The 115,343-nt window shown below is 66.6% G+C and carries 93 protein-coding genes (2 of these 93 cut by a window edge); 36 read left to right on the top strand and 57 right to left on the bottom strand.

The window, feature by feature from the left end; translation table 11 throughout:
- From ACFPOU_RS14575 to ACFPOU_RS14565, 3 genes are all read left to right on the top strand, one after another.
- On the top strand, positions 1 to 555 hold the 3' portion of the coding sequence (locus tag ACFPOU_RS14575; RefSeq protein WP_379722455.1) for a UPF0149 family protein. The gene continues 138 nt to the left of window position 1, outside the view; 555 of the gene's 693 nt are visible here — the last part of the coding sequence; its start codon lies off the left edge, out of view; the stop codon is at positions 553 to 555.
- 201 nt (positions 556 to 756) lie between these two features.
- The gene (locus ACFPOU_RS14570; RefSeq protein ID WP_379722453.1) at positions 757 to 3,249 is read left to right on the top strand and encodes an ATP-binding protein; all 2,493 of its coding nucleotides are present in this window, start codon (positions 757 to 759) and stop codon (positions 3,247 to 3,249) included.
- Between the two features lie 116 nt (positions 3,250 to 3,365).
- On the top strand, positions 3,366 to 4,316 hold the full coding sequence (locus ACFPOU_RS14565; protein WP_379722451.1) for an MBL fold metallo-hydrolase: 951 nt from the start codon (positions 3,366 to 3,368) through the stop codon (positions 4,314 to 4,316).
- Here the strand turns inward: ACFPOU_RS14565 and ACFPOU_RS14560 are convergent.
- Together ACFPOU_RS14560 and orn are read right to left on the bottom strand one after the other, a co-directional pair.
- Positions 4,298 to 6,808, bottom strand: a complete 2,511-nt coding sequence (locus ACFPOU_RS14560) for a hybrid sensor histidine kinase/response regulator (RefSeq protein WP_379722449.1) — start codon at positions 6,806 to 6,808, stop codon at positions 4,298 to 4,300. The two genes, ACFPOU_RS14565 and ACFPOU_RS14560, sit on opposite strands and share 19 nt — an antisense overlap.
- 71 nt (positions 6,809 to 6,879) lie before the next feature.
- Complete coding sequence (orn, locus tag ACFPOU_RS14555) at positions 6,880 to 7,476, bottom strand: oligoribonuclease (protein ID WP_379722447.1); 597 nt, start codon at positions 7,474 to 7,476, stop codon at positions 6,880 to 6,882.
- Positions 7,477 to 7,523: 47 nt separating this feature from the next.
- Between orn and ACFPOU_RS14550 the strand changes: the two genes are divergently transcribed.
- The 3 genes from ACFPOU_RS14550 to rsgA are packed head-to-tail and all read left to right on the top strand — an operon-like array spanning position 7,524 to position 10,023.
- Positions 7,524 to 8,786, top strand: a complete 1,263-nt coding sequence (locus ACFPOU_RS14550) for a M48 family metallopeptidase (protein ID WP_379722445.1) — start codon at positions 7,524 to 7,526, stop codon at positions 8,784 to 8,786.
- Positions 8,783 to 9,115, top strand: coding sequence for a 4a-hydroxytetrahydrobiopterin dehydratase (locus ACFPOU_RS14545; protein ID WP_379722443.1), 333 nt, complete (start codon positions 8,783 to 8,785; stop codon positions 9,113 to 9,115). Before ACFPOU_RS14550 ends, ACFPOU_RS14545 begins: the two co-directional genes overlap by 4 nt.
- Positions 9,112 to 10,023, top strand: a complete 912-nt coding sequence (rsgA, locus tag ACFPOU_RS14540; protein ID WP_379722441.1) for a ribosome small subunit-dependent GTPase A — start codon at positions 9,112 to 9,114, stop codon at positions 10,021 to 10,023. The genes ACFPOU_RS14545 and rsgA overlap by 4 nt, the downstream gene beginning before the upstream one ends.
- 12 nt (positions 10,024 to 10,035) lie before the next feature.
- On the opposite strand, the gene ACFPOU_RS14535 is transcribed toward rsgA, so the two are convergent.
- Positions 10,036 to 12,939 carry a hybrid sensor histidine kinase/response regulator gene (locus ACFPOU_RS14535; RefSeq protein WP_379722439.1) on the bottom strand — a complete coding sequence of 968 codons (2,904 nt, stop codon included), beginning with the start codon at positions 12,937 to 12,939 and terminating at the stop codon, positions 10,036 to 10,038.
- Positions 12,940 to 13,103: 164 nt separating this feature from the next.
- Between ACFPOU_RS14535 and argF the strand changes: the two genes are divergently transcribed.
- On the top strand, positions 13,104 to 14,027 hold the full coding sequence (argF, locus tag ACFPOU_RS14530) for an ornithine carbamoyltransferase (RefSeq protein ID WP_379722437.1): 924 nt from the start codon (positions 13,104 to 13,106) through the stop codon (positions 14,025 to 14,027).
- 95 nt (positions 14,028 to 14,122) lie between these two features.
- Entirely contained in the window at positions 14,123 to 15,355 is a 1,233-nt protein-coding gene (locus tag ACFPOU_RS14525; protein ID WP_379722435.1) for an argininosuccinate synthase, read from the top strand.
- Positions 15,356 to 15,385: 30 nt separating this feature from the next.
- Here ACFPOU_RS14525 and ACFPOU_RS14520 read toward each other — a convergent pair whose 3' ends face one another.
- From ACFPOU_RS14520 to ACFPOU_RS14480, 9 genes are all read right to left on the bottom strand, one after another.
- A complete protein-coding gene (locus ACFPOU_RS14520; protein WP_379722433.1) occupies positions 15,386 to 15,814 on the bottom strand; it encodes a hypothetical protein in 429 nt (142 codons plus the stop codon).
- Positions 15,815 to 15,821: 7 nt separating this feature from the next.
- Positions 15,822 to 16,082 carry a hypothetical protein gene (locus ACFPOU_RS14515; protein WP_379722431.1) on the bottom strand — a complete coding sequence of 87 codons (261 nt, stop codon included), beginning with the start codon at positions 16,080 to 16,082 and terminating at the stop codon, positions 15,822 to 15,824.
- A gap of 50 nt (positions 16,083 to 16,132) precedes the next feature.
- Complete coding sequence (locus ACFPOU_RS14510) at positions 16,133 to 18,016, bottom strand: multicopper oxidase family protein (RefSeq protein WP_379722429.1); 1,884 nt, start codon at positions 18,014 to 18,016, stop codon at positions 16,133 to 16,135.
- A gap of 33 nt (positions 18,017 to 18,049) precedes the next feature.
- Positions 18,050 to 18,550 (bottom strand): SCO family protein, encoded by a 501-nt coding sequence (locus ACFPOU_RS14505; RefSeq protein ID WP_379722427.1) that lies wholly within the window; start codon positions 18,548 to 18,550, stop codon positions 18,050 to 18,052.
- On the bottom strand, positions 18,537 to 18,833 hold the full coding sequence (locus tag ACFPOU_RS14500; RefSeq protein WP_379722425.1) for a hypothetical protein: 297 nt from the start codon (positions 18,831 to 18,833) through the stop codon (positions 18,537 to 18,539). Before ACFPOU_RS14500 ends, ACFPOU_RS14505 begins: the two co-directional genes overlap by 14 nt.
- A gap of 32 nt (positions 18,834 to 18,865) precedes the next feature.
- Positions 18,866 to 20,203 (bottom strand): HlyD family type I secretion periplasmic adaptor subunit, encoded by a 1,338-nt coding sequence (locus ACFPOU_RS14495; RefSeq protein ID WP_379722423.1) that lies wholly within the window; start codon positions 20,201 to 20,203, stop codon positions 18,866 to 18,868.
- Positions 20,204 to 20,213: 10 nt separating this feature from the next.
- The gene (locus ACFPOU_RS14490; RefSeq protein WP_379722421.1) at positions 20,214 to 21,899 is read right to left on the bottom strand and encodes a type I secretion system permease/ATPase; all 1,686 of its coding nucleotides are present in this window, start codon (positions 21,897 to 21,899) and stop codon (positions 20,214 to 20,216) included.
- Between the two features lie 21 nt (positions 21,900 to 21,920).
- Positions 21,921 to 22,193 (bottom strand): hypothetical protein, encoded by a 273-nt coding sequence (locus ACFPOU_RS14485; protein WP_379722419.1) that lies wholly within the window; start codon positions 22,191 to 22,193, stop codon positions 21,921 to 21,923.
- 105 nt (positions 22,194 to 22,298) lie between these two features.
- A complete protein-coding gene (locus ACFPOU_RS14480) occupies positions 22,299 to 28,694 on the bottom strand; it encodes a peroxidase family protein (RefSeq protein WP_379722417.1) in 6,396 nt (2,131 codons plus the stop codon).
- A gap of 769 nt (positions 28,695 to 29,463) precedes the next feature.
- Between ACFPOU_RS14480 and ACFPOU_RS14475 the strand changes: the two genes are divergently transcribed.
- A complete protein-coding gene (locus tag ACFPOU_RS14475; protein WP_379722415.1) occupies positions 29,464 to 30,465 on the top strand; it encodes an FKBP-type peptidyl-prolyl cis-trans isomerase in 1,002 nt (333 codons plus the stop codon).
- Positions 30,466 to 30,528: 63 nt separating this feature from the next.
- Positions 30,529 to 30,780, top strand: coding sequence for a hypothetical protein (locus tag ACFPOU_RS14470; RefSeq protein WP_379722413.1), 252 nt, complete (start codon positions 30,529 to 30,531; stop codon positions 30,778 to 30,780).
- 33 nt (positions 30,781 to 30,813) lie between these two features.
- On the opposite strand, the gene ACFPOU_RS14465 is transcribed toward ACFPOU_RS14470, so the two are convergent.
- Positions 30,814 to 31,527, bottom strand: a complete 714-nt coding sequence (locus ACFPOU_RS14465) for an SDR family oxidoreductase (protein ID WP_379722411.1) — start codon at positions 31,525 to 31,527, stop codon at positions 30,814 to 30,816.
- 165 nt (positions 31,528 to 31,692) lie between these two features.
- Here ACFPOU_RS14465 and ACFPOU_RS14460 point away from each other — a divergent pair, with 165 nt between their 5' ends.
- Entirely contained in the window at positions 31,693 to 32,682 is a 990-nt protein-coding gene (locus ACFPOU_RS14460) for a GGDEF domain-containing protein (protein ID WP_379722409.1), read from the top strand.
- Positions 32,683 to 32,717: 35 nt separating this feature from the next.
- Here ACFPOU_RS14460 and murB read toward each other — a convergent pair whose 3' ends face one another.
- Positions 32,718 to 33,746, bottom strand: a complete 1,029-nt coding sequence (gene murB / locus ACFPOU_RS14455; RefSeq protein ID WP_379722407.1) for a UDP-N-acetylmuramate dehydrogenase — start codon at positions 33,744 to 33,746, stop codon at positions 32,718 to 32,720.
- A gap of 137 nt (positions 33,747 to 33,883) precedes the next feature.
- Here murB and ACFPOU_RS14450 point away from each other — a divergent pair, with 137 nt between their 5' ends.
- The 8 genes from ACFPOU_RS14450 (at position 33,884) to ACFPOU_RS14415 (ending at position 44,276) form a co-directional block, all read left to right on the top strand.
- Entirely contained in the window at positions 33,884 to 34,369 is a 486-nt protein-coding gene (locus ACFPOU_RS14450; protein WP_379722405.1) for a YajQ family cyclic di-GMP-binding protein, read from the top strand.
- A gap of 133 nt (positions 34,370 to 34,502) precedes the next feature.
- A complete protein-coding gene (locus ACFPOU_RS14445; protein ID WP_379722403.1) occupies positions 34,503 to 35,768 on the top strand; it encodes a nitronate monooxygenase in 1,266 nt (421 codons plus the stop codon).
- A gap of 138 nt (positions 35,769 to 35,906) precedes the next feature.
- Positions 35,907 to 38,312: a sensor domain-containing protein gene (locus ACFPOU_RS14440; protein WP_379722401.1), complete on the top strand. Its 2,406-nt coding sequence runs from the start codon at positions 35,907 to 35,909 to the stop codon at positions 38,310 to 38,312.
- 270 nt (positions 38,313 to 38,582) lie between these two features.
- Positions 38,583 to 39,836 carry a sensor histidine kinase gene (locus ACFPOU_RS14435; RefSeq protein ID WP_379722399.1) on the top strand — a complete coding sequence of 418 codons (1,254 nt, stop codon included), beginning with the start codon at positions 38,583 to 38,585 and terminating at the stop codon, positions 39,834 to 39,836.
- A 72-nt stretch (positions 39,837 to 39,908) separates the two neighbouring features.
- Complete coding sequence (locus tag ACFPOU_RS14430; protein WP_379722397.1) at positions 39,909 to 40,670, top strand: LytR/AlgR family response regulator transcription factor; 762 nt, start codon at positions 39,909 to 39,911, stop codon at positions 40,668 to 40,670.
- Positions 40,671 to 40,824: 154 nt separating this feature from the next.
- Entirely contained in the window at positions 40,825 to 41,781 is a 957-nt protein-coding gene (locus ACFPOU_RS14425) for an IS1595 family transposase (protein WP_379722395.1), read from the top strand.
- A 194-nt stretch (positions 41,782 to 41,975) separates the two neighbouring features.
- Positions 41,976 to 43,133 (top strand): PAS domain-containing sensor histidine kinase, encoded by a 1,158-nt coding sequence (locus tag ACFPOU_RS14420; RefSeq protein WP_379722393.1) that lies wholly within the window; start codon positions 41,976 to 41,978, stop codon positions 43,131 to 43,133.
- Positions 43,134 to 43,244: 111 nt separating this feature from the next.
- Positions 43,245 to 44,276, top strand: coding sequence for a porin (locus ACFPOU_RS14415; protein WP_379722391.1), 1,032 nt, complete (start codon positions 43,245 to 43,247; stop codon positions 44,274 to 44,276).
- A 92-nt stretch (positions 44,277 to 44,368) separates the two neighbouring features.
- Here the strand turns inward: ACFPOU_RS14415 and ACFPOU_RS14410 are convergent, their stop codons facing one another.
- Together ACFPOU_RS14410 and ACFPOU_RS14405 are read right to left on the bottom strand one after the other, a co-directional pair.
- Complete coding sequence (locus ACFPOU_RS14410) at positions 44,369 to 45,019, bottom strand: class I SAM-dependent methyltransferase (RefSeq protein WP_379722389.1); 651 nt, start codon at positions 45,017 to 45,019, stop codon at positions 44,369 to 44,371.
- A 23-nt stretch (positions 45,020 to 45,042) separates the two neighbouring features.
- The gene (locus tag ACFPOU_RS14405; protein WP_379722387.1) at positions 45,043 to 45,981 is read right to left on the bottom strand and encodes a CysB family HTH-type transcriptional regulator; all 939 of its coding nucleotides are present in this window, start codon (positions 45,979 to 45,981) and stop codon (positions 45,043 to 45,045) included.
- A 165-nt stretch (positions 45,982 to 46,146) separates the two neighbouring features.
- Here ACFPOU_RS14405 and ACFPOU_RS14400 point away from each other — a divergent pair, with 165 nt between their 5' ends.
- Genes ACFPOU_RS14400 through cobA form a run of 6 tightly spaced genes read left to right on the top strand, consistent with a single transcriptional unit; the run spans position 46,147 to position 52,220 of the window.
- On the top strand, positions 46,147 to 47,832 hold the full coding sequence (locus ACFPOU_RS14400; protein ID WP_379722385.1) for a nitrite/sulfite reductase: 1,686 nt from the start codon (positions 46,147 to 46,149) through the stop codon (positions 47,830 to 47,832).
- Positions 47,825 to 48,382, top strand: a complete 558-nt coding sequence (locus tag ACFPOU_RS14395) for a DUF934 domain-containing protein (protein ID WP_379722383.1) — start codon at positions 47,825 to 47,827, stop codon at positions 48,380 to 48,382. Before ACFPOU_RS14400 ends, ACFPOU_RS14395 begins: the two co-directional genes overlap by 8 nt.
- Before the next feature lie 9 nt (positions 48,383 to 48,391).
- On the top strand, positions 48,392 to 49,108 hold the full coding sequence (locus tag ACFPOU_RS14390; protein ID WP_379722381.1) for a phosphoadenylyl-sulfate reductase: 717 nt from the start codon (positions 48,392 to 48,394) through the stop codon (positions 49,106 to 49,108).
- Positions 49,109 to 49,133: 25 nt separating this feature from the next.
- Positions 49,134 to 50,072 carry a sulfate adenylyltransferase subunit CysD gene (gene cysD, locus ACFPOU_RS14385; protein ID WP_379722379.1) on the top strand — a complete coding sequence of 313 codons (939 nt, stop codon included), beginning with the start codon at positions 49,134 to 49,136 and terminating at the stop codon, positions 50,070 to 50,072.
- Positions 50,072 to 51,421, top strand: coding sequence for a sulfate adenylyltransferase subunit 1 (locus ACFPOU_RS14380; RefSeq protein WP_379722377.1), 1,350 nt, complete (start codon positions 50,072 to 50,074; stop codon positions 51,419 to 51,421). Before cysD ends, ACFPOU_RS14380 begins: the two co-directional genes overlap by 1 nt.
- 13 nt (positions 51,422 to 51,434) lie before the next feature.
- Positions 51,435 to 52,220: a uroporphyrinogen-III C-methyltransferase gene (gene cobA / locus ACFPOU_RS14375; RefSeq protein ID WP_379722375.1), complete on the top strand. Its 786-nt coding sequence runs from the start codon at positions 51,435 to 51,437 to the stop codon at positions 52,218 to 52,220.
- Between the two features lies 1 nt (position 52,221).
- Here the strand turns inward: cobA and ACFPOU_RS14370 are convergent, their stop codons facing one another.
- Positions 52,222 to 52,662, bottom strand: coding sequence for a hypothetical protein (locus ACFPOU_RS14370; protein ID WP_379722373.1), 441 nt, complete (start codon positions 52,660 to 52,662; stop codon positions 52,222 to 52,224).
- Positions 52,663 to 52,954: 292 nt separating this feature from the next.
- Here ACFPOU_RS14370 and yghU point away from each other — a divergent pair, with 292 nt between their 5' ends.
- Positions 52,955 to 53,797 carry a glutathione-dependent disulfide-bond oxidoreductase gene (gene yghU / locus ACFPOU_RS14365; RefSeq protein ID WP_379722371.1) on the top strand — a complete coding sequence of 281 codons (843 nt, stop codon included), beginning with the start codon at positions 52,955 to 52,957 and terminating at the stop codon, positions 53,795 to 53,797.
- A gap of 67 nt (positions 53,798 to 53,864) precedes the next feature.
- Here yghU and ACFPOU_RS14360 read toward each other — a convergent pair whose 3' ends face one another.
- From ACFPOU_RS14360 to lptF, 3 genes are read right to left on the bottom strand one after another with little or no spacing between them, the layout of a single operon-like run.
- Positions 53,865 to 54,233, bottom strand: coding sequence for a sirohydrochlorin chelatase (locus tag ACFPOU_RS14360; protein WP_379722369.1), 369 nt, complete (start codon positions 54,231 to 54,233; stop codon positions 53,865 to 53,867).
- On the bottom strand, positions 54,233 to 55,426 hold the full coding sequence (lptG, locus tag ACFPOU_RS14355; RefSeq protein WP_379722367.1) for an LPS export ABC transporter permease LptG: 1,194 nt from the start codon (positions 55,424 to 55,426) through the stop codon (positions 54,233 to 54,235). Before lptG ends, ACFPOU_RS14360 begins: the two co-directional genes overlap by 1 nt.
- A complete protein-coding gene (gene lptF, locus ACFPOU_RS14350; protein ID WP_379722365.1) occupies positions 55,423 to 56,574 on the bottom strand; it encodes an LPS export ABC transporter permease LptF in 1,152 nt (383 codons plus the stop codon). Before lptF ends, lptG begins: the two co-directional genes overlap by 4 nt.
- Before the next feature lie 68 nt (positions 56,575 to 56,642).
- Here lptF and ACFPOU_RS14345 point away from each other — a divergent pair, with 68 nt between their 5' ends.
- A complete protein-coding gene (locus tag ACFPOU_RS14345; protein WP_379722363.1) occupies positions 56,643 to 58,139 on the top strand; it encodes a leucyl aminopeptidase in 1,497 nt (498 codons plus the stop codon).
- A 108-nt stretch (positions 58,140 to 58,247) separates the two neighbouring features.
- Here ACFPOU_RS14345 and ACFPOU_RS14340 read toward each other — a convergent pair whose 3' ends face one another.
- Both ACFPOU_RS14340 and ACFPOU_RS14335 read right to left on the bottom strand, forming a co-directional pair.
- The gene (locus ACFPOU_RS14340; protein ID WP_379722473.1) at positions 58,248 to 58,436 is read right to left on the bottom strand and encodes a DUF1653 domain-containing protein; all 189 of its coding nucleotides are present in this window, start codon (positions 58,434 to 58,436) and stop codon (positions 58,248 to 58,250) included.
- A 13-nt stretch (positions 58,437 to 58,449) separates the two neighbouring features.
- Complete coding sequence (locus ACFPOU_RS14335; protein ID WP_379722361.1) at positions 58,450 to 58,797, bottom strand: hypothetical protein; 348 nt, start codon at positions 58,795 to 58,797, stop codon at positions 58,450 to 58,452.
- Positions 58,798 to 59,256: 459 nt separating this feature from the next.
- Between ACFPOU_RS14335 and xth the strand changes: the two genes are divergently transcribed.
- On the top strand, positions 59,257 to 60,021 hold the full coding sequence (gene xth, locus ACFPOU_RS14330; protein ID WP_379722359.1) for an exodeoxyribonuclease III: 765 nt from the start codon (positions 59,257 to 59,259) through the stop codon (positions 60,019 to 60,021).
- A gap of 124 nt (positions 60,022 to 60,145) precedes the next feature.
- Here xth and ACFPOU_RS14325 read toward each other — a convergent pair whose 3' ends face one another.
- From ACFPOU_RS14325 to prpB, 5 genes are all read right to left on the bottom strand, one after another.
- On the bottom strand, positions 60,146 to 63,025 hold the full coding sequence (locus ACFPOU_RS14325; RefSeq protein ID WP_379722357.1) for an EAL domain-containing protein: 2,880 nt from the start codon (positions 63,023 to 63,025) through the stop codon (positions 60,146 to 60,148).
- A gap of 147 nt (positions 63,026 to 63,172) precedes the next feature.
- On the bottom strand, positions 63,173 to 64,363 hold the full coding sequence (gene prpF / locus ACFPOU_RS14320) for a 2-methylaconitate cis-trans isomerase PrpF (RefSeq protein WP_379722355.1): 1,191 nt from the start codon (positions 64,361 to 64,363) through the stop codon (positions 63,173 to 63,175).
- An 81-nt stretch (positions 64,364 to 64,444) separates the two neighbouring features.
- Positions 64,445 to 67,045 carry a Fe/S-dependent 2-methylisocitrate dehydratase AcnD gene (gene acnD / locus ACFPOU_RS14315; RefSeq protein ID WP_379722353.1) on the bottom strand — a complete coding sequence of 867 codons (2,601 nt, stop codon included), beginning with the start codon at positions 67,043 to 67,045 and terminating at the stop codon, positions 64,445 to 64,447.
- A 12-nt stretch (positions 67,046 to 67,057) separates the two neighbouring features.
- A complete protein-coding gene (prpC, locus tag ACFPOU_RS14310; RefSeq protein WP_379722351.1) occupies positions 67,058 to 68,209 on the bottom strand; it encodes a bifunctional 2-methylcitrate synthase/citrate synthase in 1,152 nt (383 codons plus the stop codon).
- A 30-nt stretch (positions 68,210 to 68,239) separates the two neighbouring features.
- Positions 68,240 to 69,124: a methylisocitrate lyase gene (gene prpB / locus ACFPOU_RS14305; protein WP_379722349.1), complete on the bottom strand. Its 885-nt coding sequence runs from the start codon at positions 69,122 to 69,124 to the stop codon at positions 68,240 to 68,242.
- A gap of 200 nt (positions 69,125 to 69,324) precedes the next feature.
- Here prpB and prpR point away from each other — a divergent pair, with 200 nt between their 5' ends.
- The 3 genes from prpR (at position 69,325) to ACFPOU_RS14290 (ending at position 73,740) form a co-directional block, all read left to right on the top strand.
- Positions 69,325 to 70,926: a propionate catabolism operon regulatory protein PrpR gene (gene prpR, locus ACFPOU_RS14300; RefSeq protein ID WP_379722347.1), complete on the top strand. Its 1,602-nt coding sequence runs from the start codon at positions 69,325 to 69,327 to the stop codon at positions 70,924 to 70,926.
- Positions 70,927 to 71,188: 262 nt separating this feature from the next.
- Positions 71,189 to 72,565, top strand: coding sequence for a pyridoxal-phosphate dependent enzyme (locus ACFPOU_RS14295; protein WP_379722471.1), 1,377 nt, complete (start codon positions 71,189 to 71,191; stop codon positions 72,563 to 72,565).
- A complete protein-coding gene (locus tag ACFPOU_RS14290; RefSeq protein WP_379722345.1) occupies positions 72,562 to 73,740 on the top strand; it encodes a trans-sulfuration enzyme family protein in 1,179 nt (392 codons plus the stop codon). The genes ACFPOU_RS14295 and ACFPOU_RS14290 overlap by 4 nt, the downstream gene beginning before the upstream one ends.
- A gap of 1 nt (position 73,741) precedes the next feature.
- Here ACFPOU_RS14290 and ACFPOU_RS14285 read toward each other — a convergent pair whose 3' ends face one another.
- The 4 genes from ACFPOU_RS14285 to clpS all read right to left on the bottom strand — a co-directional run bounded on the left by ACFPOU_RS14285 (position 73,742) and on the right by clpS (position 81,591).
- Complete coding sequence (locus ACFPOU_RS14285; protein WP_379722343.1) at positions 73,742 to 75,322, bottom strand: methyl-accepting chemotaxis protein; 1,581 nt, start codon at positions 75,320 to 75,322, stop codon at positions 73,742 to 73,744.
- A gap of 161 nt (positions 75,323 to 75,483) precedes the next feature.
- Positions 75,484 to 78,849: a S41 family peptidase gene (locus tag ACFPOU_RS14280; RefSeq protein ID WP_379722341.1), complete on the bottom strand. Its 3,366-nt coding sequence runs from the start codon at positions 78,847 to 78,849 to the stop codon at positions 75,484 to 75,486.
- Positions 78,850 to 78,991: 142 nt separating this feature from the next.
- The gene (gene clpA / locus ACFPOU_RS14275; protein ID WP_379722339.1) at positions 78,992 to 81,292 is read right to left on the bottom strand and encodes an ATP-dependent Clp protease ATP-binding subunit ClpA; all 2,301 of its coding nucleotides are present in this window, start codon (positions 81,290 to 81,292) and stop codon (positions 78,992 to 78,994) included.
- Complete coding sequence (gene clpS, locus ACFPOU_RS14270) at positions 81,289 to 81,591, bottom strand: ATP-dependent Clp protease adapter ClpS (protein ID WP_305509342.1); 303 nt, start codon at positions 81,589 to 81,591, stop codon at positions 81,289 to 81,291. Before clpS ends, clpA begins: the two co-directional genes overlap by 4 nt.
- Before the next feature lie 341 nt (positions 81,592 to 81,932).
- Here clpS and cspE point away from each other — a divergent pair, with 341 nt between their 5' ends.
- Positions 81,933 to 82,136 carry a transcription antiterminator/RNA stability regulator CspE gene (gene cspE, locus ACFPOU_RS14265; RefSeq protein ID WP_020653506.1) on the top strand — a complete coding sequence of 68 codons (204 nt, stop codon included), beginning with the start codon at positions 81,933 to 81,935 and terminating at the stop codon, positions 82,134 to 82,136.
- 135 nt (positions 82,137 to 82,271) lie between these two features.
- On the opposite strand, the gene icd is transcribed toward cspE, so the two are convergent.
- Positions 82,272 to 83,528, bottom strand: a complete 1,257-nt coding sequence (icd, locus tag ACFPOU_RS14260) for an NADP-dependent isocitrate dehydrogenase (RefSeq protein ID WP_379722336.1) — start codon at positions 83,526 to 83,528, stop codon at positions 82,272 to 82,274.
- 293 nt (positions 83,529 to 83,821) lie between these two features.
- Between icd and ACFPOU_RS14255 the strand changes: the two genes are divergently transcribed.
- Complete coding sequence (locus ACFPOU_RS14255) at positions 83,822 to 84,397, top strand: pseudouridine synthase (RefSeq protein ID WP_379722334.1); 576 nt, start codon at positions 83,822 to 83,824, stop codon at positions 84,395 to 84,397.
- 91 nt (positions 84,398 to 84,488) lie between these two features.
- Here ACFPOU_RS14255 and ACFPOU_RS14250 read toward each other — a convergent pair whose 3' ends face one another.
- Entirely contained in the window at positions 84,489 to 86,723 is a 2,235-nt protein-coding gene (locus ACFPOU_RS14250; RefSeq protein WP_379722332.1) for an NADP-dependent isocitrate dehydrogenase, read from the bottom strand.
- A 367-nt stretch (positions 86,724 to 87,090) separates the two neighbouring features.
- On the opposite strand from ACFPOU_RS14250, the gene ACFPOU_RS14245 reads away from it, so the two are divergent.
- Positions 87,091 to 87,888: a DUF2243 domain-containing protein gene (locus ACFPOU_RS14245; RefSeq protein ID WP_379722330.1), complete on the top strand. Its 798-nt coding sequence runs from the start codon at positions 87,091 to 87,093 to the stop codon at positions 87,886 to 87,888.
- 132 nt (positions 87,889 to 88,020) lie between these two features.
- On the opposite strand, the gene rpsT is transcribed toward ACFPOU_RS14245, so the two are convergent.
- Positions 88,021 to 88,287 carry a 30S ribosomal protein S20 gene (rpsT, locus tag ACFPOU_RS14240; RefSeq protein WP_056339242.1) on the bottom strand — a complete coding sequence of 89 codons (267 nt, stop codon included), beginning with the start codon at positions 88,285 to 88,287 and terminating at the stop codon, positions 88,021 to 88,023.
- A 209-nt stretch (positions 88,288 to 88,496) separates the two neighbouring features.
- On the opposite strand from rpsT, the gene murJ reads away from it, so the two are divergent.
- Positions 88,497 to 90,047 (top strand): murein biosynthesis integral membrane protein MurJ, encoded by a 1,551-nt coding sequence (murJ, locus tag ACFPOU_RS14235; protein ID WP_379722327.1) that lies wholly within the window; start codon positions 88,497 to 88,499, stop codon positions 90,045 to 90,047.
- On the opposite strand, the gene ACFPOU_RS14230 is transcribed toward murJ, so the two are convergent.
- The 12 genes from ACFPOU_RS14230 to ACFPOU_RS14175 all read right to left on the bottom strand — a co-directional run bounded on the left by ACFPOU_RS14230 (position 90,048) and on the right by ACFPOU_RS14175 (position 99,953).
- Positions 90,048 to 90,710: a type II secretion system protein gene (locus tag ACFPOU_RS14230; protein WP_379722325.1), complete on the bottom strand. Its 663-nt coding sequence runs from the start codon at positions 90,708 to 90,710 to the stop codon at positions 90,048 to 90,050. It lies immediately after the preceding gene.
- Positions 90,704 to 91,090: a type II secretion system protein gene (locus ACFPOU_RS14225; RefSeq protein WP_379722323.1), complete on the bottom strand. Its 387-nt coding sequence runs from the start codon at positions 91,088 to 91,090 to the stop codon at positions 90,704 to 90,706. Before ACFPOU_RS14225 ends, ACFPOU_RS14230 begins: the two co-directional genes overlap by 7 nt.
- A 2-nt stretch (positions 91,091 to 91,092) precedes the next feature.
- A complete protein-coding gene (locus ACFPOU_RS14220) occupies positions 91,093 to 91,611 on the bottom strand; it encodes a prepilin-type N-terminal cleavage/methylation domain-containing protein (RefSeq protein WP_379722321.1) in 519 nt (172 codons plus the stop codon).
- Positions 91,608 to 93,533 carry a secretin N-terminal domain-containing protein gene (locus ACFPOU_RS14215; RefSeq protein WP_379722319.1) on the bottom strand — a complete coding sequence of 642 codons (1,926 nt, stop codon included), beginning with the start codon at positions 93,531 to 93,533 and terminating at the stop codon, positions 91,608 to 91,610. The genes ACFPOU_RS14220 and ACFPOU_RS14215 overlap by 4 nt, the downstream gene beginning before the upstream one ends.
- Complete coding sequence (locus tag ACFPOU_RS14210; RefSeq protein WP_379722317.1) at positions 93,533 to 94,066, bottom strand: hypothetical protein; 534 nt, start codon at positions 94,064 to 94,066, stop codon at positions 93,533 to 93,535. The genes ACFPOU_RS14215 and ACFPOU_RS14210 overlap by 1 nt, the downstream gene beginning before the upstream one ends.
- Complete coding sequence (locus tag ACFPOU_RS14205; RefSeq protein WP_379722315.1) at positions 94,063 to 94,650, bottom strand: hypothetical protein; 588 nt, start codon at positions 94,648 to 94,650, stop codon at positions 94,063 to 94,065. Before ACFPOU_RS14205 ends, ACFPOU_RS14210 begins: the two co-directional genes overlap by 4 nt.
- The gene (locus ACFPOU_RS14200; RefSeq protein ID WP_379722313.1) at positions 94,647 to 95,186 is read right to left on the bottom strand and encodes a hypothetical protein; all 540 of its coding nucleotides are present in this window, start codon (positions 95,184 to 95,186) and stop codon (positions 94,647 to 94,649) included. The genes ACFPOU_RS14205 and ACFPOU_RS14200 overlap by 4 nt, the downstream gene beginning before the upstream one ends.
- The gene (locus tag ACFPOU_RS14195) at positions 95,183 to 95,998 is read right to left on the bottom strand and encodes a hypothetical protein (protein ID WP_379722311.1); all 816 of its coding nucleotides are present in this window, start codon (positions 95,996 to 95,998) and stop codon (positions 95,183 to 95,185) included. The genes ACFPOU_RS14200 and ACFPOU_RS14195 overlap by 4 nt, the downstream gene beginning before the upstream one ends.
- Positions 95,991 to 97,718, bottom strand: a complete 1,728-nt coding sequence (locus ACFPOU_RS14190; protein WP_379722309.1) for a GspE/PulE family protein — start codon at positions 97,716 to 97,718, stop codon at positions 95,991 to 95,993. Before ACFPOU_RS14190 ends, ACFPOU_RS14195 begins: the two co-directional genes overlap by 8 nt.
- Before the next feature lie 11 nt (positions 97,719 to 97,729).
- Positions 97,730 to 98,917, bottom strand: coding sequence for a type II secretion system F family protein (locus ACFPOU_RS14185; RefSeq protein ID WP_379722307.1), 1,188 nt, complete (start codon positions 98,915 to 98,917; stop codon positions 97,730 to 97,732).
- A 36-nt stretch (positions 98,918 to 98,953) separates the two neighbouring features.
- A complete protein-coding gene (gspG, locus tag ACFPOU_RS14180) occupies positions 98,954 to 99,397 on the bottom strand; it encodes a type II secretion system major pseudopilin GspG (RefSeq protein WP_379722305.1) in 444 nt (147 codons plus the stop codon).
- Between the two features lie 136 nt (positions 99,398 to 99,533).
- Positions 99,534 to 99,953 (bottom strand): hypothetical protein, encoded by a 420-nt coding sequence (locus ACFPOU_RS14175; RefSeq protein WP_379722303.1) that lies wholly within the window; start codon positions 99,951 to 99,953, stop codon positions 99,534 to 99,536.
- 301 nt (positions 99,954 to 100,254) lie between these two features.
- Between ACFPOU_RS14175 and ACFPOU_RS14170 the strand changes: the two genes are divergently transcribed.
- Positions 100,255 to 100,527: a hypothetical protein gene (locus ACFPOU_RS14170; protein ID WP_379722301.1), complete on the top strand. Its 273-nt coding sequence runs from the start codon at positions 100,255 to 100,257 to the stop codon at positions 100,525 to 100,527.
- 87 nt (positions 100,528 to 100,614) lie between these two features.
- Here ACFPOU_RS14170 and ACFPOU_RS14165 read toward each other — a convergent pair whose 3' ends face one another.
- The 11 genes from ACFPOU_RS14165 to ACFPOU_RS14115 all read right to left on the bottom strand — a co-directional run.
- A complete protein-coding gene (locus ACFPOU_RS14165; protein ID WP_379722299.1) occupies positions 100,615 to 102,807 on the bottom strand; it encodes an ExeM/NucH family extracellular endonuclease in 2,193 nt (730 codons plus the stop codon).
- A gap of 323 nt (positions 102,808 to 103,130) precedes the next feature.
- The gene (locus ACFPOU_RS14160) at positions 103,131 to 103,904 is read right to left on the bottom strand and encodes a PEP_CTERM-anchored TLD domain-containing protein (protein ID WP_379722297.1); all 774 of its coding nucleotides are present in this window, start codon (positions 103,902 to 103,904) and stop codon (positions 103,131 to 103,133) included.
- A gap of 164 nt (positions 103,905 to 104,068) precedes the next feature.
- On the bottom strand, positions 104,069 to 105,487 hold the full coding sequence (locus tag ACFPOU_RS14155) for a mannose-1-phosphate guanylyltransferase/mannose-6-phosphate isomerase (protein ID WP_379722295.1): 1,419 nt from the start codon (positions 105,485 to 105,487) through the stop codon (positions 104,069 to 104,071).
- Between the two features lie 11 nt (positions 105,488 to 105,498).
- Positions 105,499 to 106,650: a sugar phosphate nucleotidyltransferase gene (locus tag ACFPOU_RS14150; protein WP_379722293.1), complete on the bottom strand. Its 1,152-nt coding sequence runs from the start codon at positions 106,648 to 106,650 to the stop codon at positions 105,499 to 105,501.
- 90 nt (positions 106,651 to 106,740) lie between these two features.
- A complete protein-coding gene (galE, locus tag ACFPOU_RS14145) occupies positions 106,741 to 107,742 on the bottom strand; it encodes a UDP-glucose 4-epimerase GalE (RefSeq protein WP_379722291.1) in 1,002 nt (333 codons plus the stop codon).
- Positions 107,743 to 107,946: 204 nt separating this feature from the next.
- On the bottom strand, positions 107,947 to 108,696 hold the full coding sequence (locus ACFPOU_RS14140; RefSeq protein WP_379722289.1) for a WecB/TagA/CpsF family glycosyltransferase: 750 nt from the start codon (positions 108,694 to 108,696) through the stop codon (positions 107,947 to 107,949).
- Between the two features lie 11 nt (positions 108,697 to 108,707).
- The gene (wecB, locus tag ACFPOU_RS14135; protein ID WP_379722287.1) at positions 108,708 to 109,820 is read right to left on the bottom strand and encodes a non-hydrolyzing UDP-N-acetylglucosamine 2-epimerase; all 1,113 of its coding nucleotides are present in this window, start codon (positions 109,818 to 109,820) and stop codon (positions 108,708 to 108,710) included.
- A gap of 213 nt (positions 109,821 to 110,033) precedes the next feature.
- Positions 110,034 to 112,007 (bottom strand): heparinase II/III family protein, encoded by a 1,974-nt coding sequence (locus ACFPOU_RS14130; protein WP_379722285.1) that lies wholly within the window; start codon positions 112,005 to 112,007, stop codon positions 110,034 to 110,036.
- Complete coding sequence (locus tag ACFPOU_RS14125) at positions 112,004 to 113,077, bottom strand: glycosyltransferase (protein ID WP_379722283.1); 1,074 nt, start codon at positions 113,075 to 113,077, stop codon at positions 112,004 to 112,006. The genes ACFPOU_RS14130 and ACFPOU_RS14125 overlap by 4 nt, the downstream gene beginning before the upstream one ends.
- Positions 113,078 to 113,195: 118 nt before the next feature.
- Complete coding sequence (locus tag ACFPOU_RS14120; RefSeq protein WP_379722282.1) at positions 113,196 to 114,479, bottom strand: phenylacetate--CoA ligase family protein; 1,284 nt, start codon at positions 114,477 to 114,479, stop codon at positions 113,196 to 113,198.
- Positions 114,461 to 115,343, bottom strand: partial view of a glycosyltransferase gene (locus ACFPOU_RS14115; RefSeq protein WP_379722281.1) — the 3' portion only. Its footprint extends 347 nt past the window's final position; only the last 883 of its 1,230 coding nucleotides appear in the window; its start codon lies off the right edge, out of view; the stop codon is at positions 114,461 to 114,463. Before ACFPOU_RS14115 ends, ACFPOU_RS14120 begins: the two co-directional genes overlap by 19 nt.

Genomic DNA, 115,343 nt, shown 5'->3' with positions numbered 1-115,343 from the left:
ACCATCATGCCGGCCGAATGGCTGCCGCGCGTCTGGGGCCAGGAAGACGGCGCCGCGCCGAAGTGGAAGAACGCCAGGGAGGAGGAGCGCATCCTGAACCTGATCATGCGCTTCATGAACGAAGTGCTGATCACCTTCGAAGTCGCGCCCAAGGAGTTCGAACCGCTGTACTGCGAGCACGTGCACGACGGCCAGACCCTGATCGACGGCGAAGCCTGGTGCTGGGGCTTCTGGGAAGGCATGGAACTGCGCCCGGGTTCATGGGAGCCGATCTGGACATCGGAAGTCGCGCAACTGATGCGTCCCCTGTACCTGCTCGGCGCCGACGAGATCGAGGAAGCCGAACTGCCGCTGGTCGAAGATCCGGTCAAGGCGCACGGGCTGGCCCTGGAAATCGAAGCGAACCTGCCGGCGATCTACCGCTACTGGCTACCGCTGCGCAAGGCCGCGGTCGAAACCGTGCGCCACGAGACGCCGAAGGTCGGACGCAACGACGATTGCCCGTGCGGCAGCGGGAAAAAGTTCAAGAAGTGCTGCGGGGCCGACGCGGCGTAACATCATCAGCCCGGGTCCTCCCGGGTTCCCCCCCGCGCCGCCGGCCGGCGCGTAGCGCGTTCCCAGAGCGCTATCGCGCAGCGCTGCCATTGCGCAGTCAGCGATTTCTCCACCTTCCATCGTCATTCATGCCGAGCACATACAAAACGGTCTGAACAGCGCGTATCATTCCTGCACCCTTTGCACTTTTGATCAGATTGCATGCCGATGAATGCGCCCTTCCCTGCCCGCACCGAACGCGAGCGCCTTGCGGTGCTGGACGCCTACGGCATTCTCGACACGCCGCCCGAGCGCGCCTTCGACGACATCGTCACCCTGGTCGGCCAGTTGCTCGAGGCCCCGATCGTCGCCGTCAACCTGCTGGCCGAAAGCCGCCAGTGGTTCAAGTCGGAAATCGGACTGGGCATGCGCGAGATGCCGCTCGACGATTCGATCTGCAAGTTCGTCCTGCACGAGTCCGACCGGATGATCGTGCCCGACACCCGGCTCGATGCCCGCTTCGCCGCCAATCCCCTGGTCACGGGCGCGCCCGGCCTGCGTTTCTATGCGGGCGAACTCCTGACGACGCCCGAGGGCGTGGCGCTCGGCACCTTGTGCGTGCTCGACCTCGAACCGCGTCCGCAAGGCTTGAGCCCACAGCAGCAACTGGTGCTGACGACCATGGCGCGCCAGGTGATGAGCCTGATCGAGCTGCACAAGGCCGTCCGGCTGCAGCACGCGCTGCTGCAGCAGCAGCGGGCCGTCGAGGGACAATTGCGGCGCGAGCGCGACCGCTGCCAGCGCCTGTTCGACGGCATGGGCGAAGGTTTTATTCTGCTCGACGAACGCTTTCACGTACAGCAGATCAATGCCGGCGCCTTGCAGCTCGAGGACCGGCCGGCCGAGGACATCCTGGGACGCTGCCAATGGGAAGTCTGGCCCGGTACTGAGCAACTGGAAGTCGGCCGCCAGTACAAGCGCGCGATGGCCGAGCGCATCGCGGTCGACTTCGAGCAGCACTACGTGTTCCCCGACGGCCGCACCTGCTGGACCGAAATCCGGGTCACCCCGATCGATGATGGCCTGGCAGTTTTCTACCGCGACATCACCGAGCGCAAGAAGGCCGAGCAGGCCCTGCGCGACAGCCAGCAGCAAGCCATCGACATCGCCGGCCAGGCCGAGCGCGAGCGCCAGCGCGTCGATGCCCTGCTTCAGGTCGTCCCGGCGGGCATCATCGTGGCCGACGCCGGCGGCGCGCTGGTGCACGTGAATGCCGAGAACCGGCGCATCTGGGGCAGTCATCCGATGTCGACCGACGTCGACGCCTATGTGGAATGGAAAGGCTGGTGGGCCGACGGCTCCGACAAGCATGGCCGGCGCCTGGCGATCGAGGAATGGGCGATGGCGCGCGCGCTGGCGGGCGAAGCGGCGCCGCGCCAGGTGATCGAGATCGAATCCTTCGATGTCCCCGGCGCGCGCCGCATCATGCTCAACTCGGGCGCGCCAATCCGCAACGACGCCGGAGAAATCACCGGCGCCGTGGTGGCGCAGATGGACATCACCGACCGCGTGAAAGCCGAGGACGCGCTGCGCCAGGCCGACCAGAAGAAGGACGAATTCCTCGCCATGCTGGCGCACGAATTGCGCAATCCGCTCGCGCCGATCACCTCGGCCGCGGCGATCCTGTCGGGCCATGCGGTCGACGCGGCCACCGTGCGCCGCACCAGCGCCATCATCGCGCGCCAGGCAAAACACATGACCGGCCTGATCGACGACCTGCTCGACGTCTCGCGCGTCACGCGCGGCCGGGTCGACCTGGCCATTACCGAACTCGATATCAAGGACGTGATCGCCGACGCCGTCGAACAGGTGCGTCCGCTGGTCGAGAAGCACCAGCACCGGCTGCTGGTGCGACTCGGTCCGCGCCCCGCCATCGTGCTGGGCGACCGCAAGCGCCTGGTGCAGGTGACGACCAATTTGCTGAGCAATGCGGCGAAATACACGCCCAACGGCGGCACCATCGACGTGTGGCTGGAAGTGGAAGCGGCGTCCCTCGTGATCACGGTGCGCGACAACGGCATCGGCATGACCGAAGAACTGATCGCCGACGCCTTCGAGCTGTTCTCGCAGGGCAAGCGCGGCCTGGACCGCAGCCAGGGCGGCCTGGGCATCGGCCTGGCGCTGGTGAAAAGCCTGCTGCACCTGCACGGCGGCACGGTCGACGTGCGCAGCGACGGTGCCGACCGCGGCACCAGCTTCCGGGTTCGCCTGCCGGTCCTGGCGCCCGATGCGCAAGCGGCCGTCGCGAACGCGCCGCCGGCCGCCGGCGCGGCCGCGCCGCGGCTGCGCATCGGCATCGTCGACGACAACGAAGACGCGGCGGCGACGCTATCGATGTTCCTGCAGGCCTTCGACCATGAAGTGAGCACAGCGCATTCGGCGCGGCACGCCTTGCAGCACTTGCCCGCCTTCGCTCCCGACGTCTGCCTGCTCGACATCGGCCTGCCGGGGATGAACGGCTTCGAACTGGCCCGCGCCCTGCGCGCGGCGCCGGCAACCCGGGAGGCGGTGCTGATCGCCATCACCGGCTATGCCCAGGAAAGCGACCGCGAGCAAGCACGCGGCGCCGGGTTCGACGAACTGTTCGCCAAGCCGGTGGACCTGGCCGCGCTCAATGCGCTGCTGACGCAGGTGGCGCAGGACCGGCCGCGCTGACTGGTCTCGGCCGCAGGTCGCGCTCACGCCGCTGCGGCTCATGCACGCCATTTCCCTGGTTCATGTACGATAGTCAACCCTGTCTGGTTGACCATCTCATTTATTACGGAGCCTTCATGAAACACATCGCACTGCGCCTTCTGACCGCCGCCTGCGCCGCCTTCGTCGCCGCGCCCTCGCTTGCCGCCGCGCCGATGGCGAAAACGGCGGCGCCCGGCTATTCCCGCGTGATGCTGGGCGAGTTCGAAATCACGCCGCTGTCCGACGGGACGGTCGACCTCCCGGTCGACAAGCTGCTCCAGCAAAAAGCCGACAAGACCACTGCCACGCTGGCCAGGGCCCGCCTGAAGGCGCCGCTCGAGACCTCCGACAACGCCTTCCTGGTCAACACCGGCAGCAAGCTGATCCTGATCGACGCCGGCGCCGGCACCTTCTTCGGGCCGACCCTCGGCAAGCTGCTGGCCAACATGAAGGCGGCCGGCTACAGCCCGGAACAGGTCGACGAGGTCTACCTGACCCACATGCACAGCGACCACCTGGGCGGCCTGGTGGCGCAATCGAAGCCGGCCTTCCCGAACGCGGTCGTGCGCGCCGCGAAGCTGGAAGCCGACCACTGGCTGAGCCAGGCGAACATGGACAAGGCGCCCGAAGACGGCAAGGGCAGCTTCAAGAACGCGATGGCCGCGCTCGACCCGTATATCAAGGCAGGCAGGTTCAAGACCTTCGAGGGCGACGTGGAAGTCTCGCCGGGCATCCGTGCCCAGGGCGGACACGGCCACACGCCGGGCCACACCACCTATGTCGTGCAGAGCGGCGGCCGGAAGCTGGTCGTGATCGGCGACCTGATCCACGTGGCGGCGGTGCAGTTCGAGAACCCGGCGGTGACGATCGGCTTCGACGGCGACCAGAAGGCGGCCGCCGCGGCGCGCAAGAAGCTGTTCGATGCGGTGGCCAGGGATGGCTCGCTGGTCGGCGGCGCCCACCTGCAGTTCCCCGGCATGGGCTACCTGCGCAGCGAGGGCAAGGGCTATCGCTGGATTCCGGTCAACTACACCCGGATGCCTTGATCGGAAGCGGTGCCGCCGGCGCCCGGCGCCGGCTGGATCGTCGCCAGCACGGCGGCCACGCCGTCGATGTCGGCCGGCTTGACCAGGTGATGTGAAAAGCCGGCCTCGATCGCGATCCTGCGGTCGTGTTCCTGGCCGTAGCCCGACACGGCGATGAGCACGCTGTGCGCCGTTTCCGGCTGGGCGCGCAGACGCCGTGCCAGCTCGATGCCGTCGATGTCGGGCAGGCCGATGTCGAGCAGGCAGGCGTCGGGACGGGCGCTGCGCGACAGTTCCAGCGCGCGCAGCGATTCGTGTTCGATGAAGACGTCGTGGCCGGCCGCCTCCAGCAGCATCGCCAGGGTGGTCGCGGCGTCGACATTGTCGTCCACCACCAGCAGCGTCAATGGCCGCGCGCCGGCGCCGGCCGGCGCCGGCGTTCCCGGTACGGGCGCGGCGGGCAGCGCCGCCTGCGCCAGCGGCAGCGTCACGGCGAAGGTGCTGCCCTGCCCCAGGCCGGGACTGCTGCAGCTGACCGTCCCGCCGTGGAGTTCGACCAGGTGGCGCACCAGCGCCAGTCCCAGGCCCAGACCGCCCTGCGAACGGTCCGAGCTGCGCTTGGCCTGGGCGAAGAGGTCGAACGCGCGTTCGGTCAGCTCGCGCTCCATGCCGATGCCTTCGTCGCGCACGGCCAGCACCAGCTTGCCGTCCACGGCGCTGGCCTTGACCTCGATAGCGCGCTCCTCCGGCGTATACTTGACGGCATTGCCGAGCAGGTTGGCCGTCACCTGCACCAGGCGCGCGCGGTCGCCGTCGACCACCAGCGGCACGCCCGGCAGATGCAGTGCCAGGCGCTGGCGGCGCGCCATCAGCTGCGGCCGCACCTGCTCGACGGCTTCGTCCACGATCGCGCGCACGTCGTGCGGCATGTGTTCGAGTTCGATCAGGCCGCGCGTGACGCGCGAGACGTCCAGCAAATCGTCCACCAGGCGCGTCATGTGGCGCACCTGGCGCCCGATGATGGCGCTGCTCTGGCGCACCCGGGTTTCGCTCTGCGCACCCATGTCGAGCAGCATGGCCGCCGCGCTGATCGGCGCCAGCGGGTTGCGCAGCTCGTGGGCCAGCATGGCGAGGAACTCGTCCTTGCGCTGGTCGGCCATTTTCATGCCCTCCTCGGCGCGCTTGCGGTCGGTGATCTCGCGGAAGAACACGGCGATGCCGCCGTCCTGGGTGGGAAAGGCGCGCAGCTCGTTCCAGCCGCCGCGCCCGTCGATCTGCGGCACCCGGTATTCGACGGCGCCCGCCTCGCGCGCACCCATCGCGCGGCGCAGCATGTCGCCCGCTTCGGTGGCGTCCAGTTCCGGGAACAGGTCGAAGTGCTTGCGCCCGATGACTTCATCGGCGCGCATGCGGCAGATGCGCAGGCCTTCGGCGTTCATGGCGGTGATGGTCCAGTCCGCGGCCATCAGCGAAAACCCCTCGACCATGGTGTCGAAGATGTAGCGGCTGCGGTCGCGTTCGGCGCGCAGCGCGGCCTGGGCCCGCGCCGTTTCCAGCGCGGCCCAGGTGCGTTCGGCGGTGTCGCGCGTAAAGCGCGCATCGTCCTCGGTCCAGTGGTAAGGCGCGCTGCGGTGCAGGCTGAGGATGGCGACCAGGCGCCGGTCGCGCACCAGCGGCACCGTGATGGACGCGCCGATCCGTTCGAGGCGGGAGCGTTCGCGGAACCCCTCGGTGATGGGGTCGGTCGCGGCGTCGTTGATGAACAGCGTCTCGTCGCGGCGCAGCAACTCGATGAGTTCGGGACCGAACTCGTCGATCGCGAAGCTCTGGCGCGACAGCGCGGCCATGCCGTCGACGGTCCACTGGCTTGCCGTGACGAAGGTACCGGCCTCGTCGTCCACCTCGCAGTACAGCGCGCGCGACAAGCCCAGCTCCGCGCCCAGCAGGGCGCTGGCGGTGGCCAGCACTTCCTCGGGCGAGCCCAGGGGACGCAAGGCGTCCGACAGCTTCAGCGCGAGCGCGGCGCGCCGTTCGGCCTGGACCCGCCCGGTCGTTTCCATCACGGTGCAGTACATGCCGGCGACCTTGCCTTCGCCGTCGTGCAGCGGCGAATACGAAAACGTGAAATAGCCCTGTTCCGGGAAACCCTGGCGCAGCACGGTCAGCGGCAGGTCTTCGTAGAAGGCGGACTTGTTCGACAGCGCGCGGTCGATGATCGGCACGATATCGGGCCAGATCTCGGCCCACACCTGCTGGAAGGGCTGGGCCAGCGCGTCCGGGTGCTTGGCACCGAGGATGACGGCGTAGGCGTCGTTGTACAGGAAACGCAGGTCCGGCCCCCAGGCGACGAACATCGGGAAGGCGGAGTTGAGCGACATGCCGACCGCGGTCGCCAGCTCCGGCGGCCAGGCGTCGGGATGGCCGAGCGGGCAAGCGCTCCAGTCGTGCGCGGCATACAGCGCGCGCACGCCGGTCAGGGGGTGAGTGGAGTCGTTGGCGAGAAGTCCGGGCATGCGGCGATTGTCCCACAGCAGGGCAATGACCAGCGCTTCAACTGCCTCGGCACACTGCCCTGTTATCCAATTTACAACTTGATGAAGTGTTCGCGGTAGTACTTGAGTTCCTCGACCGACTCGATGATGTCGGCCAGGGCCGTATGCTTCTGGTGCTTCTTGAAACCGGATGCCAGTTCCGGCTTCCAGCGGCGGCACAATTCCTTCAGCGTCGACACGTCCAGGTTGCGATAATGGAAGAAGGCTTCCAGTTTCGGCATGCCGCGCGCCATGAAGCGGCGGTCCTGGCAGATGGTGTTGCCGCACATCGGCGACTTGTTGGCCGGAACGAAATTTTTCAGGAAGCCGATCAGCGCCACTTCGGCGTCCGCCTCGGTGACGGTCGAGGCCCGCACGCGGTCGATCAGGCCCGACTTGCCGTGGGTGCCCTTGTTCCAGTTGTCCATCTTGTCGAGCGTCTCGTCGGACTGGTGGATGGCGAACACGGGCCCCTCGGCCAGCACGTTCAGGTGCATGTCGGTGACGACGACGGCGATCTCGATGATGCGATCGTTGTCCGGATCGAGCCCGGTCATCTCCATGTCGACCCAGACCAGGTTCATGTCGTTCGGGCGCTGGGCCGTGCCCGCGGGGGCCGCCGCTGCGGCGCAAGTGGTGGGGTGTGACATAATTCTCTCTTTGCCTAATCAATCCTGCATTTTCTCACAGGCACAGAATGTCTTCACTTGCGTTTTCGGTTTTGTTCGTTGTTTTCTTCCTGCTCACGCTGGGCCTGCGCTTCTGGCTTGCCAACCGCCAGATCCGCCACGTGCTGCGCCATCGGGACCGGGTGCCCGCCGAATTTTCGCACAAGGTCTCGCTCGCGACGCACCGGAAAGCGGCCGACTATACGGTCGCGAAAACCCGCTTCGGCATCGCTTGCCTGCTCTGGGGCGGCCTGACCCTGGTCGGTTTCACCCTGCTCGGCGGGCTGCAGGCGCTGTCGAGCGCGCTGCTCGGGCTGGCCGGCCCCGGCATGATTTACCAGCTGCTGCTGGTCGCCGCGTTCGCCGTGCTCGCCGGCGCACTCGATCTGCCGTTCGACTACTACCGCCAGTTCGTGCTGGAGCAGCGCTTCGGTTTCAACAAGATGAGCGTCAGGCTGTGGGGGCTGGACGCGCTCAAGGGCCTGCTGATCGGCGCCGCGCTCGGCCTGCCGCTGCTGTGGGTGGTGTTGCAGCTGATGGAGTCGACCGGTTCGCTATGGTGGTTCTGGACCTGGCTGGTGTGGAGCGCGTTCCAGCTGCTGATGATGGTGCTGTATCCGAGCGTGATCGCGCCGCTGTTCAACAAGTTCACGCCGCTGGCCGACGAGGGCCTGCAACGCCGCATCGAGGGCCTCATGACCCGAGTGGGCTTCGCGTCGAAAGGGTTGTTCGTGATGGACGGCAGCCGCCGCAGCGCGCACGGCAACGCCTACTTCTCGGGCTTCGGCGCGGCCAAGCGCATCGTCTTTTTCGACACCCTCATCGAGCGCCTGGCGCCGCACGAGATCGAGGCCGTGCTGGCGCACGAACTCGGGCACTTCAAGCTGCGCCACATCGTCAAGCGCATCGCCGTCATGTTCGCCGTGTCGCTGGCCTTCCTGGCCCTGCTCGGCTACCTGAAGGAGCAAAGCTGGTTCTATACGGGCCTGGGCGTCACGCCGCTGCTGGGCGCGCCGAACGACGCGATGGCCCTGCTGCTGTTCATGCTGGTACTGCCGATGTTCACGTTCTTCCTCGCGCCCTTGAATGCGATCACCTCGCGCAAGCACGAGTTCGAGGCCGACGCCTTCGCGGCCAAGCATAGCGACGCGAACCACCTGGTCTCGGCCCTGGTGAAAATGTACGAGGACAATGCCTCGACGCTGACGCCCGATCCGCTGCATTCGGCCTTCTACGACTCGCACCCGCCGGCCTCGGTGCGCATCGCCCACCTGAACGGAGCAGCCGCATGAGCCTGCGCGAACGCCACTGCACGCACGGGGCGGCGGCCCTCGATCCCGCCGAACTGGCGCCCTTGCTGGCCCAGGTGCCGCAGTGGCGGCTGGAAGAGAAACACATCGCGCGTTGCTACGCATTCAAGGACTACCACGAGACCATCGAGTTCGTCAACGCGCTGGCCTGGATGATCCACGCGGAGAACCACCATCCCGAGCTGACCGTGCGCTACCGCCACTGCGTCGTCACCTACACCACCCATTCGGCGGGCCACGCGGTCTCGCTGAACGACATCATCTGCGCTGCGAAAGCCGACGCAATCTACGAAGAACGGACAAGCGCATGAGTTCACCGACCGCCCTCTCGGGCACCATCATCGCGGCGCACGGGCGCCATTACCTGGCGGACGTGAACGGCGAAAAATTCCAGTGCGTCACCCGCGGCAAGAAGACCAACGTGGCCGTCGGCGACGTGGTGCACCTGGTGCAAACCTCGAACGACCAGGCCGTGATCGAACGCATCGCCGAGCGCACCACCCTCTTGTACCGCTCGGACCAGTACAAGTCGAAACTGCTGGCGGCGAACATCTCGCGCCTGTTCATCGTGATCGCCACCGAACCGGGCTTCGCCGACGACCTGGTCTCGCGCTCGCTGGTGGCGGCCGAAGCGGCCGGCATCGAGGCCCACCTGATCCTCAACAAGACCGACGTCGGCGACCTGCTGCCGCGCGCGCGCGAACGGGCCGGCGTCTACGCCGCGCTCGGCTATCCGGTGCACGAAGTGTCGGCGCGCGCCGATCCCGGGCATGCGCTGGCGGTGCTGCAGCCCTTGCTGGCCGGCCAGTCGTCGATCTTCATCGGCCAGTCCGGCATGGGCAAGTCCTCGCTGATCAACCTGCTGGTGCCGGACGCCGACATCGCCGTGCGCGAGATCTCGGCCGCGCTCGATACCGGCAAGCACACGACCACCTTCACCCGCCTGTATTGGTTACCCGGCGGGCCGCCGGACGGCGGCGCGATCATCGATTCGCCGGGCTTCCAGGAATTCGGCCTGTACCACCTTTCCGAAGGCATGCTGGAACGCGCCTTCGTCGAGTTCAAGCCATATCTCGGCGGCTGCAAGTACTACAACTGCCGCCACCTGGCCGAGCCGCAATGCGCGGTGCTCGCCGCCTTGGCCGAAGGCAAGATCGCGCGCCACCGGCACGCGCTCTACGGACAGCTGCTGCACGAGTCGGCGCAGACGCTGTATTGAGCGGCGCAGGCCTCAGCCGGCAGGGCGCAGCATCGCGTCGAGCTGGTCGATGCTGAAGGGCTTGAGCAGGAACTTGTCGGTCGCGCGCGCGTTCGCGAACTGCGCGTGCCCGCTCGAGAAAATCGTTTCGATGCCCGGATAACGCAGCCGTACCTGGTCCACCAGCTCGATGCCGGACATGCCGGGCAGCGTGATGTCGGTCATCAGGACGTCGGCCGGTTCGCACGCCAGCATCTCGAGCGCCAGTTCGGCGCTGGCGGCGCAGCGCGCCTGATGGCCGAGCAGCGACAGCAGCTCGGCCGTGAGCTCGCGCGCATCGTCGTTGTCTTCCACCAGCAGCACGCGCCGGCCCGGCGCGCCGGCGGCGCCGGCCGGCCGCGGCGTGGCCGCGAACGAGGGCGCCGGCGGCCCCGATTCGGCCGCGCCGCCCGCGATCGTGCCGCGCTCGCGCACGTCGAGCAGACCGCGCAGGCGCAGCGCCAGCTCCTCGCGCCGGTACGGCTTGCCGATCAGCTCCACCTCCGTCCCCAGTTGTTCGCGCCCGAACGCGCCTTGGGTATAACCCGACGTGAACAGCACCGCGAGGCCGGGCACGAGCGCGCGCGCCGTCGCCGCCAGTTGCGGGCCGTGCATGGCGCCCGGCATCACCACGTCGGAAAACAGCAGGTCGATGGCGGCGCCGCCGCCGATCAGCGCCAGCGCCTGCGCGGCGTCGCCGGCCAGCAGCACGGTGTAGCCCAGGCCGCGCAGCATGTCGCCGACCGTGGCCTGCAGCGCCGTGTTGTCCTCGACCACCAGGATCGTTTCGGTGCCGCCCACCACCGGGCCGGGCGCGGCGGGCCGCGGCGTGTCGAGCGCCTGCGTCGTGCGCGGCAGGTAGAGGCGGAAGGAGGCGCCGCGCCCGGGGGTGCTGTCGAGCACGATACCGCCGCCGCTCTGGCGCAGGAAGCCGTAGGCCATGCTCAGGCCCAGGCCCGTGCCCTCGCCTTCGCGCTTGGTGGTGAAGAAGGGTTCGAAAATCTTCTCGGCGAGCGCCGGCGGGATGCCCGGGCCGTCGTCGGACACGGCGATGACGACATAATCGCCATCCTCCAGGCCGGGCACGCTATGCCCGCCGGCGCCGCCCAGCACGGCATTGCCGATCTCGATCGCCAGCGTGCCGCGTCCGTCCATGGCGTCGCGTGCATTGATGGCCAGGTTGAGCAGGACGTTTTCGAGCGGATAAGGATCGACCAGCGTGCGCCATAGGCCGGTGGCCGCGTGTATGCGCAACGCGACCGCTTCGCCCGTGGCCTGGCGCAGCAGTTCGTCCATCCCGGCGATGAGCTGGCCGATATCGACCACGCGCGGGCGCAGCGGCTGGCGCCGGGCGAAGGCGAGCAACTGCGCCGACAGGCGCCCGCCGCGCTCGACCGCAGCGGCGGCCGCGTCGATCCGATGGCGCGCCGGTTCGTCGTGCGGCAAGGCGAGCTGCAACAACTGCAGGTTGCCCGCGATGATCTGCAGGACGTTGTTGAAGTCGTGCGCCACGCCGCCGGTGAGCTGGCCGACCGCTTCCATCTTCTGGCTCTGGCGCAGCTCCTGCTCGATCTTTAGCAATTGCTCGGATCGCTGCGCCACCCGATCTTCGAGGTGGGCCGTGATCGCCTGCAGCGCCAGGTCGGCCCGGCGCCGCTCGGTGACGTCGGCCACCACGCCCGCCATGCGCAGCGCCTGCCCCGCTTCGTCGCGGTAGACCTTGCCCGTCACCGCGATCCAGCGCTCGCCGGCGCCGTGATCGATCCGCACTTCGTAGTGGAGTTCGCCGTCGCGCAGGGCGCGCGCATGGGCGGCGCGCATCAGCGGCCGGTCAGCCGGCGCCACGTGGCGTTCGGCCGCCGCCGTGTCCCAGGCCGCCTGCGGCGCGGCATAGCCGAACAGCGCGTCGTGCCGTTCGGAGCGCCGCGCTATCCCGGAGCGCAGGTCGATCGCCCAGGTGCCCATGGCCGCGGCATCGAGCGCGATCTGCAGGTGCTCCTGGCTGGCGCGAAATTCACGCGTGACCCGGATGCGCTCGGTGACGTCGTAGCCGCCGACGAAAATGCCGGTGATGGCGCCGTGCTCGTCGCGCATCGGGTGGTACAGCAGGTCGATGAAACGCTCCTCGCGCTCGCCGCGCAGCCGGATCGGCGCGGCAAGGCTCGAAAACGGCTGGCCGGTGCCGTACACCTGGTCCAGCAATTCGAAGTAACCCTGCCCTGCCAGTTCGGGAAACACGGTGCGCAGCGGATTGCCCAGGAAGGCGCGTTCGCCCGAGATGGCGATGTAGGCATCGTTGACATACTCGTAGACGTGGCGGGGCCCGGACAGGATGGCCACGAAGCCCGGCATTTGCTGCAAGGCGTAGCGGTGGCGTTCCGATTCGACCTGGCGCGCGCGGTCGGCCTGCACCTGGCTCGTGATGTCGAATCCCTGGTTGAGCAGGCCCGCGATGCTGCCATCGTCACCAAGCAGGGGCGTCGCCGTGAAACGCCACCAGGTGGTCTCTTGCTTGCCGTTGCGCAGTACCTGCAGCTCGACGTTTTCCTGGATGAATCCCTCGCCGGTTTCCAGCGCACGCTGGAACGGCCGCGCGACCTGCTGCCAGGCCTGGCCCCAGACTTCGGCCACCGGGCGGCCCAGCGCACCCGGATGGCGGTCGGCCATCGATGCGATATAGGCATCGTTGTAGAGCATGCACAGGTCCGGCCCCCATAGCACGGTGCCAAGTACGGGCGAGTTCAGGCAGGCGAAGACGGCCGAGCGCAGCGAGTGCGGCCAGGTCGCGGGTGCGCCGAGCGGGGACCCTGCCCAGTCGAACGCACGCATGCGCTCGCCCATTTCGCCGCCGCCTCGCGGGAAAGCCGGAAAGGTAGTGCCGGAATGGAGTGTTGGCATGCGGAGGGTCCAGTGATCGCCTGTTGCAAAGATGTCTATTTTACTGTGTTTTCGGTAAATACATGCCTTGCCGCTCCTGCCGCGCCGGGCATTTTCCGCGACCTTCCCTAAGGTAAAGCAAAAGCCCTTATAATCAAGGGGATAATCTTTCTTCCCGAATCACTATGCCAGGCTCCAACGCGATCAAGCACTTCCTGCAGTTCTCCGACTTTTCGCTCGACGAATTCGAGTACGTGATCGAGCGCGCCAAGGTCATCAAGCGCAAGTTCAAGGCCTACGAGGTCTACCACCCGCTGGTCGACCGCACGCTGGTGATGGTGTTCGAGAAGAGTTCGACGCGCACGCGCCTGTCGTTCGAGGCCGGCATGCACCAGCTGGGCGGCGCGGCGATCTACCTGAACACGCGCGACAGCCAGCTGGGACGCGGCGAGCCGGTCGAGGACGCCGGCCAGGTGATGAGCCGCATGTGCGACATCATCATGGTGCGCACCTTTGGCCAGGACATCATCGAGCGCTTCGCGGCGAACTCGCGCGTGCCGGTGATCAACGGCCTGACCAACGAACACCACCCCTGCCAGGTGCTGGCCGACATCTTCACCTTCTACGAGCACCGCGGCCCGATCGCCGGCAAGACGGTGGCCTGGATCGGCGACGCCAACAACATGCTCTACTCCTGGCTGCAGGCGGCCGAAGTGTTCGGCTTCCACCTGAATATCTCGACGCCGAAGGGCTACGACCTGGATCCGGCGCTGGTGAACACGACGCGCTACACGCATTTCGCGGACCCGTCCGACGCCTGCGCGGGCGCGCACCTGATCAACACCGATGTCTGGACCAGCATGGGTTACGAGAAGGAAAACGCGGAGCGCCTGAAGGCCTTCGACGGCTTCATCGTCGACGGCGCCAAGATGGCGCGCGCCACGCCCGGCGCGCTGTTCATGCACTGCCTGCCGGCGCACCGCGGCGAGGAAGTCGCGGCCGAAGTCATCGACGGCCCGCAATCGGTGGTCTGGGACGAAGCCGAGAACCGCCTGCACGTGCAGAAGGCGCTGATCGAATACCTGCTGATCGGCAGGATCGAAAACTAAGCGAAGGCAATCAAAGAATTTTTTGCAGCACCTTTGTTTGATCGTCGGCCCTCCGGGGCCGGCTGACCATCTCACCCTCCCCACACTGGAACATCATGAGCGACATCAAAAAAGTAGTTCTCGCCTACTCGGGCGGCCTCGACACCTCCGTCATCCTGAAATGGCTGCAAGACAATTACGGCTGCGAGATCGTCACCTTCACCGCCGACCTCGGCCAGGGCGAAGAACTCGAGCCGGCACGCGCCAAGGCGATCAAGTTCGGCATCAAGCCGGAAAACATCTACATCGACGACGTGCGCGAGGAATTCACGCGCGATTTCGTGTTCCCGATGTTCCGCGCGAACACCGTCTACGAAGGCGAATACCTGCTCGGCACCTCGATCGCGCGTCCCCTGATCGCCAAGCGCCTGATCGAGATCGCCAACGAGACCGGCGCCGACGCCGTCTCGCACGGCGCGACCGGCAAGGGCAACGACCAGGTGCGTTTCGAGCTGGGCGCCTATGCGCTCAAGCCGGACGTCAAGATCATTGCGCCATGGCGCGAGTGGGACCTGCTGTCGCGCGAAAAGCTGCTCGCCTACGCGGAAGAAGCGGGCATCGCGGTCGACATGAAGCACAAGAACGGCGGCGCGCCCTACTCGATGGACGCCAACCTGCTCCACATTTCCTTCGAAGGCCGCCACCTGGAAAACCCGAGCGCCGAAGCCGAGGAATCGATGTGGCGCTGGACCGTGAGCCCGGAAGCGGCGCCGGACCAGGCCGAGTACCTCGACATCGAATACGAGCGCGGCGACATCGTCGCCCTGAACGGCAAGCGCATGACGCCGGCCCAGGTGCTGACCGAACTGAACCGCCTGGGCGGCAAGCACGGCATCGGCCGCCTCGACCTGGTCGAGAACCGCTATGTCGGCATGAAGTCGCGCGGCTGCTACGAGACGCCGGGCGGCACCATCATGCTGCGCGCGCACCGCGCGATCGAATCGATCACGCTCGACCGCGAAGTGGCGCACCTCAAGGACGACCTGATGCCGCGCTACGCCTCCCTGATTTATAACGGCTACTGGTGGGCGCCGGAACGCGTGGCGCTGCAGACGCTGATCGACCACACCCAGGCCACGGTCAACGGCTGGGTGCGCGTGAAGCTCTACAAGGGCAACGTGATCGTCGTCTCGCGCGACTCGAAGACCGATTCGCTGTTCGACATGAACATCGCCACCTTCGATGAAGACGGCGGCGCGTACAACCAGGCCGATGCCGGCGGCTTCATCAAGCTCAACGCGCTGCGCATGCGGATCGCGGCGAAGGCACGCGCCAAGCGCGGGCAGTAGGCTGCGCGCGGCGCTGCCGCCAGACCCATGTCAAATCCCGCTGCACAGCCCCAGCCGGAGCCGCACCAGCGCGACCTGCGCGCTGGTGCAGTCGGCGACGGTCCAGGCGCCTCCCGTCGCGTAGGCGTCCATGTAGCGCCGCAGGTCGGCCGGGCTGCCGATCGCCGGCTGCAGCGTCAGCGAATACAGGTAGGACGAGCTCGTTCCCGCGCCTGACAGCGTGCGCGGCGGCGGCAGGCACAGGCTGCTGCTGCCGGCGTACTGCAGGTTCAGCACAGCCAGCCGGCCCGACATGGCGTCGTCGCAGAAGTAGACATCGCGGCCCGCATGGGTTTGCAGCAGGATCTTGGGCAGACGCGCCGCCATGGCACGTGGGTCCCGCAGCGGCAGGGCCCGGACAACCGGGGCGAGCACCTGTGCGGCGGCGGCAAAGGCCAGGAACGATCTGCGTGTATGCATGTGCTCGTTACCCCTCGATCCTGGTGGCCGGCAGCCCGGAACAAGGCGCCGGCGCGCAGCCTGGCAGGACGGCGGCGTGCGCCGGCGCGGCCGCGCCGCGCGCCGGCTGGGCGACATAGGCCGCCTCCGGCGGCGCCAGCGCGCTCAGTTCGAAATGCGCCTGCGCCGCCAGCGCGCAGGCCCCAGCCATGCCCATCGCCACCCGCAGCCAGCGCCGCGCCGCGCTGTCGGGCCTGGCGTCGTCTAGCTCCGCATGAGTCTGTTCCATCGCATGCTCCCGTACCGGTTTGGAAACGGCAACCCAGGTCGGCCCCGGATTCAGGGCACGACGTCGAAGCGCACCATCATGTGGTGGTCTTCGTGGATCGTGTTATGGCAGTGCATCAGGTACTTGCCGGGAAAATCCTCGAAGCAGATCAGGATCCTGACCACCTCGCCCGGGCGCAGCTCGAACACGTCCTTGCGACCGCGCTCGTGGGGCGGCGGCTTCAGGCCGTTGCGCGTCAGGATGCGCGCTTCCTCGAAGTGGATGTGCACCGGATGGCTCCAGCTGCCCTTGCCCCTGAGCTCCCACACTTCGTCGACGCCGAGCTTGATGGTCGCCGCCGGCTTGGTCACGTCGAACAGCCTGCCGTTGACGGTCCACAGGTCGTTCTCGCGGTCGAAGTCCCACCTGCGCACCCGGGTATTGGCCGGCACCACCGGCGCGCGCAGCGGACGCAAGACGTCGGGCACACGGCTGAGGTCTTCCTCGGCCGGGTCGGCATCGACGTCGAAGCGCAGGATCCGGGTGCCGGGCGTGAGCAGGCGCCCGGTCGGACCGCGTCCGTCGAGGTGCTCGAGCCGGTTCACCAGGTAGACCTTGCTGCCGAGCGGAAACTTTGAAAAGTCGATGACGATGTCGCCGCGCTCGGCCGCGGCCAGGCGCAAGCGGTCGGTCAGCAGTGGCGCCGTGAGCAGGTTGCCGTCATTGGCGATATGGTGAAACTTCTGGTAGACGCCCTCATGCACCAGGTAGAACTGGTAGAAGCGCAGCGAGGACCCGTTCAGGGCGCGGAAACGGTACTTGCGGCGCTCGACCGAAAAATAGGGCTGGATCTTGCCGTTGACGCAGAACTTGTCGCCGACGATGCCTTCCGGATCGAACTGGTTGAAGTACAGATAGCCGCCGGAATCGAAGGTCTTGTCCTGGAACAGGAGCGGGATGTCGTACTTGCCGATACCGCTCGGCAGGCATAGCGCGCCCGGACGCTCGTCGCGCTCGTTGCCGGTGTCGAGGTTGTCGAACACGAGGTAGAAGCCGGCCAGGCCCTTGTAGACGTTCGGGCCGGTGAATTCCATGCGGTGGTCGTGGTACCACAGCGTGCCGAGCGCGCCTTCCGGGTCGCCGTCGCTGTCGGGGAAATCGGCGCTGTTGGAGAGCTTGTTCGGATAGTGGTGATCCTTGAACTTGCCGGCGCGGGTCAGGGTGGGCCCGTACTTGGTGCGGCTGTAGTAGTCGCCCGGAAAGCCGTCGCTCTCGGACGGCGTATGGGCGTTGTGCACGTGCGTCGAGATCTCGGGCGAGCCGAAGCCGGTCGCGTTCTCCGGCAGGTCGTTGTCGATGCGCACCAGGATCGGCTCGCCGTACGAGGCCACGAAAGTCGGCCCCGGCAGCAGGCCATCGTAGCCCCAGATGTCCTGCTCGGGCAGGTGCGGGTGGAAGGAATGCTTCGCCTGGCGCACGCGCAGTTCGTAGAACTTGCGCGGCGGGTAGCGGTCCCAGGCCTGGTGCGGCAGGCGCCCTGCCTCGTCCTCATGGGCATACTTGCCCGGCTCGGGACTGAGACTGCTTTTCGGCTGCTTCACTTGCGGGATCGGGAGCGCCACCATGAAGGGCGGCGTGGCCGGCGCGGTGCCGACCCGGCTGAGCATGAAGTCGTTGCGCACGCTGGCGGTGCCGGTGACGGCGCCCGTCGGGGCGACGCTCGTCGTGCCAGTCGTGCCAGTCGCGGCCGTCGTCGTGCCGGCCGCCGGCTGCGTCGCCGGCAGCGCGCTGTCGACGCCGGCCGCGCCGGCGGCGCCGGTGTCGCGGCCCGTCAGTACCGCGGCGCCGGCGGCCGCCAGGCCGGCCGCCGCCAGGCCTGAGCCTACCAGCCGGCGCCGCGTGACCCCGGCGTTGACTGCATCCTGTGCTTGCTTCTGGTTGTCGGAAGTGTCCATGACAGTGCTCCTCGGGATATCGGTCCGGTGCTGCTAGATGTAGCTGGCGATCGAGTTGACGATCTGGTCCGGGGCCGCCAGCGCCGGAACCATCGACCAGCGATCGCGTCCGGCATGGCCGATGCGCAGCATGCCGGTGTGCTGTTTCAGGTCGCTGTCGGCGAGGGCGTCGAGCGAGTAGAAGCCGAGCCGCAGGCGCAGCAGCTCGACATGGTCGGGCTCCCCGGTGAGGAAGGTCCAGCCGGGCTTGACGCCGAACTTGGCCATGTAGCGGCGCAGGTCGAGCGGCTTGTCGATCGCCGGCTGCAGCGTCAGCGAGTACATGAAGACGTCCCTGCCCACCCTTGGTCCCAGCAGTTCCTGGACGCGCAGCAGGTTGGCCGTGCCGGGCGGGCACAGGTTGGTGCAGTTCGCGTACATCATGTTGACCACCACCAGGCGGTCCCGGACCAGGTCGTCCTGGAAGCGTACATGCCGGCCCTCGTGGGTCAGCAGCGCCACATTGGGCACGCCCCGGCCTTCAACGGCCGGCAAGGGCGTCGGGCTGCGCGAGCCGGCATCCCGCAGTACCGGATAGAGTAATGGTGCAGCGGCCGCCGCCGCCAGAAACGTCCTGCGCGATTTCATGGTCTTCTCCCTCGTAGTTGATAAACGCTGCCCGATGTTGCGTACTCGCCTGGGCGGCGGCGGCGCGCGCGTCTTCCCCGCGCGCCGCCGGGTCCTCGTGCAGGACGATCACCAGCAGCGCGACGGCGCCCAGGCCGGCCGTGACGGCCGCGTGCCGCCTGGTCGGATCGTGCCCCCGGGACTGTTTCATCGCACCTCCGCCATGGCGCCCATCGGTGTCGCCTACAGCTGGCGCCCCGCCTTGCGAATGGTCGACATCACCGGCTCGACCAGGTATTCCAGCGGCGTCTGGGAGGCGCCGTCGATGTACACCTCGGCCGACATGCCGGCCTGCAGCTTGACTTCGTGGCGCGCCCCGAGCGCCTTTTCGTCGGCCGCCACCAGCACGCTGAAATACGCCTGGCCGGTGGCCTTGTCGACCAGCCGGTCGGCCGAGATATAGGCCACCTCGCCCTCGACCATCGGCACGCTGCGGTATTTAAGGGCCGTGAACTTGATGCGCGCCTTCTGCTTGAGCTGGACGTGGTTGATCTCTTCGGGACGGATGTGCGCCTCGAGCATCAGGCGCGCGTCGGACGGCACGATCTCGGCGATCGAGTCGCCCGGACGCAGCACCGCGCCGGGCGAGGTGAACTTCAGGTCGATGATCTCGCCGGCGGCCGGCGCCACCACCACCTGGCGGCTGGCCGCGTCGTCGGTCTTGCGCATCTCCTGGTCGATATCGGTCAGGCGCGCCACGCTGGCCTTGACCTCGTCGCTGGCGGTCTGCACATAGGCGTTCTGGAGCGCGCGGATGCGCAGGTCGATATCCGCGATGCGCCCGCCGGCGCGCGCCAGCTCGGAGCGGCGCTCGTCGGCCTTGGCGGCGTAGTCGGCCACCGCCGCCTCGATCTGGGACAGCTTGGCGCTCGAGATGAACTGGTCGCGCTGCAGGCCGCGGTTGAGTTCCAGGTCCTGGCGCTGCAGGGCCAGCGAGCGCTCGATGTTGGCGATCTGGGCGCGCAGGGCAAGCGCCTCGCTGCCGACCTGGTCGCGCTGGGCGCGCATCAGCGCCACTTCGCTCTCGAGCGAGGTGCGGCGGCTGGCGAACAGGTTCGCTTCCTTGGCCAGGGCCTGCTCCAGGCGTGGATCGCGCCTGGCCGCCTCGACCAGGTCGTCTGGAAAGTGCAGCACCGGCGCGCGCCGCTGCTCGCTTTCCAGGCGCGCCAGGCCCGCGCGCTCGACCACGGCGCGGTAGGCGAGGCGGTTGCGGTCGGCGTCGACGCCGACGTCGCCCAGCATCAGGACCGGCTCGCCGGCGCGCACGCGCTGGCCGTCGCGCACCAGCACATGGCGTACGATGCCGCCTTCGAGGTGCTGGATCGGGCGCCGGTTCAGGTCGACCTTCACATAGGCCGGGGCGACCACCGCCATCGACAGCGGCGCGGTGCAGATCCAGGCCGCCAGCGGCACCAGCGCGATCAGGACGATGCGCAGGCCCAGGCGCCCCAGGCGCCGGCCCTGCTCTTCGCTGGCGCTCAAACCCGGTTCGATGTGCACGAATTCGATTGTGGATTCCATGGTCTTCTCCTCAAGCCACGCTGGCGGTATCGACGGCCGCCTGCGCCTGGCGCTGCATTTCCTTCATGACATCGGAGGCGGCGCCGTAGCGCTTCACGCGGCCCGCTTCCAGCACCAGGATCTTGGTGACGTGGGCGACCAGCGAGGGCCGGTGGGTGATGATCACGGTGGTCACGCCCTCGGCGCGCAAGCCGCTCACGGCCTGGGCCAGCGCCACTTCGCCGGCGCCGTCGAGGTTCGAGTTGGGTTCGTCCAGCACCACCAGGCGCGGATTGCCATACAGGGCGCGCGCCAGGGCGATGCGCTGGCGCTGGCCGGGCGACAGGCGCAGGCCGCCCTCGCCCACCTGGGTGTCGTAGCCGCTGGCGAATTCCACGATCATCTCGTGCGCGTTGGCGCGTTTCGCGGCGCGGATGACACGCTCGGAGTCGACCGCGTCGAGGCGCGCGATGTTGTCGGCCACGCTACCCTCGAACAGCTCGACGTCCTGCGGCACGTAGCCGATCCACTGTCCAAGCCCGTCGCGGCGCCAGGCGGCGACGTCGCTGCCATCGAGGCGCACGCTGCCGCTGCTGGGCGCCCACACCCCGATCAGAAGGCGCGCCAGGGTCGACTTGCCGGCGGCGCTGGCGCCGATCACGGCCAGCGATTCGCCCGGTTCGAGCTGCAGGGCCAGGTTGTAGAGCACCGGTTTGCCGCTGTTCGGCGCGCGGTAAGAGAGGCCCTCGACGCGCAGCCGTCCTTCGGGACAGGGCAGCTCGAGCTGCTCGCCGGGCCGGGAGCCGTCGCCCAGGAAGGCATTCAGACGGGCATGGGCGGCGCGTCCGTCGGCCAGCGCGCGCCAGCTGCCGACCAGCTGCTCGACCGGCTGCAGGGCGCGCCCCAGCAGCACGGTGGTGGCGATCATGATGCCGGCCGAAGCCTCCTGGCTGATCACCAGCCAGGCGCCGAGCGCCAGCATCAGGATCTGGATCGCCTGGCGCAGGAAGCGCGTGAGCGCGGTGAAGACGACGCTGGTGCGGGCCGCGCTGGCCTGGGCGCCGGCCACCTCGTCCTGCAAGGCGCGCCAGCGGCCCAGCAGCTTGCCGGTCATGCCGAGCGCCTGCAGCACTTCGGCATTGCGCAGCGAGCTTTCGACGTATTTCGAGGCGCGCCTGCCATCCCGCTGCAGGCCTTCGATGGCGGCGCGGCTGATGCGGTGATTGAGCCAGGCCAGCGCCAGCATCAGCGCCACCGAGGCCAGCGCGCCCAGGCCCAGCAGTGGGTGGAAGCCCCAGATCAGGGCCAGGAACAGCGGCGCCCATGGGGCGTCGAACAGCGCGCCCAGCGCGTTCGAGGACAGCATCGCCTTCAACTGGGCCAGGTCGCGCATGCCGTCGCCGATGCCCGCCTGCGGGCTGCGCGCGGCGCGTTCGACCAGGGTCTCGACCAGGGGCCGCGCCAGGCGCTCGTCGACGATCGTGGCCAGCACGCCTTGCAGGCTGTGGCGCACGTAATCGAGCAGCAGGAGTATCGTCATCGCCACCGCGGTGCCCGCCAGCAGCACGACCAGGGTCTCCTGGCTGCTGGTGGTCAGCACGCGGTCGAACACCTGCAGCATGAACAGCGCCGGTACCAGGTACAGGAGGTTGACGCAAAAGGAAAACAGCGCAATGTACCAAAGCAGGGGCCGCAGCTCTCGCCAAATCGTTTTCATGGGGATCTCCTTGCAGCCTTGCTAGGTCGGGGCGGTGGCCTTGCGCGCAACGAAAGGACGCTGGCGCCAGGGACGCGCGGAGTGGGCGAGCATGGGACCGGTGCGCGCGCACGCGGGAGGCGCATGGCAGGCGCGCGCCGGACGCGGCCCGGGTGCAGCCGTGCCGGGGGCGCGCAGCGCCGGCGTGTAGCCGGCGGCGCCGACGAGGATCAGGTCGATACTGGCTGGATCGGTTTCGGCGAGCGCGGCATGCAGCCGTGCCGCGCCGGTGCGAAACTTTCTTGCATTCTGCATGATGTTTCCCCAGTTGGTTCTTTGTTGTAATGTTCTTCGAGGCCGGGCGCCGCCATGCGGTCGGCACCCGGCCGGTCCTGCCTTGCCGCCCTGCTCGCGCCGGCCTCAGACGGCCAACAGTTCTCCCGGCGCCGCCAGGCCGGCCGGCGCCAACGCTTCCTGCAGCAGGAAATCGTCGATCGTGACCAGGGCCGGGTCGCCCACGCCCTGGATCAGGAACGAGCCCGCCGTCCCGATCGTCACGCGCAGGTCGCTTCCCAGGTCGGCGATGGTGACGTTGGAAGCGAAAGTCGCCGCCGTGATCCCCAGTCCCGAGATGTCGAGCAAGTCCTGGCCGCCCGCCGGATCGAAGTCGAAGCCGCCGGCGATCGTGTCGGCGCCGAAACCGGGCGCCGCGAACACGAAGATGTCGTTGCCAGCCCCGCCCTGGAGCGAATCGTTGCCCGCCCCGCCCTCGAGCCGGTCGTCGCCGCCCATGCCGCGCAGGATGTCGTTGCCGGTGAAGCCGCGCAGGACGTTGTCGAGCGCGTTGCCGGTGAGGTTGCCGATGCCGCTGGTCTGCGTCACGTTCTCGACCTCGGCGCCGAGCACGTAGCTGGTCGAGGTCGACATGACGGCGTCGATGCCGCCCCCGGCCAGTTCGACCACCACATCGGTGCTGGAGCCGACGAAATAGGTATCGTCGCCCTGGCCGCCGATGAGCCGGTCGCTGCCGCTCCCGCCGTTCAGGCTGTCGTTGCCCTCGCCGCCGGTCATGGTGTTGTTCGATGCATTGCCGACGCCGCTGAAGTTGCCGCTGCCGACGAACAGCAGCTGCTCGACGTTGGCGCCCAGCGTATAGGTCGAGGCGCTGACGCGCGCCAGGTCGATGCCCGCCGTGGTGCCGGTGTTTTCGACGATGACGTCGCCCGCGTTGTCGACCAGGTAGACGTCGTTGCCGGCGCCCCCGACCATGCGGTCGGCGAGCAGGCCGCCGTCGAGCGTGTCGTCGCCGGCGCCGCCGGTGAGGGTGTTGGCCAGCGCATTGCCCTGGCCGGCGAACGGACCGCTGCCGATGAAGGTCAGGTTCTCCAGCTCGTCCCCCAGCGTGTAGCTCGACAGCGTGGTGCGCACGGTATCGGTGCCGGCGCCGGCCAGCTCAACCACGGTTTCGAGCAGATCGTCGACGACATAGGTATCGTTGCCGCGCCCGCCCGCCATCCAGTCGACGCCCGCGCCGCCGTTCAGGAAGTCGTTGCCGGTGCCGCTGCCGCCCTGGAGCCGGTTGGCCAGCGCGTTGCCGGTGCCATTGAAACTGACCGTACCGGTGTAGACGAGGTTTTCCACTTCGTCGCCCAGCACATACGTGCTCAGGGAGGTGCGCACGGTGTCGACGCCTTCGTTACCGAGCTCCGTAACGACGTCCAGGCTGCTCGTGACGACATAGGTATCGTCGCCGCTGCCGCCGCGCATGGTGTCGCCGCCGCTGCCGCCATCGAGGGTATCGTCGCCCAGCCCCCCTTCGAGCACGTCCTCGCCGCCTTGTCCGCGCAGCACGTCGTTGCCGTCGTTGCCGAACAGGGTGTCGTTGCCGCCGGTGCCGCCGTCGAGGGTGTCATTGCCGGCGCCGCCGCGCAGGATGTTGCCGATGCTGTTGCCTTTGCCGGAGAAATTGGCGTCGCCGGTGTAGACCAGCTCCTCGACCTCGGACGCCAGGGTGTAGGCCGCCAGCGTCGTGCGCACGGTGTCGCGGCCCTGGGACAGGACCTCGACCACGGCGTCGCCGGCCTGGCTGACGATATAGATGTCGTCACCCAGCCCGCCCACCATGCGGTCGATGCCGCCGGCGCCGTCGAGCGTGTCGTTGCCGTTGCCGCCGGTAATGGTGTTGGCCAGCGCGTTGCCCGTACCGACGAAGTTGCCGGTGCCGGCAAAGGTCAGGTGTTCCAGGTTGTCGGCCAGGATACGTGCGTTCAGGGTGGTCTGGACGGTGTCGGTGCCGGCGTTGACGCCTTCGACGACGATGTCGTTGAGGTCGTCCACCATGTACGTGTCGTTACCGGTGTTGCCCACCATCACATCCGCGCCCGCCGCCCCGTTCAGGACGTCGTTGCCGCCGTTGCCGATCAGTTCGTCGTCGAAGGGGGTGCCGGTCAGGGATTCGCTCAGGCTCGTGCCGATGATCTGGTCGCCCACGCCCTTGGTGGGCGCGGACGGAACGCTCCGGTTGCGGCCGGCCGCATCGACGAAGCTGGCCACCACGCGCAGCTGCAGGCCGACCTGGGCCTGCTGCGGCGTGAAACTGGCGCCGGTGGCGCCGAGAATGTCGACGAACACGCCGCCTGCCAGCGCCTGCCACTGGTAGCTGATGGCCGACTCGGGCACGTTGCTGAACGCGGCCACCGTGCCGGGGTTGGCCGTCAGGGTATGGCGCTCGGTCGGCGTCATGTCGTCGATATGCGGCTCGCCCGTCAGGTTGATCACGTCGTCGGAAAACACCAGCTCCTCGATGTTGCGGATGGTGTCCGTGCCGTCGGCGCCGGTGCCGCGGGCGTGGGCGACCGACCAGGTATTGTCGACGTTGCGCGTGATGTCGTAGTTGGCCCGCAGGTCGGAGTAGATGGCCTGGTCGATGTCGGTCAGTTTCGTGGGCGACTGCAGGATCTCGCGCACGATGCGCAGCTGGCCCGGGTTGATGCGCCCGGCCAGCATGTCGTCCTTCAAGTCGGCGACGCTCTCGACCGAGCGCTCGACGAGGTTCGGGTTGGTCTTCGACATTACCGCCACGCGCACGTTGAGCCAGGCATCGCCGTCGATCAGGTCGTTGCCCGCCTTGCCGGTGATCTTGTCGCTGCCGCCGCCGCCGATCAGGATATCGGCGCCGGCACTCGGGTCGAACACCACGGCGTTCGGGCTGGCTTCGGCCGGCCTGCCGAGCAGTTCCTGCAAGCCGTTGATCAACGCCACATCCTTTTGCAGCAGCATGCTGTTGTCCGGCGGCGCGCCGATGATGCCGCCGCTGCCGTCGCCGGCCACGCCGGTCGGCCGGATGGTGCCGATCAACACGTCGTCGAACTTCCAGCCCGACAAGCCCTCGACGGAATCGAAGCGGTCGCGCAGGATGAACTGGGTTTGCTGGCCGAACAGCGGGATGCCGAGATCGGAATTGGCCGCCACCGGGTCGCCCTTGTGGATCGCCCAGTCGAAACCGAGCATGCCGTTACTGCGCTGGATGCCGACCCCCTGCACCATGATGTCGTTGCCCGACTCGCCGTCGTAGTCGGTGTCGTTGCCCTGGCCGTTGAGCACGTCATGGCCGATGATCGAGCTGTTGAAGAACAGCTGCGAGTTTTCGCCGGACAGGGTGTCGAAACCCTCGCCGCCTTCGATCCAGTCGTCGCCTTCGTTGCCCAGCAGGGCGTCGGGTCCATTGCCGCCCAGGATGAAATCGTTGCCCTCGCCCCCGAACACCTCGGTGAAGTCGGGGCCGACGATGAAGAAGTCCTGGCCGGCACCGCCGAAGACGACGTCGTTGCCGGCGCCATTGCTGATGACGTCGTTGCCCCTGTCGCCGCGCAGGAAGTCGGCGGCCCCGGCCGGGGTGCCGTGGTCGGTGATGATGTCGTCGCCGTCGCCGCCATGGACGTGGTCGGCTTCGTCGCCGCCGTCGAGCAGGTCGTCGCCGCCGTCGCCCCACAGGGTGTCCATGCCGCGTCCGCCCTTGAGGGTGTCGTTGCCGGGCGTACCGCCCAGCACCACGTGGTCGGCGCCGTCGTAGGCGTAGATGAGCTGGCCGCCGTCGGCGAAGCCGTCGTCGTTCACGTCCGCGCCGGGCGCCTTGCGCGTCACCAGCGAGGTGAAGGCGTTCAGGACTGGATTGTGCCGGCCGGGATCGCCCGTGTCGTCGGCGCCGAGCCCGGTGCGCTGGTCGGCCTGGTCCATCTCGAGCGTATAGCTGGGGGTGGTGAACATCAGCGCGGGCAGGTGCGTCGTGTTGCCGGCGTTGCCGATGTCGGTGTTGCGCATGGCCAGCGCCGAGAACGAGTTGGACTCGAGCTCGTTGAGCATGTTCAAGCCCTGGGTGCGGCTGAGGTAGTAGAAGCGGTCGCCGTTCTGCAGCTTCTCCATCTGCGCTTCGAACACGAAATTGAAGGTCGGCGCCAGCATGCCGCCGAACTCGAGCTTCGCCTCGGCCAGGCCACCGATCCAGAAATCGACCTTGTTCAGTCCCGTTTCGACGCCCAGCCACGCGCCATCGCCGTGCAGGAAGTCGAGCCGGTCGCTCGGGGCCACCTCGAGCGGACCGAGGTAGCCGGGATCGCCCGAATTGAAGTCGATATCGCCGTTCTTGTTGAGGTCCACGTTGCCCATCACCAGCAAGGTGGCGGCGGCGCGCTTTGCCTCGAGCGAGGTCGCGTTGGCGACGGTCGGGTGCAGGCCGTATGCGGCGATGAAGTTGATGATCGACGCCGGATTCTTCATGTGCGGCGCGAAATCGGCCCAGCTCGTGTACGGCTTGAGCTGGCTGTCGCCGGTCATCTGGTAGAAGGCGGCGCGCGCCTCATTGAAACTGGGCGAGCCCGTCTCGCGGGCGCGTGCTATGTTGAGCGTGGCCAGGTCGAGCGGCAGGCCGACCAGGTTGTTGCGCAGCGCCTCGGTGACGAACTCGTCGATCTCGTTGCCGACCTGGCGCGACATGCCGCGCACGATCTGGCCGACGGCCACGTGCGGGGCGAGCGCGCCGTTCCCGTCGAATGCCACCGGATTGAGGAAGGCCTCGATCAGGCCGATGTCGCGCGAGGCCATGTTGCCGTCCAGGCGCGCCACGGTTTCGTTGAGCATCGAGTGGCCGAAGCGGTACACGACGTTGGCGAACTCCTCCATGATGGCCGGGTCGATGTCGGCCGAGTTCGAGAACACGAAGGGGTCGATGCTCGGCTGCACGGCGCGCGCGAATTCCTCGAACACCATGTGCTGGTACTGCATTTCGTTGGCAAAGCGGCCGGCCTGGAACAGGCGCTCGCCGTCCCACTGGAGCGCGGCGATCCCGGCCGCGGTGGTCGGCAGCGCGGTGATGTCCTGGGCCAGCCACTCGTTGATCACCAGCAGGTCGCCGCTGCCCAGGATGGTCTTCTTGTAGTCTTCGACCAGGCGGTTGTGCTCGTCGTGGAAAATGGCGTGGATCGCGGTCAGGCCGATGTTCTCGTTGCCGCGGCCGTCGCCGGTGATGAAGTGACGGCCGAGCAGCTCGTCGTCGTAGGTGCCGGCCGGCTGCCGCGCGTTCCCGATCGGACCGGTGATATCGTCGGTATCGGCCGTCTTCGGCACGCCCGGCGTGGTGCGGTCGCCGTCGTGGTCCCAGGTGCCCGGCACGGCGTTGTGGGCGATATCGTCGAGGAAGGCATGCCCGGTGCGCAGGGTATTGGCCGGCAAGGGCATGCCCGCCCCACCCGGCGCATCGGCTTCCACCAGGCCGGTGGCGGTGACGATCTGGACACGGCCGTTCGCGCTGCGCACGAATTCGCCGTAGCGGTCGGTTGCAAGCAGCGGCACGTTGAAGATGTCGGTATCGGCCAGCTGGATGCCCAGCAGCGCCGCGGCCTGGGCCTTCACCTCGGCCCAGTTGCCGATCCCGTGTGCGCCGTCGAGCAGGCGGCCGGTTGCCAGCGTCTTGCCGTCCACCAGTGCGTATTCGCGCAGGAAAACCTGGTGCGAAGGGTGCGAGGTATAGGTCTGGTTCTGGTCGATGTAAGGCGTGGTGGTGTTCAGGTGGCCGGTCAGGTCGTCGGCCGTGCCCATGATGGCGTCCGGGCCGGGATGCTTGTTGGAGGCACGCGTGAGCACCATGAAATTGTTCGGGCTGTTGGCGACGTACAGGGGATCGTCCTCCTTCAGCGGCACGAAGACGGTGCCGCCCCCCTTGCTGATGAGGTCCAGGCCGTGGTCGAAGAACTGGCCGAACAGGGCCATCATGCCGTTGAACGGGGGCGACAAGCCGATGTCGGGCGACTGGTTCGGAATGAGCAGCGTGCCGTTGGCCGACACCTGGACGGTCTCCATGCCGGGGAAGGTGGCGATCGCGGCGCGGTCGTCGGCGGCGGCGACGGCGGCCGGGTTGCGCCCGGTCTGGTCGGCGATCAGGTTCGAGATGATGCGCGGCTGCGAGTCGAACACCATGTTGCCGGAATTGGTCTGGGCGTAGCTGGTGCGCGGTGCGGGCGCGTCGGGCGGCAGGAACATGGCCGGAACGTGTTCCGCGTCGTGCCAGACGCCGGCGATCAGGCGCGGCATGACGTTGTCGGCCGCTCCCATCCGTTCCAGGCCCGGCAGCAGGCTGTTCCAGGTGCCGTCGACGGTACGCAGGCCGTATGGGAGCAGAGGACTGCCGACGGCATTGCGCAGCGCCGTGCCATCGATGCTGCCGTCCGGCTTGGTGCTGTTTTCCGCGATCTTGATTTGCTTGAGGATGAAGTTCAGGTCGTCCAGATTGACATTGAAATTATACTGCGGACTGTTCGCCATTTTATTTCCCCTAGGATAGTTGGACCTTCACTTTCCAATATTCGCCAGACCCGGCATGCGTACCGATGTCGTTCTTTGTCCCATCCACCACCCCTCCTTCAAAGCTGCAGGCAAAGCGCTGCCCGTCACGTCCGGATATTGCAAACGAAAGTCTGCAATATGCAGAGTAACCAGGAGTAGATCAAAGGTGTATTTACTAAATTAGCACAAAAATTTACGCCAATTGCATATATTTTTTCGTGTGACCAAAAGAACACAATGACAACTTTTTGCATTCATTGTAAATTTCTATCTGGTCTAACTTATGCATAGCGCGTAAGCCTATACCTACAGCAAGTTCGGAAGCGTTCTAGTGACGTTGCGCAGAATGAAACACCTACGCCCGGTGAGGGCAAGCCGATAGAGACGCGAGTTTGTAGGAGTGATAAACCGCAGAGTCTGGCATCTTATTGACTCACCGGTAATATTATTCCAATTGCGCTCCCCTTGCGAGAAAGCGCAGAATACTGAAGCAATAGAGGATTCGATCGGACCGATATAATCCCGACCGCATTGTCGATAACGCCGCACGAGCGACCATCCATTACAATAATTAAATACCTTGGCCCAATGCTAGTTGAGCAATAGAAATATAAGAGAGACTGGGGAGATAATCATGCGCTTGAAACTGACCGGATATTCGGTAGGCTTTTTCTCGAAGCCGAAACCATCGCGGAATGGCCATTTTCTTTCGAGGGGCGGGATTAGCAAACCATGTAGCCTCGTATTGATGGCTGCCTGTGCTGCCCTGACTGCCTGCGGGGGTGGCGGCGGTGCCGACTCCGGTCCAACCCAGGCCAGCGTGACGCCGCCGGTCACGGCCACGCCACCGGTCACGCCACCGGTCACGGCGCCGGCCCTTGCCAGTTATCCCGGCACCTGGTACGGCCCCTGCCTCGGACGCATGCAGGACGTGGCCACCGTGTCCATGGCGGGCGGCGCCGGCAGCGCCCTGTTATTGAAACTGGTGCGCAATTTCCACGGCGCCGACGGCTGCGGCGGCGCGCCGATCGCCACCGAGAGCCTGAGCGCCGACTTTACCCTCACCTGGGACAGCACGAAAACCACGGCCGCGCTGCTGACGCCGTCGTCGGCGACGGCCCAGGTCACGCTCGACCTGGTGACCATTGCCATTCCGTCCTATACCCGCGCGCGCAGCGGCCCGGCGGTCACCGCCACGCTCGAAAACGGCGTGCGCGGCTGGTGCATCAACTACAGCGACGGCCCGGTGTGCACGGTCGACGCCGGGCCGCAGGCGGCGGCCAACGCGCCGGCCGCGCTCTACCTCGACAAGGGGGAACTGGTGCTGCTGTCGCCCTCGGGCACGACCGGCTACATCGCCGACGCGCGCTATACCAAGGACCGCGCCGCGACACCGCAAGGCCAGGGGCCGGCGTTCCAGCGCCTCGACACCGTCCAGGGCACGGGCACGCTCGCGACCTCCGGACGCACGCTGACCGTGCACTACACCGGCTGGCTGTACGACGCCGGCAAGGCCGATTTCAGGGGCGCCCAGTTCGATACCTCGGTCGGCAAGACGCCGTTTTCCTTCCGGCTCGGCGCCGGCCAGGTGATCGGCGGATGGGACCAGGGCCTGCTCGGCATGCGCGCCGGCGGCAAGCGGACTTTGATCATCCCTGCCGCGCTGGCCTACGGACGTGCCGGCAGCGGCACGTCGATTCCGCCGGACGCGCCGCTCATCTTCGACGTCGAACTCATCAGCGTGCAATAGGCGGTCCGGCGCAAGCGGACCGGTCGTGCCGGATGCCGGCAGCGCGGATCATGAGGAGACATCGTGGAGAACGCTTTGACAGAGCGCCGCGGGGAGCGGCGCGCCGATCCGGTGCTGGGCGCGCTGATCGACGTGGCCATTGCCTACCGCGCCAACCTGGGCCCCGCGGTGGCGGCGGCTTTCCTGCGCGAGACCGGGGTGCCGGCCGCGCTGGCACGACGCGTGCTGGAGGGCAGCGCGACGACGCGCGCCACCACCCCGCGGCGCTGGAGCGCGCGCGCCGCCCCCATGCCGAGGATCGATGTGCAGGCGTGAGCGCGGATACGTCCCGGCAGCCGGCGCTCCGCCTCAGGCGCTGCGCAAATCGTCCACCGCCTGCAGGCCGAAGCGCGGGGCCAGCAGGTAGTCGGCCAGCTGGCGCGCGCAGGCCTCGGGTGCGGCCAGCGCGCCTTGCGCCTTGAGCTGCACGAAACGCTCCTTCATCGGGAAGCGCGACTCGGGCGTGGCGCGGATCTCGGCCTGCATCGCGGTATCGATCACCCCCGGCGCCAGGCTGCAGCAGCGCACCGAGGGATCGCCGTCCTGCAGCACGGCTTCGGCATGGCGGTCGAGCGCGGCCTTGGTGGCGCAATAGACGCTCCAGCCGGGATAGGCATTCCTGCCCGCCCCGCTCGAGACGTGCAGGATGCGCCGTTCGCCACCCACGGCGCGCACCACGGCCGCAGCCAGCGCCAGCGGCGCGCCCACGTTGAGCGTGACGGCGCGCAGCGCGGCCAGCGGATCCTGCTCGGCCAGCGGCCCGACCGGCGCGACCACGCCGGCATTGTTGACCAGCAGCGTGGTGCCGGCCCCGGCCAGCCAGTCCTTCAGTGCCCCGCCCGCCAGCAGGGCGGCCAGCGCGGCGGCGTCGGCGAGGTCGATTTCGATCTCGCTCAGCAGGCCGGGGGCGCTCGCCGCGGCGCGTCCGCGCGCCAGGCCCAGCACCGGAATGCCGCGCGCGATCAACTCGGCCGCGATGGCGGCGCCGAGACCCTTGGTGTGGCCGGTGACGATGGCTTTCATGCTTGCTCCTGACGTGAATGGGAACCAGAGCCTACCTCGTGCGGCACCGGTCTTGCAGAACGTTGTATGCGGACACTCGAAGTAGGCTAACGGAAACAATTTTTTGTTTCCTCAGGTAAAATGATGATTACGCTATGTCCACCTGTCCCGTTACCTTCGCCGCCGATGCCCTTCGCTATTGCACCTGAGCCACTGAACAGTCCATGCCGCGTCCTGCTGGTGGGTGCGCCGCCGTTTGCCGGCGCGCTACGCGACATGCTGGCCGGCGTCGACGACATCGAGCTGGTGCTGACCGACGCCACCCAGGCGCTGGGCCAGGCGGCGCTCCTGCGCCCCGCCGTGCTGGTGCGCGCGCTGGGCGGGCGCGAAGACAGCGGCGACTTCATCCGCGCCTGCCGCGCCCACGCCTCGCTCGGCACGCTGCCTCTTCTGGTGCTCGCGCCGCATGCCGATAACGCCGGACGCGACGCCGCCTTTGCCGCCGGCGCCAGCGACTACCTGGCCGAACTGCCCACCCAGACCGAACTGCTGGCGCGCCTGCGCTACCACGCTCTGGCCAGCCAGGCCTTGCAGGAACGCGACGACGCGCTGCGCCGCCTGGGCGACTCCCAGGCCCTGCTGGCGCGTGCCCAGGCCGAACTGGACCGGATCGACGGCGTCGACGGCCTGACCGGCATCCCGAACCGGCGCCGGTTCGACCAGGTCGCACAGGGCGAATGGCAACGCGCGCGCCGCAACGGCCAGCCGCTCTCCCTGCTGGTATGCGATGTCGACAGCTTCGGGTATTTCAATCACCGCCTGGGGCGCGAAGCGGGCGACCTCTGCCTGCGCAGGATGGCGGGCTTGCTGACCGGACAGCTCAAGCGCCCGTCGGACCTGGCCGCGCGCTATGACGGCAAGCAGTTCGCGATCCTGCTGCCTGACACGGGCCTGGACGGCGCGGTGCAGGTCGCCGAGGCCTGCCGCGCGGCGCTCGAGCGGCTGGCGCTGTCGCATCCCTTGCCGGAGCGCCGCATCGTGACGATGTCGGTCGGGGTGGCCTCGACCGTGCCGTCCGAGGACGGCGTGTTCGACGCCGTGCTGGCACGGGCGGGCGAAGCGGTGCTGGCGGCCAAATCGCGCGGGCGTAACCGGGTCGCCGCCTTCCGCGCCTGAGCCGCCCCGCCGCTCCTTGCCTGAACGCCGCCCCGCTAGACGAATACCGGCTCCGGTTCGAGTTCGACCCCGAACCGCGCCAGCACGTCGCGCTGGATCGCGCGCGCCAGGGCGACGACCTCCGCACCGGTCGCCCCCCCGTTGTTTACCAGTACCAGCGCCTGCTTCGGATAGACCCCGGCCGCGCCCAGCTGTTTGCCCTTCCAGCCGCACTGGTCGATCAGCCAGCCCGCCGCCAGCTTTTCGCTGCCGTCGGCCTGCGCGTGGTGCACCAGGTGCGGGAAGCGCTCCAGCAGCTCCCTGCACTGCCCGGCCGGCACCACCGGATTCTTGAAGAAGCTGCCCGCATTGCCGATCTCGGCGGGATCGGGCAACTTGCGGCGCCGGATCGCGACCACCAGCTCGCTCACCTGGCGCGGCGTCGGCGCCGCCAGTGCGGCCGCCTCGACCGCCTGCGCCAGTTCGGCATAACGCAGGTTGGGCTGCCATTCGCGCGGCAAGGCGAAGGTCACGTCGAGCACGACCAGGCGCGCGCCCTCGGCATGCTTGAATACGCTGTCGCGGTAGCCGAAACGGCAATCCCGGGCATGCAGGATGCGCCGCGCGCCCGTTTCCAGGTCGAAGGCGGTGAGCGAATGGAAGACGTCCTTGGTCTCGATGCCGTAGGCGCCGATGTTCTGGATCGGCGCCGCGCCGACCGTGCCGGGAATGAGCGACAGGTTTTCCAGTCCGCCCAGGCCCTGCGCCAGCGTGTAGTCGACGAAACCGTGCCAGTTTTCGCCGGCACCGGCGCGCACCAGCACCTTGCCATCGTCCTCGCCGACGATCGCGCGGCCGCTCAGCGCCATGTGCAGCACCAGGGCGTCGATGTCGCGCGTGAGCAGCACGTTGCTGCCGCCGCCGAGCACGAAGCGTGGAACGCCGGCCAGGGCGGCGTGCGCGTGCAGCGCGTCGAGCTGGGCGGGGTCGCTCACGCGCAGGTAATGGCGCGCGCGCGCCGCAATGCCGAAGGTGTTGAACGCTTGCAGCGGAACGTGCTGCTCGATCGGGAGAGCAATGGACATGAGGTATCGGATTGAAGAGGCGAAAACCGGTCGATTATAGTGGCTGGCCAGGCTCCTCCGGCAAGAACGGTCGTTCTATTCGGGGCTTGTCCGTTAAAATACTGCCACTTATACTTGCGACATAAAGGAAAACCACCATGCCATCGTTTGACGTGGTCTGCGAAGCAGACATGGTCGAAGTGAAAAACGCGGTCGAGCAATCGAACAAGGAAATCACGACCCGTTTCGACTTCAAGGGCAGCTCCGCCAAGGTCGAGCAGAAGGAAAAGGAGTTGACGCTGTTCGCCGATTCCGACTTCCAGCTGAGCCAGGTTTACGACGTGCTGGTCAACAAGATGACCAAGCGGAAGGTCGACGTGCGTTTCCTCGACGCCGAAAAAGTGGAAAAAATCGGCGGCGACAAGGTCAAGCAGCTGATCAAGGTGCGCAACGGCATCGAGACCGAAGATGCCAAGAAGATTACCAAGGCGATCAAGGAAAGCAAGATGAAGGTGCAGGCCAGCATCCAGGGCGAAACCGTGCGTGTCACCGGCGCCAAGCGCGACGACCTGCAAGCGGCGATGGCGCTGCTGCGCAAGGACATCCAGGACCTGCCGCTGGCCTTCAACAACTTCCGCGACTGAGCGGCGCTGGCCGGTCGCGGCTGGCTTCCCCCTCATTCTTGATAGTCGCACGCCTCGCGCTACCTTGTTTTTGCTTGGGGTAGAATTGAGGCGGCACAAACTCGCTCGCAACTTCGGTAGTCTAAGGATAGCAATGAAACGTGTTGATGATTTCCGCCTGCGTCTGGGCAACAAGGAATATGTGCCCATCATGATCGGCGGAATGGGCGTGGACATTTCAACCTCTGAGCTCGCGCTGGAAGCGGCGCGCCTGGGCGGGATCGGCCATATCTCGGACGCGATGGTGCAGGATGTTTCGGACCGCAAGTTCGACACGACCTTCGTCAAGGACAAGACCAAGCTCTACAAGTTCAACATCAACAACATGGACAAGGCGGTGGTGCAGTTCGACCTCGAGCGCCTGGCCGAAGCGACGCGCCTGCACGTGGGCGCGACCATGGCCGCGAAAAAGGGCGACGGCCTGATTTTCGTGAACTGCATGGAAAAGCTGACCATGAACGCGCCCAAGGAAACGCTGCGCACGCGCCTGTCCTCGGCACTCGACGCCGGCATCGACGGCATCACCATGTCGGCCGGCCTGCACCTGGGTTCCTTCGAGCTGATCAAGGACCACCCGCGCTTCCGTGAGGCCAAGCTCGGCATCATTGTCTCCTCGGTGCGCGCGCTGCAGCTGTTCCTGCGCAAGGTTGCCAAGCTGAACCGTCTGCCCGACTTCATCATCGTCGAGGGCCCGCTCGCCGGCGGCCACCTGGGTTTCGGTTTCGACTGGAAGAACTACGACCTGCACCTGATCATCGATGAAATCCTGGCTTACCTGCGCCAGGAGAACATCGACATCCCGCTGATCGCGGCCGGCGGCGTCTTTACGGGTTCGGACGCGGTGGCCTTCCTCGAAAAAGGCGTGGCCGGCGTGCAAGTGGCGACGCGCTTCACCGTCACCCACGAATGCGGCATGCCGGAGAGCGTCAAGCAGGAATACTTCCGGGCCAGCGAGGAAGACATCATCGTCAACGGCATTTCACCGACCGGCTACCCGATGCGCATGCTCAAGAGCACGCCGGCGATCGGTTCCGGCATCCGCCCGGGCTGCGAATCCTACGGCTACCTGCTCGATGCCACCGGCAACTGCGCCTACATCAACTCGTACAACCGCGAAGTGCTGGCCAATCCGGAGATGAAGAATCCGCCGGTGATGGACAAGACCTGCCTGTGCACGCACATGCGCAACTACAATTGCTGGACGTGCGGCCACTACACTTACCGCCTGAAGGACACGACCCACAAGCTGGCCGACGGCAACTACCAGGTACTCAGTGCCGAACACGTGTTCAAGGACTACCAGTTCAGCGTCGACAACCAGATCGCGCTGCCGGAAAGACAGGAGAGCGTGGCGGCCTGAGGTCCGGCTTGCGCAGGGAAGAAAAGCCACGCCCAGCCGTGGCTTTTTGCTTTTGGAACGACCGCGACATGAGTTGGGGAACGGGTGTAGGCTAATGCAGTCCAACTGAGGATGCCCATCGAATGAAAGGCGCCCAGCATGACCAGGTCCGTACCGACAGCCAACGCCGCCTTCCTGGTCGATGCAGACGGCACGATCACGGCCTGGAACAAGGAATGCGAAACACTGCTCGGCTTTACTCCCGCCATGGTCATCGGGCAGCCGCTTGGCGGCTTGCTGGCCGACACCGATCCGCAAGATGGCGGCGAACGCTGGCGCGGGCTGGCCGCGGACCATTGCCGCACCAACCACGTGGCGCTGCGCCGTGCCGACGGCAGCACGGTGAACGCCGACCTGGCGCTGTCTCCGCAGATCGGCCTCGACGGCCAGGTGCAGGCCTGGGTGGCGGCCGTCGACAACGTGCATGACCCCTGCGCGAACGACGCGTTCCTGGTCGGACGCACGCCGCTGGCCGCGATCATCGACTTTTTGCCCGGTACCGTGTACGCCCTCAACCGCGAGGGACGCTTCGTGCTGTGGAACCGCAGGCACGAGCGCATTACCGGCCTGGCGCCCGAGGAGATGGCGGCGACCAACGCGCTCGAGCTGTTCGACCTGAAAGTCCGCCCGCTCGTCGCCGACACCATGCGCAGGGTGTTCGAGCATGGCGAAGAAGTTGCCATCGAAGCCGATTTCACGTCGCGCAGCGGCCGCGAGACGCCGATGCTGCTGTGCGGCGCCCGCGTCTCCTGCAACGGCGACCAGTACCTGTTTGGAATGGGCATGGACATCTCCAGCCGGCGCCGGCAGGAAAGCATGCTGCGCCTGCGCGAACGGGCCCTGCACGCGGCCAGCAACGGCATCGTCATCACCGGCATCGACGGGGGCGACACGCCGATCGAATACGTCAATCCCGCTTTCGAACGCATCAGCGGCTACAGCGCCAGCGAAATCATCGGGCGCGATTCGCGTTTCATGGCCGCGCCCGGCATGGACGACGACGAGCGCCTGCGCGTGCAGCACGCCATCGCCGCACGCGAGCCGGTCCATGTCGTGTTCCGCAACCTGCGCAAGAATGGCGAGCTGTTCTGGAACGAGCTCTCCGTCACGCCGGTACAGGACGAGCATGGCGCGACCACGCATTTCATCGGCATCGTCGTCGACGTCACCGAGAGCAGGCAGCGCACCGCCCACCTCGAGCACGAGGTCAACCACGACGCGCTCACCGGCCTGGCCAACCGTAATTTGCTACGGGACCGGATCGAGCAGGCGCTGCACCTGTCGCAGCGCCAGAAGTCGCAGGTCGGGGTCGTGCTGATCGACCTGAACAATTTCAAGGCCATCAACGACACCTTCGGCCACGAAGCCGGCGACGTGGTGCTGAAGGTCGTCGCGCGGCGCCTGCAGGCCGCGGTGCGCGACATCGATACGGTGGCGCGCCTGTCCGGGGATGAATTCGTGCTGGTGCTCGTCAGCCAGCCCTCGCTGCGCTTCACGCTGCGCATGATCGAGCGCCTGCGCCAGAACCTGACCCAGCCGGTGTCCTTCATGCACAGGGAAATCGCGCTCGGCGCCAGCCTGGGCGTGGCCGTGTATCCGCACGACGGCGTCACTGCTGCCGAGCTGGTGCGTTCGGCTGACGTTGCCATGTACCACGCCAAGGCGACCGGCGGCAGCGAGATCTATTTCTTTTCGGACGATATGAAGTCGAGCAGCGAGGCGCGCCAGCGCCTCGACGCGGGCATGGCGCGCGCGCTCGAACGCAAGGAACTGTTCATGCTGTACCAACCCTGCATCGATGCGCGTAGCGGCCGCGTGACCTGTTTCGAGGCGCTGCTGCGCTGGCGCCATCCCGAGCAAGGCGTCCTGCTGCCGTCGAGCTTCCTGGCCGAGGCCGAGGAAAGCGGCCGCATCGTCGAGTTCGGTGCCTGGGTGCTGGACCAGGCCTGCGCCTTCCTGCGCGACTTGAAAGCGCTGGGCGTGACCGACGTGCCGGTGACGGTCAACGTCTCGGCGCGTGAGTATGGGCAGCAGGATTTCGTGTCCGGCCTCGCCTCGCGCCTCGCCGCTTTCGGGCTCGATCCGGGCAGCCTGCAGATCGAAATGCGCGAGGAAACCGTGATCCGCAATCCGGGCCTGGTGCGCGACCTGGCGATGCAGCTGCGCGCGCTCGGACTGACGCTGTCGATCGACGCATTCGGCCAGGGCATGTCCGATCTCGGCTTCCTGCGCGAGCTGGCCGTCGGCCAGTTGAAACTGTCGAAGGAATCGGTGCACGCGATCGTCGCCGACGAACCCGAAAGCGACGGCTGCACGATGGCGCGCACGCTGATCGATATCGCCCACAACCTGCGCGTGCCGGTGATCGGCGAGGCGGTCGAGACGCGGGCGCAGCGCGATTTCCTGACCTCGTACGGATGCGAGGCGCTGCAGGGATTGCTGCTGAGCGAGCCGATGGGGATGGACGCGGCGCGCGCGTTCGTGCGCGACCGGATGCCGGTCTAGGGGGCGCATTCCCGCGGCCGGGCGCCGCCATGAGTCTGCGCGCTCCTGTCCCGGACCGAGTCATCGGCAGCGAACCTCCCGCTTCGGCATTCCACGCCCTGCATCGTGCAGGCTGTCGCAAAACAGGCGCCGGTGGACGGGCGCTGGTATAAAGTTGCAACATTCCAACATTCCCGCAGCGCGGCAATGCCATGTGGTCAAGGCAAACCGGCACCGGGCAACAGGGACGCGGTACACTCGCTGCGCCCACGATTCGTAGACAAGACCGCCATGCGCAGCTCCACCCACCATTATTTTTCCGGCATCCTGTCGTCGCTCTACCGCGCCTTCGATGCCGTCGCCACCTGGGTGACCCAGCTGTCGTGGTGGAAATTCATCCTGTTCGCGGCACTGATCCTGATCGCCGGCGCCATCGTCCAGGAAAACCTGTTTCCGAATGCCGAAGTCGAGGTGGCGGCCATCGAGCGGGCAGCGCGCCGCGACCAGGGCAGTATCGAGATCGACGACAGCGGCATCCGTTTCAATCCGCGCATTAAGCCCGGACCGGCAGCGCCGGCCGCGCCGCCCCTGCCGCCGCTGCCGCCGGACGTGCCCGCGATCGGCGGCGGTTCCGGCAGCGGCACGCCGACCGTGCCCGGCCCGGCCTTGCCGAAAGGCGTGCGCGCGGGCGGTTCGGTGCATATCGAATTGCCGCCGCAGATCGCCGAAGAACTGTCGGTCGCCATCGAGGGCGCGGTCGACGATGCGGCCGAAGCGAAAGTGTCGCGCTATCACAAACAGGCCTCGACCTGGTTCAACAGCTTCGTGGTGCTGCTGGTGATGGCGCTGTTCGGCATCAAGGCGCTGATGGGCGGCAAGAAGCGCGCCGAGCAGCAGACCCAGAGCGCGAACGCCGCGGCCGAGCGCGCGTCGATGCAGCGCCAGCTGTCCGAAACCAGGATGCAGATGATGCAGGCGCAGGTGGAACCCCATTTCCTGTTCAATACGCTTGCGTCCGTCGAACACCTGATCGAAACCAATCCGCCGCGCGCCTCGGCCATGCAGCGCAGCCTGATCCAGTACCTGCGCGCGGTGCTGCCGCAGATGCGCGACAACACGCTGGTGACCAATCTCGGACGCGAAGTCGACATGGTGACGGCTTACCTGAACCTGCTCAAGATGCGCATGGAAGAACGCCTGACGGTCGAGATGCGCATTCCCGACAGCCTGCGCAGCGCGGCCTTTCCGCCGATGATGTTGCAGTCGATGGTCGAAAATGCGATCAAGCACGGTCTTGAATGCAAACCCGAGGGCGGCACCCTGAAGATCGTCGCCGACGTGGCCGACCACAAGCTGCGCGTCACCGTCACCGACGACGGCGTCGGTTTCGGCGTGATGCCCAGCACTGGCACCGGCCTGGGCCTGCCGACCATCCGCGAGCGCTTGCGCCTCCTGCACGGCGAGGCCGGCCAGCTGCACATTGCCGCCAACAGCCCGAGCGGCGTGATCGCGATGGTCGAGGTGCCGTACCAGGTATCGAAGTAAGCTTTCCGGCCTTGCCTGCGAGGCCGATTCGTTGAATAATTGTCACTTCTCTTTCCCGCCAGGACCACCGCCATGCCGACTGCAATTATTGCCGATGACGAAAGACTGATGCGTGACCAGCTGCGCATGCGCCTGGAACAGGTGTGGCCGGAACTCGATATCGTGGGCGAGGCGAAAAATGGCGAAGAAGCAGTCGAACTGGTCGCCCGGTGCAAGCCCGATTTCACCTTCCTCGATATCCGCATGCCTGGCAAGACCGGCATCGAAGCGGCGCGCGAGATCGGCGAGCGCAGCCAGGTCGTGTTCGTCACCGCCTACGACCAGTATGCGGTCGAGGCCTTCGAGCGCGGCGCCGTCGATTACATCCTGAAGCCTTCGGAACCGGAGCGCCTGAAGGTGACGGTCGAGCGCCTGAAGGCGCGCCTGGACAAGCCGGGCCTGGCCGTCAACGACAGCGTCACCGCGATGCTGTCGCAGCTCGCCGAGAAGATCGCCGCACCGAAACCGAAACATCTGCAATGGATCCAGGCCAGCATCGGCCAGGATTTGCGCATGATCCCGGTCGAGGACATCCTGTTCTTCCGCTCCGACGAAAAATACACCTGCGTGCAGACCGAGAAGTTCGAAGCCCTGATCCGCAAGCCCGTGCGCGACCTGGCCGACGAACTCGACCCGGCCCTGTTCTGGCAAATCCACCGCGCCACGCTGGTGAATGTGAACGCCATCGAAGGCGTGACGCGCGACATCCGCGGACGCCACCTGGTGCTGGTCAAGGGGCGGCCGGAGAAGCTGGAAGTGAGCCGGAGTTTCTTGCATCTTTTCAAGCAGATGTGAGCCTGGCCGCCGCGCGCCTCATGCTGGGCCTTGTATGCCGGACCTTGTAGGGCGGGCGTTGTATGTTTTGGCGCTGTCACCGCTACGTGTAGAAATTGAACTGCTGGGCTCTAGCGAGGTCGAACTGCCATTCGACCATCGAGCGGAGTCTGGCATGCAGGCAAGACGCTTCACACTATGGCTAAGGCAATTGAGTACATTGACGAGGCGCCAGCGTGCGCACCTCGTGCAGGCGCTACGGCCCTCGCTCGGGCTGGACCGGGTTTGCGAAGCGATCGACGGCACAGCTTGCCTGCCACCGCGATGCCCTGCTTGCAAGAGCGAACGCAGCTACCGGCACGGCCACAGCCGCGGCCTGCAGCGCTATCGCTGCCGCGCCTGCGGCAAAACCTTCACACGCCTGTCCGGAACACCCCTTTCCCGGCTGCGCCAGCGCGACAAGTGGCTCGACTATCTGGGCCAGATGCTCGACGCGAAGAGCGTACGCAGGTCGGCAACGCACGTCGACGTGCACCGCAACACCAGCTTTCGCTGGCGTCATCGCTTCCTTGAACTGACCAGGCACGACCGTCCCGCGCGCCTGGCAGGCATCGCCGAGGCCGACGAATTGTTCCTGCTCGAATCGCAGAAGGGCTCACGCCGCTTGAATCGCCCGGCGCGGCGGCGAGGCGGGGTCGCCGCAACGCGCGGCGTCTCCCACGAGCACGATTGCATCCTGGTCGCGCGCGATCGCGCCGGGCAGACCGTCGACGCGGTCACAGGCCGCGGCGCCGTTACCAAGGAACAGTTGCACCGCCATCTGTTACCTGTGCTTGACCCCCACGTTCTGCTGGTAACGGACGGGCATCGGGCGTACCGGAGCTTTGCGCGCGAAGCAGGCATCTCGCACCAGTACGTGAACCTGCGCCTGGGCGAGCGGGTGCGCGGCGCCGTCCATGTGCAAAACGTGAACGCCTATCAGCGCCGATTCAGGCAGTGGCTGGCACGCTTCCATGGCGTAGCTTCACGCTACTTGCCGAATTACCTGGGCTGGCGCTGGGCGCTCGATGGCGAGCGCATTGCGTCACCGGAGCGCTTCCTGCGAGCGGCAATGGGACTCGTCAACACGTAACGGTGACAGCGCCTATGTTTTAAGTTATCAATGGTCGAGCAGCAACACGCCAGCATCGGGGCATGGCGGGCATGCCGATACGCATGCCTGCCGAGGCGCCCGCCCCCCTTGTCCGCCCTCAAGCACCCTTCCCCCCGCCCGCCGTATCGTAGCGTTTGGTCCGCATGCGCGGACGTTACCGCAGGCATATCCACATGAGACAACAGCGCAGTGCGCGCCCACGCGGGCGCAGGCTGGCAGTGTTCGCGCTCGGCTTCCTCGGCGGGCGCCTGACGGCGCGCCTCGACCAGGACGGCTCGGCCGATGCGCCGTCCCGCCACAGCCGGCGCATCGTCCACAACGCCAGCGAGGCGATCATCGCCACCGACGAGCGCAGCCGCATCGTGCTGGCCAATCCGGCGGCCGCGCGCATGTTCGGCGTCACCGTCGAGGAGCTCGAAGGCAGTCCGCTGGCGCGCTTCATCCTGGCGCCGGAAACCGATCATCCGGGCCCGCTCGAGTATTTCAAGGCCGATGGACGGGCCGGTCGCCGCAGCACCGATTACGCCGGCACCGGCCTGCGCGCCAACGGCGAACATTTCGCCATCGAAGGCTCGATCGCCGATACCCCGCACGACGGCCGTACCGTCTACACGATCATCCTGCGCGACGTCTCCGAACGCCAGCGCGTGCAGCGCAAGCTGGCGCGCTCGCACGACCAGCTGCGCCAGCTCTCGTCGGCCCTGCAGACCATCCGCGAGGAAGAACGCACCCATATTGCGCGCGAACTGCACGATGACCTCGGCCAGCTGCTGGCCTCGCTGCGCATGGACCTGAACCTGCTGGAAGAAACCTGTGGCGCGACGCCCCATGCCCTGCGCCTGATTCACGGAATGGACGGCAACCTGCTCACCGCGATCACCTCGCTGCGCCGCATCGCCACCAACCTGCGCCCGCGTGCGCTCGACGAGGGCGGCCTGTACTTCGCCCTGCAAGGCTTGCGCGACGATTTCGTCCAGCGCCACGGCATCGCCTGCGAACTGCTGGCCGACGAAGCCGAACTGCGCCTCGACGACCAGGCCAGCACGGCCATCTTCCGCATCATCCAGGAAGCGCTGACCAACATCGCGCGCCACGCCCATGCCACCGAAGTGACGATGAACCTGTACCGCATCAACAGCGAACTGCTGATCACGATCCGCGACGACGGCCGCGGCATCAGCGAAGAAGACATGGAGAAGGCCGAGTCGCTCGGCCTGATCGGCATGCGCGAACGGGTCTGGGGCTTGAAGGGCGAGATCACCATCAGCGCCGACGAAGGGCCCGGCACCCGCATCGACATCGTGCTGCCGGTGGCAAACCATACCGTTTAGCTTTGTCGCTTCGACATTTCAGGCTGTCATCAGCCTGAAATATTGCACCGGTAAGCTGCGCTGGACCTCGAGTGTGCCCACTCGATCCTTCGTCCCTTATTGGAGATTTTGATGCAATACAAAGCCCTGGCCGCCGCGCTGATCACGACCCTCCCGCTGTTCGCGCACGCGCAATCGAACGTCACCATCTACGGCATCATGGATGCGGCCGTCGCCGTCGAAGACACCGGCGTTCCGGGCGAGAGCCGCCGCACCGTCATCAATTCGGGCAACCAGTCGAGCAGCCGCCTGGGCTTTCGCGGCACCGAGGATCTGGGCAATGGCTTGAAGGCGATCTTCAATATCGAAGCGGGTGTCGCGATCGACACCGGCGCCGCCGATTCGGCCCTCTTCGGCCGCCGCTCGGTGGTCGGCCTGCAAGGCGGCTTCGGCCAGCTGACGATCGGGCGCGAGTACAGCCCGATCGCCTCGGTCGCCGCCGCCACCGACGTCCTCGGCCAGGGCTTCTACGGTAGCAACTTGTCCGCCTTCACCGCCAACCGCCTGACCCGCCGCCTGTCCAATTCGGTCAACTTCAAGAGCGCGCCGCTGGCCGGCTTCAGCCTGCTGGCCGCCTATGGCGCCGGCGAGCGCACGGTCGATCCTTCGGGCGACCTGATGGGCGTGGCGCTGGAATACGCGAACGGCCCGTTCTACGCCGGCGCCGGCTACCACCGCCTCGAGCGCCTGGCGACGCAGGACGACAAGGAACTGGCCGTCGGCGCCGGCCTCAAGCTGGGCGACGTCGACATCAAGGCCAATTACCTGTCGGCCGACCAGGCCGGCCCGAACAACGAGTTCGAGCAGATGAACCTGGGCGCGGCCTATACGATGGGCGTCAACAAATTCTTCGTCAACCTGCAGCGCAACGAGATCGAAAGCGGCGCCAGGGGGAATGCCTGGGCCGTCGCCTACACGCATGCGCTGTCGAAGCGCACCAACCTGTACGCCAGCTACGGCTCGATGCGCAACGACGCACGCGGCACCTTCGGCCTGAACTCGTCGTCGACCGCGCTGGTCCCGACCACGACCGGCAGCACGCCGGTCAGCGTCGCCGGCGCGGACCCGCGCGTGCTGTCGCTGGGCGTGCGTCACGCGTTCTGATCCATCGGGAGGCGCACCGCGGTGTGCGTCTGCTGCAACGAACGGCGCGCGTGGACCTCACCCGCGCCGTTCGGGCGGGACCGTTCCGGAAATTATTTCAAGCGGCAAGTCAGAATCCAGAAGAACTCGATCCGCTCGATCTTGATCTCTTTCGCGACATTTCCCAAGCGTTTGCGCAACGCACTATCGGACTGGTAACTCTTGGCCACTTCGATCCGCTCGCCTTCCGGCGTGGTCAGGATCTGGTACGTGGTCCCGTCCGCATCCGTGCGCGCAATCGTCTCGCTGAAGCCTTCGACGAAGGCGTCGTCCAGGATCACCAGCAGCACGTCCTTGCCCAGGCGCTTCTTCAGCGTCGCGAGCAGCTGCTCCTGCTCTTTCTTGTTCAGGTGCGACCACAGGAAACTGACGAGCACGGCTGAAAACTTGCCTATATCTTCCGGCAAGTCCAGCGCGTCCCCCACGCGGAACGTCACTTTACCTTCGGTCATCGGGCGCTCGCGGGCGAGGTCGACCAGGGAAGCGTTGATGTCCACCGCCAGCACCGATTGCGCCGACTCGGCCGCCACCTCGGTCCAGAAACCGGTGCCGCAGCCCAGTTCCAGCACCGTGTGCCCGGCAAGCACGTTGCCGAGGTGGATACTCATGTCGTCGATGTCTTCGTCCATGTCCGGCTCGAGGTATTTGTCCTCGAGGGCTTCGCCCAGCAGGGCGTAGTATTTCGCAACGTATTGATTGTTCATTGTTTTCTCTTGCAGCCCGGTACTTACAGCTCGTAGTCTTCGCCGCCGCGCATCGCGCCTTCGACCATCTTGCGCGTCAGGCTCGGCGCCAGCAATTCGATAAAGGTATAAATGTAACTGCGCAGGTAGGCGCCCTGCTTCACCGCCACGCGCGACACGTTCATGCCGAACAAGTGGCCCACCGCGATCGTGCGCAGGTTGCGGTCGCGCTCGGGGTCGAAGGCCATGCCGGCGATGATGCCCACGCCCATGCCCAGCTCGACATAGGTCTTGATCACGTCGGCATCGATCGCTTCGAGCAGCACGTCCGGCTTCAGTTCGCGCAAGTTGAAAGCGTGATCGATCTTGCTGCGCCCGGCAAAGGCCGCGTCATAGGTGATCAGGGGATAACTGGCGATCTCTTCCAGCGACACGGCTTTCGAGCGCAACAAGTCGTGTTCCGGCGGCACCACCACCACATGTTCCCACTGGTAACAGGGCAGCGTCACCAGCCCATCCATGGCCGCGATGGCCTCGGTGGCGATGGCCAGATCGGCCTGGCCGCTCTTGACCATGTCGGCGATCTGCTTCGGGTTGCCCTGCAACAGCGACAAGCGCACCTTCGGGAATTTCAGCATGAAGGCCTGCACCACTTTCGGCAGCATGTAGCGCGCCTGGGTGTGCGTGGTGGCAATCGTGAAGCTGCCGCTGTCGTGGGCCGCGTATTCCTTGCCGATGCGTTTCAGGCTTTCGATTTCCTGCATGATCAGCTCGACCGACTCGAGCACCAGCCGGCCGGGCTCGGTCAGGCCGCGGATGCGCTTGCCATGGCGGGTGAAGATATCGACCCCAAGTTCTTCTTCCAGCTCGATGATGGCCTTCGACACCCCCGGCTGGGACGTGAACAAGGCCTTGGCGGCGTCGGTCAGGTTGTAGTTCTGGCGCACGGCTTCGCGCACGAAACGCAGTTGATGGAGATTCATTCCTGTTGTTTGATGGTAGAAATGCCAAACCCGTATTTTATGCGATTGCTTATGCCCTTACCGTATATAAGCAAATAAATTGTCAGTCGTTTGGAATAAAGCTCCTTTCGCTTACTATTCAGGCTAGCTTAAGGGTACTCATACCCGCCCTACTCCAGGAATACTATGTATCGTTACGACCAATACGACCATCTCATCGTCCGCGAACGCATCGCGCAGTACCGCGACCAGGTGGCGCGCCGCCTGAACGACGAGTTGACGGAAGAAGAGTTCCTGCCGCTGCGCCTGCAAAACGGCTTGTACATGCAGCGCCACGCCTACATGCTGCGCATCGCCGTGCCCTACGGCCTGCTGTCGAGCGCGCAGATGCGCATGTTTGCCCACATCGCCCGCAAGTACGACCGCGGCTACGGCCACTTCACGACGCGCCAGAACATCCAGTTCAACTGGATCGAACTGGAACAGACGCCGGACATCCTGGCCGACCTGGCCTCGGTCGAAATGCATGCGATCCAGACCTCGGGCAATTGCATCCGCAACATCACGACCGACGAGTTCGCCGGCGTCGCGGCCGACGAGATCATGGACCCGCGTCCCTTCGCTGAGATCCTGCGCCAGTGGAGCACTTTCCACCCAGAATTTATCGCCCTGCCGCGTAAATTCAAGGTGGCCATCAATGGCGCCGTGGAAGACCGCGCCGCGATCGCGATCCACGACATCGGCCTCACGCTCACGCACAACGAAGCAGGCGAAGCCGGCTTCAAGTTCATGGCCGGCGGCGGCATGGGCCGCACGCCGATCATCGGCAGCGTGATCCGCGACTTCCTGCCCTGGCAGCACCTGCTGACCTATACCGAAGCCGTGATGCGCGTGTATAACTCCTACGGGCGCCGCGACAACAAGTACAAGGCCCGCATCAAGATCCTGCTCAAGGCCCTGGGTGTCGAGGAATTCGCGCGCCTGGTCGAGGAAGAATGGCAAGACCTGAAGGATGGCCCGGAAACGCTGACGCGCGAAGAATACGACCGCGTCGCGGCCTATTTCGCGGCGCCGGCCTACGCCGCGCTCGACAACATCGATCCGCTGGCCGCGCATGCGGACAGCAAGCCCTTTGCGAACTGGCTGCAGCGTAACGTCAAGCCGCACAAGGTGCCGGGTTACGCCGCGGTCGTGCTGTCGCTGAAGAAAACCGGCGTGCCGCCGGGCGACGCCACCGCCGAGCAGATCGACTTCGTGGCCGACCTGGCCGACAAGTTCAGCTTCGGCGAGCTGCGCGTCACGCACGAGCAGAACCTGGTGCTGGCCGATGTGAAGCAAGCCGACCTGTTCGAGGTCTGGACCCTGGCCAAGTCGAAGGGCCTGGCCACGCCGAACATTGGCTTACTCACCGACATCATTTCCTGCCCGGGCGGCGATTTCTGCTCGCTGGCGAACGCGAAATCGATCCCGATCGCAGCCGCCATTGCCGAGCGTTTCGACAACCTCGACTTCCAGCACGACATCGGCGACATCGAGCTCAACATCTCGGGCTGCATCAATGCCTGCGGCCACCACCACGTCGGTTCGATCGGCGTGCTCGGTGTCGACAAGGACGGCAGCGAGTGGTATCAGGTCTCGATCGGCGGCGCCCAGGGCAATGACTCGGCAATCGGCAAGATCATCGGCCCGTCGTTCTCGGGCGGCCAGATGCCGGAAGTGATCGACCGCCTGCTGCAGGTGTATGTGCGCAACCGCGTCGAAGGCGAGCGTTTCGTCGAGACCGCGCAGCGCCTGGGCATCGCGCCATTCAAGGAACACGTGTACGCCACGCCGATTTCCAAAGGCGAACTGGTTGGGGAAGACCATGCTTGAAGCACATAAAGAGATTATCCGTGGACGCGAGGTTGTTCCCGATGAGTGGAGCGTGCTGCGCCTGGACGAAGGCGATCTGCCCGAGTCCGTCGTCGTGCCGGAAGGCAAGGTCATCTTTCCCTTGACGGTCTGGCTGGCGCAGAAGGACAAGCTGGCGCAACGCGCCGAGCTGGGCGTCTGGATCGCCGCCGACGAGCGCTTCGAAGCCTTGAAGGGCGACGCGGACCGCTTTGCCGTCATTGCCGTCGACTTCCCGAAATTCAGCGATGGCCGCGGCTATTCGATCGCCTTCAACGTGCGCAAGCGCCTCGGCTACACCGGCGAACTGCGCGCCATCGGCGACGTACTGCGCGATCAGCTGTTCTCGATGTCGCGCGTCGGCTTCAATGCCTACGCCACGCGCCAGGACCGCTCGATCCACGACGCCCTGAAAGGCTTGACCGTGTTCTCGGAAACCTACCAGGCCTCGGTCGACCAGCCGCTGCCGCTGTTCCGCCGCACGGAGCGCGACGTGCCGCTCGAACATACCGACCTTGGCGCCGGCATTTAAAGGACCAGCATGAGCGATCTCGCTACCCGCGTCGCCGATACCCAGGCCATCCTGGCGCGCATTGCCGACCAGTTTTCGCCGGCCGTGTTCGCCTCCAGCCTGGCCGCCGAGGACATGGTGCTGACCGACCTGATCCTGCGCGCTGGACTGCCGATCGGCATCTTCTCGCTGGAAACGGGCCGCCTGCCCAAGGAAACGCTTGCCGTGCTGGACGCGGTGAAGGCGACCTACGGCTATGACATCGCCCTGTTCCGTCCGGACCCTGCCGCGGTGGAGCGCTACGTGACGCAGAACGGCCTGAACGCCTTCTACGACAGCGTCGAGATGCGCCGCGAATGCTGCCGCATCCGCAAGGTCGAGCCGCTCGGCCATGCCCTTGCCGGCAAGAAGGCCTGGATCACCGGCCAGCGCCGCGCCCAGTCGAGCACGCGCGCCGAACTCGGCGTGCAGGAAGACGATCCGGCGCACGGCATGGTGAAATTCAATCCGCTGGCGGACTGGAGCGAGGCCGAGGTCTGGGACTACATCCGCGCCAACGGCGTGCCCTACAACGCGCTGCACGACCGCGGCTATCCGTCGATCGGCTGCGAGCCTTGCACCCGCGCCATCACGCCGGGCGAGGATGTGCGCGCCGGACGCTGGTGGTGGGAAAACCCGGAATCGAAGGAATGCGGCCTGCACGTGGTCGATGGAAAACTCATTCGTATCAAATCCGTGGCCGCCTGAGCCACAAGAAAGCACAAGGCATTTCATGACGAATCTCCCTGACAACGCCGGCATCCTGGCCACCGTCAACGCGCGCCACCTCGACGCCCTCGAATCGGAAGCGATCCACATCCTGCGCGAAGTGGCGGCCGAATGCAGCAATCCGGCCCTGCTGTTTTCGGGCGGCAAGGACTCGGTCGTGCTGCTGCGCCTGGCCGAAAAGGCCTTCCGCCCCGGCAAATTCCCCTTCCCGCTGGTGCATATCGATACCGGCCACAACTTCGACGAAGTGATCGCCTTTCGCGATGCGCGCGTGGCCGAACTCGGCGAACGCCTGATCGTCGGCTCGGTCGAGGATTCGATCAAGAAGGGCACGGTGCGCCTGCGCAACCCGGCCACCGATTCGCGCAACGCGGCCCAGGCCGTGACGCTGCTCGAAACGATCGCCGAACACGGTTTCGACGCCTGCATCGGCGGCGCGCGCCGCGATGAGGAAAAGGCGCGCGCCAAGGAACGCATCTTTTCCTTCCGCGACGAATTCGGCCAGTGGGACCCGAAAGCCCAGCGTCCGGAACTGTGGGACCTGTATAACACCCGCGTCCACCCGGGCGAAAACATGCGCGTGTTCCCGATCTCGAACTGGACCGAACTGGACGTGTGGCAGTACATCGCCCGCGAAGGACTGGCGCTGCCGACGATCTATTTTGCCCACGAGCGCCAGGTGATCCCGCGCAACGGCCTGCTGGTGCCGCTGACGCCGCTCACCCCCGCGAAAGAAGGCGAAACGGTCGAGACGCAGGTGGTGCGCTTCCGCACCGTCGGCGATATCTCGTGCACCTGCCCGGTGTCTTCGACGGCGAGCACGGTCGAATCGATCATCGCCGAAACCGCCGTGACCCAGGTCACCGAACGCGGCGCCACCCGGATGGACGACCAGACCTCCGAAGCCTCGATGGAAAAACGCAAGAAGCAAGGATATTTCTGATGAACGCCCGCATTGACTCCGGTACCGACAACCTGACCCAGCACAGCCTGCTGCGTTTCATCACCGCCGGCTCGGTGGACGACGGCAAGAGCACCCTGATCGGCCGCCTGCTGTTCGACAGCAAGGGCATCTTCGCGGACCAGCTGGCTGCCGTCTCGCGCTCGAAGCACAAGCGCACCGTGGGCGACACGATCGACCTGTCGCTGCTCACCGACGGCCTGGAAGCCGAGCGCGAACAGGGCATCACGATCGACGTGGCCTACCGCTATTTCGCCACCCCGAAGCGCAAGTTCATCATCGCCGACACCCCGGGCCATGAGCAGTACACCCGCAATATGGTCACCGGCGCATCGACCGCCGACGCGGTCATCATCCTGGTCGACGTGTCCAAGGTGAAGCTGGGCGAAGACGGGGCTGGTGTCGAGCTGCTGATCCAGACCAAGCGTCACTCGACCATCGCCCACCTGCTGCAGATCGAACACGTGATCGTGGCCGTCAACAAGATGGACCTGATCGGCTACGACCAGGCGATCTACGACCGCATCGTCGCCGCCTATGCCGAGTTCGCCGCCTCGCTGGGCCTGAAGGACGTCACCCCCATTCCGCTGTCGGCCCTGGCCGGCGACAACGTGGTCGAGCGCTCCGAAAAAATGGACTGGTACACCGGCCCGACCCTGATCGAGCTGCTCGAGTCGCTCTCGGTCTACGACGAAGCCCATGGCAGCGAAGCCCATCTTGCGCCCTTCCGTTTCCCGGTGCAGCTCGTCGCCCGCCACAACGGCCATGAAGCCAACGACTTCCGCGGCTACATGGGCCGCATCGAATCGGGCAATGTCGCGGTCGGCGACAAGCTCGTCGTGCAGCCTTCTGGCCAGAGCGCGACCGTCAAGGAGATCGTCACCTTCGACGGCGCGCTGCAGAAAGCCGGCGCCGGCCAGTCGGTGACCCTGCTGCTCGAGGAATACCTGGACATTTCGCGCGGCGATACCCTCGCCGGCGCCGATGCCCCGGCCACGCTGCTGAAACAGGTGGTGGCCGATGTCTGCTGGATGTCGGACGAGCCGCTCGACCTGCGCCGCAAGTACTGGATCAAGCACGGCACGCGCCAGACGGCGGCCAAGGTCACGGCAGTCGAAACCCTGCTCGACATCAACACCCAGCAGCGCAAGGCGGTCGACAACCCGGCCGCAGGCCTGAAGCTGAACGACATCGCGCGCATCCACCTGAACGTGCAGCAGGCGCTGGCGGCCGACGCCTACGCCGACATCCGGGCCACCGGTTCCTTCATCCTGATCGATGAAGTCACCCACCAGACCGTTGCCGCGGGTATGATTCGCCTGGGTGAATGACACGGGGGCAGCCATGACCTTGCTTGACGACGCGCTGCCGGCGCGATCCGGCAGTCCGGGCAAGGTCTGGCTGGTCGGCGCCGGTCCCGGCGCCGCCGACCTGATCACCGTGCGCGGCGCGCGCATCCTCGGCGGGGCCGATGTCGTCCTCTACGACGCGCTCGTCACTGCCGAGATGCTCGCTCTGTGCGGCCAGGCCGAACTGATTTCGGTCGGCAAGCGCTCGGGCCAGCGCTCCACCGCCCAGGATGCGATCAATGCGCTGCTGGTCGAATGCGCCTTCAAGTTCGAGCGCGTCGTGCGCCTGAAAGGAGGCGACCCGATGCTGTTCGGGCGCGCCGACGAGGAGTTGCGGGCGCTGGAAGCGGCGGGCATCGACGTCGAGATCGTGCCCGGCATTACCACCGCCGTCGCCGCCGCCGCGGCGACCAGGCAGCCGCTCACCAAGCGCGGCGTGGCGCGCAGCGTCGCCTTCTTCACCTCCAGCACCGGCCCCGACCAGCCGGAACACCCCGCCCTGCCGCATACCGACACGCTGGTCCAGTACATGGGCGGACGCGAGGCCGCCGCGACCGCCGAGCGCCTGCTGGCGCAAGGACGGCGCGCCGATACGCCGGTGGTGGTGGTGGAAAACTGCAGCCGGCCCGACGAGCGCATCGCGCGCCTGACCCTGAACGACCTGGCGCGCGGCCTGGAGGCGGCGCATGGCCCGGTGCTGGTGATGATCGGCGAGGCGCTGCGCCTGCGCCAGCACCAGGCCGGCCCCGGCATTCCCGCGCGCCAGGTGCGCAGCGCCTGAGTCAACCGCGGGCGCTGTCGTATTCCTCGATCTGGCCCAGCAGGCGGTCGGCGGCGGCATGCGTGTCGGCCACGATGCGGTTCAGGCGCGCGATTGCCGCTTCCAGGCGCGCCCCGGCGCGGCCGCGGCATTCGCGGCTGTGCCAGCGCGCCAGGTCGCGCCGCATGCCGCTCAATTCTTCCTTCAATTCGCCCAGCATGCGGCGCAGGCTGCGGTCGGCGTCGACCATGCCCGGAACGCTGCCCGCGCGCAGGCGCCCGGACAGGGTGGCGATCTTGACGCCGGTGGCGGCCACGCGGCGCGCGGTGGCGTCGATGTGGCGCGCGCAGCGGGTCTGCGCGAACAGGCCGCCCGGCAGGCGGATGCCTGCTTGGCAGCCCGTCCCATCGGCGCGCAAGCGCAGGAACAGCGCCAGGAACTGCTTGATGAAAGATGAAAGCATGGAAAGCGCGCAGGTTGGTTGTGGCCGACGCGGCCGGAAATGCCCGAAGCAGTGTCGGCCGCTTCGGAAGGACTGTCAAACCCAAGGGCGGCACACCGCCATGATCGGAAACAAGCCTTCTCCACTTGCGTGCAAAGCTTGCCGGGACAATAACGGAAAACCGGTGCCGGCGGCGGGTCGAGGAGCGCCGGCGCGAATGCCCGGACTCAGGTAAGCTCATGCTTCAGGATCAGCAAGGCGCGCGCCCGATGCGGCCGCGGCGCATTCCCCCACGCATTTCCAGGAGACGTCGATGACTGCAGAATCGAAGTACGAGCCGGCCCGGGTCTGGACCCCGCCGGCCTCCCCCGGCGGCACGTTCGCCAACATCAACCGGCCGATCGCCGGCCCGACCCACGAGGCCGCGCTGCCGGTCGGCAGGCATCCGCTGCAGCTGTATTCGCTGGCCACGCCGAACGGCCAGAAGGTCACGATCATGCTCGAAGAATTGCTGGCGGCCGGCCACCAGGGCGCCGAATACGATGCCTGGCTGGTGCGCATCCACGAAGGCGCGCAGTTCTCGAGCGGCTTTGTCGCGCTCAATCCCAACTCGAAGATCCCGGCGCTGATCGACCGCAGCGGGCCCGAGCCGATCCGGGTCTTCGAGTCCGGTTCGATCCTGCTGTACCTGGCCGAAAAGTTCGGCGCCTTCATTCCGGCCGGCGTGGCCGCGCGCACCGAAACGCTGAACTGGCTGTTCTGGCAGATGGGTGCGGGGCCGCTGCTGGGCGGCGGCTTCGGCCACTTCTATGCCTACGCGCCGGAAAAGCTGGAATACCCGATCGACCGCTTCGCGATGGAAGTCAAGCGCCAGCTCGACGTGCTCGATCGCGAGCTGGCGGGCAAGCGCTATATCGCCGGCGGCGACTACACGATCGCCGACATGGCAATCTGGCCCTGGTATGGGGCGCTGGTGCAGGGCGAACTGTACGAGGCCGGCGAGTTCTTGTCGGTGCACGAGTACCAGCACGTGCGGCGCTGGGCCGACGAGATCGCGGCGCGTCCCGCCGTCATTCGCGGGCGCAAGGTGAACAAGGTGCGCGGCAAGCCGGAGGAGCAGGTGCCGGAACGGCACGAGGCGGCGGACCTGGATTGAGGTAGCACAGCGCGCCCCGGATCGCGCACCGAAGCCGGGGCTGGCAGGGTGGACGCCCGGGTCTACCTCAAAGAATCGAGCGCACGCAATAGTTCGTCATGGCGTCGAGCACGTCCGGATCTTCGCCGACCGCGCCGGCCACGTTCAGGCGCAAGCCCGGATGGGCCGTGCGCAAGCCGTCCGCCAGCAGCGGCAGGTCGCGCAGCAAATGCCCGCCCTGCCCCAGGAACACCGGCACGATCGTCACATCGCCGACACCGTCGGCCACCAGCTGCGACACCGTCTCCGGCAAGCGCGGCTCCATCAACTCCAGGAAGGCCAGCCGCACCGTGCACCCGGGCAGCCGCGCCGCGGTCAGGTCTCGCAGGCGCTCGAACGGGGCGGCCCAGGAGGCGGCGCGGGCGCCGTGGGCGAACAATACCAGTGCGCGTGTCATCAATGCCTTTCTACCCAGCGCAATGCGCCGATTGCCAACAACAGGAACAGCAGACTCGGTGCCACGGCCGTGAAGAAGGCCGGCCAGGTCGACAACAGCCCGAGGTGCGAGAACAGCGAATTGATCAGGATGAAGCCGACCCCGATCATGATGCCGATGAAGATCTTCAGGCTCACGCCGCCGCTGCGCGTGTGCAGGTAGGCGAAAGGCAGGCCCAGCGCCATCAGCACGAAGATCGCGAGCGGGTCGATGATCTTCTTCCAGAAGGCGATCTGGAAGCGCTCGCTCTCCTGGCGGTTCTCGGCCAGGTGGCGCGAATATACGGCCAGTTCGTTGGCCGACATGCGTTCCGGATCGCGCCGCGACACTTGCAGGATCTTCGGGGTGATTTCCGAGACCAGGTCCAGGGTCGCCACCTTGCGCGTGGAGACCGCGCTGGTCTCCTGGCCGTAGGTGCTCTGGATGGTCTGGCCCTGCGGCACCGGCGCGCCCGGCAGGGGCAGCGTGCGGCTGTTGGTAAACAGGGTCTCGCTCACGTCCTTCAGACGCCAGGTGCCGTTGCCGCTGAAGGTGGCGCTGGCGGCCGTGATCAGGGCGCGCATGCGCATGGCGTTGTCGAATTCATAGAGGCGCACGTCGATCAGCTGGCCGTCCGGGCGGATCTGGCGGGCGTTGAAGAAGCGCGAGCCGACGATGGGGCCGCGCGCGCCGTCCGCGCCTTCGGCGTGCACGTTATCCTTGGTCCACATCCCGGAACGAAATTCCGAAGCCAGCGTCGCCCCCTTGGCCGACAGGCGCACCTTTTCCGCCAGCGGCGCCGTGCGCGGCGTGATCAGCTCGCCGAAGATGAAGGTGACCAGGACGAACACGACGCCGATCTTGAACAGCATCCAGCCGGCCATGCGCGTCGACATCGAGGACGCGCGCATGATCGTGAATTCCGAGCTTTGCGCGAACTGCGCCATCGCGTAGATGGTGCCGATCAGCGCGGCGATCGGCATGGTTTCGTACACGTGCCCCGGCAGCATCAGCGCCACGTACAGCAGCGCGAGCTGGAAGGTATAGTTGCCCTTGCCGACCGACGGCAGCTCGGAGGTCAGGTCCATGAAGGAGATCAGGCCGAGCAAGGCGATCAGCACGAAGACGACCGCCTGCGTGATGTTGATCGCGAAATAGCGTTGCAGGACTTTCATCGGGACTCCACCTGGGGGGCGGCGGGCATGCCGGCGAGGATGCGCTTGCGTTTCCAGGCATTGATCAGGACCAGCGGGTGGTAGTGATGATTGACGTTCAGGCGCCACGCGAACAAGGCGACGATGATCAGCACCACGAACAGGTGCAGCGGCCACCAGGCCAGGGCGAAATCGATCTTCTCGCGCTTGACGCTCGCTTCGAGCATCTTGACCAGGTTGTTATAGGTGAAGAAGATCAGCAGGGCCAGGATCAGGTTGGCCGAACTGCCGGCGCGCGGGTTGACGAAGCCCAGCGGAATGGCGAGCAGCACCAGCAGCAGGCAGACGATCGGCGCCGAAATGCGCGCGAGCAGTTCGGAACGCGTGTACTGGTTCTTCACGGCCAGCAGCGCCGGGGTCGAGAGCGCATTGAGCGGCACGTCGGCGCCCAGCACCGGTACCTGGGTCGCCACGCGCATGCTGTAGCGCTCGAATTCCATCGACTGGAAATCGGCCTGGCCCGGCTTGCCCTCGTAGCGGCGTCCGTTCTTGAGCACCAGGTACTGGCCGCCCTTGGGGTCCTGTTCGATGACGCCCTCGCGCGCGACGACGACCGAGCTGCCGTCCTTCTGGTCGGTGCTGACGAACACGTTCTTGACCACGGTCGACCCGTTGGTGCTGCCTTCGACGAAGAACACGCGGTCGCTCGAGGAGGACTCGCGGAACTGGCCGGGCGCGACGCGCTTGAGGTCTTCGCGCTTTTCGAACCGCTGGATGAATTCGGCGCTCTTCATCTTGGCCCAGGGTGCCACCACCATCGACAGCGCGCCGACCATCAGCACCAGCGGAATGCCGAAGGTGAGCACCGGACGGATCCAGGCAAGCAGGGATTGGCCGGAAGCGAACCAGACCACCATTTCGGAATCGCGGTAACTGCGCGTGATCACCACCAGCACCGAAATAAAACTGGTGAGAGTCAGGACAGTTGGCAGATAATTCACCGATTGAAATGCAATCAATGCGAGGACGTCGCCGGAATCGACACGTCCGCCCGCAGCGCGGCCGAGGATGGCAATCAGGGTCCAGGTGACGGTCACCGAAAACAATACCGTGAAGGTTGCCCCGGCCGCGCTGGCGAGTTCACGTTGCAGGGCGCGTTGAAAAATCATTCGATAGTTATAATTGCAGGTTGAGCAGTGGTCATACCAGATGCGCACAAAACGAAACGGAGAATCAAATGGACTTTAGCATAAAAGCATTCGACACAAAAAACACCCTGGCCGCGGCCAAGACCGGCTGCGTGGCAGTGGCGGTGTTCGAAAACAAAAAACTGTCGCAGGCTGCGAAGACCCTCGATCAAGCAGGTGAAATCACGGCGGCACTGAAGTCGGGCGACATTACCGGCAAGGCCGGTTCGACCCTCTTGCTGCGCGGCGTGGCCGGCGTGGCCGCGCAGCGCGTGCTGCTGGTCGGAATGGGCGCCGACGAGACGGTAGGCGAAAAGAATTTCATGACCGCAGTCGGCGCGACGTTCAAAGCCTTCGCGTCGCTGGGCGCGGCAGACGCCATTATCGCATTTCCGATGACGGAAGTGAAAGAGCGCACGCCTGAATGGGCCACGCGCGCGATCGTCATCGCCGCCACCGAAGGCGAATTCCGTACCGACACGCAAAAGAGCAAGAAAGATCCAGCCCTCGCCGGCGTGCGCAAGATCACCCTGGCCCTGCCGCTGGCCGACAACGCGGCCAAGGCCACGCTGGCGCAGGCGATCGCGATCGCCAACGGCATGAACCTGACCAAGGAACTGGGCAACCTGTCGCCCAACATCTGCACCCCGACCTACCTGGCCACCGTCGCGCGCAAGCTGGCCGACGACCACGGCTTCGACGTCGAAGTCCTGGAGCGCAAGCAGCTGGAGGCATTGAAGATGGGCTCTTTCCTGGCCGTGGCCCGCGGCAGCGATGAAGCGCCGAAGTTCATCGTCCTCAAGCATATGGGCGGCAACAAGAAGGATGCCCCCACGGTCCTGGTCGGCAAGGGCATCACCTTCGACTCCGGCGGCATCTCGATCAAGGCCGGCCCCGGCATGGACGAAATGAAGTTCGACATGTGTGGCGCCGGCTCGGTGCTGGGTACCTTCCGCGCGATCGGCGAGATGGGCCTGAAGCTGAACGTGATCGGCATCATCGCCACCTGCGAAAACATGCCGTCCGGCCGCGCGACCAAGCCTGGCGACATCGTCACCGCGATGAACGGCCTGACCATCGAGATCCTCAATACCGACGCCGAAGGCCGCCTCATCCTGTGCGACGCCCTCACCTACGCCGAGCGCTTCAAGCCGGCCGCCGTGGTCGACATCGCCACGCTGACGGGCGCCTGCGTGGTCTCGCTGGGCCACCACAACAGCGGCCTGTTCACGCGCCACGACGCCGCCCATGACGCCCTGGCCGAGGAACTGCTCGACGCCGGCAAGCAGACCGGCGACGGCGCCTGGCGCCTGCCGATCGGCGACCTCTACAACGAACAGCTGAAATCGAACTTTGCCGACCTGGCCAACATCGGCAGCCCCGGCGGCGCCTCGATCACGGCCGCTTGCTTCCTGGAGAACTTCACCCGCAACTATACCTGGGCCCACCTGGATATCGCGGGCACCGCATGGAAGAGCGGCGCCCAGAAAGGCGCGACCGGCCGTCCGGTGCCGCTGCTGACGGCCTTCCTGATGAACCGCGTGTGATCGTCTAGCGCGCAATGAAACGGGCCGCTCGCAGCGGCCCGTTTTTCTTGGCAAGATGAGCGCGTGACGGCATCGCCCGTCAGGGGATCCGCGTCACCGACCGGTCCCCTAGGACACCGGCGCGAAGCGCGGCACCATCAGCCCCTCGACTTCGATGAGTTCGAAGAACACGGCCTTTGGACGCGCCCAGATCGAGCCGTCATGCGCGCGGTAGATGATCATGGGCGTCAGGTCGGCTTCGAGCGTGGCCTCGCAGACCAGCTCGTACAAGCCGCCCTTGTAATGACGATACTGTATCAATCCCGCTCGCTCAGGCCTGTTCGGCCGTGGCCTTCTGCTTCTTCTTCAAGCCCTGGATCACTTTCACCAGGCCTTCGATGCCGGCGTCTTCATCCAGGTCGCTGAAGGCGTCGAGCACCTCGTTGAGCACGCGATTGCGTACGGCGGCCTCGTCCGGCTGGACGGCCTTGGCGGCCGGTTCCGCACCGGCGAACTTCGACGGCGCGGCCTCGACGCTCTTGGCGCCATGCGCCAACGCGGCCTGCCAGATGACCCAGCGGCGCTGGGTTTCGTAGACGAGGTATTCCTCGGGCTTGTCTTCACGGCGACGAACGATATGGCCGTCGCGCTGGGCCCATGCTTCAAATGCACTGCGCATCTCTGTCCTTTTCATATGGGTACAAATACTCGCTATCGAAACAGCAATATTTCACCATAGTACCATTTCGCCACGCAAAGCCTTGCACGACTGAATCTCAATCGTGCGCACTCGCAGACGAGGCCGGCAGATGCCGTTTAGCCGTGATACTACAGCGCGAGTTATATAAAAACAACCGGACATTCCTCATGAGGAACAACAAGGGGTGATCCGTGGGAAATCACCTGGTCCAGCCCCAATAACACCGAGCCTGACGACAATATATTTTAAACCACAAACTTGTCGCCACGGCACGGCGCTTGTGATTTAAGCAAACGAAATACAACGCTGCCATTCGGTCGCGCGGCTCGGGCACGTTGCAAAAATTGCTTCCAGCGACGATACTGCGCGCAGTCGCGGCGGACGGTCCGCCGTGCATCCACGCCGTGCATCCACGCCGTACATCCTTATTGCCCCGACATGAAAATAGCAACCTGGAACGTCAATTCATTAAAAGTACGCCTGCCCCACCTGCTGCGCTGGCTGGAGACGAACCCGGTTGACGTGCTCTGCATTCAAGAGACAAAGCTGACCGATGAGAAGTTCCCGATTTCAGAACTTCAAACGGCCGGTTACGAGCTTGCCTTTACCGGCCAAAAAACCTATAACGGCGTCGCCATCCTCTCGCGCTTTCCGATCCGCGACGTGGTCAAGGGCAATCCGCATTTCGAGGATTCGCAGCAGCGCATTATCGCCGCTACCATCGAAGGGGTGCGTTTCGTTTGCGCGTATATTCCGAACGGCCAGGCGGTCGATTCCGATAAATACGTGTACAAGCTGGCCTGGCTGAAGGGGCTGCACGACTGGCTGGGCGAACAGATGCGCACCCATCCGCAGCTGGCCCTGCTGGGCGACTACAACATCGCCCCGGAAGACCGCGACGTGCACGACCCGGTCGAATGGGCAGGCCAGATCCATTGCTCGGAGCGTGAGCGCGCGGCGATGGCGGCGCTGGTCGATCTGGGCCTGACGGATTGCTTCCGCATGTTCGAGCAGCCCGACAAGCAGTACAGCTGGTGGGATTACCGGATGCTGGGATTCCGGCGCAACCGCGGGCTGCGCATCGACCACATCCTGCTCTCGCGCGAGCTGGCCAGGCGCTGCACGGCCTGCAGTATCGACCGCGAGCCGAGAAAGTGGGAGCAGCCGTCGGACCATACGCCGGTCATCGCGACCATCGATTAAGAGCGCCTAACAAAACCTCCATAGCTGCGTTGCAGCTCCTTGCCGTACAGTCGTACTGTCTTCGTCGCCGCGCCTTGCTCTGAAGGTTTTGTTAGGCGCTCTAAAGCCCTGGGGCGGGTGCCCCCTACCGCACCAGCAAGGCCTGCGCCGCGTCGGCATCGAGCGCGCGCGCGAACAGCCAGCCCTGCACATACTGGCAGCCGTAATCGCGCAGCAGCGCGAGCTGCTCTTCGGTCTCGACGCCTTCGGCCACCACCTGCAGCTGCAGGCTGTTGGCCAGCGCCATGACGGCGGCGACGATCGCGCGGTCCTCGCTGCTTGCCTCCAGTTCGCGGATGAAGACGCGGTCGATCTTGATCTTCCTGACCGGGAAGCGCTTCAGATAGGCCAGGCTCGAGTAGCCGGTGCCGAAGTCGTCGATCGACAGGCGCATGCCCATGCGGTTGATCTGGTCGAGGATGTCGAGCGTCTGCTCGCCGTGCTGCATCAGCGCCGTCTCGGTGATCTCGAATTCGACCAGCGCCGGGTCGATCCCCGTCTCGTCGACGATACGCTTGATCGACGCCACCAGCGTGCGGTGCATGAACTGGCGCGCCGACAGGTTGATCGCCAGGGGCACCGGGGCCACGCCCGCGCGCTGCCAGGCCATGCTCTGCTCGCAGGCGCGCCGGATCACCCATTCGCCGACCGGCACGATCATGCCGCTTTCTTCGAGCATCGGGATGAAATCGTCCGGCAGCACCAGGCCGCGTTCCGGATGACGCCAGCGCAGCAGCACTTCCAGGGCATGCACGCGGCGCGTACCCATGTCCATGATCGGCTGGTAGAAGGGCTCGAACTCGCCCTTGGCGAGCGCCTGGCGCAGGTTCGACTCGAGCGCGAAGTGGCGTGCCGCCGCGCCGTTCATGCGCTCGGTGAAGAACTGGTAGTTGTTGCGTCCCGCGGCCTTGGCCTGGTACATCGCGGCGTCGGCGTGGCGCATCAGGATGTCGACGTCGCCGCCGTCGTCCGGAAAGACGCAGATGCCGATCGAGGGCGAGATGTGCAGGCTGTGGCCCTCGAAGCGCACCGGCGCGGCCAGTGCCTCGATGATCTTGTCGCCGACCTGGCTGCATTCGTCGCGCGAGCCCGCGCCCGGCACCAGCACCACGAACTCGTCCCCGCCCAGGCGCGCCACCGTATCGCTGGCGCGCACCGCCCGGCACAGGCGGCTCGCCACCTCCTTGAGCAGGAAGTCGCCCGTGGCATGGCCGAGCGAATCGTTGATCGTCTTGAAGCGGTCGAGGTCGAGGAACATCACGGCCAGGCACGCGCCGGCGCGCCGGGCCGCCAGGATGGCGTGCTCGAGGCGGTCGGCCAGCAGCGCGCGGTTCGGCAGCCCGGTCAGGCTGTCATGGTAGGCCATGTGGTGCACACGCGCCTCGGCCTGGCGCCGCTCGACGATCTCGTCCTGCAGCAGCGCGTTCGCGCCGGCCAGTTCGGCGGTGCGCGCATCGACCCGCAGTTCGAGCTCGTCGCGCGCGCGGCGCACCGCGTCGCTCGCTTCGTGCTGCGCCGTGACGTCGTCGACCAGCCACAGGCTGCGCCCGCCAGGATGGTCGAGGTCGAAGGGGCGGCCCGACAGGCGGCCCCAGAAGGTGACGCCGTCGCGCCTTGCCAGCAGCCGTTCGCTCACGCTCACGCGCCCGGCCGCGAAATCGCGCGCCGTGTCCAGGCGCGCCGCCTGCCACAGCTCCGCGTCCGGATACAGCGAGCGCACCGGAACGCCCCGCATCGTGCCCGGCGCGTAGCCGAACAGTTCTTCCATCTTGCGGTTGCCGTGCAGCGTATGGCCATGCTCGACGACGGCGATGCCGAGCACCGCGGTGTCGAAGATCGCCTGGTTTTCCTGCAAGGCGACGCGCAGCGATTGCTCGTCGCGGCGCTGGCGGGTGCGGTCCTCGGCGATCCAGACATAGCCGTGAGACGGATCGTCCGGATTGACCGGGTAGCCGATCATCTTGCCCCATATCAGGGTGCCGTCCTTCTTCGCCAGCTGGGCCTCGGCCTGGTAGGTGCGTCCCTGTTCGAAGAGCGGATAGGCGGCGCCGGCAATACGGTCGAAATCGTCTTGACTCGGATGCAGGCGCTGTACCGGCAAATCCTCGCACTCGCCGGGTTCGTAGCCGAACATCGCAAGGAAGCCGGCATTGCAGCGCCGGATGCGCTTCTCGCGGGTAAACATGATCGCCAGCGAGGAGTTGTTCATCAGCGCCAGCAACTCGCGCCGCGCCTGGCGTCTTTCGCTGACATCCTCGACGATCCAGATGGTGCCGTCCTCGCGGCGCGACGGCACGACGGCGCTGGCACGCACGCGCGCCCAGAACAGCGAGCCGTCGCGGTGGCGGAACTGGACTTCGGCCTTCTCGAAAATGGCGCCTTCGGCCAGCGCGGCGAAGGCCTCGTCGCGAAACGCTTCGAACGCCGCCCTGGAAGTGAACATCTCGGCCGGATCGCGCCGCGCCAGTTCGGCCGCGCTGAAGCCGACCATCTCCGACAGGCGCGGATTGCATTCCTTGAGCAGGCCCGGCTTGGTGAACAGGATGCCGACCGGCGCATGGTCGAGGATGGCCTTCTGCTCGCACAAGGAAGTGCGCAGCGCCTCCTGGCCGCGTTCGTAGGCGCCGACGTCGGTGAACACGAAGCTCGCGCCGAGCGTGCCGGCATCGCGCGGCAAGGGGCGCGAGCGCACCTCGACGGTGACCTGCTCGCCATTCACGGCCAGCAAGCCGCGCCAGCGGCGCTCGCCGCGCATGGCACGACGCAGCTCGACCGCGGCCTGGCGCGCCGCGCGCCCGGTGAACAGGTCGAGCAAGGGCCGTCCCGCCGGCGATTCGCCCGCCAGGTCGGCCATGGCCGCGTTGGCGGCGATGATCCGCCCCGAGACGTCGCAGGCGCAGGCAGGCGCCGCGACCAGGTCCAGCGCCGCGGAGATGATTGCAGGTTTGCTCGTTATTCTATCCATCCCGGACTATCCCTTTCGCGCGCCCTCTCCGGGACGACTTGACGTTGCAGGATAATAAACCAGGGTGGGTGGAATCTCCACCATCGTATCGACAAAAATGTCCGGCCGCGGCACGTCACCTGGCCGGGCCGGCGTGGCGGGACGGGATCAGCAGGCGTCGCCCGGAACCCGCACCCAGCCTTCCATCAGCACGCGCGCGCTGCGGCTCATCACGGCCTTGGTGACGCGCCACTCGCCATTCACCTGCTCCGCCTGGGCACCGACGCGCAAGGTGCCCGACGGGTGGCCGAAGCGCACCGCGTCGGGCTTGCCGCCGCCGGCCGCGAGGTTGACCAGCGTGCCCGGCACGGCAGCCGCGGTGCCGATGGCGACGGCTGCCGTGCCCATCATCGCGTGGTGCAGCTTGCCCATCGAGAGCGCGCGCACCACCAGGTCGATGTCCTTGCCCGCGACCGCCTTGCCGCTGGACGCGGTGTAGTCGAGCGCAGGCGCCACGAAAGCGACCTTCGGCGTGTGCTGGCGGCCCGCCGCCTCGCCCGTGTCCTTGATGAGGCCCATGCGCACCGCGCCGTGGGCGCGGATGGTCTCGAACATGGCCAGCGCGCGCACGTCGCCGTTGATCGCGTCCTGCAGCTCGGCGCCGGTATAGCCCACGTCTTCGGCATTGACGAAGATGGTCGGGATGCCGGCATTGATCATCGTTGCCTGGATCGTGCCCAGGCCCGGAACCTCGAGCGCATCGATCAGGTTCCCGGTCGGGAACATGGACCCGCCGCCGCCCTCTTCGTCCGCTGCCGGGTCCATGAACTCGAGCTGCACTTCGGCCGCCGGAAAGGTCACGCCGTCGAGCTCGAAGTCGCCCGTTTCCTGGACTTCGCCGTTCGTCACCGGGACATGGGCGACGATCGTCTTATTGATGTTGGCTTGCCAGATGCGCACGACCGCCATGCCGTCCTGCGGGATGCGCTCGCGCGCGACCAGGCCTGCCCGGATCGCGAACGAACCCACCGCCGAGGACAGGTTGCCGCAATTGCCGCTCCAGTCCACGAACGGCTTGTCGATCGAAACCTGGCCGAACAGGTAGTCGACGTCGTGGCCGGGACGGGCGGACGCGGAGACGATGACCGTCTTGCTGGTGCTCGAGGTCGCGCCGCCCATGCCGTCGATCTGCTTGCCATAGGGGTCGGGGCTGCCGATCACGCGCAGCAGGAGCCGGTCGCGCGCCGCGCCGGCGACGCGCGCGGCTGCGGGCAGGTCGTCGAGGCGGAAGAAGACGCCCTTGCTGGTGCCGCCGCGCATGTAGGTGGCGGGGATTCTGATTTGGGGAGTGTGTGGCATAGTCCTGGTTCCAGTTGGCGGGATGCAGGGATGGGCGAAGACTTCGCCCATCCCTGCATCCCGGATACGTCCGTTGTGCGCTTAGGCCGCCACCTTCGACGACGCCAGGAAGTCCTGCGCGAAGCGCTGCAGCACGCCCCCGGCCTCGTAGATCGACACTTCTTCCGCCGTATCGAGGCGGCAGACCACCGGCACCTCGAGGCGCTGCCCGTCGCGCCGGTTGATCACCAGCGTAAGCACTGCCCGCGGCGTGCGTTCGCCGATCACGTCGTAGGTTTCGGTACCGTCGAGCCCCAGCGTCAGGCGGTTCACGCCCGGCATGAATTCCAGCGGCAGTACGCCCATGCCGACCAGGTTGGTGCGGTGGATGCGCTCGAAACCTTCGGCGGCGATCGCTTCGACGCCCGCCAGGCGCACGCCCTTGGCTGCCCAGTCGCGCGAAGAGCCCTGGCCATAGTCGGCACCGGCGATCACGATCAGCGGCTGCTTGCGCTCCATGTAGGTCTCGATCGCTTCCCACATGCGCGTCACCCGCCCTTCGGGCTCGATGCGCGCGAGCGAACCGGCGCGTACGGTGCCGTCGGGGTTGCGGACCATCTCGTTCTTGAGCGTCGGATTGGCAAACGTCGCGCGCTGCGCCGTCAGGTGATCGCCGCGGTGGGTTGCGTACGAGTTGAAGTCTTCCTCCGGCAAGCCCATCTTGAACAGGTATTCGCCGGCGGCGCTGTCCATCATGATGGCGTTCGACGGCGACAGGTGATCGGTCGTGATGTTGTCGCCCAGGACCGCCAGCGCGCGCATGCCGGTGAGCGTACGCTCGCCCGCCAGCGCGCCTTCCCAGTACGGCGGACGGCGGATATAGGTGCTCATCTCGCGCCAGTCGTACAGCGGGCTGACCTGCTCGCCGTCGTCGGCCACGCGCGCGAACATCGGCGTGTAGACTTTGCGGAACTGCTCGGGCTTCACGCTTTTCGCGAAGACGGCGTCGATCTCTTCGTCCGTCGGCCAGATGTCGGCCAGGCGGATCGCCTTGCCCGCGCTGTCGGTGCCGAGCACGTCCTTCTCGATATCGAAGCGGATCGTGCCGGCGATCGCATACGCGATGACCAATGGCGGCGAAGCGAGGAATGCCTGCTTCGCGTACGGGTGGATGCGGCCGTCGAAATTGCGGTTGCCCGACAGGACCGCCGTGGCGTACAGGTCGCGCTCGATGATCTCCTGCTGGATGACCGGGTCGAGCGCGCCGCTCATGCCGTTGCAGGTGGTGCAGGCAAAGGCGACCACGCCGAAGCCGAGCTTTTCCAGGTCCTGCATCAGGCCCGCTTCTTCCAGGTACAGCGAGACCGCCTTCGAGCCTGGCGCCAGCGAACTCTTGACCCACGGCTTGCGGGTCAAGCCGAGCCTGTTGGCGTTGCGCGCGATCAGGCCGGCGGCGATCATGTTGCGTGGATTGTTCGTATTGGTGCAGCTGGTGATGGCGGCGATGATGACGGCGCCGTCGGGCATCCGGCCCGGCTCGTTCTCCACCACGCCCGAGATGCCGCGCGCGGCCAGTTCCGAGGTCGGCACGCGCTTGTGCGGGTTCGACGGCCCGGCGATGTTGCGCACGACCGTCGACAAGTCGAAGCGCAGTACGCGCTCGTAGTCGACCTGCGTGAGCGTGTCCGCCCACAGGCCCGTTTCCCTGGCATAGCTCTCGACCAGCGCCACCTGTGCGTCTTCGCGGCCGGTGAGCTTGAGGTAGTCGATGGTGCGCTCGTCGATGTAGAACATCGCGGCGGTGGCCCCGAACTCCGGCGCCATGTTCGAGATCGTCGCGCGGTCGCCCAGGGTCAGGTTCGATGCGCCCTCGCCGTAGAACTCGAGCCAGGTCGAGACGACTTTCGCATTGCGCAGGAACTCGGTCAGCGCCAGCACGACGTCGGTCGCCGTAATGCCCGGCTGCGGCTTGCCGGTCAGTTCGACGCCGACGATGTCCGGCAGGCGCATGTACGAGGCGCGCCCCAGCATGACGCTTTCGGCTTCCAGGCCGCCCACGCCGATGGCGATCACGCCGAGCGCGTCGACCATCGGGGTGTGCGAATCGGTGCCGACCAGGGTGTCTGGGAAGGCGACGCCGTCCTTGACTTGCACCACGGGGCTCATGCGCTCGAGGTTAATCTGGTGCAGGATGCCATTCCCGGGCGGGATCACGTCCACGTTCTGGAAGGCCTTCTTGGTCCAGTCGATGAAGTGGAAGCGGTCTTCGTTGCGGCGGTCCTCGATGGCGCGGTTCTTTTCGAACGCGTCGGGATCGAAGCCGCCGCATTCGACGGCAAGCGAGTGGTCGACCACGAGCTGGGTCGGCACCACCGGGTTCACCAGCGCCGGATTGCCGCCTTCCTGCGCGATGGCGTCGCGCAGGCCGGCCAAATCGACCAGGGCCGTCTGGCCCAGGATGTCGTGGCAGACCACGCGCGCCGGGAACCACGGGAAGTCGAGGTCGCGCTTGCGTTCGATGAGCTGCTTGAGCGATGGCACCAGGGCCATCGGCTCGCAGCGGCGTACGAGATTCTCCGCCAGTACACGCGAGGTGTAGGGCAGCTTGTCCCAGGCACCCTGCTCGATACTGTCGACTGCGTCGCGCGCGTCGAAGTAGTGCAGGTTGGTGCCGTGCAGGGGTTTGCGGTAGGCGTTATTCATGATTCTCGGTGCTTACTTGCGGTCCGCGATGGGCACGAACGCCAGGTCTTCGGGACCGACGTAGTTCGCGCTCGGGCGGATGATCTTGTTGTCGATGCGCTGCTCGATGATGTGCGCGGCCCAGCCGGAGGTGCGCGAGATGACGAACAGCGGCGTGAACATGGCGGTCGGCACGCCCATCATGTGGTACGACACGGCCGAGAACCAGTCCAGGTTCGGGAACATCTTCTTCACTTCCCACATGACGGACTCCAGCCGTTCGGCGATGTCGAACATCTTGGTCGAGCCGGCGTCTTCGGACAGCGAACGCGCCACTTCCTTGATGACGACGTTGCGCGGGTCGCTGATCGTGTAGACCGGATGGCCGAAGCCGATCACGACTTCCTTGTTGGCCACGCGGTTGCGGATGTCCGCTTCGGCTTCGTCGGCATTCTCGTAGCGTTTCTGGATCTCGAGCGCCACTTCGTTCGCGCCGCCGTGCTTCGGTCCGCGCAGCGCGCCGATCGCCCCGGTGATGGCCGAGTGCACGTCGGATCCGGTGCCGGCGATGACGCGCGCGGTGAAGGTCGAGGCGTTGAACTCGTGTTCGGCGTAGAGGATGAGCGAAGTGTGCATCGCACGGACCCACTCTTCTTTCGGCGCGTGGCCGTGCAGCAGGTGCAGGAAGTGGCCGCCGATCGAGTCGTCGTCGGTCTCGGTCTCGATGCGCTTGCCGTTATGGCTGAAGTGGTACCAGTAGAGCAGCATCGAGCCGAACGAGGCCATCAGGCGGTCGGCGATGTCGCGCGCGCCCGGCACGCTGTGGTCGTCCTTTTCCGGCAGCGCGCAGCCCAGGCTCGATACGCCGGTGCGCATCACGTCCATCGGGTGGCTGGCGGCCGGCAGCGCTTCGAGCGCCAGCTTGACCGCGTGCGGCAGGCCGCGCAGGGACTTGAGCTTGGCCTTGTAGCCCTTCAGTTCGCCCGTGTTGGGCAGTTTGCCGTGCACCAGCAGGTAGGCGATCTCTTCGAATTCGCAGGTGGTGGCCACGTCCAGGATGTCGTAGCCGCGGTAATGCAGGTCGTTGCCGGTCTTGCCGACCGAGCACAGGGCCGTGTTACCGGCGGCGACACCCGACAGGGCGACGGATTTTTTCGGCTTGAATGCTGGGGCTTGTTCGGTCATGTCGATCTCCAGTTCGATGTTTTAAATTCGTTATTTTTTCTGCGCGGCGAACAGTGCGTCCAGGTGCCGCTCGAAGTCGTGGTAGTTGATGCGGTCGTACAGCTCGGCGCGCGTCTGCATGGTGTCGACCACGGCTTGCTGGCTGCCGTCGCGGCGAATGGCAGTGTAGACGTTTTCGGCCGCCTTGTTCATGGCGCGGAAGGCCGACAGCGGATACAGCACCAGGCCCACGTCGGCCGTCTTCAGTTCGTCGACGGTAAACAGCGGCGTCGCGCCGAACTCGGTGATGTTGGCCAGGATCGGCACGCCGACCGCTTTCGCAAAGCGCGCGTACATGGCCAGGTCCGTCATCGCTTCGGGGAACACCATGTCGGCGCCGGCTTCGACGCAGGCGACCGCACGCTCGATGGCGGCGTCGATGCCTTCCACGGCCAGCGCGTCGGTGCGCGCCATGATCACGAAGTCCTCGTCGGTGCGGGCGTCGACGGCGGCCTTGATGCGGTCGACCATCTCTGCCTTCGAGACGATTTCCTTGCCCGGACGGTGGCCGCAGCGCTTGGCGCCGACCTGGTCTTCGATGTGGATGGCGGCGGCGCCGAACTTGATCATCGACTTGACGGTGCGCGCGACGTTGAAGGCGGACGAGCCGAAGCCGGTATCGACGTCGACCAGCAGCGGCAGGTCGCACACGTCGGTGATGCGCCGCACGTCGGTGAGCACGTCGTCCAGGTTCGAGATGCCCAGGTCCGGCAAGCCGAGCGAACCGGCGGCCACGCCGCCACCGGAGAGGTAGATGGCCTTGAAGCCGGCACGCTTGGCCAGCAGCGCGTGGTTGGCATTGATGGCGCCGACGACTTGCAGCGGCGATTCTTCCTGGACGGCTTTGCGGAACGCGGCGCCTGCGGATTGGATCATGGGGTCTCCTGGTAAAACGGCTAATGGATGGGGTTTATTTCGCAAGGAACGTGCCAGCACACGCATTCCTCTTGCACCGCGCAAAAACATCGTGGTTTCAAGCTCTTAGCGCCCAATCCACTGAACCACGCAACACCATCTTGTTTCAGATCCCGTTTCAAATGAAACACCTGGAACAGCCGTTGCAGTAGAATTGCAACATGCGCCCCCTCTCCCCCGCACCCCAGGATGTCGACAAGCCGGTCATCTGGACCGTCTCGGTGTCGCGCCTGGCCGCCCTGTTCCGCGACATCACGCTCGAGTACGACCACCTCGCCACCATCGAGCCGATCGACCTCGGCTTCGACGAGGCGGCGCGCCATATCCGCGAACGGATGGCCAACGAACGCTGCGACGTGGTGATCGCGGCCGGCTCGAACGGCGCCTACCTGCGCGGCCGGGTGTCGGCGCCGGTGATCGTCGCCAAAGCCAGCGGCTACGACGTGATGGGGGCGCTGGCGCGGGCGCGCAAGGTGTCCACGCGCATCGGCGTCATCAGCTACCAGCACCCGCTGCCGGAACTGGCCGAGTTCAGCGCCGCGTTCGGCCTGACGATTGCCCAGCGCAGCTATGTCACGCGCGAGGATGCGCGCGCGGCGATGGACGAGATGAAGGCGGCCGGCATCGAAGTCATCGTCGGCGCCGGCTTGATTACCGACCTGGCCGAGGAAGCGGGCCTGGCCGGCATCTTCCTGTATTCGGCCGCCTCGATCCGCCAGGCCTTCGACGATGCGCTCGAACTGGCGCGCCTGACCCACCTGGAAGCGAACCGCATCCGGCGCGGCCCGGCGAACGACACCCGGCGCGCCCGGCGCGGCCTGAACGACCTGCGGGGCGAGTCGGACGCCATGGAAAAGCTGCGCCAGACCGTGGTGCTGTATGCGCGCTCGCCGGCGACGGTGCTGATCCAGGGCGAGACCGGCAGCGGCAAGGAGCTTGTCGCGCAAGCGATCCACCGCGAGGGACCGCGCAGCCTGGGGCCGAACCGGCCCTTCGTGGCGGTCAATTGCGGCGCCATCGCCGAGTCGCTGCTGGAGTCCGAGCTCTTCGGCCATGAAGAAGGCGCGTTCACGGGTGCGCGCCGCGGCGGGCATGCGGGCCTGTTCGAGGCGGCCAACCGCGGCACCTTGTTCCTGGACGAAATCGGCGAAATGCCGCTCGGCCTGCAGACGCGCCTGCTGCGGGTACTGGAAGAGCGCGAAGTGATGCGCGTGGGCGGCACGCGGCCGGTGCCGATCGACGTGCGCGTGGTCAGCGCGACCCATTGCGACCTGGAGGCGCGCGTGCGCGAAGGCCGCTTCCGGTCCGACCTGTTCTACCGGCTGGCGGTGCTGCGCCTGCCCTTGCCGCCGCTGCGCGCGCGCCTGGACGACATCGTGCCGCTGGCCGAGTGGTCCTTGAAACAGTCGCTGGCCGCACTGGGCGCGCGGCCGCATCCGAACCTGCATGCCGAAGTCCGGGCCTGCGCGCCCCTGCTCACCGGCCATGTCTGGCCAGGCAACGTGCGCGAGCTGCGCAACCTGATGGAGCGCCTGGCGCTGTTCCTGGCGGCCGAGCCGCTGCAGGCGCTGACGCCGAGCTTCCTGCTGGGGATTGCGCCGGAACTGGGCGCTGCGCGCGAAGTCGCGGCGCCGCCCGCGCCCGCGGCGGCGCAGGAAAGCGTCGCCGAGGTGATCGCCCGCTTCGGCGGCCAGCGCGACGCCGCCGCGCGCCATCTCGGCATCAGCCGTACGACGCTGTGGCGGCGGCTGAAGGCTGGTTAGCCGATAGCAACACCTTCAGGGCGCTGACGCACCTGCGTTTTCCGCCAGCTTGCACAACATTTCTCCGCGCCAAGGCGGCGCCCCGGCCGCCTGGAAGAAAGCGCGGTCACGATTCGTTTCAGTGCAAACCAGGACGGCGCGATCCGCCTTACCATGTCTTTTCACCACAGGCCGGGCGCCCTCTTGCGCCTGCTTATCCGCGTTCGCGGCGCCCACAAGGCGCCTCTCTGGAGGCAACATGCTACGCAATATGCAAGGCAACATGCAGCAAGCGTCCCAGGCAGCGATCTTCTCGCTCATCGGCAACACGCCGCTGGTGCAAGTCACCCGCATGGATACCGGTCCGTGCCAGCTGTTCCTGAAACTGGAATCGCAGAACCCCGGCGGCTCGATCAAGGACCGCATCGGCCGCGCCATGATCGAGCAGGCCGAACTCGACGGCAGCCTGCAGCCCGGCGGCACCGTGGTCGAGGCCACGGCCGGCAATACCGGCATCGGCCTGGCGCTGGTGGCCCGCATCAAGGGCTACCGCGTGGTGCTGGTCGTGCCCGACAAGATGGCGGCCGAAAAAATCCTGCACCTGAAAGCGCTCGGCGCCGAGATCCACCTGACCCGCTCCGATGTCGGCAAGGGCCACCCCGAGTACTACCGGGACGTCGCCGCCCGGCTGGCGCGCGAGATCCCCGGCGCCTGGTTCGCGGACCAGTTCAACAATCCCGCCAATCCGCGCGCCCACGAAACCACGACCGGCCCGGAAATCTGGGAGCAGGCCAGCCACGAACTCGATGCGATCGTGGTCGGCGTCGGCTCGGCGGGCACCCTTACCGGCCTGTCGCACTATTTCGCGCGCGTCCAGCCCGCGCTCGAATTCGTGCTGGCCGACCCCAAGGGTTCGATCCTGGCCGACTACGTCAACACCGGCTACCTGGCGCAGGAAGCGGGCTCCTGGGCCGTGGAAGGCATCGGCGAGGACTTCATTCCCGGCATCGCCGACCTGTCGCGCGTGAAGCGCGCCTATACCATCACGGACGAGGAAAGCTTCGGCACCGCGCGCGCCCTGCTGCGCCAGGAAGGCATCCTGGCCGGTTCGTCGACCGGCACCCTGCTTGCCGCCGCGCTCCGGTATTGCCGCGCCCAGACCAGCCTGAAGCGCGTCGTCACCTTCGTCTGCGACACCGGCACGCGCTATCTCACCAAGGTCTACAGCGATGGCTGGATGGTCGACCAGGGCTTGCTGCAGCGCCCCCGGCTGGGCGACCTGCGCGACCTCGTCGGGCGCCGCTTCGACGCCGGCGAAGTCGTCACCGTGGCGCCGACCGACACCCTGCTCACCGCCTTCAACCGCATGCGCGCGAGCGACCTGGCCCAGCTGCCGGTGATCGACAAGGGGCGCCTGGTCGGCATCGTCGACGAGTCCGACCTGCTGCTGCACGTGAGCGCCGAGCCGGCCCATTTCCAGAGCCAGGTCGCCGGCACCATGACCGCACAGCTGCAGACCCTGGCGCCCGCGAGTTCCATGGCCGAGCTGCGCGACATCCTCGACCGCGGCCTGACCGCCGTGGTCGCCGACAGCGGGCATTTCTATGGCCTGATCACCCGCTTCGACCTCCTCAACCATTTGCGCAGGACCCTATCGTGACCGACAACGACACCCCACTGCACCTGGCCACCCGCGTCATCCATGGCGGCCAGTCGCCCGAACCGGCCACCGGCGCCGTCATGCCGCCGATCTTCGCCACCTCGACCTTTGCCCAGGAAAGTCCCGGCGTGCACAAGGGACTCGACTACGGGCGCTCGCACAACCCGACGCGCTGGGCGCTGGAGCGCTGCGTGGCCGACATCGAGAGCGGCAGCGGCGCGTTCGCCTTCGCCTCCGGCCTGGCGGCGATCTCGGCGGTGCTGGAACTGCTGCCCGCCGGCTCGCACATCGTGGCCGGCGACGACATGTACGGCGGCACCTACCGCCTGTTCGAGCGCGTGCGCCGCGCCAGCGCCGGCCACCGGTTCACCTACGTGAACCTGGCCGATCCGCAAGCCCTGGCCGCAGCCCTCACGCCCGAAACGCGCCTGGTCTGGGTCGAGACGCCGACCAACCCGATGCTCAAGCTGGCCGACCTGGCGGCCATCGCCGCCCTGTGCCGCGCGCGCGGCATCGTCACGGCCTGCGACAACACCTTCGCCAGCCCGATCAACCAGCGTCCGCTGGAACTGGGCATCGACATCGTCGTGCACTCGACCACCAAGTACCTGAACGGCCATTCGGACGTGATCGGCGGCGTGGCCGTGGTCGGCACCGCGCCGCACCAGGCGCCGCTGCGCGAGCAGCTCGGTTTCATCCAGAACGCGGTGGGCGCGATCCAGGGCCCGTTCGACAGCTTCCTGGTGCTGCGCGGGATCAAGACGCTGGCCCTGCGCGTCGAGCGCAGCAATGCCAATGCGCTGGCGCTGGCGCAGTGGCTGGAACGCATGCCGAAGGTGGGCAAGGTCTTGTATCCGGGCCTGGAAACGCATCCCCAGCACGCGCTGGCGCGCCGCCAGATGGCCGGCTTCGGGGGCATCGTCTCGATCGAGCTGGCATCCGACCTGGCGGGCGCGCGGCGCTTCCTCGAAAACTGCAAGGTATTCACGCTAGCCGAAAGCCTGGGCGGCGTGGAAAGCCTGATCGAGCATCCGGCCCTGATGACCCATGCCACGATTCCCCCGGCGCAGCGCGCGCAGCTGGGGATCAGCGACACCCTGATCCGGCTGTCGGTCGGGATCGAGCACCTGGAAGACCAGCGCGCGGACTTGCAGCGCGCGCTGGCGGCCGTGTAAATCAGGCCAGCGCCGACAGGCGCGGCGTCTCGGGAGGCTGGCGCACCTGGAAGGTACCGACCAGCCGCGACAGCGCCGCCGCCTGTTCGCGCATCGATTCGGCGGCGGCCGCCGCTTCTTCGACCATGGCTGCATTCTGCTGGGTGGACAGGTCGATCTCGGCAATCGCTTTACCTACCTTCGTCACGCCGCTTGCCTGCCGTTCGCTGGCGCCGTGGATCGCCTGCAGCAGCGTCGCCACTTCCTGCACCTTGCCCAGGACGGCGCGCATGGTGTCGCCGGCGCCCTGCGCAATGCCGGTGCCGGTCTCGATCTCGCCGCGCGACTGCGCGATCAGCCCCTTGATTTCTTTGGCAGCCCCGGCCGAATGCTGGGCCAGGTTGCGCACCTCGGCCGCGACCACGGCAAAGCCGCGCCCCTCGGCGCCAGCGCGCGCCGCTTCCACGGCAGCGTTGAGCGCGAGGATATTCGTCTGGAAGGCGATGCTGTCGATCATGCCGGTGATGTGGACGATTTTGTCCGCCGAGCTTTTGATGGTTCCCATGCGTTGCACCAGTTGCGCCACCGCGGCGGCGCCCTCGCCTGCCACGGTTGATGCCGACTGGGCCAGCAAGTTGGCGTCGCGCGCACTACTGTTGTTGCTGGCGATCGCACCGGTCAGCTCGTCAATCGCCAGCACGGTCTGGCGCAGTGCGCCGGCCTGGCTTTCGGTACGCTGCGACAGGTCCTGGTTGCCGGCGGCGATTTCGTTCGAAGCGGCATCGATGCCGTGCGCGCCGCGCAGCACCTGCGTCACCGTCGCCGACACCCCGCCCGTCATGCCGTTCAGGGCATCGAAAAGGCGCCCGATCTCGTCAGAGCGGCGGTGCCGGATGACCGGGCGCAGGTCGCCGCGTGCCACTTCTTCGGCCAGCGTCACGGCCTGCTGCAGGGGACCGACGATGTTGCGGGTCAGGGTCCAGCCGAGCACGCCGCCCGCCGCCAGCGCGGCCGCGCCAAACGCGAGCAGCAGCAGGCGACTCAAGGTTGACGCCTGCGCCGAGGCGTCGGCCAGGCTGTGCGCCTGGCGCGCCTGGTGCTGCAGCAGCGCGTCAAGGCCGGCGCTGTAGCGGCCGAAGGCGGGTTCGAGCGACTTGGCCAGCAGCTCCTCGGCTTCCTGGGTGCGGCCGGTGTCCTTGGCGGCGAAGACCGCCGTCGTGGCGTGCGCGAAGCCGGCCTTGTGCTCGGCGATGGCGCGCAGCATCGCCTGTTCGGCGCCCGTCGCCGGCAGGGCGCGCATCGCCGTTTCGATTTTCGCTGCCTGCTGTAGGCCGGCCTGCAGCTGCCCCTTGTACAGGTCGGCCAGCTCCATGCTGTCGCTGCGCGCAACCGACATGATGCGCAGGCCGTTGAGGCGGGCCACGCCGAGCAGGTCGGAGGCAAGCTGCTGCTTGGCCAGCTTGTCCTGCACCAGGTCGCGCGTGATCGCGTCAAGCGCCTGCATGCGCCAGAGCGCGACGGCCGTGATGAGGACGATGAGGACGGAGACGAGTAGGAAGGAACCGAGGATCTTGGTACCGGTCTGAAGTTTGGCGAAGGACATGCGGGTCACGGTGAGTGGGGATTGCCGTAATGTAACTAGGCAATATGACAGCCTCGTGAAGCGTAGATTCGCCCATGATCGGGCGATGAACGCGTGGGCTCGAGAGCCCACCCTAGCTTACACCACGGCCGCGGATCAATCGATACGCGGCCGGCCCTCCCCTACCGCTGGATCGCCGGAATCGCCGCCGGCGTCCACGGCTTGACCGGCTGCTCCTTCGCCTTCTTCTCGAGCAGTTCGATCGCCACTTCGAGCTGGCGGTCGCGCCCCTTGAAGGTTTCGTGCGGCAGGTTGTCGACGTCCACGTCCGGCGCCACGCCCACGCCTTCGATCAGCCATTCGCCGTCGCTCGAGAACTGGCCGTTCTCGGCGACGCGCGCCATGCCGTTGTCGAGCAGGCCGTTGCCGTCGCTCAGCCACACGCCGGCGCCGGCGGTGCGCTTGCCGACCAGGGGACCGAGCTTCAGGGCCTTGACGCCGGCGGCGAAGGTCTCGCCGTCCGAATAGGTCAGCTCGTCCATCAGCACCACCAGGTGACCGCGGAAGGTGTTCTGCATGTTCGAGTAGGGCTGCTTGCCGTTCGAGGCCCAGAAAGCCCAGGAGCGGCGCAGCAGCTTTTCGATGATCCAGCTGTCGATGTTGCCGCCATTGTTGCGGCGCACGTCGATGATCAGGCCTTCCTTGTTGATGTTGGCGTAGAAGTCGCGCGCAAACGCGTTGATGTCGCGCGCCACCATCGCGCGCAGGTGCAGGTAGCCGAACCGGCCTTTCGAGGCGGTGTCGACCTGCTCGGCCCTGCCGTGCTCCCAGTCGGCGTAGCGCAGGCTGGCATGGCGCGCCATGCTCGCCGGCGTCACGATGACCGCGCGCGGCTTGCCGGCGCCGCTCTTGACGTGCAGCAGCACCTGCTTGCCGGCGGTGTCGAGCAGCAGGTCGGCGATGTCGCGGCTTTGCGCCAGCGACTTGCCATTGACGGCGGTGATGATGTCGCCTTGCCTGACGTTGACGTCGGGCGCGGCCAGCGGACCGGCCTCCGACGGCAGTTCCGGTTCGCTGCGGTAGACGCGCTCGACCCGGTAGCCGTCCGCCACGCGCGCCAGCACCGCCCCCAGGCTGGCCGGCGTGCCTTCGGCGGCCGCGCGGCGCACGTCGCCCGGACGGATCTGCGAATGCAGCGCGCCGACCTCGCCCACCATCATGCCCAGTACGTCGTCCAGTTCGGCGCGGTCGGTCACGCGCTCGACCAGCGGCGCGTAGCGGGTGCGCGCGGCATTCCAGTCGATGCCGCGCATCCGGGCGTCGTACAGGAAATCGCGGTGCATGCGCCAGGCGTCGTTGAACATCTGCTTCCATTCCATGCGCGGGTTGGAGCTCACCGCCCAGTCGTCGATCTTGACCTTGGCTTTCGAGAGGTCGGCGGGCGCCCTGGCGCCGGCGTCGACGATCAGCATCTCGCCCGGCGCGCCCCGGGCGAAGGTGCGGTAGAAGACGCGCTTGCGGTCGTTCGACAAGCCGAATTCGCGTACGTTGGCGACAAAGGTCTCCGGCTGCGGCGCGCTGCGCGCGATCGCCAGCGTCCTGAGCGTGCCCTTGGCGGCCTCGTCGCTGCTTGCTTCGAGCAGGTACAGGCGCTTGTCGTCGACAGCCAGCGCGCGGTAGTTGCCCGGGTCGACCGGCACTTCGTACAGGCGCTCGCGCAGGCCGGCATAGTCGATCGGCGGCGTCGGCGGCCTGGCCTTGGCGGCGCCGGCGCTGCCGGCCGCGGCGGCGGCGGCGGCCGCGGCGACGACGGCGCTCCGTTCGCCATCGCGCTCGTCGGCGCCGGGCGACTTGACGGCCGCCCTGGCCGCGGCTTCCGGCGTTTTTTCTTCCGGCTTGGTCAGCTCGTCCTCTGGCTTGAACGGGAAGCGCCCATCGGCCTGCAGCGCCAGCGCATAGACGCCGACGCGCTTGTCGAACACCGGGCCCATGGTGCGGTCGCCCCAGGGCGAGGCATTGCCCAGGTTGAAGTGGCGCGCCGAGAGGAAATACAGCCACTTCCCGTCCGGCGAAAAGGCCGGCGAGTCCGCTTCGTAGCGGTCGGTCGTGACGAAACTGGTCTGCTTCGAGGCGAGATTGAACATGCCGATCTGGTCGCGCCGCTCGCGGCTGCCGCTTCGGACGAAGGCGAGATTGCGGCTGTCGGGCGACCACACCACCTGGTTCGACGGATCGAGCCCGACCTGGCCGGCGTCGTCGATGACGACATTGGTCCCGGCGGCGAGATCGAGCAGCCAGGTGCGGCCCTTCTTGTCGGTATGGGCCAGCCATTTGCCGTCAGGCGACGGATACAGGTTCAGGCGGTGGCTGGCACCGTCCTTCGTCAGGCGTTCGCCGTGGCCCGAGCCGTCGGCGGCGTAGCGCCAGATTTCGTTTTCGCCGCTGGCGTCGACGATCGCATACACCCACTTGTCGTCGTGACTGAAGACGGCGCCGCGGGCACGGGCGCCGTCCGGCACCGCGATCTCGACGCGGCGCCCGCTGCCGGTGCCGGCGATCGTCACGCGCCCGCGCGCGGTCAGGACGATGCGTTCGAGCCGGCCGGCCAGATCGATGTTCGTCAACGCCTCGAGCGGCGACTTCACGCGGCGCATGCGCTGCTGGTCGAAGTCGGACAACAGGCTCGCTTTCAGCAGCGTGTCGCTGCCGCTGGCGATGTCGAACACGCGCAGGTCGGCGCCGAGCTGGTAGGCGATGCGCCCGTCTCCGAGCGAGGCCGCGCGCACGTCCCACTCCTTGTGTTGGGTAAGCTGGCGGCGCCCGCTGCCGTCGGGGTTCGACGACCAGAGGTTGTCCGCGCCCCCGAGGTCGCTGATGAAGTACAGGCGGCCTTGCCACCACATCGCGCGCCGGTTGTTGGCGCCGTCTCCCTTGAACAGCGGCTCGGCTTCGCGCCCGGCGTCGAGGTCGAAGCGCCACAATTGGGCGTGCGCCCCGCCGCGGTAGGACTTGACGTTATCGTTGGTCATCGACAGGCCCATGCGCGTGAAGTAGACCGTGCGGCCCAGGTCGTCGAGCACGGCGTCGTTGGCGTCGGCCAGCGGCAGCACGCGGCGCGTGAGTGTCGCCGGGTCGAGCGCGGCCACGATGCGGTGCTTGGCCGGTCCGACCGAGTTCTCGGTGCTGACCAGGACCTGCCCCTGCGCGGTCCAGCCAAGCACCGTCACACCGCCGTTTTCGAACGTGATCCGTTTCGGCAGGCCGCCTTCCAGCGGCATCACATAGGCTTCCTGGGCGCCCTCGTAGGAGGCCGCGAAGGCGACGAACCGGCCGTCGTGCGAGATCGCGGCATGGGTTTCGGCGGACGGATGGGTAGTCAGGCGCGTCGCCTTGCCCCCGCCCGTCGTCGTGCGCCAGAGGTCGCCCTCGGCGGTGAAGACGATGGTGTCGCCGCGGACGGCCGGGAAACGGAAATACGGATCGGCGGCGCCGGCCTGGCTGCCGGCCAGGGCAAGCGCGAGCGCGAGGATGGTGCGGGGCAGGTGCATGGTCACAGAGGGCAAAGTTTGCTAGGGAGCATGAGTTTGCCATAGTGCCGACCCGTGTTGGCGTGCATACATGCAAATAAAGCGGCCACGGCAGGCGTAAAAAAGCCGCGCACGCGGCGCGGCTTTTTGGAGGAGAGCTGAATTACTCGATCTCGACCGTCTCGGCGGGGGCCGGCGGCGGCAGTGCGTCGCCTTCCGGGAACTCGAGGACCACTTCGTCCTTTTCGTTCAGTTCGACCGTGACGCGTCCGCCATTGACCAGGCGGCCGAACAGCAGTTCGTCGGCCAGGGCCTTGCGGATCATGTCCTGGATCAGGCGCGACATCGGACGCGCACCCATCTGCGGGTCGAAGCCCTTCGAGGCGAGGAACTTGCGCAGTTTCTCGGTGAAGATGGCTTCCACCTTCTTCTCGTGCAGCTGCTCTTCGAGCTGCATCAGGAACTTGTCCACCACGCGCAGGATGATTTCCTCGTCCAGCGCGCGGAAGCTGATGGTCGCATCGAGCCGGTTGCGGAACTCCGGCGTGAACATGCGCTTGATGTCGGCCATTTCGTCGCCTGCCGCCTTCGAATCGACGAAGCCCACCGAGCGCTTGGTCAGGCTTTCGGCGCCCGCGTTCGTGGTCATGATGATGATCACGTTGCGGAAGTCGGCCTTGCGCCCGTTGTTATCGGTCAGCGTGCCATGGTCCATCACCTGCAGCAGGATGTTGAAAATGTCCGGATGGGCCTTTTCGATCTCGTCCAGCAGCAGCACCGCGTGCGGCTTCTTGGTGATGGCTTCGGTCAGCAAGCCGCCCTGGTCGAAGCCGACATAACCCGGCGGCGCGCCGATCAGGCGCGACACGGCGTGACGCTCCATGTACTCCGACATGTCGAAGCGAATGAGCTCGATGCCGAGGATGAAGGCCAGCTGCTTGGCCACCTCGGTCTTGCCGACACCGGTCGGACCGGAGAACAGGAAGGAGCCGATCGGCTTGTCCTGCTTGCCCAGGCCCGCGCGCGCCATCTTGATGGCGGACGCCAGCGCGTCGATCGCGGGATCCTGGCCGAAGACGACGTTGCGCAGGTCGCGGTCAATCGTCTGCAGCTTGCTGCGGTCGTCCTGGTTGACCGTTTGCGGCGGGATGCGCGCGATCTTGGCGATGATTTCCTCGATCTCGGTCTTGCCGATGGTTTTCTTCTGCTTCGACTTCGGCAGGATGCGCTGGGCGGCGCCGGCTTCGTCGATGACGTCGATCGCCTTGTCCGGCAGGTGGCGGTCGTTGATGAAGCGCGCCGCCAGTTCGGCCGCCGTCGACAGCGCCGAGGACGAGTACTTCACCCCATGGTGCTCTTCGAAGCGCGACTTCAGGCCACGCAGGATCTGCACGGTCTGCTCGACCGACGGCTCGTTGACATCGACCTTCTGGAAGCGGCGCGAGAGGGCGTGGTCCTTCTCGAACACGCCGCGAAATTCCGTGAACGTGGTCGCGCCGATGCACTTGAGCTGGCCGTTCGCCAGGGCCGGCTTCAACAGGTTCGAGGCGTCGAGCGTGCCGCCCGAAGCGGAACCGGCGCCGATGATCGTGTGGATCTCGTCGATGAACAGGATGCCGTTGGGCGTGTCCTTGAGCTGCTTGAGGACGGCCTTCAGGCGCTGTTCGAAGTCGCCGCGGTATTTGGTACCGGCCAGCAGCGCACCCATGTCGAGCGAGAACACGACGGCGTTCTGCAGGATCTCGGGCACTTCTTCCTGGACGATGCGCCATGCCAGGCCTTCCGCGATCGCGGTCTTGCCAACGCCGGCCTCGCCGACGAGCAGCGGATTGTTCTTGCGGCGGCGGCACAGGATCTGGATGACGCGGTCGACTTCTTCTTCGCGTCCGATCAGCGGATCGATCTTGCCGTCGGCGGCCGCCTTGTTCAGGTTCAGCGTGAACTGGTCGAGCGGGCTTTCCTTGGTCGCGCCTTCGACCTGCGCTTCTTCCACGCCTTCCGACGCCTTCTGCGTGTCGATCTGCTGGTCCTTGCGCACGCCGTGCGAAATGAAGTTGACCACGTCCAGGCGCGTCACGCCCTGCTGGTGCAGGTAGTAGACGGCGTGCGAGTCCTTCTCGCCGAAGATCGCGACGAGCACGTTGGCGCCCGTGACTTCCTTCTTGCCGTTCGAAGCCGACTGCACGTGCATGATCGCGCGCTGGATCACGCGCTGGAAACCGAGCGTCGGCTGGGTGTCCACTTCGCCGGTGCCGGGCACGGTCGGCGTGTTATCGCCGATGAAATTGGTCAGGGTCTTGCGCAGGTCGTCGATATTGACCGCGCATGCACGCAGGACTTCCGCAGCCGAGGGATTATCGAGTAGCGCAAGCAGCAAGTGCTCCACGGTAATGAACTCGTGCCGTGCCTGTCGAGCTTCGACAAAGGCCATGTGTAGGGATACTTCAAGTTCCTGCGCAATCATACTTCCTCCATCACGCACTGCAGGGGATGCCCCGCCTTGCGCGCATGCGTTAAGACAAACTCCACTTTGGTACACGCTATATCTTTGGAAAACACCCCGCACACTCCTTTACCATGACGGTGCACGGAAAGCATGATCTGCGTTGCCGTCTCGCGATCCTTGTTGAAGTACTCCTGGATGATGGCCACCACGAACTCCATCGGCGTGTAGTCATCATTCAGCAACGCCACCTGGTACAGGGGCGGTGGTTTTACGACTTGCCGCTCCAGCAGCTGTTCGGTATCTTGCTTGGTTGCCATGGGCGTATTCTAAAGCGTTCAAGGATGCTGCAAAGCGGAAATATCAGACACTGCGATCGGTTCACTTCGATTCGCCTTCATCTTACTTGTTTTCCGTTGAAAGCGCAGATGGCGTTCCGATTGAAGAATTCAAGGGGCCGGTTGAGGGCCTATGCATGTCGTATGAAAAAATTAACGACAGTCGCATCAAAGGGCTTGACTTCAAAGTTTAGTGCATCAACAATGCAAACATTGACAAGGTCTTATGATCTTGTTGATAAGAAGTGAGCAGGCTGAGGAGGGGGCAAGAAGCTTCTTGCTTTTATGGCTCGTGTGATTTGTTTTTATTTGAAAGTTCTTTTATGGCAACTGGTACTGTTAAGTGGTTCAATGATTCCAAAGGCTTTGGCTTCATCACTCCAGATGACGGCGGCGAGGATCTGTTCGCGCATTTCTCCGCAATCAACATGAACGGTTTTAAGACCCTCAAAGAAGGTCAGAAAGTCCAATTCGAAGTCACGCAAGGCCCTAAAGGCAAGCAAGCGTCCAACATCCAGGGCATGTAATTCGCCCTGTGGAAGCGAGAAACCCCGCAAGCTGCGGGGTTTTTTTTCGCCCATGCACCAGGCATGGCCCGACTCCGGCGCGCCCGGGAAAACAGCCCGCCTCTCGCGAGACGGGCCGCCGGCGCCAGCGCGGCTTTATTGCATCTGCTCGATCATGACCTCGCCGAATCCGGAACACGAGACCTGGGTCGCGCCTTCCATCAGGCGCGCGAAATCATAGGTCACGCGCTTGGACGTGATCGCCTTCTCCATCGAGGCGATGATCAAGTCGGCTGCCTCGACCCAGCCCATGTGGCGCAGCATCATTTCCGCCGACAGGATAAGCGAGCCCGGGTTGACGTAATCCTTGCCCGCGTACTTGGGCGCCGTGCCGTGGGTGGCTTCGAACATGGCCACCGAGTCGGACATGTTGGCGCCCGGCGCGATGCCGATGCCGCCGACCTGGGCCGCCAGCGCGTCCGAGATGTAGTCGCCGTTCAGGTTGAGGGTGGCGATCACGCTGTACTCGGCCGGACGCAGCAGGATCTGCTGCAGGAAGGCGTCGGCGATCGAATCCTTGACGATGATGTCGCGCCCGGTCTTCGGGTTCTTGAAACGGCACCATGGGCCGCCGTCGATCAGTTCGGCGCCGAATTCGGTTTGCGCCAGCGCATAGGCCCAGTCGCGGAAACCGCCCTCGGTATATTTCATGATATTGCCCTTATGGACAATCGTCACCGATGGTTTGTCATTATCGACCGCATACTGGATTGCCTTGCGCACCAGGCGCTCGGTGCCTTCGCGCGAGACCGGCTTGATGCCGATGCCCGACGATTCCGGGAAGCGGATTTTCTTGACGCCCATTTCTTTCGTCAAAAACTCGATGACTTTCTTTACGCTGTCGGAACCGGCCGCCCATTCGATACCGGCATAAATATCTTCCGAATTCTCGCGGAAAATGACCATGTCGGTTTTCTCGGGCTGCTTCAGCGGAGACGGCACGCCGGCGAAATAGCGTACCGGACGCAGGCAGACATACAGGTCGAGTTCCTGGCGCAGCGCCACGTTGAGCGAGCGGATGCCCCCGCCGACGGGCGTGGTCAGGGGGCCCTTGATCGAGACCACGTAATCCTTGACCGCTTCGAGGGTCTCGGGCGGCAGCCAGACGTCCGGGCCGTAGATGCTGGTCGACTTCTCGCCGGCAAAGATTTCCATCCAGCTGATCTTGCGCTGGCCACCATAGGCCTTGGCCACGGCCGCGTCGACCACCTTGAGCATGACCGGGGTGATGTCGATGCCGGTGCCGTCGCCCTCGATGTATGGGATGATCGGATTGGCCGGCACGGTGAGCGAAAAGTCGGCGTTGACCGTGATTTTCTGGCCGTCGGCTGGTACGTTGATATGTTGGTACATCGTGTTCTCCCAAATGGTCGCAGGACAGTGTGCAGGATCGCGGCGCGCTCTGCATTACAATGGCAAAATTTTCCAGAACGGCTGACAAAGCCTTCGGGCCGGGCGCATCGCCGGAGACAGTACGCCAGAACGGCGCGGCGATGCAAGATCGCCGCGAGGGCTTGGCCAGACGCTCTTGGTCCTCTATAAGACCTCAGATGGCAACTTGCATTATGCACCAGTATTTTGCCAGATATCATGGCCTGGCGGCCAGCGATTCGACCGCCCTTCCCCGTCTGCCCTGAACATTATCCATGCCGCTTATCCTCTTCAATAAACCTTTCCAGGTCCTGTGCCAGTTTTCGCCGCAGGAAGGCCGCGCCTCGCTTGCCGATTACCTGTCCATCCCTGGCATCTACCCCGCCGGCCGGCTCGACGCCGACAGCGAAGGCTTGATGCTGCTGACCGACGACGGCGGCCTGCAGCACAAGATCGCGCACCCGGACCACAAGGAAGCGAAGACCTACCTGGTGCAGGTCGACGGCGTGCCCGATGCGGCGGCGCTGGCGCGCCTGCGGGCGCCGATCGACCTGGGCGACTTCGTTACCAGGCCCTGCCGCGCGGTGCGCATCGCCGAGCCCGAGTGGCTATGGCCGCGCGACCCGCCGATCAGGGCGCGCCAGGACAAGCCGACGGGGTGGATCGCGATCACGCTGGAAGAGGGAAAGAACCGGCAAGTGCGCAGGATGACGGCGGCGGTCGGCTTGCCGACGCTCAGGCTGGTGCGCAGCAGCATCGGGCCGTTCAGCCTGCAGACGCATCCGTTGATGCCGGGGGAGTTCGTCGAAGTGCCGGTGGCAGCCTTGCGTACACGATCGGGGACGCGCTGAGCGCTACCCGCAGGGGGCGCCGGCCGGGCGCGCATGAAAAAACCCGCCGCCCCTTGCAGGACGGCGGGCCGATCGCTGCCAGCCGGAAGGCTTACTTGCCCAGCGAGTCCAGCGCGGCATTGAAGGTCGCGCTCGGACGCATGACCGCCGTCACCTTCGCTTCGTCGGCCTTGTAGTAGCCGCCGATATCGGCCGGCTTGCCCTGCACCGCCAGCAGCTCGGCCAGGATCGTGGCTTCGTTATCGAGCAGGGTCTTGGCCAGCGGCGCGAAGTAGGCCGCCAGTTCGGCGTCGTCGGTCTGCGCGGCCAGTTCCTGGGCCCAGTACAGCGACAGGTAGAACTGGCTGCCGCGGTTGTCGAGCTCGCCGGTCTTCGGCGACGGCGACTTGCGGTTGTCGAGCAGCTTGCCGGTCGCGGCGTCGAGCGTCTGCGCCAGGACCTTGGCCTTGCTGCTGCCGGTCTTGATGCCCAGGTCTTCGAGCGACACGGCCAGGGCCAGGAACTCGCCCAGCGAATCCCAGCGCAAGTGATTTTCCTCGGTCAGCTGCTGCACGTGCTTCGGTGCCGAGCCGCCCGCGCCGGTTTCGTACATGCCGCCGCCGGCCATCAGCGGGACGATCGACAGCATCTTGGCGCTGGTGCCCAGCTCCATGATCGGGAACAGGTCGGTCAGGTAGTCGCGCAGGATGTTGCCGGTCACCGAGATGGTGTCCAGGCCGCGCTTGACGCGCTCGAGCGTGTAGCGCATCGCACGGACCTGCGACATGATCTGGATGTCGAGGCCGGCCGTATCGTGGTCCTTCAAATACGTGCGCACCTTCTTGATCAGCTCGTTCTCGTGCGGACGGTAGGGGTCGAGCCAGAACACGGCCGGCATGCCCGAGTTGCGCGCGCGCGTCACGGCCAGCTTGACCCAGTCGCGGATCGCCGCGTCCTTGACCTGGCACATGCGCCAGATATCGCCCTGCTCGACGTTCTGCGACAGCAGCACTTCGCCGGTGGCGACGTCGGTGATGTTGGCGACGCCGGCTTCGGGCACTTCGAAGGTCTTGTCGTGCGAGCCGTATTCCTCGGCTTGCTGGGCCATCAGGCCCACGTTCGGGACCGTGCCCATGGTCTTCGGATCGAAGGCGCCATGCCATTTGCAGAAGTTGATGATTTCCTGGTAGATGCGGGCGAAGGTCGATTCGGGAATGACCGCCTTGACTTCCTTCAGGCGGCCGTCGGCGCCGTACATCTTGCCGCCGGCGCGGATCATGGCCGGCATCGAGGCGTCGACGATGACGTCGTTCGGCGAATGGAAGTTGGTGATGCCCTTGGCCGAGTCGACCATGGCCAGCGCCGGACGGTGTTCCTGGCAGGCGTGCAGGTCGCGCTCGATTTCTTCGCGCTGCGAGGCCGGCAGGTTGGCGATCTTCTGGTGCAGATCGGCCATGCCGTTGTTGACGTTCACGCCCAGGCTGTCCAACAGGGCGGCGTGCTTGTCGAACGCTTCCTTGTAGAACATGCGCACGCAGTGGCCGAAGACGATCGGATGCGAGACCTTCATCATGGTCGCCTTCACGTGCAGCGAGAACATGACGCCGGTTTCTTTCGCGTCATCGATCTGCTCCTGGTAGAACGCGAGCAGGGCCTTGCGGCTCAGGAACATCGAATCGATGATCTCGCCGTCCTGCAGCACCACCTTCGGCTTGAGCACGACGGTCCGGCCGCTCGGGGTGACCAGTTCCATCTTGACTTCGCGCGCGCCCTGCACCGTCACCGACTTTTCGCCATGATAAAAGTCGCCGTGGGTCATGTGCGACACGTGGGTACGCGAGGCGGGCGACCATGGCGCCATCGAATGCGGGTTCTTGCGTGCGTACTCTTTCACGGCGCGTGGCGCGCGGCGGTCCGAGTTACCTTCGCGCAGCACCGGGTTCACGGCCGAACCGATGCACTTGTTGTAGCGTGCCTTGATCGCTTTTTCTTCGTCGGTCCTGGCGTCGGCCGGGTAGTCGGGCAGCGCGTAGCCCTTTTCCTGCAATTCCTTGATGGCGGCGGTCAACTGGCCGACCGAGGCGCTGATGTTCGGCAGCTTGATGATGTTCGCGTCCGGTTCGAGCGTCTTCTTGCCCAGTTCGGCCAGCGCGTCCGGCACACGCTGCTCCGGCGTCAGGTATTCCGGGAAAGCGGCCAGGATGCGGGCCGCGACCGAAATGTCGCTCGACACGACGTCGATGCCGGCGGCCTTGGTGAAGGTGCTGACGACAGGCAGGAAGGCGTGGGTCGCCAGCAGCGGCGCCTCGTCGGTCAGGGTGTAGATGATGGTCGGATTACTGCTCATGCGCTTTTTCCTCGGTTCTCGCGAAGGGTTCGCGATCGGTATCAAACTTGGTCATTAACTTAATAAATAACGCTTCTCTTCGCGACGAACGCGACGCCGGTCATGCCGCTCCACCCGAATGCGAGGCGGACGGATCGCGCAGGATGCCGTGCCGGATCGGCCGTATTGATTCGCCGGTACTGCCGGGAGACCTCTGCTGCGAGCCAGGTCTTCTATAAGACATAAGACGAGCGTTTCACATTATGCACCAGTATTTTACTGTGCGCTACAGCTTTAGCAAGCTGCAAGATCGCTGCGCGGCGCGGACGCAGGCCCGAACGCGCTAGCATGGGCAGCACCGAAGCGTCCATATTCTCGAGGAATTGCCATGACCGTCCGCCAGTGCGAAGCCTGCGTCCTCCCCGCCCGACGTCCCCTGGGCTGGGCCGGCTACCTGCTCGGATTCGGCCTCGGCGGCTTTTTCGACGGCATCCTGCTGCATCAGATCCTGCAGTGGCACCACCTGCTTTCGCTGATCACCCGCGCACCCTTCCAGGACATCCGCATCCAGATCCTGGCCGACGGCTTCTTCCACCTGCTGATGTATGTGATTGCCTTCGCCGGCCTGTGGAAACTGTGGAAGGGGCGGCACCAGTTCAGCGCGCCAGGCGGCGACCGCCTTCTGGTGGCCAGCGCGGCGACCGGCTTCGGCGCCTGGCACATGCTCGACGGCGTGCTGTCGCATTGGGTGCTTGGCATCCACCGCATTCGCCTGGACGCCGGCAACGTGCTGTTCTGGGATCTGCTGTGGTTCGTCGTGTTCGGCGTGGCGTTCGTCGTGCTCGGCTGGTGGCTGCGGCGCGGGAACGGTTCGCTCGGCGGCCGCAGCGGCGCCGCGGCGCTGGTGCTGGCGGTGCTGGCAGGGGGGCCGGTCGCGGCATTGCCGCCGGCCGACGTGGATACGGTGATGGTGTTCTTCGCGCCGGGAACCCGGCCGGGGCAGGTATTCGCCGCGATCGAGGCGGTCGACGGGCGCATCCTGTGGTCCTCGCCCTCGGGCGAGGTGTGGGCGCTCGATGTCAAGGACCGCAGCAGAACCGCCTTGCTCTACCGGCACGGCGCGTGGATGGTGAGCAAGTCGGCGCTGGCGATCGGCTGCCTGGCCTGGACCTCGGCCGGCACTTGACGGGCACTGTTCCCGACTCCGAAAACGGAGTAAAAACACTCCGAAAGCGGAAAAACCCGCCAGGACCGGGGTCGGGCGGGTTCTTCTTCCACTGTACTGCCAGCGCGGCCGGGGCCGCGTGCCGACCGGCTATCAGGCCGACAGGGCTTTCAGGGCGGCAGCCAGGCGGCTCTTGTGGCGAGCGGCCTTGTTCTTGTGGATGATCTTCTTGTCGGCGATGCTGTCGATGGTCGAGACCGACGACTGGAAGATGCTGGTCGCAGCAGCTTTGTCGCCTGCCTGGATGGCTTTGCGGACGGCCTTGATGGCGGTGCGCAGGGTCGAACGCTGAGCGCTGTTGTGTGCGTTTTGCTTAACTGCTTGACGAGCGCGTTTGCGCGCTTGTGCGGTATTTGCCATGGAATTTCCTAAATCGGGGTCAAGTTGCGTTTGCAAACATTAGCGAGTCAAACTGGCCCATTCCAGTGCCTGCCAAAACATTGTGTCTGCCAACAGAATTCAGTACAGCCCACGATTATAGCGAAGGAATCCCTCACCGGCAATTCATTCTTGCTATTTGGCCCCGCGGATACCGCGCATGGGGTGTTGCCCAGCTATAATCTCGCCCCATGAATCTGCTCAAGACCCTCGCTGCCATTTCCAGCATGACCATGGTGTCCCGCGTCACGGGACTGCTGCGCGACAGCCTGTTTGCCGCCGCGTTCGGCGCCTCCAACTTCACCGACGCCTTCAACATCGCCTTCCGCCTGCCGAACCTCTTGCGGCGCCTGTTTGCCGAGGGCGCCTTCTCGCAAGCCTTCGTTCCCATCATTACCGAATACAAGACCAGGCACGGCCAGGCCGCGACCAAGACCCTGGTCGACCATGTGGCGACCGTGCTGATCTGGGCCACCCTGCTTGTCAGCATCGCCGGCATCGTGGCCGCGCCTGTCCTGATCTACTGGATCGGCGGCGGGCTGCAGCGCGAACCGGCCGCCTTCGACGCCGCCGTCGTCATGACGCGCATGATGTTCCCCTACATCACCTGCATGGCTTTCGTCGCGCTCGCCAGCGGCGTGCTCAACACCTGGCGCCAATTCAAGATCCCGGCCATCACGCCGGTGCTGCTGAACCTCTCCTTCATCTTCGCCGCCCTGGTGCTGGCCGATTATTTCGAGCAGCCGATCTATGCGATGGCGGTCGGCGTCTGCGTCGGCGGCGTGCTGCAAGTGGCCCTGCAGATTCCTTCGCTGCTGAAAATCGGCATGCTGCCGCGCCTGTCGGTCAATCCGCTGGTCGGCCTGCGCGACGCCGGCGTGCACCGCATGCTCGGCAAGATGGGGCCGGCCGTGTTCTCCGTGGCCGCGGCCCAGATCAGCCTCCTGATCAACACCACCATCGCCGCCGGCCTGGCGGCCGGCGCCGTGACGGCCCTGCAGTACGCCGACCGGCTGATGGAATTGCCGACCGCCCTGCTCGGCGTGGCGCTGGGCACGATCCTGCTGCCGGGCCTGGCCAAGGCGAACACCGAAGGCGACACGCGCGAATATTCCTCGCTGCTGGACTGGGGCCTGCGCCTGACCTTCCTGCTCGCCATTCCGGCGGCGGTCGGCATGGCGGCCCTGGCCACGCCGATGATCGCCACCCTTTTCCACTACGGTAAATTCGACAACGCCGACGTCGCCGCCTCCTCGCTGCCCCTGATGGCCTATAGCGCGGGCCTGCTCGGCTTCATCCTGGTGAAGACCCTGGCGCCGGCCTTCTTCGCGCGCCAGGATGTGAAGACGCCGGTGCGCATCGCCGTCGGGGTGCTGGTCGTCACGCAGTTGTTGAACCTGGTCTTCGTGCCGCTGCTGGGCGTCGCGGGCCTGGCGCTATCGATCGGCGTGGGCGCCTGCATCAACGCCGCCCTGCTGTATGCGGGCCTGCGCAAGCGCAAGATCTACGCGCCGCAGCCGGGCTGGGCCAGCTTCTTCTTCAAGCTGGTCGCGGCCGTGACGGTGATGGGCGCGCTCGCCTGGTTCGGCCAGGCGCAATTCGACTGGGTCGCCATGCGCGCCCAGCCGTTCCTGCGCGCTGGCGTCCTGCTGGCCATCATCGTCGCCAGCGGCATCGCCTATTTCGGCGTGCTCGTGCTGCTGGGCTTTCGCCCGCGCGACTTCAAGCGCCGCGCCAAGTAATCAAAGGCCCGAAGCCGTACCGGCCGTTTCCGGGGACGGGCCTTCTTCGTCCGGCGCGGAGGGCGCTTCCAGCTCCTCAGGCTCCGGCGCCTCAGGCTCCGGCCGCGCGGGCGGCGCCGGCGGCGGGATCGGCGCCGCCGCAGGAGGCAGACCGGGTTGCGCCGGCTGGAGCGCCGGCACCACCGGCACGCCCGGTCCCGCCGCCGCGAACTTCCATTCCGACAGATGCTCCTTGTTCTCGAAGCCCTGGAAGCGCTTGTCGAAATTCGCCACCTTCAGCGGACGCGCCTGCGACAGGCTGTAGACCGCCAGCACGCCCACCTTGTCGCCCTGGTACAGCACGCCCCACTCGGTAGTGCCGGTGATCGGGTCGACGAAGATCTTGCGCAGATGGCGCCGCGTGCCCGGAAAGCGCGGGTCCTTCAATAAATCCTGCAGCGTCGGCGGCAGCGTGGGAAAGCCGCGCGGCGTGGCGGCGGCATAGCTGCTCAGCGCCGCGCTGAAGGCCGCGCCCGTTTCCAGCAGCTCCCGTTCGGCCGCCGCGCGCCGCATCAGGCCGTCCACCTTCAGCGTCGCCGCCCCCACCATGCCCAGGATCGCCACGAACACCACCAGCCCGACATAGGTGAAGCCGGCCTCGGTGCGCAGGCGCCGCGCTACCATTGCGCGTAGGGACGGCCGCTGCGGTCGTTACCCGGCGCGCCGCTCTTGATGTCGGCCACCGCGCCGGGCGCGCCCCCGTCCTCCGGCGCGACGATGATCCAACCGCTGTCCGATTCCAGGATCGGGTCGACCGGCAGGCGCGCCAGGTATTTTTTCTCGACCAGCTGCTCGAGCGAATCGGGATAGCGTCCGGTATCGGCATGGTACTGGTCGATCACCGCGCGCACGCTGCGCAGGTTGTCGAGCAAGATGGTTTCCCTGGCCGTGTCCATGCTCGGGAAAAAGCGCGGCACGGCCAGCGTCAGCAGCAGGGCCACGATGGCCAGCACCACGAGCAGTTCGATCAGCGTGAAGCCGGCCTTGAAGTGCGGTCGCCGCATCGCTACCACCGCCGGTAGGGAATGCCGTTCAGGCCGACGCGGGGCGACGTCGAGACCACGTCGTAGACGTCGTCGCCCTCCTTCGGCTCGTCGGGCTCGCTGGCGTAGCTGCGCTTGCCCCAGGTGGCGGCGTCCGCCAGGTCGGGATCGGGATTGAACGGGTCGCGCGGCAGGCGGCGCAGGAAGTAGATCTTCGCGCCCTTCGGGCTGCGCAGGTCGGGTACGCCCTCGACCAGCAGCTCGAGCCGGGCCGGGTAGCCGGTGGCGCCGGCCGCTGTCGCGATGCGGCCCTCGTCGGCGGCCCGCTTATAGGCATCGATCGCGCCGCGGATCTCGCGCAGCGATTGGCGCAGCACCGCCTCGTTGCGGCGCTGGATGACGGTCTGGCCGACCGGGATCACCAGGGTGGCCAGCAAGGCCAGGATGGCGAGCGTGACCAGCAGTTCGATCAATGTGAAGCCGCGCGCCGCGGGACGTGCGGCGGCGCCGTCTACCTTGCGGATCGGTGCGGCCAGGTTCATCGCGTGGCCGGGCCGGCCGGCGGCGGCATGCTGCCGATCGGCTGCGACAGGGGCATGCCCGTGACCGGTGGCGGCAAGGCGGGCGCCGCCGGCTGGCTGGCCGGCGGCGCGGCCGGCACGGCCGGGCGCGTGTCCGGCTGCGGCGTCGGCAGGCGCGCCGTCGTATCCGGACGGCGCCGGAAGCTCGCCTCGGTACCCGCGCTGAACTCGGACGCCGCGGCCGGCGGACGCTGGATCGTGCGCACCAGGCGCGGCGTGATCGAGAGCACGATCTCGGTCTTGTCGTTGGCGTCGCGCGTGCTGCCGAACAGGCGGCCCAGGATCGGCAGGCTGCCCACACCCGGCACCTTGCTGCCGCTGCTGCGCTCTTCGCTGTTGATCAAGCCGGCCAGCACCTGGTTCTCGCCATCCTTCAACTGCAGCATGGTGGTGGCCGAGCGGGTTCCGATGCGGTAGGCGACCGAGCCGGAATCGGTGGTGACGGTGTCGACCAGGTTGCTCACCTCGAGCGAGATGCGGATGCCGACCTCGTTGTTCAGGTAGATGGTCGGCTCGACGTTGAGGGTCAGGCCGACGTCGACATAATTGATCGACTGCGAGACGAAATTGCTGACCGCGCCGGGCGACACATTGGTCGTGATGTTCGGCACCTTGTCGCCGATGACGACCTTCGCCTTTTCCTTGTTGCGCACGCGGATGCGCGGATTGGCCAGCGTGTTCGAATCGGAATCGGTCTTGTTGGCGTTGAGGGTGGCGCGGATGCCGCTCACGCCCACCACGCTGCTGTTGAGCCCACGCAGTTCGTCGATCGAGATCGGCGCGCCGCTCGTTCCGATCAGCGGCGCGAAGCCCAGGCTTTGCGGCCAGGCCACGCCCAGGTCCATGATGCGCGAGCGCTTGATCTCGAGGACTTCGACGTCGAGCATCACTTCGGGCTCGGCCACGTCCTGCAGCGCCACCAGCTGGGTGGCCAGCTTGACCGCTTCCGGGCTGTCGCGCAGGATCACGAGGTTGAGCTTTTCGTCGACCACGACGTCGCGCGACTTCAGGATCGTCTTGAAGGTGTTCGCGATGCTCTTGGCGTCGGCATTGGCCAGGTAGAAGGTCTTGACCGTCAGTTCCTGGTATTCCTTGAGCTTGGCCGCGCTGTTCGGATAGATCAGGATGGTGTTGCCGTCCATGACCTGGCGCTCGAGCTGGTTCGTCACCAGCAGGAAGTGCACGGCCGCGTCGACGCTGCTGTTCTTCAGGAAGATCGAGGTGCGTCCGTCCGAGCGCACGTCCTTGTCGAAGATGAAGTTCAGCCCCGAATGGCGCGCGATGATCTCGAAGATCTGGCGCAGCGGCGCTTCGCGAAACTCCAGGCTGATCGGCTTGCGGAAGGCCGCGGCGAGCACGGTCTCGGCCACCGGCACGGCGGCCTTTTCGTCGAGTTCGGCCAGCAGCAGGCGCGCGTCTTCGTGGCCGGGACGCTCGGTCAGGATGGCCACCAGTTTCTGGCGCGCCGCCTCGACATCCTTCTTGTCGAGATCGACCCGCGCCGCCGCCAGCATGGCGGCGTGGCGGCGGTCGGCCTCGATCTGGCGCATGCCGGCCAGGCCGCGCTCGTTGGCCGGGTCGACCGCCAGCACCTGCTGGTATGCACTGCGCGCGGTGTCGGCGCGGCCGGCCGCCAGCGCGCGCTCGGCCTGTTCGACCAGGCGCGTGGCAAAGGCGTCGCGCGCGCGCAGCAAGGCCGCGCGGTAAAGCGGATTACCGGGGTCGGCGGCCACCGCCTCGCGGTATTTCTCGAGGCCGGCGCTGACCTGCTGCTGCGCGACGAGCGCATTGCCTTCCTGGTAGGCGCGCTGCGCCGTGCAACCCAGCAGCAGCGCGGCGCCCAGCAAACCGCTGGCGAGGGCACGAATCCGGGAAAGAACCATTACTCGAATACTCCAATGTTGAGCTGCTGGATCTGGTTCAGCGGCAGGTAAATCAGGGTCATCAGGGGCGGCGCGATGCGCTCGACGCGCCAGGCGCCGTCGAGCACGACGCCTTCGGTCGCGATATGGCTGTGTCCTCCGCTGGCGAGATAGACCGCCCATTTTCCCTCGTCGAGCGATTTGCCGATCACCGTGAACGGCAGCGGCGGCGCGCTCGGCGGCGGTGGCGGCGGCGGTGTCGGCGGGGGCGGTGGCGGCGGGGTCCAGTCCTGGCGGCCGAACGGCGCGCCGTTGGCGGCGCCGGCATTGAAGCTGTCCTTGCCGTCGCCGATCAGCAGCTCGCGCGGGACCAGCCGCGCGATCACCGGATCCGGTTTGGCGGCGGCGGTGCGCGCCGGCGCGGCGCGTGGCGCTTGCGCGCGCGGACGTTCGACCGCCTCGGCCACCTCCCCTTGCGGGCTGCGGTCGCCAAAGACCACCAGGCCCGCGGCCAGCACCAGGGCCACGCCCATCGCGACGTGACGCGGCTTCATCGCTGCGCTCCCGGTGCGTCGGACAGGTACAGCGTCAGGCGCAGGCGCGCCTCGATGCCGGCCTGGCCGATGATGTCGCGTTTGAAGCTGAGATCGTCGAGCGAGGCATACGGCAGCGCGCGCAGCGCCAGCAGCGCGAAGGTCCACACCTGGTCGTAGCTGCCCTTGACCGGCAAGTTGACCTGGTAAGTGTGGAGCCGCGCGTTGCGTTCGAAGCCGCGCTTGTATTCGCCCTGGCGCAGCACCAGGCCGGTCTTGGCCGCGAGCCCGAACAGGGTCGTCAAGGCCGGCTCGACATCGCGCTGGCGGCCCAGCGCGGTCCTGAACAGCGCCAGGCTGGCGGCAGCGCCGCCCTCGACGACGACCGGCGCCACGGCCGGCGGCGGCAGCGCCGCGGCGCGCCGCGCCAGCACCCGTTCCTGCTCCAGCGCCTCGCGCGCCGGCAGCACCCAGGCCAGCACGGCGATGCCGGCCGCGCACAGGAGCAGCGCGCCGCAGGTCGCCGGACTGGTACGGCGCAGCAGCAGGCGCAGCGACAGCCATGAGGTGGCAAGCGAGGTGGCAAGCGTGGTGGCAAGCATCATCGCGTCTCCCATCCGGCGTCGAGCTGGAAGCGCAGCGGCCGGTTCGGGTCCTGCTCGACCACTTCGTGGCGCACCAGCGTCACGGCGCCGAACCGGTCCGCGCGCCCGAGCGCGGCCACGTAGGCAAGCATGTCCTCGCTGGTCCTGGCCTCGGCGGTAATGCGCAGCACGCGCTTTCCCGCGTCGGGTTCCAGCGCCAGCAAGGCGATATTCGACGGCGTCCCCGCGCGCACGGCATCGTGCAGCGCGCGCCAGGGCAAATTGAGCTGCGAGATCGCGGCGTTGACGGCCTGCGCCTCCTGTTCGCCCACCTGCGCGCGCGGCGGCGCCACGGGCACGGGCGCGCCGGCGCGCGCGCGCAAGGCCGCCAGCTGGGCGTCGACCTCTTCGCGCGCCTCGCGGTAGTCAAGCACCTGCACCAGCGCCAGGGCCGACAGCGCCAGCGACGCGATGGCGAGCACGCGCGCGAGGAGCGGCGCCCTGAACAGGGTGCGCCGCAGGCTCGGCGGCGCGAAGTCCAGCCGCACGCGCTTCACGCGGCGCTCCCGGTGCAGGCCAGGCGCACCGCGCCGGCGCCGCCCGCGGCGCCGGCGTCGTCGAGCAGCGTGCAGGCGAAACCCTTGCCGGCTCCGTCCATCGCCCAGGCGCGCGGCGCGCCACCGGCCACCTGCAACTGCTGCGGCGGCGCGAGGCCGACGCGCAAGGCTTCGCGCGCGATATGGCTGTCCAGCCAGGCGCGGTCCGCCCCGGGCGGCACCACGGCCGTGCGCAGGGCGGCCAGCTGCGCGCCCTCGTAGGCGGCAATCGTCAACACCTCGCCATGCACCAGACCGAACCAGGCGCCCGGCCGGCGCAGCCTGCGCCAGCCGTTGAGGGCCGCGACGAATTGCGGCGCCACCTCGACCAGGATGCAGCCTGCCGCGCGTGCCGATTGCGCCAGGGCGTCCGTCAATGCGGCCGGCAGCGCGGCTGCCAGGAAAGGCTGCGCGGCCTGCCAGTCGGCGGCGATCGTCCAGCCTGCGGGCGGCGCGCCGAACAGGCCGGCGAAGCGCATCGCACAGGCCGCTTCCAGGTCGGCCGGACTGGCCGCTTGCGGCGGCGGCGCCACCTGCCAGATGCGCGCCAGCTCGTCGGCCAACACCACGCTCAGGGGCCAGCCGCGCGCGCCGGCGCCGGCGCCGGCCAGCAGCGTACCGAGCGCGCGCGCCAGGATCTCCGGCTCGGGCGCGTCGATGCGCGCCTCGGCCAGCACCGTGCGGCGCGCGCCGAACACGCGGCTGGTGCGCACCAGGGCCAGGCTGTCGTGACCCACGCCCAGACGCAGGGCTTGTCCGGGTAATCTAGGCATGCTGGGTCACCCGCTGGATTTCGTCGAGGGTGGTGGCGCCGCGCCGCACCAGGTCGAGCGCGGCCAGGCGCAGGCTGCGCGTGCCGTTCGCATGCGCCGCGGCCTTGATGCGGCGGATCGGCTGCTTGTCGACGATCAGCTCGCGGATCTCGTCGTTGAGCATCAGGATCTCGGCGATCGAGCGGCGGCCCTTGTAGCCGGTGCCGCGGCAGTCGCCGCAGCCCTTGCCGCGCATGAACACGTAGTCGTCGATGGCATGGCGGTCGAGCCGCGCCGAGAGCAGCTCCGCGTCGCCCGGCTGGTAGCGCACCGCGCAATGCGGGCAATTCATGCGGATCAGGCGCTGGGCCCAGATGCCGTTCAGGGCCGAGACGAAGGCATACGGATCGATCCCCATGTGGGTGAAGCGTCCGAAGACGTCGAACACGTTGTTGGCGTGCACGGTGGTCAGCACCAGGTGGCCGGTCAGCGCCGACTGCACCGCGATTTCGGCCGTCTCGCGGTCGCGGATCTCGCCGACCATGATCTTGTCGGGGTCGTGGCGCAGGATCGAGCGCAGGCCCTTCGCAAACGTCAGGCCCTTCTTCTCGTTGACGGGAATTTGCAGGATGCCCGGCAGCTGGTATTCCACCGGATCTTCGATCGTGATGATCTTCTCGCGCCCGTTGTGGATTTCGGTGAGCGCCGCGTACAGGGTCGTGGTCTTGCCGGAACCGGTCGGCCCCGTCACCAGGAGCATGCCGTAGGCTTCCTGGGCCAGCTGGCGCAGGGTCGCCAGCGAGGGCGCGTCGAAGCCCAGCGCTTCCAGGGTCAGCGCGCCGTAGGCCTCGACCATCGCGCGCTTGTCGAGGATGCGGATCACGGCGTCTTCGCCATGAATGCTCGGCATGATGGAGACGCGCAGGTCGATCTCGCGCCCGCCCGATTCGACGCGGAAGCTGCCGTCCTGCGGGATGCGGCGCTCGGCGATGTCGAGTTCGGCCAGCACCTTCAGGCGCGAGACGATGTGTTCGGCCAGCTCGATGCCACCGACGCTGGTGACGTGATCGAGCACGCCGTCGACGCGGTATTTGACGGCCAGGCCGGTGGCCGTGCTTTCGAGGTGGATGTCCGAGGCGCCGGCTTTCAGGGCATCGTACAGGGTGGAATTAACCAGCTTGACGGCCGGACTGCCCGCTTCCGACACCGAGGCGAAGGACAGCACGGCCGCCGTCTTGCCGTCGCGCCGCGCGTCGCTGCCGCTGGGCGCGAGCGTATCGACCGCGCGCGCGGACGCTTCCTGGCACGACAGATAGGCCTGGATGTCGGAGGCCAGCGCCAGGCGCAGGTGCAGCGGCGCGCGCGCCGTGGCGCCGGCCTGCGCCGCCAGCCAGGTCTGCAAGTCGAGGTCGAAGGGATCGGCGATCACGCCGCTGACCAGGCCGCCGGCGCCGCGCAGCAGCACGCAGTGGCGCGACAAGGCCTGGGCCAGCGGCAGCAGGTCGAAGGCCGGCGCCTGGCTCAACATCTCGCTCGTTTCCATCACCGACAGGCCGAGGGGCCCGGCCAGCGCCGCCACCAGCTGGCGCGGCTCGAAACCGGTGATGGCCTCGAGTTCGGCCACCAGCGGTCGCCGCGACTGGCGCGCCTGCGCGCGGGCGCGCGCCAGCAGTGCGGAATCGATGGCCACGGTCACGCCATCGCCGGTCGAGACATCGCGGCTCGAGACATCGCTTCTCAAGACATCGCTTCTCAAGACATATCCCCTGCCAGGTCGAAAATCGGCATGTACAGCAGCACCACGATGGCCCCGACCACGAGGCCGATGGCCGCCATCAGGAGCGGCTCGAAGGTGCGCGTGAAGCGGTCGATCCAGCGGCTGATCTCGCCGTCGTAGAAGGCGGCCGACTGGGTCAGCATCGGCCCCATGTCGCCGGTGCGCTCGCCCACGCGCAGCATGCGCAGCGAAATCGGCGTGCTCAAACCGTGGGCCTCGAAGGCGTCCGACAGCGGGCGCCCCGCTTCGATGGCGCCGCGCGCGTTGACCAGGGCCGCGCGCAGCGTGGTCGATACCATCGGTTGCACCGTTTCGATGGCGCTCACGATCGTGATGCCGCCTTCGGTCAGCATGCCGAGCGTGAGGTAGAGACGCGACAGTTCGTAGATGCGGGCGCGTTCGCCGATGCCCGGCAGGCGCGCCAGCAGGCGGGTAATGCCGCCGCTGCGCAGCAGGCGCCGTGCGCCGAGCACGATGAGGGCGGCCAGCGCCGCCGCGGCGGCCAGGATCGCGCTGCCGTGCCGCGACGCGAACTGGCCCCATTCGAGCAGCAGCTGGCTCATCCACGGCAGTTGGCGTCCCGCGCCCTGGTAGACCTCGGCGAAGCGCGGCACCACATAGCCGATCAGGAAGCCGCTCACGCCGCCGCCCACGCACAACAGGATCACCGGATAGATCGAGGCGCTGACGATTTTCGCGCGCACGGTGTCGACGCGCTGCTGGTAGTCGACATAGCGCGTGAGCGCGCGCGGCAGGTCGCTCGTGCCTTCGGCGGCGCGCACGATGCCGACGTACAGCGGCGGGAACAGGGCCGGCTGGCTGGCGAGCGCGCTGGAAAAGCGCTGGCCTTCGCGCAGGCCGGCCAGCAGGCGTTCGAGCACGCCGCGCGCGCCAGGATTGGCTTCCTTTTCCAGCAGGGCTTCCAGGCTTTCGACGATGCCCAGGCCGGCGCTGAGCAGGGCCAGCAATTCCTGGCTGAACAGGACCAGGTTCAGTGTCGGGCCGCGCGAGCGTGCCAGGCGCGCCCCGCCCTGCGGCGCGATGGCGCTGACGAACAGGCCCTTGGCTTCCAGCTGGCGCCGGGCATCGGCTTCGTCGAGCGCGTCGACCAGCACGTTCGTGATCGACAGGTCGGGCGCGAGGGTGCGAACTGCGAACTGCATGAAGACGTGCCCGGGTGTGTGAGGGTTACGCGAACGTCAAAGCGAGGAGAGGTCGGCATTGTCGCCGGCGCCGCCAGGCTGGCCGTCCTTGCCGAAGGAGACGATCTCGTACTCTCCCTGTGCGCCGGGCGAACGGTATTGATAGGGATGGCCCCACGGATCGGGCGGCACGCCCTTCTTCAGATAGGGGCCGTTCCATTTGAGACCGGCGCTGGCGGGCGCCGCCATCAGCGCGCCCAGGCCTTCCTCGCCGGTCGGATAGCGGCCCACGTCGAGGCGGTAGGTGTCGAGCGACTTTTCGAAGGCATCGATCTGCGCCTTGGCGATCGTCACTTCCGACTTGCCGAGCTGGGAAAAATACTTGGGGCCGACATAGGCGGCCAGCAAACCGATGATGACGATCACGACCAAGAGTTCGAGCAGCGTGAAGCCGCAGGTGCGCGTGCGCCGCGACGTGGCCTTGCAGGTTACGACATCCATCCAGACACTCCTGAGTCGACCGTTCGATGAAACCCGTGAAGCGTATCACGGCCATATACTCGCGGCAACCAAGATGGCGTATGGGAGCGTTCCTCGACGCCGCCAAGGAGTCGGGGTCGATGGCGGCGGCGTCGACCTAGCGGGTCAGCCCGCCCGCGGTCAGCTGGCAGGTATTCGCCCGGCATGCCGCCGCCGGCGGCGTCAGGACGCGGCAATCAGAGATCCTGCCGGAAGCAAGGTTGCTGGACTGCTGTTCTGCGTGGTGGCGCTCGGCCAGCGCCTGCAATGGCCCGGCATCGGTCTTCGCGTTCGACCAGGCGAGATAGCCTGCCGGGCCGCCGCAGGCCTTGGCGCCGATCGGCAGCACCTGGCATTGGCTGTCGCTCGTGCATTCGGCCGTGCCGATCATGGCCTGGATTTGCCCGAGTGTGCCGGGGGACGCAGACCCCCCAGGGCTGTCGAGGGCGGGAGGCGCAGGTTGGTTGACGGCCGGACCGTTGGCCCGGGTGGTGCAGGCCGCGCAGGCCAGTACCAGGAGAATGGCAAATTTTTGCATGAGTTCATCATACCCTGCCCGCACGCAGGGTCAAGCGTGAGCGGGTTTGACAGGCGTGACCGGCCGACGACTTGTCCACGGATCGACTGTGGCGGAGACGCGACGTCCATCGGCGCGACCCTCATGTGTCATTTAAATTTCCTCTCGGATATTTCCAACAATCATCTTTAACTTCCATCATCTTGCATGGAAATGGTGTTCAATATCTAGCAACGTCGTTAATCTAAACGAAAATCAATTGTTATACAGAAAGATTCATCGCTACAATAGGTCGCATTAATGACGAGCCTGCCTCAATACCATGAAGACCTTGCGCCTGCCACTCTTCCCATGCATCGCCCTGATTGCCGCAGCCTTGAGTGCCTGCGGCGGTGCCGTTCCCGAACCGGATGCCCCTGTCGCTCGGACCGCGGCCGTCGTGCATGTCGTCGACTTGTCGGTCGATTCGTCGGCAACCGGCCGGACCCCTGCCCCCGACTGCGCCGCCGAGGGCTGTAGCGGCCTGCGCATCGTCGACGGCAACGCCGAAGCCTATCGCATCGATGCCATGCGCCGCCCCGGCCAGGGTGACTGATGCAACGCAACGGGCACACCCGGCCGGCGTCGGATGTGTCTATTGCGCTTTACCCCAGGTTTTTGCAAGTCGATATGGATCGCACTTTTAAAAAGTGCCGCCCAACAGCGCCGGGGTGTAGGCGATGCCGGTTTTCGACGGTTTGGTGAAGGTGGCCGTGATGCTGGCCGAGGCGCCGGGGGCGAGCGCGGCGTTCGGCAGCGTCAGGTAAGGCGAACCGTCCTTGTCGCCGCTCTTGCCGTCGAGCGTGACGCCGGCCGTCAAGCCTTGCAGCACCAGGTGCAGCGGGCCGGCCAGCGCCGCGCCGCCCGTGTTGGTAATCTTGACGGTCGAGGTGAACTTGCCGCTCAGGCGGTGGAACCTCGGCGCCGACCGGACGATCGCCGCCGACGCGGTGACGTCGGCAAAGGTCGGCGCCAGGTTCAGGCTGATGACAACCGGGTCGTGGTCGGAAGCGCGGTAAGGACCGGCCTGGTACGGATCCTGGCCGCCCGACTCGAGGTTGTAGTCAAGCGCTTCCGGCTCGTCCGCGTTGTGGTGCCATTCGATCACGCCGGCCACTTGCGGCGACAGGCTGCCGCTGGCCAATGCATGGTCGAGGTAGCCGCTCTCGCCGCCGTACACGTAGGAGTACGGGATGCCGCGCGGACGCACGAAGCGCTCGATTTCGTTGACATAACCGGCCGCGTTGAGCAGGCGGATCGGGTCTTCCATGCCATAGGCGTTCATGTCGCCCACGACCAGCACGTCGGCATCGTTGGCGGCGGCGGCGACCTGCGGCAGGAACACGTCGCGCAGGCGCGCTGCCTGGTCGACGCGGGTGGCGTTCCAGCAGCCCTGGCCGTCGCCGCTGTCGGCGTTGCCGCCGGAGGCACCGCCGCAGCCCCCCTTCGACTTCAGGTGGTTCACCACCAGCGAGAACTTGCCGCCGTTGGCCGCCTTGAAAGTCTGGGCGATCGGGGCGCGGTTGTGGACGCCATTGCCGTCCGACAGCGCGGCGCCCACCAGGCTCACCGACTTCGGTTTGTAGATCATGGCCACGCGGATCGCATCGGTGCCGGTCGCGGCCGGCTTCGGCACGACGGCATAGGTGCCGGCGCCGAGCGCGGCGTTGAGCTGGTCGACCAGATAGGTCACGGCGATGTCGCCGTTGTTCTGGATTTCCATCAGGCCCACCACATCGGCATCGACCGCGGAGAGCGCGCTGACGATCTTGTCGCGCTGGCGCACGAATTCACCGATGTCGTCGGCGCCGCGGCAGTTCGACGCGCGCGTCGTGCTGCCGACGGTGCAACCCTGGCCGGTGCGGCCCCAGGCATCGCCGCCGTTGGTGAACGTGGTGAAGAAGTTCAGCACGTTGGCGCTGGCGACGCGGACGTTGCCGGCGGCAAGGACCGGCCGCGCCATGCGCGCGTTGGCGCGCGAGAAGCTCGGCCTGACGGTCGGCTGCAGCTTGAAGGCCGTGCCGCCGCCGCCGGTGGCGCCGAAATCGAGCACGCCGGTCAGGTCGCTGACGGTGTCGCCGGCACGCACCGTGCCATCGGCGAACAGGTAGGGGATGGTGGCCGGCGCGGTGAAGATGCCGTCGTCGAGGACGACGATATTGGCCGCGTTGTCCGCTGCCAGCGCGCGCGCCTCGGCCGAACCCGGCACATGGCGGTTGGTCGGGCGCTCGCGGCGGCCGGCGGCCAGCGTCAGTTCGCCACGCGCGCCGAGGTGGGTATTGCCGTTGACCGTCAGCGGCGTGGCGAAGCGCACCAGCATGCCTTCGAAGCGCGCCAGGTCGGCATTGGGCAGCGTGACATTGGTCGGGGCGACGCTGCCGGTGCCGAGCCTGGTGGTCGCGGTCACGCTCGTCAATTCGGTGTACGAGCGGGCCGCGCCGGTCGGCGTGTATTCGGTGACGGTGCCGGTCACGCGCACCAGGTCGCCCACCGCCAGCGCCGCGCTCGGGCCGAACACGAAGAGGCCGTCCGAGGTCGCCGGGTTGGCGTCGCCATTGGGGTCCTGCAGGAAGTAGCCGCTGCCCACGATCGCAGTGACCACGCCCTGGGTCGTCTGCACGCTGTCGGCGTAGGCGCTCTTCGCATCGGCGCCCTGGATCTGGGGGATCGTCAGCACGCCGGCAATACGCACGGCGACGCTGCTGCCGCCGCCGAAGATCTGGCTGATGACGAGGTCGGGCGAGGCGGCGAACGCGCTCGACGACAATCCAGCCAGCAAGGCGGCCAGGATGGTCAGGCGGCTGGCCGACGGGTTCGATGCAACGTGCTTGTTCATGGGCTTCCTAAGAAGATCGATGCGCGATACAGCGGATTTCGATGCAGATAGTCATTTTATTTCTGGAAATAATGTTACGTCGACAATTTGACAGGAGAGTGACAGACCGCAAGCCTGCGGGAATCGCGCGCCGGCGCCGGTAATAGTCGCCGACGGCGATGCTGTCCGGATCGTCGTCGTTGATGACGATGGCCAAGATGGCGCGCGTCCAGCACATCCCGCGCCGGCGTGGCGGGCGCAGCCAGGACCGGGCCGGTCAGCAGTGCGGACAGCGGTGCGAACAGCAGGCAGGCGGAGCGGGCGACAGCGGCCATGGCCTCCCGTCAGGCGGGCAAGGCGTGGCCGGTCGCGCGCGCGCCCGGCTGCGGGCCGCGCTTGCCCTTCCCTGTCCGCCGGCGCACGGCCAGCACCAGTGCCAGGCCGGCGGCCAGCATCGCCGCGGCCGCCGGCTCGGGGATCGGCGACACCGCATACACCTCCAGCGCATCGATCGCGAAGAATCGGCCGCCGACGGAGCGGTCGATGATGCTGCGCCCTTCCGCGGCCGGGTCGCCATAGCTCAATTGCCAGGACAGTGAGGTGTCGAGGCGGTCGTTGACGAACAGGTCGGGGCCGGCTCCGAAGGTCGGTCCCTGGTCGCGCGCGTTGAAAGTCTGGAAGCTTCCCTGGCTGGGCAGCGCGAACGTGCTCGGCACCTGGCGGTAGACGGCCGGCGCCGTGTAGTTGAACAGAAAGGCAGTGCGCTGGAAGTCGCGCGGCGTGACATGCCAGCCGTCGTCGCTGTCCCAGCTTTGCGGATTGTAGCCGCCGACCAGCCAGGCGCGGCCCGCCTCGTCGCTCACGCGCAGCAGCGTGAAGGTCGGCCCGCGCCCGTCGGCGGCGGCATGGAAGTCGAGCGAGGTATCGTCCGCCGCGCCAGGGCCGCCTGCGTCGCCCTGGCGGGTATAGATGTTCTTGAAAATCTGGTCGCCCGCGCCCAGCCAGCGTTCGAGCTGGCCCTCCAGCGTGGGGTCCAGCGGCGGTGCGCCGCTCTGGGCCGCGGCCTGCGGGACAGCCAGGGCCAGCGCAAGGGCGCCAACTGCAAGGAGCGTCTTCATGATCACCTCCCGACGGGGTTCACTGGCTTGTATTGTATGCCCCACCCGGGTCGGGCTTCACACTGTTGACTTGGAAACCTTGTCCAAATTCGAGTCCATGCTGCCGGCGCGACGGGCGAAAAAAAACGGGCATCGCTGCCCGCCTTTCCTGGTCCGCAAGGCGCTTACGAGCGCTTGTAGATGTCCTCGAAGCGGACGATGTCGTCCTCGCCGAGGTAGCTGCCCGACTGCACTTCGATGATGTGCAGCGGCAGTTTGCCCGGATTCTCGAGACGGTGGTTCATGCCGATCGGGATATAGGTCGATTCGTTTTCCGACAGCAGGCTGACCTTCTCGCCGCAGGTCACGCGCGCCGTGCCCGAGACCACGACCCAGTGTTCGGCGCGGTGGTGGTGCATCTGCAGCGACAGCTTCTCGCCCGGCTTGACCGTGATGCGCTTGACCTGGAACCGGTCGCCCGCATCGATGCCCTCGTAGTGGCCCCAGGGACGGTAGACCTTGGTGTGGTGCAGGTGTTCGGTGCGTTCCTTCGACTTCAGGTGGTCGACCACCTGCTTGACGCGCTGGACCTGCGACTTGTGCGCCACCAGCACGGCGTCGTTGGTCTCGACGACGACCACGTCTTCCAGGCCAACCACGGCCACGATGCGGCTCTCGGCGCGCACCAGCGAATTCTTCACGCCGTCGAGGTAGACGTCGCCACGCATCGCGTTGCCGTTCTCGTCGTGCGGCTGCACTTCCCACAGGGCCGACCACGAGCCGACATCGCTCCAGCCGATATCGGCCGGCACGACGACCGCATTGGCGGTATGTTCCATCACCGCATAGTCGATCGAGTCGGACGGGCAGCTGGAAAACGCGGCATCGTCGAGGCGGCAGAAATCGAGGTCGCTATAGCCGGTGGTGACGGCGCGTTCGGCCGCCTCGGCGATCGCCGGAGCGAACTTGGCCAATTCGGCCAGGTAGCGCTCGGCGGCGAACATGAACATGCCGCTGTTCCAGTAGTAGCCGCCATCGGCGACGAAGGTCTCGGCGGTGGCCAGGTCCGGCTTCTCGACGAAACGCTCGACCTGGTAGCAGCCCTGGCAAACCGCCAGCGGCGCGCCGCGGCGGATGTAGCCATAGCCGGTTTCGGGCGACTGCGGCACGATGCCGAAGGTGGCCAGGCCGCCGTCCTTGACCAGGGTCGCGGCGCGGCTGACGGCTTCCTTGAAGGCTTTCTGGTTGTCGATCACGTGGTCGGCCGGCAGCACCAGCATGACCGCTTCAGGATCGATGGTTTTCAGGTAATGGGCGGCCGCGGCCACGGCCGGCGCGGTATTGCGGCCGACCGGTTCGAGCAGGATCCCCAGGGGCGTGATGCCGGCCGCGCGTAGTTGCTCCGCCACCATGAAACGGTGGTCGTTACCGCAAACGACGAGCGGCGCCATCAGGCCCGGCAGTCCAGCCACGCGCAGCGCGGTGTCCTGCAGCATGGTCTTGTCGGCTACCACCGGCAGCAACTGCTTCGGCAGCACGGCGCGCGACAACGGCCACAACCGGGTGCCGGCGCCGCCGGAGAGGATCACTGGATAAATTTTCATGCGTTCGCTTTCTATCGGTTGTTACTTTTCTGGCCTGCGTCTTCTTTACGGCTGCTGCGGCGGCGATCGCGTGCGTTCAACCATTCCTCGGAACTGTACTCGGATGCGTGCTTCATTTCTCCGGCGCGGTCGACACTGTACTCCTTGAACACGATCATTTCGTTGAGCGTTACATCGTGCAACACACGAGTATATTCAAATAAGACGCTGCGGACAACTTCCGCGCCTTCGCAGATGTGGCTGCCGTGGCCGATCCAGGTCGGGCCGACGATGCGCACCCCGGCTTCGATGCGCACGCCCGAGCCGATGTAGACCGGTCCCTCGATGGTCGTGCCGTTCCAGTCGATGCTGGTATTCAGGCCGACCCACAGGCCCGGTTCGATCTGGGTGCCCGGCACGTCCATGTGGCTGACTTCGCCGGTGAGCACCGTCTGCAGCACTTCCCAGTAGTCGGACATGGTGCCGATGTCGAGCCAGTTGAACGGGCGGCCCTGCGCATAGAAGGGCAAGCCGCGCTCGGCCAGCAGCGGGAACAGTTCCGAACCGATGTCGAAGGACACGCCCGATGGAATCAGGTCGATCACTTCCGGTTCGAAAATATAGATGCCGGTGCTGATGAAGTTCGACTTCGCTTCTTCCTGGCTCGGCTTTTCCTGGAACTCGGTAATGCGCCCCGCGTTGTCGGTGACGACGACGCCGTAGGAAGATACTTTGTCCCACGGCACTTCCTTGGTGATGACCGAGGCCATCGCGCCCTGGCGGCGGTGCTCGAGCAGGGCCGCCTTCAGGTCGAGGTCGATCAGCGCGTCGCCGCACATCACGATCGTGGTGTCGTCGAAGAACTGGCCAAATTCCTGGATCTTCTTCATCCCGCCGGCCGAGCCGATCGGCTCGGGCACGATGGTGCCGTCGTCGGTGGTATAGCCTTCGAACGAATAACCGATCTGGACGCCGAACTGCTCGCCCTCGCCGAAATACTCTTCGATCTTTTCATGCAGCCAGCTGACGTTGACCATGATCTCGGTCACGCCATGCTTTTTCAGATGTTCGACCAGGTAAGCCATCACCGGCTTACCCAGCAGCGGAATCATCGGCTTCGGGAGGTCGTACGTGAGCGGGCGGACGCGCGTGCCCTTGCCTGCCGCGAGAATCATTGCTTTCATTAAATCACCCTCATTCTATGTGCTGTTGAGCTACTGCGCTGTAATACTTTGTCGGGTTTGCTTCCATTCCTTGTCGTCCTGAAACAGGCCTCAGGCCTTGGACGCCGTCTGGAAGCGCCAGGTATCGACGCACATCTGGGCGACATCGCGCGTGGCGACCCAGCCCAGTTCCTCGCGCGCGCGCGTCGGATCGGCATAGCATTTGGCGATGTCGCCCGGACGGCGGTCGACGATCTGGTAGGGGACCGGGCGGCCGCTCGCCTGTTCGAAGGCGCGCACCATTTCCAGCACGCTATTGCCGTGGCCAGTGCCGAGGTTGTAGGTCAACAGGCCGGGACCCTGGGCCAGCTTCTCCAGGGTCTTGACGTGGCCGATCGACAGGTCGACGACATGGATGTAGTCGCGCATGCCGGTGCCGTCCGGGGTCGGGTAGTCGCCGCCGAAGACGGACAGCTTCTCGCGCTGGCCGGTGGCGACCTGGGCGATATAGGGCACCAGGTTGTTCGGGATGCCGGACGGCGACTCGCCGATCAGGCCGCTTTCGTGGGCGCCGACCGGGTTGAAGTAGCGCAGCAGGGCGATATGCCAGTCCGGCTCGGCCTTGATCAGGTCGCGCAGGATGTCTTCGATCATCAGCTTGCTGCGGCCATAGGGATTGGTGGCCGACAGCGGGAAGTCTTCGAGGATCGGCACCGAGGCCGGGTCGCCGTAGACCGTGGCCGAGGAGCTGAACACGAGCGTCTTGACGCCGAACTTGGCCATCGTCTCGAACAGCACGACGCTGCCGGAGACATTGTTGTCGTAATAGCGCAGCGGCTGGGCCACCGATTCGCCGACCGCTTTCAGGCCGGCGAAATGGATCACGGCGTCGACCTTGTGGGCGGCGAAAGCCGCTTCCATGGCGGCGCGGTCGCGGATGTCGGCTTCGACGAAGTCGAAGGATTTGCCCGTAATCTTCTGCACCTGGTCCTGGACCGAGCGCTGGGCGTTGGAGAGATTGTCGACCACGACCACGTCGTACCCTGCTTGTTGCAACTCGACGACGGTGTGGGAACCAATGTAGCCCATGCCGCCCGTAACCAGAATCTTCATTGTCGTCACTCTCTTAAACTGTTGGTGCGCGCCTGGCGCGGCGCTTCAGGACAGCCATCCTTGGCTGCCCCCTCTTGCCCTTCGGTAGCGGCTCTGCGGCCGCGTTTTCCCTAATTCGTCGAACAACAAAGATGAACCGCACGCGCCACGCGCGCCGCCCATGGCCGCGTTGCCCGGGGCGCTTTATCGAACGCTTGCATACTGTTACTGCTTGCGCTTGCGCGCGGCTTCCTTGATCAGGAGCCAGACAAAGGCCATGTCCTCGATAAAATAGCGTCGGAACATGCGCCGCGGCTCCTGCAGGAAACGGTACAACCATTCCAGGCCTGCGCGCTGCATCCAGCGCGGGGCGCGCTTGACGCGGCCGATGGCCACGTCGAAGGTGCCGCCCACGCCCATTGCAAATGGTACGCGCATCGTCGTTTGCCAGCGCCCGAGAAACTGTTCCTTCTTTGGCGAACTGATCGCCACGAACAGCAGGTCGGCGCCGCTGGCGCGTACCTGCTCGACCACTTGCGCTTCTTCCGCCTCGCCCTGCCAGTAGCCGTCGCGCCAGCCGGCGACGACGAGTTCGGGAAAACGGCGCCGGTAAGCCTCGGCCACGGCGGCGACCACCTCGGCGCGCGCGCCCAGCAGGAACACGCGCCAGCCGCGCTCGCTCGAGCGGCGCATCAGCGCCTCGAACAGGTCGACCCCGGCGACGCGCTCCTTGAGCGCTTTCCCCAGCAGGCGCGAAGCCCAGACCACCGGCATGCCGTCGGCGTTGACCAGCGCGCAGGCGTTGATGATGCGCCGCAGCCCTTCGTCGCGGCTGGCCTTGACCAGCTTGTCCACATTGACCACCACGTGCTGATGGGGCCTGCCGGAACGGATGAATTCCTCGATACGGCCAAGGGTTTCCTCCATCGACAGATTGTCGATCCTGCACCCCATCATCGTGATGGAAGGGGTCATAGCGTCTCTCGTCAGCGACGCGCCAATTCACGCGCCAGCACGTCGACGATGCGTTCTGCGGCCTTGCCGTCCCACAGGTGCGGGCGGCGCCCCTGCTTGCCTTCGCCGCGCAAGACCTTGCGCGCTTCGAGCAGGATCCTGGCCGGGTCGGTGCCGGCCAGCACGTTCGAACCCTCTTCCACCGTCACCGGACGCTCCGTGTTTTCACGGATCGTCACGCACGGCACGCCCAGTGCGGTCGTTTCTTCCTGGAGGCCGCCGGAGTCGGTCAGCACCACGGCCGCGTCTTTCCAGAGGTTGAGGAAGGCCATGTAGGCTTGCGGGCCGGCCAGGGTCACGTTCGGACCGAGGTCGATGCCGAACTTCTCGATGTTGGCGCGGGTGCGCGGGTGCACCGGAAAAATCAGCGGCAGTTCGCCCGAGATTTCCTTCAAGGCGGCGGCGATGCGGGCGAACATGACGGGATCGTCGACATTGCTCGGACGGTGCATGGTGACGACGCCGTAGCGTCCGCCGTTCTGGCGGGAGGCGGCCTTGAAGCAGGCGGTATCGAAGCCGGAGGTGTCGGCGCGGGTCAACTTGTCGGCCTGGAACAGGACGTTGTCGACCATCACATGGCCGACGTAGTGCACGGCGGAGTCGGCCTTGCCTTCGCGGCGCAGGTGCTCGACCGCCGCCGGCTCGGTGGCGAAGAACCAGTCCGAGATGCTGTCGGTGACCAGACGGTTGATTTCCTCGGGCATCGACATGTCGCCGCTGCGCAGGCCGGCTTCGACGTGGGCGACCGGGATATTGAGTTTCTTGGCGACGATCGAACAGGCCAGCGTCGAATTGACGTCGCCGACGACCAGCACCGCGGCCGGCCGCTCGGCCACGCACAGTTCCTCGAAACCGACCATGATCTTGGCGGTCTGCTGGGCATGGCTGCCGCCGCCGGCGGCCATGAACACGTCAGGTTGCGGAATGCCGAGTTCCTCGAAGAACACGTCGTTCATTTCGCGGTCGTAGTGCTGACCGGTGTGGATGATCTTGAACGATAACGTCGATTGCGCCTGCAGCGCGCGCACGATCGGAGCGATCTTCATGAAATTGGGCCTTGCGCCCGCGACCAGATAAATAAGCATGTTCAGACTTCCCTATACCACTGTAATAATTATGGAAACTAAGTCCTCGCCCAGAAATACATGTGTTTTTGGCTGCCGGAACCGGCGCGTTGCAGCGTTGGCTCCACTCCGCTTGCGGGGCTTGCAGTGCGCGCACTGCGGTGCACTCGCCGCCTTGCAGCGCATCCGGTTCTGTTTTGCCAAAATTCACATTAATGCCAGGTCAAACACTTATTAAAAAAACGTTATTGTAAACCTGCACTCCACCGGGACGGCGGACGATACCGTCGAGATACGCAACACGTCGCTCGGTTCCTTCGATTCGTAGCAGCGCGAATACCAGCCCAGCGGCGGGTTTTCGGCGCCGCGCACGAGTTCGAGCTTCAGGTCCGCCCCGCTGGCCTGCATCTGCAGCGCGAAGCGCTTGCCGCGTACGTGCAGGCCGGTACTGGTCAGGCGCACGTTCAGCTCAGGCGCGAAATGCCAGAACAGTTCGATCGGATGGGCTTTCCTGGCCGCGACCTCGTCGCGCACGGTCAGGGTGCCGGCGCCGGCGTCGAACCGCACGCTGCGCAGGTGGCGCACCGGGTCGGACAGGCGCGCATAGCCGTCGTGCGAGCCGCGGAAATCGAATTCATGGGGCGAGGCCGGCATGCGCTCGATGCTGGCGCGCGCCTTGCGCAGCCACATGAAGCGTCCGCCCGAGACCGACTGGTCGCGCCCGTCGACGCGTACCGTGTTGTGGGCCGACGTGCCGCGGAAATAATCGCGCCACTTTTGCTCTTGCCAGTAAGAATAGGTGCCCGGATCGACCAGCACCTGCTCGCCCGCCACCGACAAGGTCATCGACAGCGCGTCGGCGTGGCCGTGGGCGGCGATGCCCAGGTAGCCGAGCGGACCGCAGTCGAGCATGCCCTTGATCTCGTTTTCCTCGCCGAAATGCGAACCGAAAAGCAGGTAGCCGCCGTCGGGGAAGGCCCAGCCGGTGTCGGACTCATGGGCGTCGGCGTCGGGACGCTTGCCGGGCAGCGCGTGCAGCAGCCAGCGCACGCCCGCGTGCTCGGCCGCCTGGCCGCCGAACACGGTATCGCCCAGGGCCAGCAACTGGGCCGCGCGGTCGCCGCCGGCGGCGTCGAGCCGGAACACGCTGCCGTCGTCGCTGTCGCCGACCATCGGCACATGGCCGCCGACATCGCGCACCGAACGCAGGAAACGCAGCGCGCGCTGCAGCACGCTCCAGTAGGTGCGCGAAAACGCGACATCGCAGGCCTGGCCGACGAGACCGGCGACGAACAGGAACTCGGCCGAGAACACGTGGTAGCCGAAAGCTTGCTCGCGGTTGACACCATCGAGCGAATACTGCAGGCGCGCCTGCTGCTCGAGTTCGCGCCGCGCCTGCTCCATCCAGGCGCCGGACGCCTTCCAGCATGGCCAGACCGCGCTGGCCACGAACAGTCCGGTGAGTTCGCCGATCAGGTGGTTGTTGGCCGAGGAGTGGCGCGACAGGTTGCGCGAAATGGTGCGGCAATGGGCATGGATGCTGTCGAGCCAGTCGACGCGCAAGCGCTGGCCCGATTCGCCGGCAAACAGGGGGCTCGCTTCGCCGCCCACCAGCTGCCACAGCAGCGCCCAGTTGACCAGGCGGATGCCCAGTTCCATCGGGCTGACCCAATTCGGGCCGACGAGCGGCGGGCACTGGTCGAGCCAGCTGCGCAACTGCTGCTCGAGCGCGTGCAGCCAGCGCACGTCGCCGGAGACGCTCCAGGCCTGCGCCAGGCGCACGAGGTGCAGGTGGCGGTTCAATTCCCAGACGTGCTTGATGTCGCCGACCAGTTCCGGATTATCGATGGCGATATCGCCCGAGAACACCGCGGGACCGGTCACCCCGCTGTCGGGATCGCGGTTCCAGACGGTCGGCACGCCGACGTCGAAGCTGCGGTCGGCGAACAGCACGACGTGGCCGGCGCAGATGCGGTCGGCCTCGGCCAGCAAGGTGTCGACCTGGACCGGACTCAGGGCAGGCGCGCCGTGCACGCTGAAGCTGCGCGCCCGCGGCAGCGGCGCCGACGCCGGTGGTGACCCGGCGCGCAAGACAGCCCCGCGGGCCATTTTCGCGCGTGCCGCCCGGCGCACGCGGTAGCCGATTTCGGCCACCGACATGCAGCGCAGACGATTCACCCACCACACCATGCGTACTGTTGCGTTCATCTAGCCCCCACCAAATCGTTGTAGATCGCAGCCAACCGGCCACATACCGCTTCCGTTGAATACCGTTGCACGACTGTTGCACGCGCACGCTCGCCGAGGCGCCGGCGCAGGGCCGCATCGTCCAGGAGCCGCGCCAGCGCCGCCGCCAGCGCCGCCGCGTCGTGCGGCCGCACCAGCAAGCCATTTTCGCCATCGCGTACGGCTTCGGGAATGCCCCCGACGCAGCTCGCGACCACCGCCTTGCCGGCCGCCATGGCCTCCAGCAGCGCCATCGGCAAGCCTTCCGCATGCGATGGCAGGCAGAATACGGCGGCGCGCGCCAGTTGCCCGTCGCGCGCGGCGGCGTCGAGCCAGCCGGGCAGTTCGACCAGGCCGCCGATGCCGCGCGCACACGCGGCCTGGCGCCATCCGTCGAGCTCGCCTTCTCCAGCCAGGACCAGGCGCAGCGCCGGCCGGCGCGGGGCCAGCAGCGCGACCGCATCCAGCAGTTCGGCCACGCCCTTGGCGGCCTCGACGCGCCCGAGGAAGAGGATGCGTTCCGGCTCGGCAAGGTCGCCGCGCGCACGCGGCAGCGCGACCGCATTCGGCACTACCTCCACCCGCGCGCGCGGCGCGAAGCCGCGCACGAAGCCGGCCCAGCCTTCGGACAAGGCAATGACGAGCGAACTGCGTTCGAGCGTATGGCGGATCCAGCGCCGCATCAAGGCGCCCGAGCGCACGGTGGCGAACTGGCGAAAGCCGCCGCCGTGCAGATGGAAAACGGTCTTGCAGCCAAGCGCGCGCGCCAGCCACAGCAGCAGCGACTTGCGCGCGAAGCTGGCATGCGAGGACGCATGCGCATGCACGATGGCAGGACGGCCGCGCAGGCAGGCGCACACGGCGCCGCACAGGCCGCGCGCCGCCGCGTCGAGCTTGGCCAGGAAACCGCCTTCGCGGTGGGTACTGACATAGCGCACCTGCGCCTGCTCGAACAGGCCGCCGGCGCGCAAGACAGCCACCAGCGCCGCGACCCCGCCCCGTCCCTCTGGAGCGGTGCCAAGCATCAGGACGCGCGGCGCGCGCGCTTTCACGCGCGAACTCCGGCAGCCGATGGATGGGTCAATCTGGTAATGGGCGACGGTTTCACGATTCTTGATAAAGGCACAATATTTCGATCATACATCAACTGTTGCCGCTTCCGCGCACGGTTCAGCCTTCGACCGCGATAAATTCGAACTTGCCGTTCGGCCCGCGCGGGATAGCGGGCACGCGCTCGACCGCTACCTCCACGCCCGGCACACGCAGCAGGAAGGCGGCCCGCAACGCCGCCTCTTCCGCCCCCGTGAAACCGGCGGCGGCGACGACCCGCAAGCGGAATCGTCCGTCGCGGGCATACAACACCTGGCCCTCGATCAGGTGCCGGTCGTGGCCCTGGAACACGCGGTCCAGGCGCGCCACGATGCGTCCGTCGGGCAAGGTCAGGATGCGCTCCTGGCGCCCGATCACGGCCTCGACCGTCGGAAAGGCCCGGCCACAGGGGCAAGGCTTGCCGTCGCCGGGCGCCACCCGGTCGCCGGTGCGGTAGCGCAGCAAGGGCATGGCCGGGTTGTTGAGCGTGGTGCCGACCAGTTCGCACAAACCGTCCTCGCCCTCGAGCAATTCGACACCGCCGTAATCGGTGAGCACATGGTAGCTGCCCTGCTCGCAAGTGCCGATGGCGGCCACGCGCTCGGCCTGGCCGTACCAGTCGAACACGCGCACGCCGAAGGCCCGTTCGACCAGGGTGCGCACGCCCGGTTCCAGCGTCTCGGACGAGGTGAGCACGCCGCGCAGCGCCGGGCCGCGATAGCGCCGGCCGTGCGCCGCGAGCCAGGCAGCGAGTGCCGCGACCGAGGAAGGATAGGCGTGCAGCACCACCGGATCGTAGGCTTCGAGGCTGTCGATATAGGCGCCGATGGTCGTCTCGGACAGATGGTAAGAGGACAGCAGCAGCATCCGGCCGCACCAGTCGTGGCACCAGTAGCGCCCGTCGCGCGGACGAGCGGGGCACACGATGTCGCCGCGGATCCAGGCCCGGCGCTGCCCCGGGCGCCAGCCGATCCAGTGCAACTGGCGCGCGAGGAAGCCCTCCTCGCGGACCACGGCGCCCAGCGTCTGCACGAGCGTCAGGGGCGTGCCCGAGGTGCCGCTGGTGCGGATCGTGGCGCGCAGGAAGGAGCCGGGCATGCGCGGACGGATGAAGCGTTCCGGATGCAGGCGCAGCATGCTCTTGGTGACGAAGCGCGCCGCCGGATCGACGCGCTGCAGCCGGGTGCCGTCGAGCGCCAGCGCCACGCCCAGGCGCCGCGCGCGGCGCGCGATGGCCGCGTCGAGCAGCGCGGGCGAGCGCTCGCAGGCCAGCAGGCCGGGCAAGACCAGCAGGCGGCCCCACAGGCCGCGCAGCAGCAAACGCGCGCCGGAACGCAGCGTCGCCTTCAGCGAATAGGTCCACATGGCGCCAGGATGCGGTGGTAAGTGCGGGCCACTTCGCGCGCCAGGATATCGTAGGTGCGGTTCGCCGCCACCCAGGGCGGGCCGCGTTCGGCGCAGCGGGCGGCGAGCTCGTGATCGAACAGAAGGCGCAGCGTGGCGGCGGCGAAGGCGTCGGCCTGCATCGGCACGCACAGCCCTGCCCCGCTCTCGGCGAGCACGCGTGCCTGGTCGGGAATGTCGTTGGCCACGCCCGGAATGCCGAGCGCCAGGTATTCGACCAGCTTGGTCGGCGAGGAAACGTCGAACAGCGCCCCGCGCGGGATCGGCGACAGCCCCACCTCGGCACGCACCGCATAGCCCAGCGCCAACGCCTGCGGCAGCCAGCCGGTGAGCAGCACATGGCGGCCCAGGCCGCGCGCGGCGATCAGGCTGCGCATCCAGACCATCTCGTCGGAGGACGGTGCCTCGCCGGCGATCACCAGCAACACCCCGGGCAATTGCCGGCGCAGGCGTTCGGCCACCTCGAGCAGGAAGTCCGACTGGCGCGACTGGGCCACGCGCCCCAGGTAGAGCACGATGCGGCGCCCGGCCAGGCGCGGGTCCTGGCTGGGGACGATGGCGCCGCGGTCGAACAGGACGGCATCGACGCCCATCGGGACCGGCGTCATGCGCGCGCGGGCGATGCCGAGCGTGGCGAGCCAGTCGCGCATGGCCTCGCTCTGGACGAACACGTGGTCGGCCGCCGGCAGCACCAGCCGGTAGACGAGGCGGCGCGAGAGGAAGGCGCGCAGCGCATGCGCCGGCCAGCCCAGCCAGCGGCGCCGCCCTGCCAGGGCGTCGCGCCGCGCCTCGAAGCCCTCGACGATGGGGAAGGACATCCAGTAG

It is taken from the genome of Massilia jejuensis (genome assembly GCF_042656795.1).
Taxonomy (GTDB): Bacteria; Pseudomonadota; Gammaproteobacteria; order Burkholderiales; family Burkholderiaceae_D; genus Telluria; species Telluria jejuensis.
The sequence above is the reverse complement of the archived record's forward strand: the minus strand, read 5'-3'. Positions and strand labels throughout refer to the sequence as shown.

Coding starts and splice junctions, on each gene's coding strand:
- ACFPOU_RS14415 (WP_379722391.1), top strand. CDS start 43,245: ATGCAATACAAAGCCCTGGCCGCCGCGCTGATCACGACCCTCCCGCTG.
- ACFPOU_RS14380 (WP_379722377.1), top strand. CDS start 50,072: ATGAACGCCCGCATTGACTCCGGTACCGACAACCTGACCCAGCACAGC.
- prpC (WP_379722351.1), bottom strand. CDS start 68,209: ATGACCGAACAAGCCCCAGCATTCAAGCCGAAAAAATCCGTCGCCCTG.
- prpF (WP_379722355.1), bottom strand. CDS start 64,363: ATGCCACACACTCCCCAAATCAGAATCCCCGCCACCTACATGCGCGGC.
- ACFPOU_RS14550 (WP_379722445.1), top strand. CDS start 7,524: ATGTCTTCACTTGCGTTTTCGGTTTTGTTCGTTGTTTTCTTCCTGCTC.
- ACFPOU_RS14435 (WP_379722399.1), top strand. CDS start 38,583: ATGCGCAGCTCCACCCACCATTATTTTTCCGGCATCCTGTCGTCGCTC.
- ACFPOU_RS14395 (WP_379722383.1), top strand. CDS start 47,825: ATGCTTGAAGCACATAAAGAGATTATCCGTGGACGCGAGGTTGTTCCC.
- ACFPOU_RS14485 (WP_379722419.1), bottom strand. CDS start 22,193: ATGCAGAATGCAAGAAAGTTTCGCACCGGCGCGGCACGGCTGCATGCC.
- ACFPOU_RS14570 (WP_379722453.1), top strand. CDS start 757: ATGCCGATGAATGCGCCCTTCCCTGCCCGCACCGAACGCGAGCGCCTT.
- ACFPOU_RS14165 (WP_379722299.1), bottom strand. CDS start 102,807: ATGAACAAGCACGTTGCATCGAACCCGTCGGCCAGCCGCCTGACCATC.
- rsgA (WP_379722441.1), top strand. CDS start 9,112: ATGAGTTCACCGACCGCCCTCTCGGGCACCATCATCGCGGCGCACGGG.
- ACFPOU_RS14250 (WP_379722332.1), bottom strand. CDS start 86,723: ATGAGCAGTAATCCGACCATCATCTACACCCTGACCGACGAGGCGCCG.
- icd (WP_379722336.1), bottom strand. CDS start 83,528: ATGTACCAACATATCAACGTACCAGCCGACGGCCAGAAAATCACGGTC.
- murJ (WP_379722327.1), top strand. CDS start 88,497: ATGAATCTGCTCAAGACCCTCGCTGCCATTTCCAGCATGACCATGGTG.
- ACFPOU_RS14245 (WP_379722330.1), top strand. CDS start 87,091: ATGACCGTCCGCCAGTGCGAAGCCTGCGTCCTCCCCGCCCGACGTCCC.
- clpS (WP_305509342.1), bottom strand. CDS start 81,591: ATGGCAACCAAGCAAGATACCGAACAGCTGCTGGAGCGGCAAGTCGTA.
- ACFPOU_RS14400 (WP_379722385.1), top strand. CDS start 46,147: ATGTATCGTTACGACCAATACGACCATCTCATCGTCCGCGAACGCATC.
- ACFPOU_RS14460 (WP_379722409.1), top strand. CDS start 31,693: ATGCCCTTCGCTATTGCACCTGAGCCACTGAACAGTCCATGCCGCGTC.
- wecB (WP_379722287.1), bottom strand. CDS start 109,820: ATGCTTATTTATCTGGTCGCGGGCGCAAGGCCCAATTTCATGAAGATC.
- xth (WP_379722359.1), top strand. CDS start 59,257: ATGAAAATAGCAACCTGGAACGTCAATTCATTAAAAGTACGCCTGCCC.
- cobA (WP_379722375.1), top strand. CDS start 51,435: ATGACCTTGCTTGACGACGCGCTGCCGGCGCGATCCGGCAGTCCGGGC.
- ACFPOU_RS14220 (WP_379722321.1), bottom strand. CDS start 91,611: ATGAACCTGGCCGCACCGATCCGCAAGGTAGACGGCGCCGCCGCACGT.
- ACFPOU_RS14440 (WP_379722401.1), top strand. CDS start 35,907: ATGACCAGGTCCGTACCGACAGCCAACGCCGCCTTCCTGGTCGATGCA.
- prpB (WP_379722349.1), bottom strand. CDS start 69,124: ATGATCCAATCCGCAGGCGCCGCGTTCCGCAAAGCCGTCCAGGAAGAA.
- gspG (WP_379722305.1), bottom strand. CDS start 99,397: ATGGATGTCGTAACCTGCAAGGCCACGTCGCGGCGCACGCGCACCTGC.
- ACFPOU_RS14565 (WP_379722451.1), top strand. CDS start 3,366: ATGAAACACATCGCACTGCGCCTTCTGACCGCCGCCTGCGCCGCCTTC.
- ACFPOU_RS14280 (WP_379722341.1), bottom strand. CDS start 78,849: ATGCACCTGCCCCGCACCATCCTCGCGCTCGCGCTTGCCCTGGCCGGC.
- ACFPOU_RS14225 (WP_379722323.1), bottom strand. CDS start 91,090: ATGCGGCGACCGCACTTCAAGGCCGGCTTCACGCTGATCGAACTGCTC.
- ACFPOU_RS14390 (WP_379722381.1), top strand. CDS start 48,392: ATGAGCGATCTCGCTACCCGCGTCGCCGATACCCAGGCCATCCTGGCG.
- ACFPOU_RS14210 (WP_379722317.1), bottom strand. CDS start 94,066: ATGAAGCCGCGTCACGTCGCGATGGGCGTGGCCCTGGTGCTGGCCGCG.
- ACFPOU_RS14230 (WP_379722325.1), bottom strand. CDS start 90,710: ATGGTAGCGCGGCGCCTGCGCACCGAGGCCGGCTTCACCTATGTCGGG.
- ACFPOU_RS14445 (WP_379722403.1), top strand. CDS start 34,503: ATGAAACGTGTTGATGATTTCCGCCTGCGTCTGGGCAACAAGGAATAT.
- ACFPOU_RS14425 (WP_379722395.1), top strand. CDS start 40,825: ATGCAGGCAAGACGCTTCACACTATGGCTAAGGCAATTGAGTACATTG.
- ACFPOU_RS14185 (WP_379722307.1), bottom strand. CDS start 98,917: ATGCAGTTCGCAGTTCGCACCCTCGCGCCCGACCTGTCGATCACGAAC.
- lptG (WP_379722367.1), bottom strand. CDS start 55,426: ATGAAAGTCCTGCAACGCTATTTCGCGATCAACATCACGCAGGCGGTC.
- ACFPOU_RS14130 (WP_379722285.1), bottom strand. CDS start 112,007: ATGAACGCAACAGTACGCATGGTGTGGTGGGTGAATCGTCTGCGCTGC.
- ACFPOU_RS14560 (WP_379722449.1), bottom strand. CDS start 6,808: ATGCCCGGACTTCTCGCCAACGACTCCACTCACCCCCTGACCGGCGTG.
- ACFPOU_RS14515 (WP_379722431.1), bottom strand. CDS start 16,082: ATGGAACAGACTCATGCGGAGCTAGACGACGCCAGGCCCGACAGCGCG.
- ACFPOU_RS14480 (WP_379722417.1), bottom strand. CDS start 28,694: ATGGCGAACAGTCCGCAGTATAATTTCAATGTCAATCTGGACGACCTG.
- orn (WP_379722447.1), bottom strand. CDS start 7,476: ATGTCACACCCCACCACTTGCGCCGCAGCGGCGGCCCCCGCGGGCACG.
- ACFPOU_RS14370 (WP_379722373.1), bottom strand. CDS start 52,662: ATGCTTTCATCTTTCATCAAGCAGTTCCTGGCGCTGTTCCTGCGCTTG.
- prpR (WP_379722347.1), top strand. CDS start 69,325: ATGCGCCCCCTCTCCCCCGCACCCCAGGATGTCGACAAGCCGGTCATC.
- lptF (WP_379722365.1), bottom strand. CDS start 56,574: ATGATTTTTCAACGCGCCCTGCAACGTGAACTCGCCAGCGCGGCCGGG.
- ACFPOU_RS14490 (WP_379722421.1), bottom strand. CDS start 21,899: ATGAAAACGATTTGGCGAGAGCTGCGGCCCCTGCTTTGGTACATTGCG.
- galE (WP_379722291.1), bottom strand. CDS start 107,742: ATGAAGATTCTGGTTACGGGCGGCATGGGCTACATTGGTTCCCACACC.
- ACFPOU_RS14360 (WP_379722369.1), bottom strand. CDS start 54,233: ATGACACGCGCACTGGTATTGTTCGCCCACGGCGCCCGCGCCGCCTCC.
- ACFPOU_RS14535 (WP_379722439.1), bottom strand. CDS start 12,939: ATGCCAACACTCCATTCCGGCACTACCTTTCCGGCTTTCCCGCGAGGC.
- cysD (WP_379722379.1), top strand. CDS start 49,134: ATGACGAATCTCCCTGACAACGCCGGCATCCTGGCCACCGTCAACGCG.
- ACFPOU_RS14150 (WP_379722293.1), bottom strand. CDS start 106,650: ATGAAAGCAATGATTCTCGCGGCAGGCAAGGGCACGCGCGTCCGCCCG.
- ACFPOU_RS14120 (WP_379722282.1), bottom strand. CDS start 114,479: ATGTGGACCTATTCGCTGAAGGCGACGCTGCGTTCCGGCGCGCGTTTG.
- ACFPOU_RS14475 (WP_379722415.1), top strand. CDS start 29,464: ATGGCTGCCTGTGCTGCCCTGACTGCCTGCGGGGGTGGCGGCGGTGCC.
- ACFPOU_RS14545 (WP_379722443.1), top strand. CDS start 8,783: ATGAGCCTGCGCGAACGCCACTGCACGCACGGGGCGGCGGCCCTCGAT.
- ACFPOU_RS14430 (WP_379722397.1), top strand. CDS start 39,909: ATGCCGACTGCAATTATTGCCGATGACGAAAGACTGATGCGTGACCAG.
- ACFPOU_RS14170 (WP_379722301.1), top strand. CDS start 100,255: ATGAAGACCTTGCGCCTGCCACTCTTCCCATGCATCGCCCTGATTGCC.
- ACFPOU_RS14215 (WP_379722319.1), bottom strand. CDS start 93,533: ATGGTTCTTTCCCGGATTCGTGCCCTCGCCAGCGGTTTGCTGGGCGCC.
- murB (WP_379722407.1), bottom strand. CDS start 33,746: ATGTCCATTGCTCTCCCGATCGAGCAGCACGTTCCGCTGCAAGCGTTC.
- ACFPOU_RS14410 (WP_379722389.1), bottom strand. CDS start 45,019: ATGAACAATCAATACGTTGCGAAATACTACGCCCTGCTGGGCGAAGCC.
- ACFPOU_RS14175 (WP_379722303.1), bottom strand. CDS start 99,953: ATGCAAAAATTTGCCATTCTCCTGGTACTGGCCTGCGCGGCCTGCACC.
- rpsT (WP_056339242.1), bottom strand. CDS start 88,287: ATGGCAAATACCGCACAAGCGCGCAAACGCGCTCGTCAAGCAGTTAAG.
- cspE (WP_020653506.1), top strand. CDS start 81,933: ATGGCAACTGGTACTGTTAAGTGGTTCAATGATTCCAAAGGCTTTGGC.
- ACFPOU_RS14140 (WP_379722289.1), bottom strand. CDS start 108,696: ATGACCCCTTCCATCACGATGATGGGGTGCAGGATCGACAATCTGTCG.
- ACFPOU_RS14205 (WP_379722315.1), bottom strand. CDS start 94,650: ATGATGCTTGCCACCACGCTTGCCACCTCGCTTGCCACCTCATGGCTG.
- ACFPOU_RS14155 (WP_379722295.1), bottom strand. CDS start 105,487: ATGAAAATTTATCCAGTGATCCTCTCCGGCGGCGCCGGCACCCGGTTG.
- ACFPOU_RS14285 (WP_379722343.1), bottom strand. CDS start 75,322: ATGTCCTTCGCCAAACTTCAGACCGGTACCAAGATCCTCGGTTCCTTC.
- ACFPOU_RS14420 (WP_379722393.1), top strand. CDS start 41,976: ATGAGACAACAGCGCAGTGCGCGCCCACGCGGGCGCAGGCTGGCAGTG.
- ACFPOU_RS14510 (WP_379722429.1), bottom strand. CDS start 18,016: ATGGACACTTCCGACAACCAGAAGCAAGCACAGGATGCAGTCAACGCC.
- ACFPOU_RS14500 (WP_379722425.1), bottom strand. CDS start 18,833: ATGAAACAGTCCCGGGGGCACGATCCGACCAGGCGGCACGCGGCCGTC.
- ACFPOU_RS14450 (WP_379722405.1), top strand. CDS start 33,884: ATGCCATCGTTTGACGTGGTCTGCGAAGCAGACATGGTCGAAGTGAAA.
- ACFPOU_RS14520 (WP_379722433.1), bottom strand. CDS start 15,814: ATGCATACACGCAGATCGTTCCTGGCCTTTGCCGCCGCCGCACAGGTG.
- ACFPOU_RS14335 (WP_379722361.1), bottom strand. CDS start 58,797: ATGCGCAGTGCATTTGAAGCATGGGCCCAGCGCGACGGCCATATCGTT.
- ACFPOU_RS14405 (WP_379722387.1), bottom strand. CDS start 45,981: ATGAATCTCCATCAACTGCGTTTCGTGCGCGAAGCCGTGCGCCAGAAC.
- yghU (WP_379722371.1), top strand. CDS start 52,955: ATGACTGCAGAATCGAAGTACGAGCCGGCCCGGGTCTGGACCCCGCCG.
- ACFPOU_RS14160 (WP_379722297.1), bottom strand. CDS start 103,904: ATGAAGACGCTCCTTGCAGTTGGCGCCCTTGCGCTGGCCCTGGCTGTC.
- ACFPOU_RS14255 (WP_379722334.1), top strand. CDS start 83,822: ATGCCGCTTATCCTCTTCAATAAACCTTTCCAGGTCCTGTGCCAGTTT.
- ACFPOU_RS14495 (WP_379722423.1), bottom strand. CDS start 20,203: ATGGAATCCACAATCGAATTCGTGCACATCGAACCGGGTTTGAGCGCC.
- ACFPOU_RS14525 (WP_379722435.1), top strand. CDS start 14,123: ATGAGCGACATCAAAAAAGTAGTTCTCGCCTACTCGGGCGGCCTCGAC.
- ACFPOU_RS14295 (WP_379722471.1), top strand. CDS start 71,189: ATGCAGCAAGCGTCCCAGGCAGCGATCTTCTCGCTCATCGGCAACACG.
- argF (WP_379722437.1), top strand. CDS start 13,104: ATGCCAGGCTCCAACGCGATCAAGCACTTCCTGCAGTTCTCCGACTTT.
- clpA (WP_379722339.1), bottom strand. CDS start 81,292: ATGATTGCGCAGGAACTTGAAGTATCCCTACACATGGCCTTTGTCGAA.
- ACFPOU_RS14465 (WP_379722411.1), bottom strand. CDS start 31,527: ATGAAAGCCATCGTCACCGGCCACACCAAGGGTCTCGGCGCCGCCATC.
- acnD (WP_379722353.1), bottom strand. CDS start 67,045: ATGAATAACGCCTACCGCAAACCCCTGCACGGCACCAACCTGCACTAC.
- ACFPOU_RS14345 (WP_379722363.1), top strand. CDS start 56,643: ATGGACTTTAGCATAAAAGCATTCGACACAAAAAACACCCTGGCCGCG.
- ACFPOU_RS14195 (WP_379722311.1), bottom strand. CDS start 95,998: ATGCCTAGATTACCCGGACAAGCCCTGCGTCTGGGCGTGGGTCACGAC.
- ACFPOU_RS14325 (WP_379722357.1), bottom strand. CDS start 63,025: ATGGATAGAATAACGAGCAAACCTGCAATCATCTCCGCGGCGCTGGAC.